At 54.3% G+C, this 115102-nt stretch carries 106 protein-coding genes, 1 other RNA gene, 4 pseudogenes and 1 other annotated feature (1 of these 112 cut by a window edge); of the genes and pseudogenes, 58 read left to right on the top strand and 53 right to left on the bottom strand.

Annotation, left to right across the window (positions count from 1 at the left end):
* The 4 genes from secD to yajD form a co-directional block, all read left to right on the top strand.
* A protein-coding gene (gene secD / locus F0Q32_RS04630; RefSeq protein WP_149462154.1) for a protein translocase subunit SecD crosses the window boundary here: on the top strand, positions 1-185 show its 3' end. The gene continues 1663 nt to the left of window position 1, outside the view; only the last 185 of its 1848 coding nucleotides appear in the window; its start codon lies off the left edge, out of view; it ends in the stop codon at positions 183-185.
* Positions 186-195: 10 nt separating this feature from the next.
* Positions 196-1167 (top strand): protein translocase subunit SecF, encoded by a 972-nt coding sequence (gene secF, locus F0Q32_RS04625; protein ID WP_113858774.1) that lies wholly within the window; start codon positions 196-198, stop codon positions 1165-1167.
* Positions 1168-1280: 113 nt separating this feature from the next.
* Complete coding sequence (locus F0Q32_RS04620) at positions 1281-2681, top strand: Xaa-Pro peptidase family protein (RefSeq protein ID WP_149462153.1); 1401 nt, start codon at positions 1281-1283, stop codon at positions 2679-2681.
* A 39-nt stretch (positions 2682-2720) separates the two neighbouring features.
* Complete coding sequence (yajD, locus tag F0Q32_RS04615) at positions 2721-3068, top strand: HNH nuclease YajD (RefSeq protein ID WP_015965610.1); 348 nt, start codon at positions 2721-2723, stop codon at positions 3066-3068.
* A 180-nt stretch (positions 3069-3248) separates the two neighbouring features.
* Here yajD and F0Q32_RS04610 read toward each other — a convergent pair whose 3' ends face one another.
* Together F0Q32_RS04610 and F0Q32_RS04605 are read right to left on the bottom strand one after the other, a co-directional pair.
* On the bottom strand, positions 3249-4103 hold the full coding sequence (locus F0Q32_RS04610; RefSeq protein WP_149462152.1) for a nucleoside-specific channel-forming protein Tsx: 855 nt from the start codon (positions 4101-4103) through the stop codon (positions 3249-3251).
* Between the two features lie 291 nt (positions 4104-4394).
* Entirely contained in the window at positions 4395-4937 is a 543-nt protein-coding gene (locus F0Q32_RS04605; RefSeq protein ID WP_149462151.1) for a DUF3251 domain-containing protein, read from the bottom strand.
* Between the two features lie 153 nt (positions 4938-5090).
* On the opposite strand from F0Q32_RS04605, the gene nrdR reads away from it, so the two are divergent.
* The 6 genes from nrdR to pgpA all read left to right on the top strand — a co-directional run bounded on the left by nrdR (position 5091) and on the right by pgpA (position 9184).
* Positions 5091-5540, top strand: coding sequence for a transcriptional regulator NrdR (gene nrdR, locus F0Q32_RS04600; RefSeq protein ID WP_108474814.1), 450 nt, complete (start codon positions 5091-5093; stop codon positions 5538-5540).
* A gap of 3 nt (positions 5541-5543) precedes the next feature.
* Positions 5544-6647 (top strand): bifunctional diaminohydroxyphosphoribosylaminopyrimidine deaminase/5-amino-6-(5-phosphoribosylamino)uracil reductase RibD, encoded by a 1104-nt coding sequence (ribD, locus tag F0Q32_RS04595; protein WP_149462150.1) that lies wholly within the window; start codon positions 5544-5546, stop codon positions 6645-6647.
* An 83-nt stretch (positions 6648-6730) separates the two neighbouring features.
* Positions 6731-7201: a 6,7-dimethyl-8-ribityllumazine synthase gene (ribE, locus tag F0Q32_RS04590; protein ID WP_001021161.1), complete on the top strand. Its 471-nt coding sequence runs from the start codon at positions 6731-6733 to the stop codon at positions 7199-7201.
* Between the two features lie 21 nt (positions 7202-7222).
* Positions 7223-7642, top strand: coding sequence for a transcription antitermination factor NusB (nusB, locus tag F0Q32_RS04585; RefSeq protein WP_015965605.1), 420 nt, complete (start codon positions 7223-7225; stop codon positions 7640-7642).
* A gap of 74 nt (positions 7643-7716) precedes the next feature.
* Complete coding sequence (thiL, locus tag F0Q32_RS04580; RefSeq protein ID WP_149462149.1) at positions 7717-8688, top strand: thiamine-phosphate kinase; 972 nt, start codon at positions 7717-7719, stop codon at positions 8686-8688.
* The gene (gene pgpA, locus F0Q32_RS04575; RefSeq protein WP_255475138.1) at positions 8681-9184 is read left to right on the top strand and encodes a phosphatidylglycerophosphatase A; all 504 of its coding nucleotides are present in this window, start codon (positions 8681-8683) and stop codon (positions 9182-9184) included. The genes thiL and pgpA overlap by 8 nt, the downstream gene beginning before the upstream one ends.
* Before the next feature lie 127 nt (positions 9185-9311).
* Here pgpA and F0Q32_RS04570 read toward each other — a convergent pair whose 3' ends face one another.
* The 4 genes from F0Q32_RS04570 to xseB are packed head-to-tail and all read right to left on the bottom strand — an operon-like array spanning position 9312 to position 13367.
* A complete protein-coding gene (locus tag F0Q32_RS04570) occupies positions 9312-10286 on the bottom strand; it encodes an aldo/keto reductase (RefSeq protein WP_149462147.1) in 975 nt (324 codons plus the stop codon).
* 57 nt (positions 10287-10343) lie between these two features.
* Positions 10344-12206: a 1-deoxy-D-xylulose-5-phosphate synthase gene (dxs, locus tag F0Q32_RS04565; RefSeq protein ID WP_149462146.1), complete on the bottom strand. Its 1863-nt coding sequence runs from the start codon at positions 12204-12206 to the stop codon at positions 10344-10346.
* Positions 12207-12224: 18 nt separating this feature from the next.
* Complete coding sequence (gene ispA / locus F0Q32_RS04560; protein ID WP_149462145.1) at positions 12225-13124, bottom strand: (2E,6E)-farnesyl diphosphate synthase; 900 nt, start codon at positions 13122-13124, stop codon at positions 12225-12227.
* Positions 13125-13367, bottom strand: coding sequence for an exodeoxyribonuclease VII small subunit (gene xseB / locus F0Q32_RS04555; RefSeq protein ID WP_108474822.1), 243 nt, complete (start codon positions 13365-13367; stop codon positions 13125-13127).
* Positions 13368-13577: 210 nt separating this feature from the next.
* Here xseB and thiI point away from each other — a divergent pair, with 210 nt between their 5' ends.
* From thiI to F0Q32_RS04535, 4 genes are all read left to right on the top strand, one after another.
* Positions 13578-15026, top strand: a complete 1449-nt coding sequence (gene thiI, locus F0Q32_RS04550; RefSeq protein ID WP_015965598.1) for a tRNA uracil 4-sulfurtransferase ThiI — start codon at positions 13578-13580, stop codon at positions 15024-15026.
* Positions 15027-15239: 213 nt separating this feature from the next.
* Positions 15240-15872 carry a hypothetical protein gene (locus F0Q32_RS04545; RefSeq protein WP_149462144.1) on the top strand — a complete coding sequence of 211 codons (633 nt, stop codon included), beginning with the start codon at positions 15240-15242 and terminating at the stop codon, positions 15870-15872.
* 59 nt (positions 15873-15931) lie between these two features.
* Positions 15932-16561, top strand: a complete 630-nt coding sequence (locus tag F0Q32_RS04540; protein WP_149462143.1) for a hypothetical protein — start codon at positions 15932-15934, stop codon at positions 16559-16561.
* A 69-nt stretch (positions 16562-16630) separates the two neighbouring features.
* Positions 16631-17365, top strand: a complete 735-nt coding sequence (locus F0Q32_RS04535) for a GntR family transcriptional regulator (protein ID WP_149462142.1) — start codon at positions 16631-16633, stop codon at positions 17363-17365.
* A 34-nt stretch (positions 17366-17399) separates the two neighbouring features.
* On the opposite strand, the gene F0Q32_RS04530 is transcribed toward F0Q32_RS04535, so the two are convergent.
* The 5 genes from F0Q32_RS04530 to panE all read right to left on the bottom strand — a co-directional run bounded on the left by F0Q32_RS04530 (position 17400) and on the right by panE (position 22473).
* A complete protein-coding gene (locus F0Q32_RS04530; RefSeq protein WP_149462141.1) occupies positions 17400-18125 on the bottom strand; it encodes a glucosamine-6-phosphate deaminase in 726 nt (241 codons plus the stop codon).
* Positions 18122-19441, bottom strand: coding sequence for a 6-phospho-beta-glucosidase (locus F0Q32_RS04525; RefSeq protein ID WP_149462140.1), 1320 nt, complete (start codon positions 19439-19441; stop codon positions 18122-18124). Before F0Q32_RS04525 ends, F0Q32_RS04530 begins: the two co-directional genes overlap by 4 nt.
* 14 nt (positions 19442-19455) lie before the next feature.
* The gene (locus F0Q32_RS04520; protein ID WP_149462139.1) at positions 19456-20718 is read right to left on the bottom strand and encodes a PTS sugar transporter subunit IIC; all 1263 of its coding nucleotides are present in this window, start codon (positions 20716-20718) and stop codon (positions 19456-19458) included.
* A gap of 290 nt (positions 20719-21008) precedes the next feature.
* Entirely contained in the window at positions 21009-21599 is a 591-nt protein-coding gene (gene yajL, locus F0Q32_RS04515; RefSeq protein ID WP_149462138.1) for a protein deglycase YajL, read from the bottom strand.
* Positions 21562-22473: a 2-dehydropantoate 2-reductase gene (panE, locus tag F0Q32_RS04510; RefSeq protein ID WP_149462137.1), complete on the bottom strand. Its 912-nt coding sequence runs from the start codon at positions 22471-22473 to the stop codon at positions 21562-21564. The genes yajL and panE overlap by 38 nt, the downstream gene beginning before the upstream one ends.
* A gap of 127 nt (positions 22474-22600) precedes the next feature.
* Here panE and F0Q32_RS04505 point away from each other — a divergent pair, with 127 nt between their 5' ends.
* The gene (locus F0Q32_RS04505; RefSeq protein ID WP_015965590.1) at positions 22601-23092 is read left to right on the top strand and encodes a YajQ family cyclic di-GMP-binding protein; all 492 of its coding nucleotides are present in this window, start codon (positions 22601-22603) and stop codon (positions 23090-23092) included.
* Positions 23093-23191: 99 nt separating this feature from the next.
* On the opposite strand, the gene F0Q32_RS04500 is transcribed toward F0Q32_RS04505, so the two are convergent.
* The 8 genes from F0Q32_RS04500 to F0Q32_RS04465 all read right to left on the bottom strand — a co-directional run bounded on the left by F0Q32_RS04500 (position 23192) and on the right by F0Q32_RS04465 (position 32494).
* Positions 23192-24553 (bottom strand): MFS transporter, encoded by a 1362-nt coding sequence (locus tag F0Q32_RS04500; protein ID WP_149462136.1) that lies wholly within the window; start codon positions 24551-24553, stop codon positions 23192-23194.
* 139 nt (positions 24554-24692) lie between these two features.
* Positions 24693-25700: a Gfo/Idh/MocA family protein gene (locus F0Q32_RS04495; protein ID WP_149462135.1), complete on the bottom strand. Its 1008-nt coding sequence runs from the start codon at positions 25698-25700 to the stop codon at positions 24693-24695.
* Positions 25697-27061: an aromatic acid/H+ symport family MFS transporter gene (locus F0Q32_RS04490; protein WP_149462134.1), complete on the bottom strand. Its 1365-nt coding sequence runs from the start codon at positions 27059-27061 to the stop codon at positions 25697-25699. Before F0Q32_RS04490 ends, F0Q32_RS04495 begins: the two co-directional genes overlap by 4 nt.
* Positions 27062-27083: 22 nt before the next feature.
* Complete coding sequence (locus tag F0Q32_RS04485) at positions 27084-27887, bottom strand: sugar phosphate isomerase/epimerase (protein ID WP_149462133.1); 804 nt, start codon at positions 27885-27887, stop codon at positions 27084-27086.
* Between the two features lie 67 nt (positions 27888-27954).
* Complete coding sequence (locus tag F0Q32_RS04480) at positions 27955-29655, bottom strand: FAD-dependent oxidoreductase (protein ID WP_149462132.1); 1701 nt, start codon at positions 29653-29655, stop codon at positions 27955-27957.
* A 10-nt stretch (positions 29656-29665) separates the two neighbouring features.
* Complete coding sequence (locus F0Q32_RS04475) at positions 29666-29986, bottom strand: NIPSNAP family protein (RefSeq protein ID WP_015965584.1); 321 nt, start codon at positions 29984-29986, stop codon at positions 29666-29668.
* Between the two features lie 13 nt (positions 29987-29999).
* On the bottom strand, positions 30000-31676 hold the full coding sequence (locus F0Q32_RS04470) for an FAD-dependent oxidoreductase (protein WP_149462131.1): 1677 nt from the start codon (positions 31674-31676) through the stop codon (positions 30000-30002).
* Positions 31673-32494 carry a shikimate dehydrogenase gene (locus F0Q32_RS04465; protein WP_149462130.1) on the bottom strand — a complete coding sequence of 274 codons (822 nt, stop codon included), beginning with the start codon at positions 32492-32494 and terminating at the stop codon, positions 31673-31675. The genes F0Q32_RS04470 and F0Q32_RS04465 overlap by 4 nt, the downstream gene beginning before the upstream one ends.
* Before the next feature lie 152 nt (positions 32495-32646).
* On the opposite strand from F0Q32_RS04465, the gene F0Q32_RS04460 reads away from it, so the two are divergent.
* Positions 32647-33405, top strand: a complete 759-nt coding sequence (locus tag F0Q32_RS04460) for an IclR family transcriptional regulator C-terminal domain-containing protein (protein ID WP_149462129.1) — start codon at positions 32647-32649, stop codon at positions 33403-33405.
* Positions 33406-33473: 68 nt separating this feature from the next.
* Here the strand turns inward: F0Q32_RS04460 and cyoE are convergent, their stop codons facing one another.
* From cyoE to F0Q32_RS04425, 7 genes are all read right to left on the bottom strand, one after another.
* Entirely contained in the window at positions 33474-34364 is an 891-nt protein-coding gene (gene cyoE, locus F0Q32_RS04455) for a heme o synthase (RefSeq protein WP_149462128.1), read from the bottom strand.
* An 11-nt stretch (positions 34365-34375) separates the two neighbouring features.
* Positions 34376-34705, bottom strand: a complete 330-nt coding sequence (locus tag F0Q32_RS04450; protein WP_015965577.1) for a cytochrome o ubiquinol oxidase subunit IV — start codon at positions 34703-34705, stop codon at positions 34376-34378.
* Entirely contained in the window at positions 34705-35316 is a 612-nt protein-coding gene (locus tag F0Q32_RS04445) for a cytochrome o ubiquinol oxidase subunit III (protein ID WP_108474837.1), read from the bottom strand. The genes F0Q32_RS04450 and F0Q32_RS04445 overlap by 1 nt, the downstream gene beginning before the upstream one ends.
* Positions 35306-37297 carry a cytochrome o ubiquinol oxidase subunit I gene (gene cyoB, locus F0Q32_RS04440; RefSeq protein WP_149462127.1) on the bottom strand — a complete coding sequence of 664 codons (1992 nt, stop codon included), beginning with the start codon at positions 37295-37297 and terminating at the stop codon, positions 35306-35308. The genes F0Q32_RS04445 and cyoB overlap by 11 nt, the downstream gene beginning before the upstream one ends.
* A 19-nt stretch (positions 37298-37316) precedes the next feature.
* Complete coding sequence (gene cyoA / locus F0Q32_RS04435) at positions 37317-38264, bottom strand: cytochrome o ubiquinol oxidase subunit II (protein WP_149462126.1); 948 nt, start codon at positions 38262-38264, stop codon at positions 37317-37319.
* 470 nt (positions 38265-38734) lie between these two features.
* Positions 38735-40210 (bottom strand): muropeptide MFS transporter AmpG, encoded by a 1476-nt coding sequence (gene ampG, locus F0Q32_RS04430; protein WP_149462125.1) that lies wholly within the window; start codon positions 40208-40210, stop codon positions 38735-38737.
* Positions 40211-40257: 47 nt separating this feature from the next.
* Positions 40258-40836: a lipoprotein gene (locus F0Q32_RS04425; protein ID WP_108474841.1), complete on the bottom strand. Its 579-nt coding sequence runs from the start codon at positions 40834-40836 to the stop codon at positions 40258-40260.
* Positions 40837-41134: 298 nt separating this feature from the next.
* Between F0Q32_RS04425 and bolA the strand changes: the two genes are divergently transcribed.
* The 9 genes from bolA (at position 41135) to F0Q32_RS04375 (ending at position 51565) form a co-directional block, all read left to right on the top strand.
* Positions 41135-41452, top strand: coding sequence for a transcriptional regulator BolA (bolA, locus tag F0Q32_RS04420; protein ID WP_041686300.1), 318 nt, complete (start codon positions 41135-41137; stop codon positions 41450-41452).
* Between the two features lie 337 nt (positions 41453-41789).
* Complete coding sequence (gene tig, locus F0Q32_RS04410) at positions 41790-43088, top strand: trigger factor (protein ID WP_015965570.1); 1299 nt, start codon at positions 41790-41792, stop codon at positions 43086-43088.
* Between the two features lie 270 nt (positions 43089-43358).
* Entirely contained in the window at positions 43359-43982 is a 624-nt protein-coding gene (gene clpP / locus F0Q32_RS04405; RefSeq protein WP_003021624.1) for an ATP-dependent Clp endopeptidase proteolytic subunit ClpP, read from the top strand.
* 128 nt (positions 43983-44110) lie between these two features.
* Positions 44111-45385 carry an ATP-dependent protease ATP-binding subunit ClpX gene (gene clpX / locus F0Q32_RS04400; protein ID WP_015965568.1) on the top strand — a complete coding sequence of 425 codons (1275 nt, stop codon included), beginning with the start codon at positions 44111-44113 and terminating at the stop codon, positions 45383-45385.
* A gap of 184 nt (positions 45386-45569) precedes the next feature.
* Complete coding sequence (gene lon / locus F0Q32_RS04395) at positions 45570-47924, top strand: endopeptidase La (protein WP_015965567.1); 2355 nt, start codon at positions 45570-45572, stop codon at positions 47922-47924.
* A 208-nt stretch (positions 47925-48132) separates the two neighbouring features.
* The gene (gene hupB, locus F0Q32_RS04390) at positions 48133-48405 is read left to right on the top strand and encodes a nucleoid-associated protein HU-beta (protein WP_015965566.1); all 273 of its coding nucleotides are present in this window, start codon (positions 48133-48135) and stop codon (positions 48403-48405) included.
* A gap of 262 nt (positions 48406-48667) precedes the next feature.
* The gene (gene ppiD, locus F0Q32_RS04385) at positions 48668-50542 is read left to right on the top strand and encodes a peptidylprolyl isomerase (protein WP_149462123.1); all 1875 of its coding nucleotides are present in this window, start codon (positions 48668-48670) and stop codon (positions 50540-50542) included.
* 148 nt (positions 50543-50690) lie between these two features.
* Positions 50691-51062, top strand: a complete 372-nt coding sequence (locus F0Q32_RS04380) for a helix-hairpin-helix domain-containing protein (protein ID WP_149462122.1) — start codon at positions 50691-50693, stop codon at positions 51060-51062.
* A gap of 104 nt (positions 51063-51166) precedes the next feature.
* Positions 51167-51565 carry a YbgC/FadM family acyl-CoA thioesterase gene (locus F0Q32_RS04375; RefSeq protein WP_015965563.1) on the top strand — a complete coding sequence of 133 codons (399 nt, stop codon included), beginning with the start codon at positions 51167-51169 and terminating at the stop codon, positions 51563-51565.
* A 110-nt stretch (positions 51566-51675) separates the two neighbouring features.
* On the opposite strand, the gene queC is transcribed toward F0Q32_RS04375, so the two are convergent.
* Together queC and F0Q32_RS04365 are read right to left on the bottom strand one after the other, a co-directional pair.
* Positions 51676-52371, bottom strand: a complete 696-nt coding sequence (gene queC / locus F0Q32_RS04370; protein WP_149462121.1) for a 7-cyano-7-deazaguanine synthase QueC — start codon at positions 52369-52371, stop codon at positions 51676-51678.
* A 66-nt stretch (positions 52372-52437) separates the two neighbouring features.
* A complete protein-coding gene (locus tag F0Q32_RS04365; RefSeq protein WP_149462120.1) occupies positions 52438-54135 on the bottom strand; it encodes an SgrR family transcriptional regulator in 1698 nt (565 codons plus the stop codon).
* A 98-nt stretch (positions 54136-54233) separates the two neighbouring features.
* On the opposite strand from F0Q32_RS04365, the gene cof reads away from it, so the two are divergent.
* Positions 54234-55052, top strand: a complete 819-nt coding sequence (gene cof / locus F0Q32_RS04360) for an HMP-PP phosphatase (RefSeq protein ID WP_149462119.1) — start codon at positions 54234-54236, stop codon at positions 55050-55052.
* 46 nt (positions 55053-55098) lie between these two features.
* On the opposite strand, the gene F0Q32_RS04355 is transcribed toward cof, so the two are convergent.
* The gene (locus tag F0Q32_RS04355) at positions 55099-56148 is read right to left on the bottom strand and encodes a PLP-dependent cysteine synthase family protein (RefSeq protein WP_149462118.1); all 1050 of its coding nucleotides are present in this window, start codon (positions 56146-56148) and stop codon (positions 55099-55101) included.
* 115 nt (positions 56149-56263) lie between these two features.
* On the opposite strand from F0Q32_RS04355, the gene F0Q32_RS04350 reads away from it, so the two are divergent.
* The 5 genes from F0Q32_RS04350 to amtB all read left to right on the top strand — a co-directional run bounded on the left by F0Q32_RS04350 (position 56264) and on the right by amtB (position 62814).
* Positions 56264-56722 (top strand): Lrp/AsnC family transcriptional regulator, encoded by a 459-nt coding sequence (locus F0Q32_RS04350; RefSeq protein WP_149462117.1) that lies wholly within the window; start codon positions 56264-56266, stop codon positions 56720-56722.
* A 23-nt stretch (positions 56723-56745) separates the two neighbouring features.
* Entirely contained in the window at positions 56746-58509 is a 1764-nt protein-coding gene (locus tag F0Q32_RS04345) for a SmdA family multidrug ABC transporter permease/ATP-binding protein (protein ID WP_149462116.1), read from the top strand.
* Positions 58502-60280: a SmdB family multidrug efflux ABC transporter permease/ATP-binding protein gene (locus tag F0Q32_RS04340; RefSeq protein ID WP_149462115.1), complete on the top strand. Its 1779-nt coding sequence runs from the start codon at positions 58502-58504 to the stop codon at positions 60278-60280. The genes F0Q32_RS04345 and F0Q32_RS04340 overlap by 8 nt, the downstream gene beginning before the upstream one ends.
* An 877-nt stretch (positions 60281-61157) precedes the next feature.
* On the top strand, positions 61158-61496 hold the full coding sequence (gene glnK / locus F0Q32_RS04335) for a P-II family nitrogen regulator (RefSeq protein WP_015965555.1): 339 nt from the start codon (positions 61158-61160) through the stop codon (positions 61494-61496).
* Positions 61497-61527: 31 nt separating this feature from the next.
* Entirely contained in the window at positions 61528-62814 is a 1287-nt protein-coding gene (gene amtB, locus F0Q32_RS04330; RefSeq protein WP_149462114.1) for an ammonium transporter AmtB, read from the top strand.
* A 55-nt stretch (positions 62815-62869) separates the two neighbouring features.
* Here the strand turns inward: amtB and tesB are convergent, their stop codons facing one another.
* Positions 62870-63730, bottom strand: a complete 861-nt coding sequence (tesB, locus tag F0Q32_RS04325) for an acyl-CoA thioesterase II (protein ID WP_149462113.1) — start codon at positions 63728-63730, stop codon at positions 62870-62872.
* Positions 63731-63946: 216 nt separating this feature from the next.
* On the opposite strand from tesB, the gene F0Q32_RS04320 reads away from it, so the two are divergent.
* A complete protein-coding gene (locus F0Q32_RS04320; RefSeq protein WP_149462112.1) occupies positions 63947-64516 on the top strand; it encodes a YbaY family lipoprotein in 570 nt (189 codons plus the stop codon).
* Between the two features lie 33 nt (positions 64517-64549).
* Here F0Q32_RS04320 and F0Q32_RS04315 read toward each other — a convergent pair.
* A pseudogene (locus F0Q32_RS04315) lies at positions 64550-64942 on the bottom strand (MGMT family protein).
* Positions 64943-65027: 85 nt separating this feature from the next.
* Here F0Q32_RS04315 and ffs point away from each other — a divergent pair.
* Positions 65028-65124, top strand: an RNA gene (gene ffs / locus F0Q32_RS04310) — signal recognition particle sRNA small type.
* 91 nt (positions 65125-65215) lie between these two features.
* Here the strand turns inward: ffs and F0Q32_RS04305 are convergent.
* Positions 65216-66643 (bottom strand): PLP-dependent aminotransferase family protein, encoded by a 1428-nt coding sequence (locus F0Q32_RS04305; protein ID WP_149462110.1) that lies wholly within the window; start codon positions 66641-66643, stop codon positions 65216-65218.
* Positions 66644-66731: 88 nt separating this feature from the next.
* On the opposite strand from F0Q32_RS04305, the gene F0Q32_RS04300 reads away from it, so the two are divergent.
* Together F0Q32_RS04300 and F0Q32_RS04295 are read left to right on the top strand one after the other, a co-directional pair.
* Entirely contained in the window at positions 66732-67334 is a 603-nt protein-coding gene (locus tag F0Q32_RS04300; RefSeq protein ID WP_149462109.1) for a YitT family protein, read from the top strand.
* A 106-nt stretch (positions 67335-67440) separates the two neighbouring features.
* Positions 67441-67794 carry a DUF1428 domain-containing protein gene (locus tag F0Q32_RS04295; protein ID WP_149462108.1) on the top strand — a complete coding sequence of 118 codons (354 nt, stop codon included), beginning with the start codon at positions 67441-67443 and terminating at the stop codon, positions 67792-67794.
* Between the two features lie 62 nt (positions 67795-67856).
* On the opposite strand, the pseudogene F0Q32_RS04290 reads toward F0Q32_RS04295, so the two are convergent.
* A pseudogene (locus tag F0Q32_RS04290) lies at positions 67857-69432 on the bottom strand (EAL domain-containing protein).
* A gap of 203 nt (positions 69433-69635) precedes the next feature.
* On the opposite strand from F0Q32_RS04290, the gene F0Q32_RS04285 reads away from it, so the two are divergent.
* Positions 69636-69896, top strand: a complete 261-nt coding sequence (locus F0Q32_RS04285) for a type B 50S ribosomal protein L31 (RefSeq protein WP_015965539.1) — start codon at positions 69636-69638, stop codon at positions 69894-69896.
* Positions 69896-70036 (top strand): type B 50S ribosomal protein L36, encoded by a 141-nt coding sequence (ykgO, locus tag F0Q32_RS04280; RefSeq protein ID WP_005125190.1) that lies wholly within the window; start codon positions 69896-69898, stop codon positions 70034-70036. Before F0Q32_RS04285 ends, ykgO begins: the two co-directional genes overlap by 1 nt.
* Here ykgO and F0Q32_RS04275 read toward each other — a convergent pair.
* Positions 70033-70746, bottom strand: coding sequence for a GNAT family N-acetyltransferase (locus F0Q32_RS04275; protein WP_149462107.1), 714 nt, complete (start codon positions 70744-70746; stop codon positions 70033-70035). The genes ykgO and F0Q32_RS04275 overlap by 4 nt on opposite strands.
* Before the next feature lie 101 nt (positions 70747-70847).
* Here F0Q32_RS04275 and F0Q32_RS04270 point away from each other — a divergent pair, with 101 nt between their 5' ends.
* The gene (locus tag F0Q32_RS04270; RefSeq protein WP_149462106.1) at positions 70848-72305 is read left to right on the top strand and encodes a PLP-dependent aminotransferase family protein; all 1458 of its coding nucleotides are present in this window, start codon (positions 70848-70850) and stop codon (positions 72303-72305) included.
* On the opposite strand, the gene F0Q32_RS04265 is transcribed toward F0Q32_RS04270, so the two are convergent.
* The 6 genes from F0Q32_RS04265 to acrA all read right to left on the bottom strand — a co-directional run bounded on the left by F0Q32_RS04265 (position 72274) and on the right by acrA (position 79099).
* Positions 72274-72744, bottom strand: a complete 471-nt coding sequence (locus tag F0Q32_RS04265) for a YlaC family protein (RefSeq protein ID WP_149462176.1) — start codon at positions 72742-72744, stop codon at positions 72274-72276. The genes F0Q32_RS04270 and F0Q32_RS04265 overlap by 32 nt on opposite strands.
* Before the next feature lie 98 nt (positions 72745-72842).
* Complete coding sequence (gene maa, locus F0Q32_RS04260; RefSeq protein WP_149462105.1) at positions 72843-73397, bottom strand: maltose O-acetyltransferase; 555 nt, start codon at positions 73395-73397, stop codon at positions 72843-72845.
* Between the two features lie 169 nt (positions 73398-73566).
* On the bottom strand, positions 73567-73785 hold the full coding sequence (locus F0Q32_RS04255) for an HHA domain-containing protein (protein ID WP_015965534.1): 219 nt from the start codon (positions 73783-73785) through the stop codon (positions 73567-73569).
* Positions 73786-73811: 26 nt separating this feature from the next.
* Positions 73812-74186, bottom strand: a complete 375-nt coding sequence (tomB, locus tag F0Q32_RS04250) for an Hha toxicity modulator TomB (protein ID WP_015965533.1) — start codon at positions 74184-74186, stop codon at positions 73812-73814.
* Positions 74187-74733: 547 nt separating this feature from the next.
* On the bottom strand, positions 74734-77883 hold the full coding sequence (gene acrB / locus F0Q32_RS04245; RefSeq protein ID WP_149462104.1) for a multidrug efflux RND transporter permease subunit AcrB: 3150 nt from the start codon (positions 77881-77883) through the stop codon (positions 74734-74736).
* Between the two features lie 22 nt (positions 77884-77905).
* Positions 77906-79099, bottom strand: coding sequence for a multidrug efflux RND transporter periplasmic adaptor subunit AcrA (acrA, locus tag F0Q32_RS04240; protein WP_149462103.1), 1194 nt, complete (start codon positions 79097-79099; stop codon positions 77906-77908).
* A 141-nt stretch (positions 79100-79240) separates the two neighbouring features.
* Between acrA and acrR the strand changes: the two genes are divergently transcribed.
* Together acrR and mscK are read left to right on the top strand one after the other, a co-directional pair.
* Positions 79241-79882 carry a multidrug efflux transporter transcriptional repressor AcrR gene (gene acrR, locus F0Q32_RS04235; protein WP_149462102.1) on the top strand — a complete coding sequence of 214 codons (642 nt, stop codon included), beginning with the start codon at positions 79241-79243 and terminating at the stop codon, positions 79880-79882.
* 130 nt (positions 79883-80012) lie between these two features.
* A complete protein-coding gene (gene mscK / locus F0Q32_RS04230; protein ID WP_149462101.1) occupies positions 80013-83366 on the top strand; it encodes a mechanosensitive channel MscK in 3354 nt (1117 codons plus the stop codon).
* A 135-nt stretch (positions 83367-83501) separates the two neighbouring features.
* Here the strand turns inward: mscK and rsmS are convergent, their stop codons facing one another.
* Positions 83502-83666 carry a pleiotropic regulatory protein RsmS gene (gene rsmS, locus F0Q32_RS04225; protein ID WP_149462100.1) on the bottom strand — a complete coding sequence of 55 codons (165 nt, stop codon included), beginning with the start codon at positions 83664-83666 and terminating at the stop codon, positions 83502-83504.
* 10 nt (positions 83667-83676) lie between these two features.
* Entirely contained in the window at positions 83677-84204 is a 528-nt protein-coding gene (priC, locus tag F0Q32_RS04220; protein ID WP_149462099.1) for a primosomal replication protein N'', read from the bottom strand.
* Between the two features lie 68 nt (positions 84205-84272).
* Between priC and F0Q32_RS04215 the strand changes: the two genes are divergently transcribed.
* The 8 genes from F0Q32_RS04215 to hemH all read left to right on the top strand — a co-directional run bounded on the left by F0Q32_RS04215 (position 84273) and on the right by hemH (position 92412).
* Entirely contained in the window at positions 84273-84650 is a 378-nt protein-coding gene (locus F0Q32_RS04215) for a DUF454 family protein (RefSeq protein ID WP_041686299.1), read from the top strand.
* A 147-nt stretch (positions 84651-84797) separates the two neighbouring features.
* Entirely contained in the window at positions 84798-85349 is a 552-nt protein-coding gene (gene apt / locus F0Q32_RS04210; RefSeq protein ID WP_015965525.1) for an adenine phosphoribosyltransferase, read from the top strand.
* 93 nt (positions 85350-85442) lie between these two features.
* Positions 85443-87374 (top strand): DNA polymerase III subunit gamma/tau, encoded by a 1932-nt coding sequence (dnaX, locus tag F0Q32_RS04205; protein ID WP_149462098.1) that lies wholly within the window; start codon positions 85443-85445, stop codon positions 87372-87374.
* Positions 86708-86771, top strand: a sequence feature (DnaX frameshifting element). (Overlaps the previous gene by 64 nt.)
* Before the next feature lie 49 nt (positions 87375-87423).
* The gene (locus F0Q32_RS04200) at positions 87424-87753 is read left to right on the top strand and encodes a YbaB/EbfC family nucleoid-associated protein (RefSeq protein ID WP_015965523.1); all 330 of its coding nucleotides are present in this window, start codon (positions 87424-87426) and stop codon (positions 87751-87753) included.
* Positions 87753-88358 carry a recombination mediator RecR gene (gene recR, locus F0Q32_RS04195; RefSeq protein ID WP_149462097.1) on the top strand — a complete coding sequence of 202 codons (606 nt, stop codon included), beginning with the start codon at positions 87753-87755 and terminating at the stop codon, positions 88356-88358. The genes F0Q32_RS04200 and recR overlap by 1 nt, the downstream gene beginning before the upstream one ends.
* 108 nt (positions 88359-88466) lie before the next feature.
* A complete protein-coding gene (htpG, locus tag F0Q32_RS04190) occupies positions 88467-90341 on the top strand; it encodes a molecular chaperone HtpG (RefSeq protein WP_149462096.1) in 1875 nt (624 codons plus the stop codon).
* Positions 90342-90582: 241 nt separating this feature from the next.
* Entirely contained in the window at positions 90583-91227 is a 645-nt protein-coding gene (gene adk / locus F0Q32_RS04185; protein ID WP_149462095.1) for an adenylate kinase, read from the top strand.
* Positions 91228-91449: 222 nt separating this feature from the next.
* Complete coding sequence (gene hemH, locus F0Q32_RS04180) at positions 91450-92412, top strand: ferrochelatase (protein ID WP_149462094.1); 963 nt, start codon at positions 91450-91452, stop codon at positions 92410-92412.
* Here the strand turns inward: hemH and aes are convergent.
* Positions 92409-93377 carry an acetyl esterase gene (gene aes / locus F0Q32_RS04175; protein ID WP_149462093.1) on the bottom strand — a complete coding sequence of 323 codons (969 nt, stop codon included), beginning with the start codon at positions 93375-93377 and terminating at the stop codon, positions 92409-92411. The genes hemH and aes overlap by 4 nt on opposite strands.
* Before the next feature lie 161 nt (positions 93378-93538).
* On the opposite strand from aes, the gene F0Q32_RS04170 reads away from it, so the two are divergent.
* Complete coding sequence (locus F0Q32_RS04170) at positions 93539-94843, top strand: inosine/guanosine kinase (RefSeq protein ID WP_149462092.1); 1305 nt, start codon at positions 93539-93541, stop codon at positions 94841-94843.
* Between the two features lie 99 nt (positions 94844-94942).
* Here F0Q32_RS04170 and ybaL read toward each other — a convergent pair whose 3' ends face one another.
* On the bottom strand, positions 94943-96619 hold the full coding sequence (ybaL, locus tag F0Q32_RS04165) for a YbaL family putative K(+) efflux transporter (protein ID WP_149462091.1): 1677 nt from the start codon (positions 96617-96619) through the stop codon (positions 94943-94945).
* A gap of 255 nt (positions 96620-96874) precedes the next feature.
* On the bottom strand, positions 96875-98095 hold the full coding sequence (locus F0Q32_RS04160; RefSeq protein WP_149462090.1) for an MFS transporter: 1221 nt from the start codon (positions 98093-98095) through the stop codon (positions 96875-96877).
* A gap of 174 nt (positions 98096-98269) precedes the next feature.
* Between F0Q32_RS04160 and ushA the strand changes: the two genes are divergently transcribed.
* Entirely contained in the window at positions 98270-99922 is a 1653-nt protein-coding gene (ushA, locus tag F0Q32_RS04155) for a bifunctional UDP-sugar hydrolase/5'-nucleotidase UshA (RefSeq protein ID WP_149462089.1), read from the top strand.
* 121 nt (positions 99923-100043) lie between these two features.
* Here ushA and ybaK read toward each other — a convergent pair whose 3' ends face one another.
* From ybaK to copA, 3 genes are all read right to left on the bottom strand, one after another.
* The gene (gene ybaK, locus F0Q32_RS04150) at positions 100044-100523 is read right to left on the bottom strand and encodes a Cys-tRNA(Pro)/Cys-tRNA(Cys) deacylase YbaK (RefSeq protein WP_149462088.1); all 480 of its coding nucleotides are present in this window, start codon (positions 100521-100523) and stop codon (positions 100044-100046) included.
* A gap of 201 nt (positions 100524-100724) precedes the next feature.
* The gene (locus F0Q32_RS04145) at positions 100725-101519 is read right to left on the bottom strand and encodes a TraB/GumN family protein (RefSeq protein WP_149462087.1); all 795 of its coding nucleotides are present in this window, start codon (positions 101517-101519) and stop codon (positions 100725-100727) included.
* A 90-nt stretch (positions 101520-101609) separates the two neighbouring features.
* Positions 101610-104111 carry a copper-exporting P-type ATPase CopA gene (copA, locus tag F0Q32_RS04140; protein WP_149462086.1) on the bottom strand — a complete coding sequence of 834 codons (2502 nt, stop codon included), beginning with the start codon at positions 104109-104111 and terminating at the stop codon, positions 101610-101612.
* A 173-nt stretch (positions 104112-104284) separates the two neighbouring features.
* On the opposite strand from copA, the gene F0Q32_RS04135 reads away from it, so the two are divergent.
* Both F0Q32_RS04135 and cueR read left to right on the top strand, forming a co-directional pair.
* Complete coding sequence (locus F0Q32_RS04135; RefSeq protein WP_253898073.1) at positions 104285-104836, top strand: serine acetyltransferase; 552 nt, start codon at positions 104285-104287, stop codon at positions 104834-104836.
* A gap of 174 nt (positions 104837-105010) precedes the next feature.
* Positions 105011-105421 (top strand): Cu(I)-responsive transcriptional regulator, encoded by a 411-nt coding sequence (cueR, locus tag F0Q32_RS04130; RefSeq protein ID WP_015965507.1) that lies wholly within the window; start codon positions 105011-105013, stop codon positions 105419-105421.
* On the opposite strand, the gene F0Q32_RS04125 is transcribed toward cueR, so the two are convergent.
* Both F0Q32_RS04125 and F0Q32_RS04120 read right to left on the bottom strand, forming a co-directional pair.
* On the bottom strand, positions 105418-105885 hold the full coding sequence (locus F0Q32_RS04125; protein WP_149462084.1) for an NfeD family protein: 468 nt from the start codon (positions 105883-105885) through the stop codon (positions 105418-105420). The two genes, cueR and F0Q32_RS04125, sit on opposite strands and share 4 nt — an antisense overlap.
* Positions 105885-106799, bottom strand: coding sequence for an SPFH domain-containing protein (locus tag F0Q32_RS04120; protein WP_149462083.1), 915 nt, complete (start codon positions 106797-106799; stop codon positions 105885-105887). The genes F0Q32_RS04125 and F0Q32_RS04120 overlap by 1 nt, the downstream gene beginning before the upstream one ends.
* Positions 106800-107071: 272 nt before the next feature.
* Here F0Q32_RS04120 and F0Q32_RS26415 point away from each other — a divergent pair.
* From F0Q32_RS26415 to fetB, 3 genes and pseudogenes are all read left to right on the top strand, one after another.
* Positions 107072-107188, top strand: a pseudogene (locus F0Q32_RS26415) (hypothetical protein); the annotation flags it as partial.
* Between the two features lie 153 nt (positions 107189-107341).
* Complete coding sequence (fetA, locus tag F0Q32_RS04115; RefSeq protein ID WP_149462082.1) at positions 107342-108013, top strand: iron ABC transporter ATP-binding protein FetA; 672 nt, start codon at positions 107342-107344, stop codon at positions 108011-108013.
* Positions 108006-108785, top strand: a complete 780-nt coding sequence (gene fetB / locus F0Q32_RS04110; protein ID WP_149462081.1) for an iron export ABC transporter permease subunit FetB — start codon at positions 108006-108008, stop codon at positions 108783-108785. Before fetA ends, fetB begins: the two co-directional genes overlap by 8 nt.
* 94 nt (positions 108786-108879) lie before the next feature.
* Here the strand turns inward: fetB and F0Q32_RS04105 are convergent, their stop codons facing one another.
* From F0Q32_RS04105 to tesA, 3 genes are read right to left on the bottom strand one after another with little or no spacing between them, the layout of a single operon-like run.
* A complete protein-coding gene (locus F0Q32_RS04105) occupies positions 108880-109734 on the bottom strand; it encodes a co-chaperone YbbN (RefSeq protein ID WP_149462080.1) in 855 nt (284 codons plus the stop codon).
* A 58-nt stretch (positions 109735-109792) separates the two neighbouring features.
* On the bottom strand, positions 109793-110563 hold the full coding sequence (locus F0Q32_RS04100; protein WP_149462079.1) for an SDR family oxidoreductase: 771 nt from the start codon (positions 110561-110563) through the stop codon (positions 109793-109795).
* 28 nt (positions 110564-110591) lie between these two features.
* Positions 110592-111218, bottom strand: a complete 627-nt coding sequence (tesA, locus tag F0Q32_RS04095) for a multifunctional acyl-CoA thioesterase I/protease I/lysophospholipase L1 (protein WP_144052258.1) — start codon at positions 111216-111218, stop codon at positions 110592-110594.
* Here tesA and ybbA point away from each other — a divergent pair.
* The 3 genes and pseudogenes from ybbA to F0Q32_RS04080 form a co-directional block, all read left to right on the top strand.
* On the top strand, positions 111186-111872 hold the full coding sequence (gene ybbA, locus F0Q32_RS04090) for a putative ABC transporter ATP-binding protein YbbA (protein ID WP_149462078.1): 687 nt from the start codon (positions 111186-111188) through the stop codon (positions 111870-111872). The two genes, tesA and ybbA, sit on opposite strands and share 33 nt — an antisense overlap.
* Entirely contained in the window at positions 111869-114283 is a 2415-nt protein-coding gene (ybbP, locus tag F0Q32_RS04085; RefSeq protein ID WP_149462077.1) for a putative ABC transporter permease subunit YbbP, read from the top strand. The genes ybbA and ybbP overlap by 4 nt, the downstream gene beginning before the upstream one ends.
* 294 nt (positions 114284-114577) lie before the next feature.
* Positions 114578-114904: pseudogene (locus F0Q32_RS04080) on the top strand (porin); the annotation flags it as partial.
* Between the last annotated feature and the right edge of the window lie 198 nt (positions 114905-115102).

The following is a 115102-nucleotide window of genomic DNA, read 5'->3' as shown; positions in this document are numbered from 1 at the left end:
ATGCGAACATCACCACGCTGATTAAAGTTCTGATCCTGTATGCAGTCGGCACCGGGGCAATCAAAGGCTTTGCTATTACCACCGGTATCGGTGTGGCAACGTCGATGTTTACCGCAATTGTCGGTACGCGTGCCATCGTAAACCTGTTGTATGGCGGCAAACGCATCAACAAGCTGTCAATCTGAGGAGTGCGTTGTGGCACAGGAATATACTGTTGAACAATTGAACCACGGCCGTAAAGTCTATGACTTTATGCGCTGGGATTACTGGGCTTTCGGCATCTCTGGCCTGCTGTTGGTGGCTGCCATCGTCATTATGGGCGTACGCGGCTTCAACTGGGGGCTCGATTTCACCGGTGGTACGGTAATCGAAATTACGCTGGAAAAACCGGCTGAAATTGATGTGATGCGTGAAGCGCTGCAGAAGGCGGGCTTTGAAGAGCCGCAGCTGCAGAACTTTGGTAGCAGCCACGACATCATGGTCCGCATGCCGCCAACTGAAGGCGAAAATGGCGGTCAGGTGCTGGGGAGCCAGGTTCTGAAGGTGATTAACGAATCCACCAGTCAGAACGCGGCAGTGAAACGCATCGAGTTCGTTGGGCCGAGCGTGGGTGCAGACCTTGCGCAAACCGGTGCAATGGCGCTGATCGTGGCGCTGATCTCTATCCTCGTTTACGTCGGTTTCCGCTTCGAGTGGCGACTGGCGGCGGGTGTGGTTATCTCACTGGCGCACGATGTTATCATTACGCTGGGGATACTCTCGTTATTCCATATCGAGATTGACCTGACTATCGTGGCATCGTTGATGTCGGTTATCGGTTACTCGTTGAACGATAGCATCGTGGTATCTGACCGTATTCGTGAAAACTTCCGCAAAATTCGTCGCGGGACGCCTTACGAAATCTTTAACGTGTCACTGACCCAAACGCTGCACCGTACGTTGATCACCTCCGGTACGACGTTAGTGGTCATTCTGATGCTGTACCTCTTCGGTGGTCCGGTACTGGAAGGCTTCTCACTGACCATGCTGATTGGTGTGTCTATCGGTACCGCGTCTTCTATCTATGTTGCGTCTGCACTGGCGCTGAAACTGGGTATGAAGCGCGAGCATATGCTGCAGCAGAAAGTCGAGAAAGAAGGGGCGGATCAACCGTCAATTCTGCCGTAAGACGACTTTCTCGTCAGAATCGGAATCCCGGTCGCAAGGCCGGGATTTTTTTATTACAGTCTCGCCAATATTGGTTACTCTCCGTGGATGGCCTTTGACATGGAGTAACGCCAGTGACCATCACACTCGATTCCCTTTCTCTGCAAACCGTACCGCAGCCAGCCATCTGGCATCATCTTCCCTCCGTGATCTTAAGCGATGAAACTCTGCGTGAGCGCAAAGCCAAAGTACTGGCCGGGATGGCCTCTCGCGGGCTGGACACGCTGGTGATTTATGCCGACAAAGAGCACGGCGGCAATTTTGAGTATCTCACCGGATTTATCCCGCGCTTCGAAGAGGCGCTACTGGTATTGCACAGTGAGGGGGATGCTGTGCTGGTGCTCGGTAACGAAAACCTGAAACTGGCGGCGCATGCGCGGCTGGAAAACAGGGTGGTGCACGCCCCATGGTTCTCCCTGCCTAACCAGCCGATGGACAATCAACAATCACTGCCGGATGTGCTACAAAATGCCGGCATCGTTGCCGGAAAAAACTATGGCCTGGTGGGCTGGAAACTGTTTACTGGGGCTCATGACGATTCCTGGAAGATGTTTGATCTCCCGTCTTTTATCGTTGAGGCTATTCGTCAGGCGGCAGGGCCGGAAGCCACGCTGTGCAATGCCACCGGGATTTTTATCTCGCCAGAACACGGTGCGCGAACGGTCAATAACGCCAATGAACTGGCGCACTACGAGTATGGCGCGAATCTGGCGTCAACGGCGATTCTCGATGCCCTGAATGCCATCGAGCCAGGAAAAACCGAAAAGCAGATCGGCGCATTGCTTGCGGCTCAGGGGCAGCCGAATAACGTCGTGATGATTGCCGCAACTGGCGATCGCTTCGCCAATGCCAATCTTTACCCTGGCGATAAACAGATACAGCGCGGTGACAAATTTTCGCTCACCACCAGTTACAAAGGCGGCCTGAGCAGCCGTGCGGCGTATGTGGTGGCGGATGAAAGCGAACTGGCACCGGAGGTAGCGGATTATCTCGACGTGGTGGCGAAGCCTTACTATCGCGCCGTTGCGACCTGGCTCACCCACCTCCGCCCGGGTATGTTGGGCAGTGAAATGTATGCGCTGATTGAACAGGTATTGCCGAAGGCGGAGTATCACTGGCACCTCAATCCGGGCCATCTGGTGGCGGATGAAGAATGGCTGTGCTCGCCGATTGGCCCGGACTCCAGCATACCGCTGCGCAGCGGTATGTTACTGCAAATTGACATCATTCCATCCCGCGCAGGTTACGCCGGAGCCAGCATCGAAGACACTGTCGCACTGGCCGATAAAGCGCTGCGAGATGAGCTTGCGCAGGTATACCCAGAGCTGTGGAACCGCGTGTTAATGCGTCGCCATTACATCAAAGAGCATTTAGGCCTTAGCCTGCCGGACGAAGTGTTACCGTTGTCGAATACGGTGGGGTATCTGCGCCCCTGGCTGCTCGACCCAACGCGAGCGTTGGTGTGTACAGAGTGATAAACTGTCCAAAACCTTTAATTTCATTACTGAGCAATTATGGCCATCATCCCTAAAAATTACGCGCGGCTGGAAAGCGGCTATCGCGAAAAAGCACTGAAACTGTTTCCGTGGGTCTGCGGGCGCTGCTCGCGTGAGTTTGTTTACTCGAACCTGCGTGAGTTAACGGTTCACCATATGGATCACGACCACACCAATAACCCGGAAGATGGCAGCAACTGGGAGCTATTGTGCCTGTTCTGTCACGATCACGAGCACTCGAAATATACCGAAGCGGATCAATACGGTTCAACGGTAATTGCCGGGGAAGACGCGCAAAAAGATGTGGGTGAGGCGAAGTACAATCCCTTTGCCGATTTGAAGGCGATGATGGATAAGAAGAAGTAACAAAAAAGCACTGACGTTGAGAACGTGCGGTGCTTTTTTTTGCCTGATGCGCTTTGACGTCGGGTGGCGGCTAAGCCTTACCCGACCTACATTGATGGATGACGGCTACGCCACCTCGGGCCTACCTGGATTCCGTAGGCCGGATAAGCCGTTCACGCCGCCATCCGGCAAGCAGCGAAATCAGAAGTTGTAACCCGCCACCAGATACCAGCCGAAGCCGTTGGATTTAATCGGTTCAGCCTGCCATACCGGCTCATCGCCATCTTTCCACTGACCACCGTTGTGGAAGTAACGCGCGACCACAGAGTAGTGCCAGTGATCGTAGTTCAGCGCCAGAATGTGGCTGGACGCGATAGAGTTGCTGGTGCGGTACTGATCGTCGCCCAGATCTGAACCCCAGTCGAAGTTGGTGAAGCTGATGTAGCTCAGCTTACCGCCCCACAGGTCAGTAATCGGCACGAAGTATTTGATTTTGAAACGATAGCCATCCCACTCATTTTCGTTGGATGCGCCATAGTTTTGCCACTGATATTTGGCATACACGTTCAGAGACAGCCCCATCGGCAGGCCGGTATCGATATCGGTACCCAGACCCATATACCAGGTGCTCTGACGGCCTTCGCTGTTGCGGCCCATATCGTAGATATAGTTGTTCGCGAAGTACCACTCTTTGAACGGACCAAAGCTCAGGTCAGTATTGGTCAGCTTGTCGATAGAGAAACGTGGCTCAATTTCCATAAACAGCGGGGAACCGTGGTTCCAGATACCGCGAGAGTTACCGTCGCCACCGAAGAAACGCGGCGCATCGACGTAACCATAGAAATCAAACCAGTCTTTCTTAGCGAAGGCTTCATATTCCAGATAGGTGTCGTTACGCAGCGTCGGCCCGAAACGGGTGTGGTAGCTGCCTACCACGTTGACGCTCTGATGCCACCAGTCGGAAAGGTACTGTGGTTTGTCATTTTCTGCTGCACCGGCAGTGAAAGACGCGGAGAGTGCCACTAAAGCACCGGCTGCTAATAATGTTTTTTTCATATGTTTGCCACTGATAAAAAATCCCTAACGGGAATGAAAGTAAGCGTCGAAGCTTTACAAAATGTTTCGTATTTCTGCGTGCCTATTATAAGAATCATTGCTCACAAAAATCAGTTACGGGTCACACATTTTTCATATACGTAATCGATTGCGTTCACGTTTGCGTAGATTGAACGGCGGCGATTGTACTTATCTTGTGAATGATTGCCAATCTTCAAAAAAAAGAGATGAATGGGTGAGAGGGGATATGGGGGAAAATTTGCGCCAGAGATGTCTGGCGCGAAGCTGTGCTTACTGTACGGTAGCGGGCTGAATATCGTGAACGCGAACAAACCCGAGTTGCTCCGGCGTAATGCCATTCAGCTGTAGCGGAATATCGACATCGCTGGGCGCGAGAATACTGGCTGGCGCGTTAATGAGCTGATTCTGCACGTTAACTTCCTGGAAGTTGTCGGTTGTGCCCTGAATCTGACCGTATTCTACCGTGCCGCTAAACGCCGGTAGCGCATCGTTAGACTCGCCCTGGATACGCAGCGTTACCGCCGTACCCTGCGCGTTTGGCGCGATGTTGCGCAAAGACAGGCGCAGCGTGCCTATCTGGCTCTTCAGCAGCGCAGCCGTATTGGAACTGGGAATGATGTAGGCGCCGCTGGCAGATTTCGCATTCAGCGCGTTCTGCTGGCTGATCTTCACCGTTTCTTTGTTCAGTTTGGTCATTTCCTGATTGAGCGTACTGATACTTTCGTGCATCTGACGAACCTCGGCTTGCTGTGCGCAGGCGGTCAGGCTAAAGAGGCTTCCCAGTACGGCAATTCTTAGGTAACGTCTTGTCATTATGTCTGTTTCCTTATGGTCGGGATCACGTAATGGTAGATCGCAAAAGGGATTCTGGCATCGATCCATTGTCTCAAAAACGCTCTTCCTTTGTTGTCGAGCCATATCAGGGTAAAATAGGTTTCAGTTACCACCTCATAGTCAGGACGATGTATGCACTGCCCATTCTGTCTCGCCGTAGATACCAAAGTGATCGACTCTCGTCTGGTTGGCGAGGGCTCCTCCGTCCGCCGCCGTCGGCAATGCCTGGTTTGCAACGAACGTTTCACCACGTTTGAAGTGGCTGAACTAGTGATGCCGCGCGTCGTAAAAAGCAATGATGTGCGCGAACCATTCAATGAAGACAAGCTGCGTAGCGGCATGCTGAAAGCGCTGGAAAAGCGTCCCGTCAGTGCCGATGACGTCGAAATGGCGATCAATCACATTAAATCGCACCTGCGCGCCACCGGGGAACGTGAAGTGCCGAGCAAACTGCTGGGTAACCTGGTGATGGAACAGTTGAAAAAGCTCGATAAAGTGGCCTATATCCGCTTTGCGTCGGTTTATCGCAGCTTCGAAGATATTAAAGAATTCGGCGAAGAGATCGCTCGTCTACAGGACTAAGCTATGCACGACGAAATGTACATGGCGCGCGCGCTGAAACTTGCCGCGCGTGGTCGCTTCACCACTCATCCTAACCCGCGTGTCGGCTGCGTCATTGTCAATCAGGGCGAAATCGTCGGCGAAGGTTTTCACTACCGGGCCGGTGAGCCGCACGCAGAAGTTCATGCGTTGCGCATGGCGGGCGAAAAAGCCAAAGGCGCGACGGCGTATGTGACGCTTGAACCCTGTAGTCATCACGGTCGCACGCCACCTTGCTGCGACGCGCTGATTGCCGCAGGTGTTTCCCGCGTGGTGGCCGCCATGCAGGACCCTAACCCACAAGTAGCCGGACGTGGGCTTTATCGCCTGCAACAGGCGGGTATCGAGGTCAGCCACGGCCTGATGATGAGTGAAGCGGAAGCGCTGAACAAAGGCTTCCTGAAACGCATGCGTACAGGCTTCCCGTATGTTCAGCTCAAACTTGGCGCGTCGCTGGACGGGCGTACGGCGATGGCGAGCGGCGAAAGCCAGTGGATTACCTCGCCGCAAGCGCGTCGCGATGTGCAGCGTCTGCGCGCAGAGAGCCACGCAATTCTCACCAGCAGCGCCACGGTGCTGGCCGACGACCCGGCGTTAACCGTACGCTGGAATGAACTGAGCGCGGAGACTCAGGCGCTTTATGCCGAGGAAAACCTGCGCCAGCCGATACGTATTGTGATCGATAGCCAGAACCGCGTTACGCCCGAGCACCGCATCGTACAGCAGCCCGGCGAAACCTGGTTTGCACGTACGCAAAGCGATGAACGCCACTGGCCAGAAAGCGTAAAATCGATGATTACGCCAGAGCATAATGGTCATGTTGATCTGGTTTTACTGATGATGCAGCTTGGTAAACAGCAGATTAACAGCATCTGGGTGGAAGCCGGGCCGACACTTGCTGGCGCGCTGATTCAGGCGGGGGTCGTTGATGAGCTTATTGTCTACGTAGCGCCTAAACTTTTAGGCAGCGATGCGCGTGGATTATGTGTCCTGCCAGGGCTTGAGAAACTGGCCGACGCCCCCCATTTCAAATTCAACGAGATACGCCATGTAGGCCCGGATATTTGCCTGCATTTGACGAACGCGTAATGCCTCCTGAAAAGGGAAGCAGCGCACAGAATATTATGATAAAATCCGCCCCCCTGCGGGGCAAATGAACCCAAAGGAAGAGTATGAACATTATTGAAGCTAACGTTGCTACCCCGGACGCTCGCGTCGCCATCACCATTGCGCGTTTCAACAACTTTATCAACGACAGCCTGCTGGAAGGTGCGATTGACGCCCTGAAACGTATTGGTCAGGTCAAAGATGAAAACATTACCGTTGTTTGGGTGCCTGGCGCTTACGAACTGCCACTGGCGGCTGGCGCGCTGGCGAAAACCGGTAAATATGACGCGGTGATTGCACTGGGTACGGTTATCCGTGGCGGCACTGCACACTTCGAATATGTCGCTGGCGGGGCAAGCAATGGCCTGGCGCACGTCGCTCAGGACAGCGAAATCCCGGTAGCCTTTGGTGTTCTCACCACTGAAAGTATTGAACAAGCCATCGAACGTGCTGGCACCAAAGCCGGTAACAAAGGTGCAGAAGCTGCACTGACCGCGCTTGAGATGATTAATGTATTGAAAGCCATTAAGGCCTGATTTTTTTGTAAGGGGAATTCCGTGAAACCTGCTGCTCGTCGCCGCGCCCGTGAGTGTGCCGTTCAGGCGCTTTACTCCTGGCAGTTGTCCCAGAACGACATCGCCGATGTTGAATACCAGTTCCTGGCGGAACAGGACGTCAAAGATGTAGACGTAATGTACTTCCGTGAACTGCTGTCCGGGGTGGCGACTAACAGCGCGTACCTCGATGGATTGATGAAACCTTACCTGTCTCGTCTGCTCGAAGAGCTGGGTCAGGTGGAAAAAGCGGTGCTGCGTATCGCGCTGTTCGAGCTGTCCAAACGTGATGATGTGCCGTATAAAGTGGCTATCAACGAAGCTATCGAACTGGCAAAAACCTTTGGCGCTGAAGACAGCCACAAGTTTGTCAACGGCGTGCTGGATAAAGCAGCTCCTGCAATCCGCCCCAAGAAAAAGTAATCTGCAGGCCGGTGCGAGTGTGGTTTTTGCCGCATTCCCCGGCCTTGTTTTATTCTCCTGCAGAGGCATAACGTATGGCATGCGGCGAATTTTCCCTGATTGCCCGTTATTTTGACCGCGTAAGAAGCGCCCGCTTTGATGTTGAGACCGGAATCGGTGACGACTGCGCGTTGCTCAATATTCCCGAAAAACAGACCCTGGCAATCAGCACCGACACTTTGGTGTCCGGCATTCATTTTCTTCCTGATATCGACCCCGCCGACCTGGCGTATAAAGCGCTGGCTGTAAACGTCAGCGATCTCGCGGCAATGGGCGCAGACCCGGCATGGCTGACGCTAGCCCTGACACTGCCGTCGGTGGATGAACGCTGGCTTGAAGCGTTCAGCGATAGTCTGTTTCAACAACTCGATTACTACGATATGCAGTTGATTGGCGGCGATACGACGAAAGGTCCGCTTTCCATGACGCTGGGTATTCATGGCTACGTGCCTGTCGGCCGGGCACTGAAGCGCTCGGGCGCAAAACCGGGCGACTGGATTTATGTCACCGGTACGCCGGGGGATAGCGCCGCCGGGCTGGCGATTCTGCAGAACCGCCTGACGGTGAGCGATGAAACGGATAACACGTATCTGGTTAAACGCCACCTGCGCCCGACGCCGCGCATTCTGCAAGGGCAGGCGCTACGCGACCTCGCCAGTTCGGCGATCGATCTTTCCGACGGCCTGGTTTCTGACCTCGGTCATATTCTGAAAGCCAGCGAATGCGGCGCGCGAATCGACCTGGATGCACTCCCTTATTCTGAGGCGATGCAGTGTCATGTTGACGGCGAACAGGCGATGCGCTGGGCACTTTCCGGCGGAGAGGATTACGAACTGTGCTTCACCGTACCGGAACTTAACCGCGGCGCGCTGGACGTGGCGTTAGGCCATCTTGGCGTGCCGTTTACCTGCATCGGCCAGATGAGCGCTGACGTAGACGGAATGCATTTTCAACGCGGCGGCGACGTCGTGACGTTCGACTATAAGGGATTCGATCACTTTGGCTAGCAAAGACGTGGCGAAAAGCCGTCTCAATTTACGCAATCCCTGGCACCTGCTGGCGGTCGGTTTCGGTAGCGGCTTAAGCCCGATTGTGCCGGGGACAATGGGCTCGCTGGCTGCGATTCCCTTCTGGTATCTGATGACCTTCCTCCCGTGGCAGCTCTATTCGCTGGTGGTGATGCTCAGTATTTGTATCGGCGTATATTTGTGTCACCAGACGGCAAAAGACATGGGCGTCCACGACCATGGCAGCATCGTGTGGGATGAGTTCGTCGGCATGTGGATTACGTTGATGGCGCTGCCGACGATGGACTGGCAGTGGGTTGCCGCCGGGTTTGTGATTTTCCGTATTCTCGATATGTGGAAACCGTGGCCGATTCGCTGGTTCGACCGTAACGTTCACGGCGGTATGGGGATTATGGTTGACGACATCGTCGCTGGGGTGATTTCGGCGGGGATACTGTATTTTATCGGGCATCATTGGCCGATTGGTGTGATTTAGGGGGCGCGGGGGTTTTCCCCCTCACCCCGGCCCTCTCCCACAGGGAGAGGGTGAAAACCAGAGCAGGTCTTGAATATATCCGCGGTCGGTTCCCTCTCCCTGTGGGAGAGGGTTAGGGTGAGGGGCCTTACTTAAACCCTACTACCGGATGCGGCTGATACGGTGTTTCCAGCTCCGCAATCTGTTCCGGTTCCAGCGTTAAATCCACCGCGTTCAACAACTCATCTAACTGCTCTTCCCGCGATGTGCCGATAATCGGTGCCGCCACCCCCGGTTTGCTCAAAAGCCACGCCAGCGCCGTCTGGGCGCGGGTTGCGCCAAGATCGTCCGCTACGTGCGCCAGCCGCTCGGCAATTTGCGCATCGTTCGCTTCGGTGGTGCTGTAGAGCGTGTTACCAAACTCATCGGACACCAGACGCGCGGTGGTTTCGCCCCACGGGCGGGTTAAGCGTCCACGCGCCAGCGGGCTCCAGGGGATCACCGCCACGCCTTCGCGGTTGCACAGCGGCAGCATTTCATTCTCTTCTTCACGGTAAATCAGGTTGTAATGATCCTGCATGGTAACGAACGGCGCCCAGCCGTGCTGTTTTTGCAGCGCCAGCGCATGAGCAAACTGCCGCGCGTGCATCGAGGACGCGCCGATATAACGTGCTTTCCCCGCTTTCACTACATCGTTTAACGCTTCCAGCGTCTCTTCAATTGGCGTGCCGTAATCCCAGCGGTGGATTTGCAGCAGGTCGACATACTCCATCCCCAGGCGTTTCAGGCTGTCATCGATGGATCGCAGAATTTGCGCGCGGGAAAGTCCCTCCGTCAGGTCACCGACCTGATGATAAACCTTGGTCGCGACCACGACGTCTTCACGGCGAGCGAAATCGCGCAGGGCGCGGCCTACTATCTCTTCGCTGCTGCCGTCTGAATAGCTGTTGGCGGTGTCGAAAAAATTAATGCCACCTTCAAGAGCGCGCTGAATGATAGGGCGGCTGCTCTCTTCGGGTAAGGTCCAGGCGTGTTTGCCCCGATCCGGCTCGCCAAAGGTCATGCAGCCCAGGCAAAGACGGGAAACCCGAAGGTCGGTGTGTCCTAAGAGGTTGTATTGCATGGTTCCGCTCCTGCTTATAAGGTTTACCTTTAAGCATAGCAGGAGCGGAGAGGAGGGTTATGCCAGCCAGTTCGCGATTTTGGCTTCGATGCCTGCCGCATCAAGACCGAGGTCGGCGCGGATCTCTTCCTGCGTGCCCTGAGGAATGAAGAAGTCCGGCAGGCCGATATTCAGCACTGGCACCGCTTTACGGTTTGCCATCAGCACCTCGTTAACGCCACTGCCTGCGCCGCCCATGATGGCGTTCTCTTCCAGCGTTATCAGCACATCGTGTTGCTCAGCCATCTCAAGAATCAGACTTTCATCAAGCGGTTTCACAAAACGCATATCCACCAGTGTGGCGTTGAGTTTCTCTGCGACCGTCGCGGCTTCAGGTAACAGCGTCCCGAAGTTCAGAATGGCGATTTTCTCACCCTGACGTTTCACCACGCCTTTGCCCAGCGGCAGTTTCTCCAGCGGCTGAAGTTCAGCGCCGGTGCCGCAGCCGCGCGGATAACGCACAGCGCTCGGGCCGTCGTTGTAGTGATAACCGGTATACAGCATCTGACGACACTCGTTTTCATCGCTCGGCGTCATGATGACCATCTCCGGGATGCAGCGCAGGAACGAGAGGTCAAACGCGCCCTGGTGCGTCTGCCCGTCAGCGCCGACAATCCCCGCGCGGTCGATGGCGAACATCACCGGCAGTTTCTGGATAGCCACATCGTGGATAACCTGGTCGTAGGCGCGTTGCAGGAAGGTGGAGTAAATCGCCACAATCGGTTTATTCCCGCCAATCGCCAGGCCCGCGGCGAAGGTCACCGCATGTTGTTCGGCGATTGCCACGTCAAAGTACTTGTCTGGGAATTTTTTCGAAAATTCGACCATGCCGGAGCCTTCACGCATTGCAGGCGTCACCGCCATTAATTTGCTGTCTTTAGCCGCCGTTTCACACAGCCAGTCGCCGAAAATTTTAGAATAAGAGGGCAGGCCGCCGCTGCTTTTCGGTAATTTTCCGCTGGTATGGTCAAATTTAGGCACCGCATGGAACGTAATAGGATCTTTTTCGGCAGGCTCGTAGCCGCGCCCTTTTTTGGTCATGATGTGCAGGAACTGCGGGCCTTTAAGGTCACGCATGTTTTTCAGCGTATTCACCAGACCCAGCACATCGTGGCCGTCGACCGGGCCAATGTAGTTAAAGCCCAGCTCTTCAAACAGCGTGCCAGGCACCACCATGCCTTTGATATGCTCTTCGGTGCGCTTAAGCAGTTCTTTAATCGGCGGTACGCCGGAGAACACTTTTTTGCCGCCTTCGCGCAGAGAAGAGTAAAGTTTGCCGGAAAGCAGTTGCGCCAGATGGTTATTCAGCGCGCCGACGTTCTCGGAAATCGACATCTCGTTGTCGTTCAGTACGACCAGCATGTCAGGTTTGATATCGCCCGCGTGGTTCATCGCTTCAAAGGCCATGCCAGCGGTAATTGCGCCATCACCAATGACGCATACCGTGCGACGCTGCTTCTCTTCACGCGCGGCGGCAACGGCGATGCCAATCCCGGCAGAAATAGAGGTCGAGGAGTGGCCGACGCTTAAAACGTCATATTCACTCTCGCCGCGCCACGGGAACGGGTGCAGGCCGCCTTTCTGACGAATGGTGTCAATTTTGTCGCGGCGTCCGGTCAGGATTTTATGCGGATAGGCCTGATGACCCACGTCCCAAATCAGCTGATCGAACGGCGTATTGTAGACATAGTGCAGCGCCACGGTGAGTTCCACCGTGCCAAGCCCGGAGGCGAAGTGTCCGCTGGAACGGCTCACGCTGTCGAGCAGATAACGACGCAGTTCATCGCACAGCTTCGGCAGGCTCTCTTTTGGCAGCAGGCGCAACTCCTGAGTGGAATCGACCAACGCCAGGGTCGGGTATTTGGCAATATCAAAACTCATCAGAGACTCATTTATTGTTTATTTGTCGCGCAGGATGATGTAGTTCGCCAGCGCTTCCAGTGCAGTAGTATCCAGTGACTGTGCGGCCAGTTCAGTTAACGACTGACGGGCCTCTTCAATCAGGTCACGGGCTTTAGTGCGGGCTTGCTCAAGGCCCAGCAGTGCGGGATAGGTGCTTTTGCCTAATTGCTCATCGGCACCCTGGCGCTTTCCGAGGGTCGCAGTATCACCCACCACATCCAGAATGTCATCCTGAACCTGGAATGCCAGGCCGATACATTCAGCGTACTTATCCAGCAGTGGCAAAGCGCTACGGCCTTTCTCGCCTGCGCTCAATGCACCTAAACGCACAGCGGCGCGAATCAACGCACCGGTTTTATGACGGTGAATACGCTCAAGCGCTGCCAGATCAACATGCTTACCTTCTGCATCGAGATCCAGCGCCTGACCGCCGCACATGCCCGCGACGCCGCTGGCCTGTGCCAGTTCAGAAACCATCGCCAGGCGATCGCGGTCCGACACGTTGGTCATCGGCGCATCACTCAGTATAGAAAACGCCAGCGTTTGCAGGGCATCGCCGGCCAGAATTGCATTCGCTTCGCCAAATTTAATGTGGCAGGTCGGTAGGCCGCGACGCAGATCGTCATCGTCCATCGCCGGAAGATCGTCATGCATCAGCGAATAGGCATGAATGCACTCGACGGCGGCAGCGGGGGCGTCAAGCGTGAGCTGATCGACGCCAAACATTTTCCCGGTAGCGTATACCAGGAACGGGCGCAGACGTTTACCGCCTAATAGTGCGCCATACTGCATGGCTTCAACCAGCGGAGTGTTCTGAAAGGGCTGAGGCTCAATAAAACGCCGCAACGCGCTGTTGGCGTGTTCGACGCAGGCATTTAACTGCTGCGAAAAATCCATTTATTCATTGTCCGGCGTAAAAGGGGTCAGAGAAGCGTTGTCGTTGTCTGCCAGCAGGATCTGCACGCGTTGTTCCGCCTGTTGCAGCTTGGCCTGCCCCTGACGCGCCAGCTGTACGCCGCGCTCGAATTCGTTCAGTGCCTCTTCCAGCGGAAGATCGCCGCTTTCGAGACGATTAACGATCTGCTCCAGTTCGGTGAGTGCAGTTTCGAAACTGGCCGGGGCTTCATTTTTCTTTGGCATAGTGAATGATCAGCTCTTTTTATATCGCGATGACGACTATGGTAGCCCAGTCGCGTCCTGAATCAAATAACACACAATGGTATATGGGAAAGCGCGCAGCTTAACCACGAAGATGGTATACTCCGCGACCTGGATGCAGGTACCCCGGTGCGCTGCAGTACAAATTTTACCTACAGCCCGCATCGGGCTTGCCAACGAACCATTGCCGCCATGAAGTTTATCATTAAATTGTTCCCGGAAATCACCATCAAAAGCCAATCTGTGCGGTTGCGCTTTATTAAAATTTTAACCGGGAACATTCGTAACGTTCTAAAGCATTATGACGAGACGCTTGCCGTTGTTCGTCACTGGGATCACATCGAAGTTCGCGCCAAAGATGAAAATCAGCGCCTGGATATCCGTGACGCCCTGACCCGTATTCCGGGCATCCACCATATTCTTGAAGTTGAAGATGTGCCGTTCACCTCGCTGCACGACATCTTTGAAAAAGCGCTGGTGCAGTACCGCGATCAAATCGAAGGCAAAACCTTCTGCGTGCGCGTGAAACGTCGTGGTAAACACGAATTCACCTCGATTGAGATCGAGCGCTACGTCGGCGGCGGCCTGAATCAGCACGTTGAATCGGCGAAAGTGAAGCTGACCAACCCGGATGTCACCGTTAACCTGGAGATCGAAAACGATCGCCTGCTGCTGGTCAAAGGCCGTTATGAAGGTATTGGCGGTTTCCCGATCGGTACCCAGGAAGATGTGCTGTCGCTGATTTCCGGCGGTTTCGACTCCGGCGTCTCCAGCTACATGCTGATGCGTCGAGGCTGTCGCGTGCACTACTGCTTCTTTAACCTTGGCGGCGCGGCGCACGAAATCGGCGTGCGTCAGGTTGCGCATTACCTGTGGAACCGCTTCGGTAGTTCCCACCGCGTGCGTTTTGTTGCCATTAACTTCGAACCGGTGGTTGGTGAAATTCTCGAGAAAATCGACGATGGCCAGATGGGCGTGGTGCTGAAACGTATGATGGTGCGTGCGGCATCGAAAGTGGCTGAACGCTACGGCGTACAGGCGCTGGTGACCGGTGAAGCGCTGGGGCAGGTTTCCAGCCAGACGCTGACCAACCTGCGTTTAATTGATAACGTCTCCGACACCTTGATCCTGCGCCCGCTGATCTCCCACGATAAAGAGCACATCATCAATCTGGCGCGTGAAATCGGTACGGAAGACTTTGCGCGTACCATGCCGGAATATTGCGGCGTGATCTCGAAAAGCCCAACCATCAAAGCGGTGAAGGCGAAGATCGAAGCGGAAGAAGAGCACTTCGATTTCAGCATCCTGGATGATGTGGTGGCAAATGCCAACAACCTCGACATTCGCGAAATTGCGCAGCAGACCGAGCAGGCAGTGGTGGAAGTCGAAACCGTCAGCGGTTTTGGCGACAACGATGTGATCCTGGATATTCGTTCCGTTGATGAGCAGGATGACAAACCGCTGAAAGTGGAAGGCGTGGAAATTGCTTCTCTGCCGTTCTACAAGCTGAGCACCCAGTTCGGCAACCTCGACCAGAGCAAAAACTACCTGCTGTGGTGCGAGCGCGGCGTGATGAGCCGCCTGCAGGCGCTTTACCTGCGCGAGCAGGGCTTTGCTAACGTGAAGGTTTATCGCCCGTAAGTGCATGGTTATTGCTGAAGAAAAAACCTCGCGATGCGAGGTTTTTTTATGGCTGCGGTTGTCGGATGGCGGCTGCGCCTTATCCGACCTTGTATCTTGAACTGGTAGCTGATTAGCTATCAGCTACAAAAGGTATTTTTACGGACATGCGGAGGTTATTCGTGGTGGGTACAATTCGGGTTTCAGGGGGGAAAGGGATGGAGTGAATTGCAAATGGATCTACGCGATGCAGGTTGGCATGATATAGGTGATGTTCGTTTTCAACTGACTATTCCTGGTGGCTCGCTGGATTTTAATGAATTCTTTACAGGATTTCGCTACGTACAACGTGGGCGGACTCCACGCTCCGCATCGATGTTAAAAACGTTAGTAATATGGCTTGTTTTAAGCCTTTTAACTTTTACGCTTATTGGTTCGCTGGTAAGCCTTCAGGCAAGCTTATCTATCTGGGTCAATGAGTCTGGAAAACTGTTGTTATATTTATCCAATTTAAAGGTACTTTATTTCGTTGTTATCAGTATCTTTTTAGGTGTTGCACTGGCAATTAGCGGAATAAAAATATCAACAAATAAGTTATATCATCGGTTGTTTCAGCAAAATGAAAGCTGTCAAAACGGTTATGCGTTATTTTTTACTGATATTGGGATGGGGTGGGTAAACAGAACGTCCTGTGGGTTTGTTGCCTGGTCTGAGGTAAATTCTGTTGTTTTGTTAGGGCACCATGATTATATTTTGATGAAAGGATCTCATTATGCGTGGATTCCACATGAGATCCGGGGTGAATTACGAAAACCCGCCATCCATTTCATCCAAAAACAAATTGCGATTCATAATATAGCTCAATAGCCGTAGGCTCGATAAGCGCAGCGCCATCGGGCATTTGATGGAAATAATAGGGTAAACATATGGAAATAACTCAATCAAACATAAATTCTAATAATGTCAGATACAGCGTTAATATTCCGGCAGGTTGTCTGTCTTTTAAACATTATACGTGGGCAAGTTCTCTTGTTCGGAGGCATTTACCCCGGCGGCCAGCATGGCTGGTGTGGATGAAAAAGATACTAATATTTAGTGGGATTCTTTTCATATTTTATTTCGTTAATAGCCATTATCATCTCGCAGTGTCTGTATGGCGAATAGGTGCAGAACATTATAGCGTTAGAATACGAAATAATAATGTGTTTACGTTTTTTTTGACAATATTTATCCTTGGTTCGATATTTACTCGTATTATGTTTCATCGTTACTTTATTCATGTTCGTCGTGGCTTCTTTGCGGTGAGTGAGTTTGTACTCCATGGCTATTGTCTGGAGTTAACCTATTCTGGTGTTCAATGGAAAAGTAATAATGGCTACGCATTCATACCCTGGTCAAAGACAAAAGGTATTTTAAGTGATGGTCATAATGACTACATTGACCTGGGTATACAGGGCTTTTTATGGATCCCGATTAATTTGCCTGGATATCCGCGCAAAGCACTTTTGGATTTTTGTCACCAACAGATTGCCGCCAGTAAGATTACCGATAAGTAATGCCGCTTGCTGGCAACACCGTAACCCCTGGTGCTAAAGTACCTCCTCAACACCAGCGGCGAGGGCAGTATGCAAAAAGTACACAAGTACATGGAAATTAAAGAGAAGATCAAAAAAGATATTCTCAGCCTGAAATATAAGAAAGGCGAAAGCATCCCTTCCGAGCGCGAACTGGCGACGGTTTACGGTGTGACGCGCGTGACGGTACAGAAGGCGATGGCCAGTCTGGTTCAGGAAGGGTTTATCGAGCGCATTCATGGCAAAGGCATGTTTGTGCTGAAAAACACCGAATCTAATATCTATATCCTCAATAATGAAAAAAGCGACAGTATTCTGGGCTTCTCGCGCGAATTTCAGGGACGGGTGGCGGTAACCAGTCTACTGGTGGATTTTAAGCAGATTCAGGCGGATGAGGCGCTTGCCGCGCAGCTTGATGTGGTTGTGGGCGATGCGGTCTGGTTTATCAGACGTATTCGTCTTCTCGATGGAGAAGCCGTGTTGATTGAAGACAGTAATATCCCCTGCCAGGTGATAGAGACGATTCCCGAATCGGTGCTTAAAGAGGGATCGTTGTATGGCTACATCGAGACCTTTACGCATAAGAAAATCAAAGATGCCGATTCACTGATCGAAGCCGCGCTTTTTGACCGTGAGCAGGCGTCGTTGCTGAATATTTCGCCGGGGCTGCCAATGCTAAAAATCACCGAAGTCACTCGCCTCGAAGGCGGTATCACCTTTAACTACTCCATTAGCTATAACCGCGCCGATATCTTCCGGGTTAAAAATATGCGCATTGAGCGCTGAGAAAGGGCCGGGGTATTTCCCCCGACCCGCATGTTTAACCTTTAACAAGGCTCGCGGCAGCGGCATCCAGCGCCAACGTGCAGTGCGCGTGATTTTTCACCAGCGTCGAGGGTATGGCTGTTGTCGGCTCGCTGTTTAGCGTGGTGGCGACAATCTCCGCTTTCTTCTCTCCATTCGCCATCACGATAATCTGTCGTGCTTCCAGTAACGTTTTCAACCCCTGGGAAATACCATGCGTGACGTCGCGCGCGCCGCCGAAATATTTGACGGATACCGCTTTGGTGATGGGATCCAGCGGAACGATATGGCAACGGTTGTTGAGGTCCGCGCCGGGTTCGTTGAAGCCAATATGTCCGTTCATGCCAATGCCCAGCACCAGAATATCAATGCGTCCATGTTCCGCGATGAAGGCATCGACGTGCTGGCATTCCGCTTGCGGGTTCGCCGTCAGCCCGTCAAAAAAGCAGATTTGATCCGGGCGAAGCGGCAGCTTATCGAAGAGATGGCTATATACCATCTCCCGACAGCTGCCTTTATCCTCGCGCCCCAGCCCGAGCCACTCATCCAGACCAACAAATGCGGCGCGTGAGAGATCAAGCCCTTGCTGGCTGGCTTCAACCAGCACCTTAAAGACGCCAAGCGGGGTATCGCCACCAGCAATGCAGACCAGCGCATCGGGTTTGTTTTTCAGCGCCTGGATAACCTGTTGACCGACATATTCACACAGTGCCGGGTAATCCTGGCGAATTTCAATATTCATTTTGCCTCCTTAGCGTATTGCGGAAGATAGCGTTGGTTGACGTCCAGATACTCATCAAGAATCTGCTCTGCAATGGTTGCCGAAGGCACCAGCGGGTTGATGCTCAGCGCCAGTAAAGCGGTATCGTAATCACCGGTAACGGCGGCTTCGACGGTAAGCTCTTCGTAGGCTTTCACGCTCTGAATCAAACCACGAATTTTCACCGGCAGGCGGCCATAAGCGACAGGGTGCGCGCCATGCTTGTCGATAACCGCATTGGTCTCAAGGGTGACGTGATCCGGCAGATCCGGCGTGGTGCCGTTGTTGACGGTGTTGACCACGTGGATCTCTTTTTTATCGTTATAAATAGCGCTGATGATTGAACAGGCGGTATCGGAGTACCATGCACCTCCGCGTTTCTCCAGTTCTTTTGGTTTATGATTCAGGTGTTCATCCTGATAAAGCTCAAATAGACGTTTCTCTATTTCGCGCGTTTGTTCGCCACGCGTGCCCTTCGTGGCGGCATCCTGCTGCGCGGTTTCCACCATTTCGCGATTGAGGAAAAAGTATTTCAGGTAGGAAATCGGATACATATGCAGCGCCTGAGCAAAACGGGCAGTGAAGCCGATATCCGGGATATTTTTCAACGAGTTGTTGGCGCTGCCTTCGGCGAGCTTGTTAATAAAATCATCGGTTTTATCTTCACCGTGAATGGCGATGCGGTCGGCAAAAATCAGGTGGTTCAGGCCGATAATGCGTGTATCGATAGCGGACTTTTCCACGCCATATGCTTTGGCGATATCCATCATCATGCTGTTCGCGCCGCTACAAATACCAATGGTTTTAATATTGCTGTGGCGGGTAATCGCCTCGGTGACAATACCTGCCGGGTTAGTAAAGTTAATCAGCCATGCATTGGGGCACCATTTTTCCATATCTCGGCAGATATCGAGCAGCACGGGAATGGTTCGCTGGGCTTTCATAAAACCGCCTGGGCCGGTAGTTTCCTGGCCGAGTACACCATATTTCAGCGGAATACGCTCATCGGTGATACGGGCTTCAAGAAAACCGACGCGCAGCTGGGTGGTTACGAAATCGGCGTCTTTCAGGGCTTCTTCGCGATCCAGCGTCAGATGTATGTTCATCGGCACGCCAGCTTGCTGCACCATACGCTGCGCCAGCTTACCAACGATTTCGAGTTTCTCTTTTCCTTCCTCAATATCCAGCAGGTAGTAGTCAGTAACGGGTAATTCAGCGTAGCGCTTAATAAATCCGTCAATTAATTCCGGCGTATAGCTGGACCCGCCACCAATGGTGACAACTTTAAGCTTTTGCATAGGACATCCTTTTATTAAGCGGATTCTGTGGTGGCGAAAGCGTCTTCGCCTTTTTCTTCTGCCAGCTCTCTTTCAACCTGCTTGCGTTCGGCGAGTTTGAAAAAGGGGAGGTAAATCAGAGCTGAGATGACAATGGTGCAGATGGACCAAATCACCGCCGGAATATTTCCCCCTGTGACAAACCAGGCAGCGAAAATAGGCGGCATGGTCCAGGGGATTTGCAGAACAGGGCGGCCAATAATGTCGAAATACATCAGGCAATAGGTGGCGGTGCACAGCAGCATCGGCGTCAGGGTGAAAGGGATCATTAGCAGCGGGTTAAAGACGACCGGGCAACCAAATATCACCGGTTCGTTGATGCAAAATACCGCAGGCGTGACCGAGAGTTTACCCACTGAGCGATAAAGTTTGCTGCGAGAACGCAGCATCGCCAGCACCAGACCCAGCGTTGCGCCCGTACCGCCGATACACATAAAGACGATATAAAAACCATCGGCGGTAATATGGGGAATGGGCTGGTGGTTAAGATAAGCCTGGGTGTTCTCCGCGATATATTTTAGAAAAATCGGGCTGGTAATACCGGATAACACGTTATCGCCGTGAATACCGCAGCACCAGAGCAGAGAAATCAGGAAAATCAGCGTTAACATACCGGGCAGTGAGCCAAGGCCGCTAACCAGCGGGCTGACCAGCCAGGTGAAAAAACTATTGATATCGAAGTTGAGTAATACCCGAATCAGCCACACCAGGGTGATGACAAAAATGGCCGGAATCAGGCTGGAAAAAGATTGTGCGACCGCAGGCGGCACGCCATCGGGCAGGCTAATAACCAGGTTGCGCGTAATAAAAAAACGCAAAGTTTGAACGGTAAATATCGCCAGAATAATGGCTGAGAAGAGGCCCGCCGCGCCAAGGTTATCAACGTTAAGCTGATATTCATTATTTAACTGCGCCAGTAAAAAAACGACAACGGATACCACGCTACAGGTTATCGCGCTGAGTTTATATTCTTTCGCTAAATTATAACTGATGCCAATTGATGAAATTAAGCCAATGGCGCCAAAGGTGACTGCCGCAGGAGCGCTAAGCTTAGCAGCAAAAGGCCCAAGTAACTCCGCCCAGCCTGGGATGGGCAAATTGGCCAGAATGAGGAACAGACTTCCGGTAATGGTAAAGGGAAGCGTCAAAACAATGCCGTTACGCACGGCGACCAGATGTTTATCTTCCCCGATCCTAATCAGCAACGGAATAATACGATTTTCAATAAATGTGACCACGAGAAATGCCTCCAGTGAGGTGTTGTATTTCCCCTGTTTATTAAATCTCTTTCTCAGGAGTTTAACTGGTATATACCAGTTGATGCGGAGTTTTTCACGGATTGATTTCCGAGTCAATGCGTTGCCAAAAGGCAAGTTTTGTTAAATATCTAATTGAATAAATGATGTTTTTTTATGGGGTGACAGTACGGGTCAGGAAATTAAGAGGGGAAAAAAGTGATGTTCTGTGAGCGCTCGCACAAAAAATCGAAGGCCCGATAAGCGCAGGGCCATCGGGCATTTCAAACGGGTTACTCGTAGTAGTTATAAATCCCCGCCGCCATCACCAGCTGTGAGGCGACTTCATGGGCTTTTTCACGCCCAACCAGCAGGTCGATAATCTTCAGGCCAAAATCAATCGAGGTGCCAGGCCCCTGGCTGGTGAGCAGGTTTACACGCGGATCCCACGCGACGCGACGGTCCATCCACTGATCTTCCGGGATCTGATCTTTCAGCGTCGGGAAGCCGGTCATATTGCCGACAGGGAAGAGATTGTGCGGGACCAGTACGGTGGCGGGCGCGGCGCAAATTGCGGCCACAATACGCCCGGAGAGGTGGAACTGACGCACGGTTTCAACCAACAGCGGGCTATCGCGGAAGCATTCTGCGCCTTTGATGCCGCCCGGCAGGATGATGATGTCGAAATCGCCATCGGCGACTTCCACCAGCGGGGCATCGGCCAGCAGCTTCACACCGCGCGAGCAGACGATAGTCAGGTTGCCATCGCTGGCGACGCTTGCCGTGGTGACGTTAATGCCGCCGCGAACCAGCAGGTCGATAGTGGTGACGGCTTCCGTCTCTTCACTACCAGGTGCGAGGCAAATCAGTGCCGACGCGCTCATATTCACTCTCCTTACGTTTAATCTGTTCATACAGGCGGGTGTTTTCCGGCAGGCTAAGGCCGTGGGCGCGGGCGCGTCGGAGCAGATAACCGGTGATATAGTCGATTTCCGTGTGTCGCAGCGCCCGAACATCCTGAAGCATGGAGGAGATATTTTCTCCTGTGCGTTCAATCACCTGGGTGACGTAAAATAGCAGGTTTTCCGTCGAAGTATGAATGCCTTCTCGCGCCATGGTATGGGCAACTTCCGCACAGATAAGCTCAATTTGCGCTAAATGTTGGCTCAGCTCTCCGTTCGGGCAGTTCATCAGCGCGGTCAATGGGTTGATTACGCAGTTTACCGCCAGCTTGCGCCACATCGCCGAGTGGATGTTGTCGTGCCAGGCGACATCGGGCAGAACGTCCTGCAGGGTAACCGCCAGATGGCTGTAATCGCGGTCGTAGTGTTTGGCCGGGCCAATGTGCGTGGTGCCGTTGGCGACGTGAATGATGATGTTGCCATCCCGGCGGGCGGCCTGCGTGGTTGCGCCCAGCAGCAGCGGCTGCGTAACGTCGTTCAACTCTTCTACTGTGCCCATGCCGTTATGGATAAGCAAAATAGGGGACGTTGCCGGCAGTTTCTTTGCCAGCGTTTTTACCGCGTCGGAGACCTGCCAGGCTTTTAGCGTCACCAGCAAAAGGTCGCTGTGCGCCAGGAAGTCGGGGTCGTTAGCGGTTACGGACTGATTAAATACCGTGCCATCCAGCTCAAGCAGATTTACGCTACAGTAAGGCTGGGGGACGCGTAGCCAGCCCTGAACATCAAATCCTTTTTTGTATAACGCTGTAAGCCATAGCTGGCCCAGCGCGCCACATCCTAGTACTGTAATTTTCACACTGCCTCCTGAACGGCGTTGACACCCAAATTATAGCCTCGGGCGCTAAGCTTTCGGGGATAACAAGTTGAGTTATGCCGCGTTGCAGGTATTATGCAACGCAAAAGTCACTGAGGGAGAGGAAAAGATGCCATCTTTCGATATTGTCTCTGAAGTTGATCTTCAGGAAGCACGCAACGGCGTGGATAACGCGGCGCGTGAAGTTGAATCACGTTTCGATTTTCGTGGCGTAGAAGCAAAAATTGAGCTGAACGATGCGAATAAAACCATCAAAGTGCTGAGTGAGTCTGATTTCCAGGTCAACCAGTTACTGGATATTCTGCGCGCCAAACTGCTCAAACGCGGCATCGAAGGTACGTCCCTGGATGTGCCGGAAGAGTTCGTGCATAGCGGAAAAACCTGGTTTGTGGAAGCGAAGCTGAAGCAGGGGATTGAGAGCGCGATTCAGAAGAAAATCGTTAAGCTCATCAAAGACAGCAAGCTGAAAGTGCAGACGCAAATTCAGGGCGAAGAGATTCGCGTGACCGGGAAATCCCGTGATGATTTGCAGGCGGTAATGGCGCTGGTGCGCGGCGGCGATTTAGGCCAGCCGTTCCAGTTCAAAAACTTCCGCGATTAATCTGTATTGCCGGATGGCGGCTTCGCCTTATCCGGCCTACGGGGATGTTATGCTGCTACCGTAGGCCCGATAAGCGTAGCGCCATCGGGCATTTCAGACTCAGGCGATGATAGCCTGCTCCACCTCAAACCGGTTGGTCACTTTGCTGTCGATTTTAACGTAAGCCGAGCGCTCATCACCCACCAGCAGCACCTCTTTAATCCCTTCTTTCGCCAACAGTCTCGCCTTCAGGGCATCATCAACCTCGACGCCGTCGGGAATTTCAATGCGTAAACTGCTGACATAAGCCGGTTCGCTCATGGTGACGGCGACCAGCATCCAGATTGTCGCCAGCAGTGCGCCCGCCAGGAACACGGTTTGCGAATCGAAGAAGCCGTCAATCCAGCCGCCCAGCGAGCCGCCGATGGCCACGCCGAGGAATTGGCTGGTGGAGTAAATCCCCATCGCCGTGCCTTTGTAGCCCGCCGGAGACTCTTTACTGATAAGCGACGGTAACAGCGCTTCCATCAGGTTAAAGGCGAGGAAGAAAATCTGCACACCCGCTACCAGCGCCCAGAAATCGCTGCCGGACCCCCACAACACAATTTCTGCAATCAGCAGCAGGGCGATACACAGCAGAAACACGCGCTTCATTTTGCGCTTCACTTCGGCATAAATAATAAATGGCACCACGGCGATAAACGAGACCAGCATGGTAACCAGATAAATCTTCCAGTGCTCGGGGGCCGGGAAACCTACCGCTTCCAGTTGGCCCGGCAGGGCGACGAAGGTCGACATCAACAGAATGTGCAGACACATAATGCCGAAGTTCAGGCGCAGCAGTTTGGGCTCCATCAGCACTTTGCTAAAGCAGCCTTTTACCATGCCGGATTCGCGGTTCAACGTGTGATTATGACTGTTTGGTACGACCCACAGCGTCAGCAGGATGGCCAGCGACGCGAGGATGGCGATCATCCAGAACAACGCATGCAGGCCCAGCTTATGGGTGATAATCGGCCCTAATACCATGGCGATCGCAAAGGTGACGCCAAAACTCACGCCGATAAACGCCATCGCTTTGGTGCGATTCTGTTCGCGAGTGAGGTCGGAAAGCAGCGCCATCACCGCGGCGGCGATCGCCCCAGAGCCTTGTAAGGCGCGGCCAAGAATAATGCCCCAGATGGAGTCTGAGAGCGCGGCAATCACGCTACCGGCGACAAAAATCATCAGCCCGCCGATAATCAGCGGTTTGCGGCCAATGCGGTCGGAGAGTAAACCAAAGGGGATCTGGAAGACGGCCTGTGCCAGCCCGTAAATACCAATCGCCAGGCCAATCAGCGCTTCGCTTGCGCCTTGCAGGGCCATACCGTACGTGGTCAGAACCGGCAGGACCATAAACATGCCGAGCATGCGCAACGAAAATACGGTCCCTAAACCCCAGGTCGCGCGCAATTCACCCGGCGTCATTTTGTAATCGTTCATTCCCACCTCATTATTAATCGCCCCATAGTGTAGTGCGGAGCGCAGGCAGGGTAAACAGAGTGTTAATGAGCAAATATTACATTCGTGAATTATTTGTGCGGTATAGAAAAGGCCCCTGCGCGGGGCCCCGGTCTGAAGATCAAATTGCCTGGCGGATCTCGTCAATCACTTCAAGCGATCGCAGTGCATCAGCGGCGTCGATAATCGGCGTCGCCTCGCCGCGAATGACGGCAATAAAGTGATTCAGTTGCAGGATAAACGGGTCGATGGCGTCTATGTGCAACGTTTCACTGATAAGCGGCTCGTGCCAGCCGCTTTTCTCGCCGTAGCGCCACCAGCGCATCTGCGGAATCGCCAGCGCGCCCAACGTGCCGGAAATCAGGTAGCAGTTTTCCGGCGTATGCGCGTAAATCGGGTTCTCCGCTGAGTTCATCTCCCAGCTCCATGGGCTGACGCTGCAATCGCTTAACACCGCGCTGCCCAGCGTGCCGCGTGCGAAACGCAAATTCACCACCGCGCTGTCCTCGTTGGCAAAGCCTCGCGTTTCGCTGGAGGCCATTGCCTGCACCTCTTGAATTTCGCCCAGCAGATAGCGCATCAGATCGATATCGTGCACCAGGTTGACCAGCAGCGGCCCCGCGCCGGGCTCGCGTCGCCAGCTCACGTCAAAATAGTCCTCCGGTTTTTGCAGTATCCAGTGGGCGGAAACGGCGACGATATTGCCGAGTTTACCGCTGTCGATGAGCGTTTTTGCCGCCGCCGTCAGGGCATTGTGACGGCGATGGTGGCCAACTAATACCGGCACGTTGTGCGCAAGTGCTGCGTCCACCAGTTCACGTGCGCGCTCAGGGGATTCTGCCACCGGTTTTTCCACCAGCACCGGAATACCGCGTGTTACGCAGGCCAGCGCGCAGGGCACATGCAGAGTGTTTGGCGTGGCGTTAATCACCCCGTCTGGCCTGATTTCATCGAGCATTTCCTCGACGTCAGCAAACCACGCTACGCCGAGTTCAGTTGCCAGTTTCCGCGCCTGTTCAGAGGGATCGGCAAGCGCCACCAGCGTGGCGTCTGATGCATGCTGAATAACCTCGATGTGTTTGCGCCCGATGGCGCCGGCGCCGATCACGGCGAGTCTGGTCGGATTCATGATGGGCTCCTGAGCGAAGAGGTAACGGGAGGAACATTGTCGGGTTGGCCCGAGGCAAACCAGCCTTTTGCCGCGACGCCCAGCACGGTGAGCAGCGCCGGAATGCCCAGCAGCAGGAAGACGGTTTCAAATTTGAGGTCCATCGCCAGCATTTCCGCGCCAGCAAAGGCGCTGAGGATCGCCCCGATACGCCCGACGCCGTGCATCCAGCTTGAACCGGTGGCGCGCGCCTGGGTGGGGTAAAAGCGTGCAGAGAGCGCGTTCATACCGGTATTGGCACCGTTCAGGCAGGCGCCGCTAATCAGCGCCAGCAGGCACAGTAGCGTGAAGCTGGCGGCCGCAAAACCAATTGCCATTGTTACCAGCCCGCCAACCGCAAAAATGGCTCCCAGCGCCCGATGTGGGTTAATGCGGTCCATCAGCCACCCGGCAAACAGTGAGCCCACGGTGCCGCCCGCCTGATAGATGGCGGTCATAATTGCCGCCTGGCTAACGGTGAGGCCAATCTCTTTCACCAGCGTTGGCAGCCAGCTACCGAGGATGTAAACCAAAAACAGCCCCATAAAGTAGATGAGCCACAGCATCAGCGTGCCGAAGCGGTATTGCGGTGAGAGCACGATGCGCATCGCGTTGCCGCTGACGGGCTGTGTCGGCAACACAAAACTGACGTTATCGGCTATCTGGCCCGGATAGAGACGCTGGAGGATCGCGCAAATCTGCCCAGCGGGGGCTTGCTTGATCACCAGAAAACGCACGGACTCCGGCAACTTCCACAGCAGAATCGGTACAAACAGCAGCGGTAAAATACCGCCCAGCGCCATCAGTGAATGCCAGCCATACATTGGGATCAGCCATGACGCGGTAAAACCGCCAATCGCTGCCCCGAAGGTGAAACCGCAGAAAATCACCGTAATGATGAACGAGCGCTTACGTTCAGGCGCATATTCCGAGACCAGCGTACTGATATTGGGCATCGCCGCGCCCAGGCCTAACCCGGTCATAAAGCGGAAGAAAATCATCTGTTCGATGTTCTGCGAAAACGCGGTGGCGACGGTCCAGAAACCGAAGAAGAAGACGCTGTTGATGATTATCTTTTTGCGGCCCAACCAGTCGGCGAGCGGTCCGGAGAACATCGCACCTAACGCCAGGCCAATCAGGGCGGTGCTGATCACAAAGCCCAGTTCATGGTTGCTGACGCCCCATTCTTGTTTCAGCACCGGGGCGATAAACCCCATGATAGCGATATCAAAACCATCCAGCGCAATGACGGCAAACCCTAAAAAAATCACCAGCTTCTGATAGCGGCTTAGCGGCTGGGTGTTAATTAACTCTCTGACGTCCAGGCGTTGAGTCTGAGCCATAACGATTCCTCGGGTGAGTGATTCACAGGAAGGACTGCGCGGCGTTAAACAGCAGCTGTGCGCGTTGTTGAGCGGGAAGGGCGCCTTGTGCGCCCGCCAACGGGACTTCGAGAGAAACGGGGAGTGTGGCTGGCAATGCCGCCAACAAGCCGCGTAAATCAAGGCCGCCTTCGCCCGGCACTTTTCGTGCGCTGCGCGCCTGGTAAATCAACTCATCGGTGGTGTCAGGGATTTGTGCAGGGGCATCGCACAGTTGCATATAGTTCAGTTGCGCAGCCGGAATGTCAGCCAGCGTGGTCAATGATTCCCCCGCCCGCCAGAAGTGAATCGCATCGACCAGAATGCCAACGTTGTTCTGCCCGCTGGCGGTGATCAACCTCTGTGCGTCGTGCACGGTTTTTACCGCCGTCCACGGCATCGGTTCGAGGTTCATGGTCAGACCGTACTGTTTCCCGGCCTGCGCCAGCCGCGCCAGATTCTCCGCACAGCGTGTGATATTGTCGTCATTCCCGGCGACCAGTACATGCCGGGCTTCCAGACGCGCGGAGGTTTCCAGGAAGGGGCGAAGCGCGTCAAGATTGAAATCTGGCGTTAAACGTACAATCTCCACGTCCGACACGCGAACCCCCGTTTCCCGCAGCGCAGCAAGGGTTTCGCGCACGGCAGCAGTATCGCCAAGCATATCGTAGTCAGGGTCAGTCGGCGTGGCGGGGAGCAGGCGCAGGCCAACGTGCGTAAAGCCCGTTTCGGCGGCGATGCGCACCTGTTCCGGTGGCGGAACGTCGAGCATCGTCAGTGCAGCAAGAGACAAGGAACGCGTGTTCATAGGGACTCCAGTACAGTTGCAGGTAAGGTTTTTGTTATGTTTTGGCCTTCCGTGGCAAAGCGATGAGTTACGCTGTTTTTGTTATGTTTGCGGCAAGGTTTTTTCCCACCAGATACCCGAAGGTCATGGCCGGGCCAAGCGTAATGCCGCCGCTGGGGTAGAACCCCTGCATGACGCTCGACATATCGTTCCCCACGGCGTACAGGCCGGGGATGGGCTGATGTTGGTCGTTCAGCACCTGCGCATGTTCATCGGTCAGCAGGCCACTGAACGAACCCAGCGAACCGGGCAAAATACGCACGGCATAATAGGGCCCCTGTTTTATCGCGCCCAGCGTTGGGCTGGGTTGATGCGTGGCATCGCCCTGGGCGCAGTTGTAGGCGGATGCGCCGCGTTGAAACGCTTCATCCGCTCCGCGTTCGGCAAAATCGTTGAAGCGCGCGACGGTTTCAACCAGCGTGGTTGCATCAATCCCACAGTTTTTCGCCAGCATTTCCAGCGTCTCGCCGGACTGCAAATAGCCGTTACGTATCCAGGCCTTAACGTGAAATGGCGTGGGCCGCGCGTGACCTAATCCGTAACGACTTAGGGTGCGCTGGTCTGCCAGCAGCCATGCCTGCGGTTTTTCACCTTCCGGCGTGGCGGAAATCAAAGCCGCGATAAAATCGTGATAGGAATCAGCTTCGTTGGTGAAGCGTTTCCCATTGGGTAACACGGCGATGAACCCCGGCTTGGCTCGCTCGACCAGATGCGGGAACGCGAGCTGTAACCCGCTTGCCAGCGTGACGCGTGAGACGGGGGCCCAGGCCATAGGGTGTTTGAGATTGCGCTCAAAATGGCCGCCAACCGCTTCGCCAAGACGGATACCATCACCCTGATTCCCCGGCGGCGCGGCGGAAAAGTGGCCGTAGCCCTGACGTGCGTGCGGCACTTCCTGCGCCAGCCGTGCTTTATCGTGCGGAAAGCCGCCGCAGGCCAGCACTACCGCGCCAGCGCTGACGGTTATCTCGCCTTCATCGCTATCAAGCACCGCGCCGATAATCTGATCGTTCTGTTTCAGCAGTCGTGCTACCGGGGCGTTTAACTGAAACTGAACGTCGGCATCCAGCGCCGAGCGCAGCAGGCGTGCGACCAGCGCATTGCCGTTCACCAGATGCTGCCCACGCCCGTAGCGCAGACGCTGCCAGTTGTGGCGCAGCAGGCGACGAGTCGCGTAGAACGCCGAGCGTGGTGAACGAGTGGCATTGAAAAAATGCGCCATATCCGCACCACCCGCGATCCCCATTCCAGCCAGACTGATGGTCTCCAGCGGAGCGCGTAGACGGTGCAGCCAGTCGCCCAGCCCACGGCCATCATAAGGCTGGGCGGTAACCGAACGTCCGCCGGTCGCGAATCCTGGCGAGTTGTGAAAGTCCGGCATTTTGCTGCCGGAGAGAAACTGCACCGCCGTTTTTGTGCGGAAGAATTCGACCATTTCCGGGCCATACTGGAGAAAGGCGTGCAGGCGCGCATCGGCAGGGCGGCCATCCATCTCCGCGTTAAGGTAGGTAAGCGGAGCGGATTCCTCTTCATTGAAGCCCTCTTCACGTGCCAGCGGATTGCGGGGTATCCACAGCCAGCCGCCGGACCAGGCGCTGGTTCCGCCAATCACCGGCTCTTTTTCCGCAACCAGCACGCTCGCGCCATGCAGCGCGGCGGTGACGGCAGCGGATAACCCCGCAGCGCCGGAACCGACCACCAGAACATCTACCTTTACCTGCCTGCTCATGTCGGGCTCCTTATTGCAGCGGGGAGAAATCGGTCGGGCGCATCAGCACCGATTCCAGACGCTCAACCGCCGCCAGCTCGCGATTCTTACGCGAGAAAGTCAGCCAGCGTTCGTCCTGAGCCATGCGGCCACGGCGAACCAAACGATCATCCAGGCTTTCATACGCCCAGATATGCACCACCTGATTCACCACGCCAATTTCCGTAAAGAAGAAGCCAATCAGTTTGCCGAGGTGCTCGGTTTGCACGGCATAAGCGTCGCTCTTATACAGCGCCAGCCAGTCGGCCATTTTCAGGGGATTGATGGTGTAGGTGCGTTTTTCGTAGATCATGTTGTTCTCCTGGTTAAAGGGATTGTTGTTGAGCCATATGTTTTGCGGCGAGGTAGCCGAAGGTGAGCGCCGGGCCGAGCGTAATGCCTGGGCCGGGATAAGTGCCCGCCATCATCGAATCCATGTCATTACCGACCGCATACAGGCCGGGAATGGCTTCGTTTTGCTGATTCATCACCTGCGCGTCGGCGGTGGTGACCAGCCCGCGCGAGGTGCCTAAATCACCGGTGTAAAGGGTGATGGCGTAGAACGGACCCTGGCTGAGCGGCGCGTTGCAGGCGTTCGGCTGATGCGCCGGGTCGCCCATCGCCCGGTTGTAGCTGTTCCCGCCTTTGCGAAATTCGCTGTCGGTACCGTTAGCGGCATCGCGGTTATAGCGTGCGACGGTCTCTTCCAGCGTGAGCGGGTCGAGGTTGAGCTGCTGCGCGAGTGCGGCGAGGGTATCGGCTTTATGCAAATATCCCGCTTTGATCAGCGCATCGTTATTAACCGGGGCCGGACGGGCGAGGCCGAGACCGTAATTTTTCATCGCCAGGGCATCGCCAATCAGATAGCAGGGCGCGTTTTCCGGCTGCTGCTGCATCGCGCTGGCGAAGTGATGGTAAGAGTTCGACTCGTTGACAAAGCGTACGCCACGCTGATTGACGGCAATCACGCCCGGTTTAGCGCGGTCGGTAACCAGATGCGGGAAGCGCTCTTCCGTGCCGTCCGGGTGACGAAGAACCGATACCGGTGCCCAGAAAAAGTTTGAGGGGAGATTGGCACCTTCTTGCGCGCCGACGCGGCCCGCCAGCTGAAATGCTGCGCCGTCGTTAGTCGCGGGCGACATGGTGAAATGTTGCTGCGTTGCCGGACGGAACTGCGCGGCAATCTGCCCGGCAGCAAAACCGCCTGCTGCCAGCACCACGCCGCAGCGCGCGTGCAGTCGTTCTTCTTTGCCTTCGCGTTGGATGGTGACGCCGGTAATGCGCCCCTGATCTTCGATTAATGACGCCACGTTGACGTTCAGCGCCAGATCCAGCCCTTTGCGCAGTGCCAGCGTCGCCATCCGTGCAATCAGCGCATTGCCCATCGCCAGACGCGTGCCACGAGGGTGACGCAGACGATCGCGACCGTAGCGCAGCAGCAGGCGTGAACAGTGACGAAAGGACGTCCACGAACGGCGCATGTCCAGGAAGTGCTGAATGTCAACGCGATTGACCATCATGCCGCCAAACAGCAGCATTCCCGGCGGTGGAGAACGCAGAGTGCTGAAGTGTTCACCCAACTCGCGACCATCAAATTCCACCACTTCCAGTGCGCGCCCGACATCCACCGCACCCGCTTCATCCGGGTAATAATCAGGCGAAAGCGGGCGCAGGCTGTATTTTACTGCGCCTTCTTGCTCAAGGAATGCCAGCGCTTCACGTCCGGATTCCACAAACGCATCCACCAGCGATGGGCGGTAATTGGCCTCGCCAATGATGGTGCGCAGGTAGGTTTTGATGGCCTCTGATGAACCGCTTTTACCCGCCTGGCGTGCCTGATCGGTGTCGTTGATCCACACCGCACCGCCGGATATCGCCGATGTGCCGCCAAAGTGCGGCGCTTTCTCCAGCATCAGTACCGACAAACCTTTGCAGCAGGCCGTGACCGCTGTAGCAAAGCCCGCCGCGCCGCTGCCGATAACGATCACATCCCAGTTTTTCATGCGGCCGCCTCGTGCTCGGTGGGGATCGCGCCAATAAACTGGCCCATCAGTTTCATCTGGGCTAACGCCATTTCCGGGCCGGTTTGCACCGTGCAGCCGCGCGTTTGCGCAAAGGCCAGCAGCGGGGTGACTACCGGAGCCGTTACCACATCGGCAACGTGGGTGCTGTTTTGCAAGGTATCGAGCAGAGGCTGCGGCAACGGCAGTGGATCAAAACCCTGCATCCCCGCCGGAGATCCGTTGATCAGCAGGTCGAGGCCCGTAAGCGTCTCGGGCAGTTCACTGAGATGGACTTCCGGAAAGTGCGTTGCCAGACGGTTTTCCAGCCGCTGACGCGTGGCGTCATCCCTGTCGTACAGCGCCAGATGACTGATACCCGCTTCACACAATCCCCAGGCAATCGCGCTGCCGACGCCGCCACAGCCAGACAGCAATGCGCGTTTGCCTGCAGCAGCAAAACCGTGCGCTTCGGCGGCCAGCTGGAACCCAACGCCGTCGAGCATGTCGCCTTCCAGGCGCCCGTCGGCCAGTTTTCTGACCACGTTCACCGCATTAAGATGGCGCGCACGGGGCGTCAGGCTGTCCAGCAACCCGGCAACGCGCTGTTTATGCGGCACGGTAACCAGCACACCGCTCATGTTTTGCCAGCCGCGCAGGGCATTCAGGTAATCGGCAACCGCTTCCGGGGCGATATCGACCGGGATCATGACTTTGTCCATCTGCGTATCGGCAAAGTAGCGGTTGAAGTTTTCCGGCGATTTCACCTGGGTGATGGGATGCCCGAGTACAGCCACGATTTGCGTAAATCCACTGACCATTTTTCATCTCACTTGTTAATCAAATGTTGATTGAGTATTTCAGCGGATCCGGTGACCAACAACGCAGAATTCGGACAGGTGGGTTGTTAATCGCACTAACAGTGCGATAATCGCAGTAAATGGGCTTGTTTGTTGCTAAAGTGTGAACGACTATGCAAAATCAGATTCATTCCCGCGATTTGATCGTCGGCCTGCAAAAAGGGCTGGCAATTATTCAGCTTTTCTCCAAAGAACATCCGCGCCTGACGGTACCGCAGGCGGCGAAAATGAGTGGCCTGACGCAGAGTGCGGCGCGGCGATTTTTCCTCACGCTGGTGCATGAACGCTATCTCTGCACCGATGGTCGCTACTACTGGCTGACGCCCAAAGCGCTGCGGCTGGGGCAGGCGTACGTTGATTCCGCCCAGTTCCCGCGCATGGTACGGCCCATCGTTGAGTACATCGCCAGCCGAACAGAAGAGCATGCGTCGGTGGGGGTGATTGATGAAAATGAACTGGTGTATATCGCGCGCAGTAAACACACGCCGTTTAACTCGACGTCCGTGCGTCTCGGCGAGCGCGTGCCGGTGTACTGTACGGCAGGCGGGCGTTTATGGCTGGCGTCGCTGCCGGAAGCGGAGTGTGAAGCAGTGCTGCGGCAAATCAAGCGCGAACGCCGCACGCCCTACACCGCCGTTGAGATTGATGAACTGATGGCGCGTATTGCGCTGGTTCGCGAGCAGGGTTACGCCACCATCGAGCAGGAATTTGAAATCGGCATGCTGGTGGTGGCCGTACCGCTGGCCGACAGGGAAGGGCTTTACTGGGGGGCGCTGAGTTTAACCAGTCATCAGTCGCGCACATCGCTGGAGGCGTTGTGCCGCGATCATCTGGATTTGTTGTATAGCGCACGAGAAATGCTGGTGAGTTAGACCGACAACTTCATACTCACAGACAATAAAAAACCCGCCGAAGCGGGTTTTATTACATCCTTCAAACCTTACCAGACGTACGTCAGCAGGCTTTGGGAGTTCGGGACCATAAAGTCGATGGACATCATTACAGAGAGCGCGGTGATGGCGATGATGGAGAAGCCGAAGAGCTTGCGCGCCCAGACTTTATCATCTTCCACTTTATAACCGCGTAGCGCCATGCCGAGCCACCACACGCTGACGGCCGCCGCAACAATCAGGTATTTATACCCTGCGTAGCCGCCAAGCGTCAGCATCAGCGTGGCGATAGCAAATGCCACGATGTACAGCGTGATGTGGTTTTTCGCCACTGAAATGCCTTTCACCACCGGCAGAACCGGAATGTTCGCCGCCTGATAATCCTTGAAGCGGAAAATCGCGATGGCGTAGGAGTGAGGCATCTGCCAGAGGCTGAAAATCGCCAGCAGGATCAGCGCGCCGCTGTCAAACGTACCGGACACTGCGCAGTAGCCAATCACTGGCGGCGCCGCGCCGGAGAGAGAGCCAATCAGCGTGCCGTAGACGGAGTGGCGCTTCATGTACAGGCTGTAAACGCCGACATAAACCACAAACCCCATCACGCCCAGCCAGCAGGCCAGCGGGTTAGCGCCGAACCACAGCAGCATGAAGCCAGCAATACCCAGCAAGGTGGCGTAGACCAGCGACGTTTTAGGCGCCATCAGTCCTTTGACCAGCACTCGGTTTTTCGTACGTTCCATCTTACGGTCGATGTCACGATCGATGTAGTTGTTGAATACACAACCCGAGGCGACCACCAGAGACACGCCAATCAGCGTCGCGACAAACAGCGGGTAATCGATGCTGCCCTTGGAGGCCAGCAGGAAACCGCCGATCACGGAGATCAGGTTGCCAAAAATGATGCCTGGTTTCGTTACTTGCAGGTATTGCTTAAACATCATACTCGCCGCTCTTAGTGAACCATCATGTTGTAGTTCAGGTTCCACATAATCCAGATGGAGCCTACAACCACGATGGCAATGATGATCACGGTGAAGACAAACGCAGTCAGGTTCCAGCCTTCGTCAGACTTCGAGTTCATGTGCAGGAAGTACACCAGGTGTACCAGAATCTGCACAACCGCCGTTACCAGAATGGTTCCCAGAATCACCGCCGGCGACGCTGAACCCGTCATCACCATCCAGAACGGAATCACCGTCAGGATGATGGACAGGATAAAGCCCGTCATATAGGACTTCACGCTGCCGTGGGATGCGCCGTTGTGATCGGTAGAATGACTCATTACATCGCCCCCATCAGATAAACTACAGAGAACACACAGATCCACACGACGTCCAGGAAGTGCCAGAACAGGCTCAGGCACATGATACGGGTGCGGTTAGTGCTGGTCAGCCCGCGACGGGAAACCTGAATCATCAGCACGGCCATCCAGATAAGACCAGAGGTGACGTGCAGACCGTGGGTACCTACCAGCGCGAAGAACGCGGACAGGAAGCCACTGCGATCCGGGCCCATACCTTCAGCAATCAGGTGATGGAATTCATAGATTTCCATCCCGATGAACCCTGCCCCGAAAAGGAAGGTCAGAGCGAGCCAGGAAACGACCTGGCTCTTGTTGTTTTTGTACATGGCGATAGCCGCCATGCCATAGGTGATGGAACTGAATAACAGCAGGAAGGTTTCCACCAGAACGAACGGCAGTTCGAAGATGTCCTTACCGGTCGGGCCGCCCGCAGTGCCGTTTACCAGCACCGCGTAAGTTGCGAACAGACAGGCGAACAAAATACAGTCGCTCATCAGGTAGATCCAGAAACCGAATACCTTATTCGGACCTGCATCGTGGTGCCCATGTTCGTGCGCGTGGGCGTTATGCGCCAAAGTATCAGTTGCCATTTTTCAGCCCTGCCTTAGAAATCTCATCGAAATGCTGGTTTTCCAGTTTTTCGACTTCAGCGACCGGCACGTAGTAGTCCACGTCCTCGTCGAAGCTTTTCACAATCCAGCTGATAACAATGCCCGCGAAGCCGACGATTGCCATCCACCAGATATGCCAGATCATGGCGAAACCGAAGATAGTCGCGAAGGCGGCAATCACGATGCCCGCACCGCTGTTTTTCGGCATATGAATTTCTTCATATTTCGCTGGCTGTTTGTACGCTTCGCCTTTCTCTTTCATTTCCCAGAATGCATCGCGTTCATGGATCTGCGGCACAATGGCAAAGTTATAGAACGGAGGCGGGGAAGAGGTTGCCCACTCCAGCGTACGGCCACCCCATGGGTCACCGGTCAGGTCACGGTTCTGGTCGCGGTCGCGAATAGAGACGTAGAACTGAATCAGCTGGCACAGGATACCCAGAGCAATCAGTGCCGCACCACAGGCTGCAACAACCAGCATGGTGTGGAACTGCGGGTCAATCTGCTGGCTGAGGCGACGGGTCATGCCCATGAAGCCCAGCACGTACAGCGGCATGAACGCCACGAAGAAGCCGATGATCCACAGCCAGAATGCGCGTTTACCCCAGGTTTCGTTCAGCGTGAAGCCAAAGGCTTTCGGCCACCAGTAGGTCAGACCTGCGAAGCACCCGAAGACCACACCACCGATAATGACGTTATGGAAGTGCGCAATCAGGAACAGGCTGTTGTGCAGCACGAAGTCTGCGCCCGGAACCGCCAGCAGTACGCCGGTCATACCCCCTACAGAGAAGGTCACGATAAAGCCGATCGTCCACAGCATGGCGGAGTGGAATACGATACGGCCCTGGTACATGGTGAACAGCCAGTTGAAGATCTTCACCCCGGTCGGGATGGCGATAATCATCGTGGTAATACCGAAGAAGGCGTTGACGTTCGCGCCCGCACCCATCGTAAAGAAGTGGTGCAGCCAAACGATGAACGACAGGATGGTAATACACACGGTCGCCCACACCAGCGAGGTGTAGCCAAACAGGCGTTTACGCGAGAAGGTCGCCGCGATTTCGGAGAAGACACCGAATACCGGCAGAACCAGGATGTACACTTCCGGGTGGCCCCAGGCCCAAATCAGGTTGATGTACATCATCATGTTGCCGCCCATATCATTGGTGAAGAAATGGGTGCCCAGATAGCGATCCAGGGTCAGCAACGCGACGGTAACCGTCAGAATTGGGAAGGACGCGATAATCAGGATGTTGGCGCACAGCGATGCCCAGGTAAATACCGGCATCTTGAACATGGTCATGCCCGGTGCACGCATCTTGATGATAGTGACGAAGAAGTTGATACCCGTCAGCGTTGTACCGACACCGGAGAGCTGCAATGCCCATATCCAGTAATCGACCCCGACGCCCGGGCTGTACTCAATTCCCGACAACGGCGGATAGGCCAGCCAACCGGTCTGTGCGAACTCACCGACGCCCAGAGAAAGGTTAACCAGAATCACACCGACAACCGTGAACCAGAAGCTCAGGTTGTTCAGGAATGGATACGCAACGTCACGCGCACCAATCTGCAGCGGAACCACGAGGTTCATCAGACCGATAACGAATGGCATCGCCACGAAGAAGATCATGATGACACCGTGAGCGGTGAAGATCTGATCGTAGTGGTGTGGCGGCAGGAAGCCCGCCTCGCCCGCGGAAGCCAGCGCCTGCTGACTACGCATCATGATAGCGTCGGCAAAGCCACGCAGCAGCATGACGATAGCGACGATGACATACATGATGCCAAGGCGTTTGTGGTCGACCGAGGTCAGCCACTCTTTCCAAAGGTAGCTCCACTTACCGAAATAAGTGATCGCTGCCAGTATCGCCAGTCCCCCGACGATAATTGCAGCTATCGTTACCATGACAATTGGTTCATGGAACGGCACTGCATCCAGTGTCAATTTTCCGAACATCGTTTTCTTCCTCGGCCCCTTAGTGAGCGGCTTCCGCGTGGCTCATGTCCATGCCTTCCATTCCTTCATGCGCTGCGTGCTCGCCTTCAGGTTGGGACATTTTCATGTTTGTGTCGTGAGACATAAATTTGCCCGTAATAGCCTTAAACAAATCCGGTTTCACGCTGGAGAAGTACTCCACCTTGTTGTATTCACTCGGTGCAGCCACTTTCTCAAATGCCGCCATGTCATCCATGGTGTTCCCAGACTGTTTCGCTTTCGCGACCCACTGGTCGAACGCGGCACGATCCGGCGTCGCAATGGCTTTGAACTTCATACCTGAGAAGCCCGGGCCACTGTAGCTGGCGGAAATACCGTCATAGATACCCGGCTCGTTGGCGATCAGGTGCAGGTTAGTCTGCATACCGGCCATCGCGTAGATCTGGCTACCCAGACGCGGGATGAAGAAGGAGTTCATCACGGAGTTCGAGGTCACTTTGAACTGCACCGGAACGTTCGCCGGGAAAGCGATTTCGTTAACGGTAGCAATGCCTTGTTCCGGATAAATGAAGAACCATTTCCAGTCCAGAGAAACCACTTCAATAGTGATGGGCTTCTCGTCATGGGCTAACGGTTTGCTTGGTTCAAGTGCGTGCGTGGTTTTCCACGTCAGTACGGCGAGGAACAGGATGATCAGGATAGGTACCGTCCAGACCACAGCTTCCACTTTATTGGAGTGTGACCAGTTCGGGCTATACTTCGCATCTTTATTATTCGCACGATACTTCCAGGCGAAACCAACTGCCATCAAGATGGCGGGAATAACGACAATCAACATCAGGCCGAAAGCCGTCAGTATGAGCGAACGTTGCTCCAGTCCTATCTGTCCTTTGGGGGCAAGAAGTGCAGAATCGCAACCACTGAGTAAAACCGTGCCTGCGATTAATGACAACCATCCCAAACTTTTATTGTATTTCCTGAGTCTCATGTAACGACCTCAATTCCACGGGGTTTGGTGGCGCTTAAAGCGTGTGGGTATTTTACGGGAAAGTTACATTACTGTAAATGCGAATGGCTCTCTGTCAGTTATCTGTTACTGGGTTCTGCCGTTGATGTCACATATGTTGCCAATTGTGTCTATTTTTCAGGCAGATCGCCCATTTGACGGGCGTTATAACGAAAGGGGGATAAAAGGATGATATGAAATGTCAATTGGTATAACCATTGTCAATAATATACAAATAATTAACAATTAATCATCAAAATCTAGACAAATCAGTAAAGGAAAAATAATAGAGTGGATGCTGAATCGGTTAACGAAATAAAGCGCTTTTTATTGGTTCCAGTAATTTCCAGAATTCTAAAAAGCACGAAACAACAAATTATCCAGTTGGTTCATAGCAAGCCCCAAATAATTACTCACAGTGACTACTCAGGACTCGCATGATTTGTGCTGAACTACATCTGATGTGTTTTACGTAGCGCCAGATAATCAAGCACACAGCCGACTAAAATACCGGCAATGGCAATCAATGCCCCGGCTTCCAGAACGCTGGTCGAGAAGGGGAGTGACGCCAGATCCAGCGCATCAAATACCAGTATGACCAGCCACGTGCCTAACAACAGTGCGCCAATGAGCAACAGGCGCAGGGCAAAGCGATAACCCCCGCTGAAGGTGCTGCGCGGCATAAACTGTTCGGTTTGCTGGGTATATTCCAGCGTCCGGCGGCAGACAAGCAGCAGTAAAATTCCCGGAACGGCGGCAACAACCGAGAACAGATAGAACGTCGGCCAGCCATGTGCTTCAACGAACCAACCGGCGATAGGCCCAACGTAAACGCGGCCCACGGCAGAGAGCGCCGATAACAGAGCGAACTGGGTGGCAGAAAACGACTTGTTACACAGCGTCATCAGCAACGCAACAAACGCCGCAGTGCCCATCCCGCCGCACAGGTTTTCGAAGAATACCGCCGCGCCCATCGAGAACAGATGTTTATCGGTGACCGACAGCAGCCAGTAACCCGCGTTCGATGCGCCTTGCAGAATGCCAAAAATCAACAGTGCGCGGAACAGCGTTAAACGCTGCATCAGAACGCCGCCGTACAGCGCGCCAAGGATGGTGGCAAACAGGCCCAGGGTTTTATTCACCATTCCGACTTCACCGGCATCAAAACCGACGCCGCGAATCAAAAAGGTGGTCGTCAGACTCATGGCGAAAGCGTCGCCGAGTTTGTACATCACGATCAGTAGCAGAATCAGCCACGCGTTGTTACGGCCAAAGAAGTCTTTTAACGGTGCGACAACCGCTTGTTCAAGGCTGCGCGGCACAGGAATGACATCACTGGGCTCGGGTGCGAGCAGGGTGGCGATAATACACGGCACCAGCAGCGCCGCCATCAGCCAGTACATGCCTTGCCAGCCCAGCCATTTATCGGCCAGCCACAGCGCCAGGCCACCGGAAACCAGCATCCCCAGGCGATAGCCGAGCACGCTGATAGCCGCACCCGCGCCGCGTTCTTCCGCAGGCAGAACGTCGGTTTTCCAGGCGTCAAAAACGATGTCCTGAGAGGCCGAGCAGAAGGCAATCACCACCGCCAGCGCCGCCATCCAGCGTAACTGCGAGGCGGGCTCAAGGAAGCCCATTGCGGCAATAGCGATTAACAGTAAACATTGCGTGGTCAGCAGCCACCCGCGACGGCGTCCCAGGAACGGCGGTGTGTAACGATCCATCACCGGCGACCAGAGAAACTTAAAGACGTAAGCCTGGCCGACGAGGGAGAAGAAGCCGATTGTTTTCAGATCGATGTTTTCGACGGTCATCCACGCTTGCAGCGTCCCGGAGGTGAGTGCAAGGGGCAAACCGGAGGCGAAACCAAGAATCAGCAGAATGGCTGATTTAGGTTGTTGGAAAATACGTAAATAATGGCTGGACATGTTCTTATAGCACTGACCCGACGTGGTGTCGGGTCAGTTTAGTGGGATTAACGCGCGTTTTGCTTGATAAAGTCGTGGACGCTGGTGTCCTGAGACATATCGGCAATGGTATCGGTCAGAACGCTGTTTACAGCATTAGCGATATTTTTGTTCGATGCCTGGAACGCCCCTTCTACAGAGTAGCTGGCGCGATAGTTTTTGGTCATCTTGTTGCCATTCTTCGCGGTGGCGATGATGGCGATATCCGCTTTGGTGGAGATGTTGTAACGCACGTTGCCCTGTGAGACATCCGCATACAGGTTGCTGACGATGATCTGCAGATCGACCGCACCGTTAGGCCCAATCATATAACCGCGTGCGGTCATCTGTTTTTCCAGCACTTCTTGTAACAGGAAGCGCAGGTCGCGAGAGGCAGTCAGGGTAACCTGCTGGTTGTCGCGGGTGACTTTGGCCAGCGCCTGATCCTGACGCTGGTCAGCGCCGTTGATGCTGACGGTTACGCCCATCAGGCTTGGATCCTGCTGCGGCAGAGTCATTTTAGGAGACACATCAATGGTGGTCGGCGGCGTGGCACATCCTGCCAACATAAACAGTGCTACTAAGGGAAAGAGGATTTTTTTTAACATGTTCAGGGTCTCAAACGCATTGTTTACTGAAAATTCCCGCCATCATAACATCGCCAACGGCAAGGGGAAGTAGGCAATGCATGTAAATTCATCGTGTTGTGCGTTTTATAACCTTGCGCCGCAACAATGACCTCGGCGTGAGGCGTAAAAGGCGTGAGAAGGCAGTTAACGCCATTGGTTTGCCGGTTCACATCAGACAAACGCTAATTTTTTGTTGTCTTTGTGTAATGGAAACGGTAAAAGCGGCTAACATTTAAAGGGATAGACGGCATCTCAACGTTGTCGGAGGAGTAACTTCATGATGATACGTGAACATATAGAAGAAAAATTAAGGGCAGCGTTTGAACCTGTGTTCCTCGAAGTGACGGATGAGAGCTATCGTCACAACGTACCGGCGGGTTCTGAAAGCCACTTCAAAGTGGTGCTGGTCAGCGATCGTTTCACCGGTGAACGTTTTCTCAATCGCCATCGCATGATCTATGGCACGTTAACGGAGGAACTGGCTTCCACGGTGCACGCTCTGGCGTTGCACACCTACACGCGCAAAGAGTGGGAGGGGTTACAGGATACAGTCGTCGCATCACCACCGTGTCGTGGCGCGGGCAGTCTCGCGTAGAAAAGGCATTTGCAACGAAAGGAACTTTTCCAGTATGTTGCGTACAGATTTATGAGAAAACGGCCTGCGGGCCGTTTTGTTTTGTCTGAAAAATGGACCCGTTTGACCTTTTTCAGACAAAAATTCGCCGGGAATTGTGAAAAAAGCCGCATCCAGGCATAACAACCGTTCTCGACTCATATCAGTGATGCCGCTATAATGCGCGTCTTATTTTTCGGAATGTCTTCGGGATGATTCTGGCGACACGGAATGTGAATCTGATTTAAAGAGAACATCCCGGTATTGCGAGGCAAAACTCAGAGTTGACCGAGCACTGTGATTTTTTTGAGGTAACAAGATGCAAGTTTCAGTTGAAACCACTCAGGGCCTTGGCCGCCGCGTAACGATTACTATCCCTGCTGACAGCATCGAAACTGCTGTAAAAAGCGAGCTGGTCAACGTAGCGAAAAAAGTACGCATTGACGGCTTCCGTAAGGGCAAAGTACCAATGAATGTTGTTGCTCAGCGTTATGGCGCATCTGTTCGCCAGGACGTGCTGGGTGACCTGATGAGCCGCAACTTCGTTGATGCGATCATCAAAGAAAAAATCAACCCGGCTGGCGCACCGAACTACGTTCCGGGCGAATACAAACTGGGCGAAGACTTCACCTACGCGGTTGAATTCGAAGTGTATCCGGAAGTTGAGCTGAAAGGCCTGGACGCAATCGAAGTTGAAAAACCGGTTGTTGAAGTGACCGAAGCCGACGTTGACGGCATGCTGGACACCCTGCGTAAACAGCAGGCGAACTGGAAAGACAAAGACGGCGCAGTTGACGCTGAAGACCGTGTTACCGTTGATTTCACCGGTTCTGTAGACGGCGAAGAATTCGAAGGCGGCAAAGCGACTGATTTCGTACTGGCAATGGGTCAGGGTCGTATGATCCCAGGCTTCGAAGACGGTATCAAAGGTCACAAAGCGGGTGAAGAGTTCACCATCGACGTCACCTTCCCGGAAGAATACCACGCTGAAAACCTGAAAGGTAAAGCAGCGAAATTCGTTATCAACCTGAAAAAAGTTGAAGAACGTGAACTGCCGGAACTGACTGCTGAATTCATCAAACGTTTCGGCGTTGAAGATGGTTCCGTTGAAGGTCTGCGTGCAGAAGTGCGTAAAAACATGGAACGTGAGCTGAAAGGCGCAGTACGTAACCGTGTTAAAACTCAGGCGATCGAAGGCCTGGTAAAAGCGAACGAAATCGACGTTCCGGCTGCCCTGATTGACAGCGAAATCGACGTTCTGCGTCGTCAGGCTGCTCAGCGTTTCGGTGGCAACCAGCAGCAAGCGATGGAACTGCCGCGTGAACTGTTCGAAGAACAGGCTAAACGTCGTGTAGTGGTTGGTCTGCTGCTGGGCGAAGTAATTCGTACCCACGAACTGAAAGCTGACGAAGCTCGCGTTGCGACTCTGATCGAAGAAATGGCTTCTGCCTACGAAGATCCGAAAGAAGTGATCGAGTTCTACAGCAAAAACAAAGAATTGATGGAAAACATGCGCAGCGTCGCTCTGGAAGAACAGGCTGTTGAAGCGGTTCTGGAAAAAGCGAAAGTGTCTGAAAAAGCAACTTCCTTCAACGAACTGATGAACCAGCAGGCGTAATTTCGCTTCCTGCGTTTAAAGTTTGAGCAAAAACCCGTTGCCTTCCGGCAGCGGGTTTTTTTTATCGCACTGATAGACAGCGTAAGCGTGATAAAACACAGTTTCGGTGTTAGCGTAACGGCAAAATATTGTTATGCTTGAAATAGGGTGGATTCGTCCCCATAAAAGGGGAAGTATTAGCTGCGATGGCTGGTAAACCGTCCACAAGGTACAATGAGTACAGCAAGCAGGCAGTACAGCAGGTTTCATTTTTTTATCCAGGAGACGGAAATGTCATACAGTGGCGAACGAGATAACTTTGCACCCCATATGGCCCTGGTGCCGATGGTCATCGAACAGACCTCACGCGGTGAACGTTCTTTTGATATCTACTCCCGTCTTCTTAAGGAGCGCGTTATCTTTCTGACCGGCCAGGTGGAAGACCACATGGCGAACCTGATCGTAGCGCAGATGCTGTTTCTGGAAGCGGAAAACCCGGAAAAAGATATTTACCTGTACATTAACTCTCCAGGCGGCGTCATCACCGCCGGGATGTCGATTTATGACACCATGCAGTTCATCAAGCCTGACGTGAGCACCATTTGTATGGGCCAGGCGGCGTCCATGGGCGCATTCCTGCTGACCGCAGGGGCGAAAGGCAAGCGTTTCTGCCTGCCGAACTCGCGCGTCATGATTCACCAGCCGCTGGGCGGCTATCAGGGTCAGGCGACGGATATCGAAATCCACGCGCGTGAAATCCTGAAAGTGAAAGGGCGCATGAATGAACTTATGGCTCATCACACGGGTCAATCTCTTGAGCAGATCGAACGCGACACCGAGCGCGATCGCTTCCTGTCTGCTTCAGAGGCGGTAGAGTACGGTTTGGTCGACTCCATCCTGACCCATCGTAATTGATGCCCGGAGCGTGAGTGTGCCGCTATACTATGTATGGGCGGCACAACGCTTGCGTAGCGGCTTGCGCTTGAGAATGGCATTTGCGTCGTCATATGCGGCACAAAGAACTTAAAAAGAGGTTTTGACTCATGACAGATAAACGCAAAGATGGTTCGGGCAAATTGTTGTATTGCTCTTTTTGCGGCAAAAGCCAGCATGAAGTGCGTAAGCTGATCGCCGGGCCGTCAGTGTATATCTGCGACGAATGTGTTGATTTGTGTAATGACATCATTCGCGAAGAGATTAAAGAAGTGGCGCCGCATCGTGAACGTAGTGCATTGCCGACGCCACATGAAATTCGCCATCACCTGGATGACTATGTCATCGGTCAGGAACAGGCGAAAAAGGTCCTGGCCGTAGCGGTGTATAACCACTACAAACGTCTGCGCAATGGTGATACCAGCAACGGCGTTGAGCTGGGCAAAAGTAACATTCTGCTGATTGGCCCGACCGGTTCCGGTAAAACGCTGCTGGCTGAAACGCTGGCACGCCTGCTGGATGTACCGTTCACCATGGCTGACGCCACCACCCTGACCGAAGCCGGTTATGTGGGTGAAGACGTCGAAAACATCATTCAGAAACTGCTGCAGAAATGCGATTACGATGTACAGAAAGCCCAGCGCGGCATTGTCTACATTGATGAAATCGATAAGATTTCGCGTAAATCTGATAACCCGTCTATCACCCGTGATGTCTCGGGCGAAGGCGTTCAGCAGGCGTTGCTGAAACTGATTGAAGGCACCGTCGCTGCTGTTCCACCTCAGGGTGGCCGTAAACATCCGCAGCAGGAGTTCTTGCAGGTTGATACCTCCAAGATTCTGTTTATCTGCGGCGGCGCATTTGCGGGCCTCGATAAAGTTATCGCTAACCGTGTAGAAACAGGTTCCGGTATCGGCTTTGGCGCGACCGTGAAATCGAAAACCGATAAAGCCAGCGAAGGTGAACTGCTGACGCAGGTTGAGCCGGAAGATTTGATCAAATTTGGTCTGATCCCGGAATTTATTGGTCGTCTGCCGGTGGTTGCAACGCTCAATGAGCTGAGCGAAGAGGCGCTGATTCAGATCCTGAAAGAGCCGAAAAATGCCCTGACCAAACAGTATCAGGCGTTGTTCAATCTGGAAGGTGTGGATCTCGAATTCCGCGATGAAGCGCTCGACGCGATTGCCAAGAAAGCGATGATCCGTAAAACCGGCGCGCGTGGTCTGCGCTCTATCGTCGAAGCCGCACTGCTCGATACCATGTACGATCTGCCTTCCATGGAAGACGTCGAAAAAGTGGTTATCGATGAGTCGGTGATTGGCGGCCAGAGCAAACCGCTGCTGATTTACGGTAAGCCGGAAGCGCAGCAAGCCTCTGGTGAATAATTCGCCAATTCATACAATCAGTTAATCAAAAAGGGGGGATTTTATCTCCCCTTTTATTTTTCCGTAATCATGGCGTTGAATGTGTGGAATACATCCCCATATACTGACATACATGTTAATGATGGCATGACGCACACTTGTGTCATCTGATTACCTGGCGGACATTAAACTAAGAGAGAGCTCTATGAATCCTGAGCGTTCTGAACGCATTGAAATCCCCGTATTGCCGTTGCGCGATGTGGTGGTTTATCCGCACATGGTCATACCCTTGTTTGTAGGGCGGGAAAAATCTATCCGTTGCCTTGAAGCCGCCATGGATCATGATAAAAAAATCATGTTGGTTGCGCAGAAAGAAGCATCGACGGATGAGCCGGGTGTAAACGATCTTTTCACCGTCGGGACCGTGGCCTCTATTTTGCAAATGCTGAAGCTGCCGGATGGCACTGTTAAAGTGCTGGTTGAAGGCTTGCAGCGTGCGCGTATCACCACGTTGTCGGATAACGGGGAACACTTTTCGGCAAAAGCGGAATATCTGGAATCACCGGATATCGAAGAACGCGAGCAGGAAGTGCTGGTTCGTACCGCGATTAGCCAGTTTGAAGGCTACATCAAGCTAAACAAAAAAATCCCACCAGAAGTGCTGACGTCGCTGAACAGCATCGACGATCCTGCACGTCTGGCTGACACCATCGCTGCGCACATGCCGCTGAAACTGGCGGACAAGCAGTCTGTGCTCGAAATGTCTGACATCAATGAACGCCTTGAATATCTGATGGCGATGATGGAGTCGGAAATCGATCTGCTGCAGGTTGAGAAACGCATTCGCAACCGCGTTAAAAAGCAGATGGAAAAATCTCAGCGTGAGTACTATCTGAATGAGCAAATGAAAGCGATTCAGAAAGAGCTCGGCGAGATGGACGACGCACCGGACGAAAACGAAGCGCTGAAGCGTAAGATTGACGCGGCGAAAATGCCGAAAGAGGCGAAAGAGAAAACCGAAGCCGAACTGCAGAAGCTGAAAATGATGTCGCCGATGTCAGCCGAAGCGACCGTGGTTCGCGGGTATATCGACTGGATGGTTCAGGTGCCGTGGAATGCCCGCAGCAAGGTCAAAAAAGACCTTCGTCAGGCGCAGGAAATCCTCGATACCGACCATTACGGCCTTGAGCGTGTGAAAGACCGTATCCTTGAGTATCTTGCGGTTCAAAGCCGTGTGAACAAAATTAAAGGCCCGATTCTGTGCCTGGTTGGGCCGCCGGGGGTGGGTAAAACCTCTCTGGGTCAATCTATCGCTAAAGCGACTGGACGTAAGTACATTCGTATGGCGCTGGGCGGCGTGCGTGATGAAGCGGAAATTCGCGGTCACCGCCGTACCTACATCGGCTCTATGCCGGGTAAATTGATTCAGAAAATGGCGAAAGTGGGCGTTAAAAACCCGCTGTTCCTGCTCGATGAAATCGACAAAATGTCGTCCGATATGCGTGGCGATCCGGCTTCAGCCCTGTTAGAAGTGCTGGATCCAGAGCAGAACGTGGCGTTCAGCGATCACTATCTGGAAGTGGATTACGATCTCAGCGACGTCATGTTCGTTGCGACCTCGAACTCCATGAATATTCCGGCACCGCTGCTGGACCGTATGGAAGTGATTCGTCTGTCCGGTTATACCGAAGACGAGAAACTGAACATTGCGAAACAGCACCTGCTGCCGAAGCAAATCGAACGTAACGCCCTGAAAAAAGGCGAACTGACGGTGGATGACAGCGCGATTGTCGGCATTATTCGTTACTACACCCGTGAAGCGGGCGTGCGTAGCCTTGAGCGTGAAATTTCGAAACTGTGCCGTAAGGCGGTTAAACAGCTACTGCTGGATAAATCCCTGAAGCACATCGACATTAACGGCGACAATCTGCACGATTACCTCGGCGTTCAACGCTTCGACTACGGCCGTGCGGATGACGAAAACCGCGTCGGTCAGGTGACTGGCCTGGCATGGACGGAAGTAGGCGGCGATCTGCTGACCATCGAAACCGCCTGTGTGCCGGGTAAAGGCAAACTGACCTATACCGGTTCGCTGGGCGAAGTCATGCAGGAGTCCATTCAGGCTGCGCTGACCGTGGTACGCGCGCGTGCAGAAAAACTGGGTATCAACCCGGATTTCTACGAAAAACGCGATATCCACGTTCACGTGCCGGAAGGGGCAACGCCGAAAGATGGCCCAAGCGCCGGTATCGCCATGTGCACTGCGCTGGTTTCTTGCCTGACCGGTAACCCGGTTCGCGCCGATGTGGCAATGACAGGGGAAATTACCCTGCGTGGTCTGGTGCTACCGATTGGCGGTCTGAAGGAAAAACTGCTGGCGGCACACCGTGGCGGCATTAAGACTGTTCTGATTCCGGATGAGAATAAGCGCGATCTGGAAGAGATTCCGGACAACGTTCTGGCCGATCTTGATATTCACCCGGTGAAACGTATCGAGGAAGTTCTGGCCCTTGCGCTGCAAAATGAGCCCACTGGGATGCAGGTTGTAACCGCAAAATAGTGACCTCGCGCAAAGAGCGTCAATAAAAACAGGGCTGGCAGGTGAAAACACACTTGCCAGCCTTTTTTTGTCTCGCTAATTTAAGACCCTGACAGGGCTGTTATCGACAACTATTGTTGTAAGGGCATGACAGTCCTGATATAACTGCTGCGCGTTGCACCGTGAAGGATTCAGGTGCGATATAAATAATAAAGAGAGGAAGAGAACAGTGAATAAATCTCAACTGATTGACAAAATTGCTGCTGGCGCGGATATCTCCAAAGCTGCGGCTGGACGTGCGTTAGACGCTTTAATTGCTTCTGTTACTGAATCTCTGCAATCCGGGGATGATGTTGCGCTGGTAGGTTTTGGTACTTTTGCCGTTAAAGAGCGTGCTGCCCGTACTGGCCGCAATCCGCAAACGGGTAAAGAGATCACCATCGCTGCAGCGAAAGTACCGGCGTTCCGTGCAGGTAAAGCACTGAAAGACGCGGTAAACTGATCGCTCTCCCGTTTGGGAATGTGACACAGTACAAGGGCGCATCGAACGATGTGCCTTTTTTTATGTCCAAAATGTCACTTTCTGCGAGTTTCTACGCGTTTCGGGCTGACAACGGCCCCGTTTTCTTGTCAAAATACGGCCTCACGCGCAGCGGTCGAGACGTGCTATGCTGCACGAGGTATTTGCTCTGAATTTGCCGGGTTGTCAGCAACCTGCGGCAGGACGGGTATAAAAGTCACCTACAGCGGAGTGTTGTTACACCATGATGGACAATTTACGCACGGCAGCCAATAGCGTCGTGCTCAAGGTAATTTTCGGTATCATTATTGTGTCGTTCATTTTGACCGGCGTAAGTGGCTATCTGATTGGCGGCGGCAACAACTATGCCGCGAAGGTGAATGGCCAGGAAATCAGCCGCGGTCAGTTTGAAAACGCTGTTGCCAGCGAACGTAATCGTATGCAGCAGCAGATGGGCGATCAATTCTCCGAACTGGCGGCGAACGAAAATTACATCAAAACGATGCGTCAGCAGGTGCTGAGCCGCCTGGTGGACGAAGCGCTGCTCGATCAATACGCTAAAGAGCTGGGTCTCGGCATTAGCGATGAGCAGGTGCGCAAAGCCATCTTCGCGACCCCGGCCTTCCAGAACGAAGGTAAATTCGATAACACCCGCTACAACGCGCTGGTGAATCAAATGGGGATGACCGCCGATCAATACGCGCAGGCGCTGCGTAACCAGCTGACCACTAACCAGCTGATTAGCGCCGTTGCGGGTACCGATTTTATGCTGCCGGGTGAAACCGATCAGTTGGCCGCGCTGGTTTCCCAGCAGCGTCTGGTGCGTGAAGCCACCATCGATGTCAACGCGCTGGCCGCGAAGCAGCAGGTAAGCGATCAGGAAGTTGCCAGCTACTACGAACAGAATAAAGGTCAGTTTGTTGCGCCGGAACAGTTCCGCGTGACCTACATTAAGCTTGATGCGGCGAACATGCCGGCTTCCGCGTCTGAAGAAGACGTACAGGCCTACTACGACCAGCACAAGGATGAGTTTACTCAGCCTGAGCGTAAACGTTACAGCATCATCCAGACCAAAACCGAAGCCGATGCCAAAGCCATCCTTGATGAGCTAAACAACGGCGGTGACTTTGCGACCATTGCCAAAGAGAAATCTACCGACGTTATCTCTAAACGTAACGGTGGTGACATGGGCTGGCTGGAAGATTCTGCCACCGTGCCAGAACTGAAAGATGCGGGTCTGAAAGAGAAAGGCCAGCTGTCAGGCGTCATCAAATCTTCCGTGGGCTTCCTGATTGCACGTCTTGACGATGTACAGCCGGAGCAGGTGAAACCGCTGGCCGATGTTCACGCGCAAATCGCTGACAAAGTGAAACAGGAAAAAGCGCTGGATGCCTACTATGCCCTGCAGCAGAAAGTCAGCGATGCCGCCAGCAGCGACAACGACTCTCTGGCGGGTGCTGAGCAGGTTGCTGGTGTGAAAGCGGCAGTGACCGGCTGGTTTGGTCACGATAACGTTCCGGCTGAACTGAACTTCAAACCGGTTACGGACGCTATCTTCAACGGTGGTCTGGTGGGTGAAAACGGCGCGCCGGGTAACAACTCCGACATCATCACCGTCGATGGCGATCGTGCTTTTGTTCTGCGTGTGGCTGAGCACAAAGCCGAAAGCGTGAAACCGCTGGATGAAGTGAAAGCGCAGGTGACCGATATCGTTAAGCACAACAAAGCAGAGCAGCAGGCGAAACTCGATGCTGAAAAACTGCTGGCTGCGCTGAAAGACGGTAAAGGTGACGAGGCGATGAAAGTTGCAGGTCTGCGCTTTGGCGAAACCAAAACCCTGAGCCGTACGGGTCAGGATCCGCTGAGCCAGGCAACCTTCGGACTGCCGTTACCGAAGCCTGGCAAACCAAGCTTCGGTATGGGCAACGACATGCAGGGCAACGTGGTTCTGCTGGCGCTGGACGAAGTGAAAGCGGGTGAAATGCCGGAAGCGCAGAAGAAAGCGATGGTTCAGGGTATCACCCAGAACAACGCGCAAATCGCGTTCGAAGCGTTGATGAGCAACCTGCGTAAAGCGGCGAAGATTAAGATGGGCGACATTGTCGACCAGCAACAATAATCGGAACCCTCCTCGCATTAATTTGTAATGCAGTGCACACCTCAAAGGCCGCTTTCGCGGCCTTTTCCACATTTGAAATCTGCCTTTTGAATTGTTTTTCGCACCCCGCTATGGTGGCTTCGCTATCAATCAACAAGGAGAAATCAGTATGAAACGTGGAATCAAAATGCTGGCGATTGCCGCAGTCATGTCTTGCATGGGGATGAGTTTAAGCGCGCAGGCAGCTTCCACTGCCGGGGCAAAACCGACGGCGACGCAAAGCGCGAAGGCGAGTTCCGAGCAGACGAAAGCGGTGCCTGCGGCGAAAACCGATGATGAGGGTGGCAGTAAAGTCAGCATCAACTCGGCCTCGGCGGAAGAACTGGCACAGGCAATGAACGGGGTGGGGCTGAAGAAAGCGCAGGCGATTGTCAGCTATCGCGAGGAGTACGGCCCGTTCAAAACGGTGGACGATCTGAAGCAGGTACCCGGAATGGGTAACGCGCTGGTGGAACGTAATTTGAACCACCTTACGCTTTAATTGCTACTCGCAGCTTGCGCTGGCGTCAAATTTTGCCAGACTAAAGAGGTCATACCAGTGGTGTGACCTCTGACTCTTCTAATAACATGTAAGGCTATGGCGCTATGCAGACAAAAATTAAAGTTCGCGGGTATCACCTGGACGTGTATCAGCACGTCAATAACGCCCGATATCTGGAGTTTCTGGAAGAAGCCCGCTGGGATGGGCTGGAAAACAGCGCCAGTTTCCAGTGGATGACCGCGCACCATATCGCCTTTGTGGTGGTGAACATCAACATTAACTACCGCCGCCCGGCGGTGCTGAGCGATGTACTTACGGTAACCAGTAAAGTGGAGCAGCTAAACGGGAAAAGCGGTGTATTAAGCCAGGTGGTCACGCTGGACCCGGAAGGGCAGGTAGTGGCGGATGCATTGATTACGTTTGTCTGCATTGACCTGAAAACGCAGAAGGCGTTGCCTCTGGAAGGGGAATTACGCGAACACCTGGAGCAGATGGTCGCGTAAGTGCATATTGCCCGGTGGCGCTGTGCTTACCGGGCCTACAAAGATTCCATCAATACCTGGCTCTGGTCTGTAGGCCGGGCAGGCGCAGGGCCCCCAGCAACCCACCGCGTTTACTTCAACCCGGTTTTCTGCTTCATCGTTGCTGCCACGCCGACTTTATCCGCCAGATAGTGGTTCAGCCCGTTAGCCCGCAGATGACAGGACGCGCAATGCCCGCAGCCATCGCCTTTAATACCGTTATAGCAGGTCAGGGTTTCACTGCGCACCAGGTCGAGCTTGCCCCAGTAGTCCGCCAGCGCCCAGGTTTCGGCTTTATCGAGCCACATCAGCGGCGTTTCGAAACGAATATCTTTCGCCATGCCAAGGCTAACCGCATGATGCAGCGCCTTCACAAATTCGTCGCGGCAGTCCGGGTAGCCGGAAAAATCGGTTTCACAAACGCCCGTGATGATCGCTTCGGCCTTTACCTGATAGGCGTAAATCGCCGTCAGAGTCAGGAACAGAATATTACGCCCCGGCACAAAGGTATTCGGAATACCGTCAGCCTCCGGTTCATAGTCCGGCACCGGAATACTGTCGCGCGTCAGGCTGCTGACCGCCAGTTCATTAAGCAGGGTGACGTCGAGCACTTTATGAGCACGCGCGCCCAGTTTTAATGCCAGCTCACGGGCGACGTTGATCTCTGCGCGATGACGCTGACCATAATCAAAAGTGACGCAGTGAACCTCATCATATTGATGGAGCGCCTGCACCAGGCAGGTAGTGGAATCTTGTCCGCCGCTAAAGACGACAACCGCGCGTTTCATAGCATTTCCTGTTGATGACGATAAAGACGCTATGGTAACGCGCAGGCAGCGTGCCGACCAGCTTCTTCACCGCGTTGATGGTGGTAGCCAGGCCTGGGTGAAATCAAACCAGCCGCGCGCGTTCAGGTGAATACCGTTTACGCCCGGCGGCGCGCTGATTTGATATTGATAGTTAAACAAAGGCGTCAGCATGCCTTCTTCCATTAACAGGGTGAAGATGGTTTTCAGCGCCGCGATACGCTGTGTCTCATTCTCCTGCGCCTGCGCGGCATCCAGCGCGGTAATCAGCGTTGCGTAACGTGACTCGCTCAGTATGGCGGGCCATAACGGATCGCAGCGCAGCCACTGTTCAAGCGTGTATTCCGGCATTTCGCCAATCAACCGATCGCCCATCAGCAGATCGGCCTGATCCAGATCCGGATAATCGTCCCAGCTTTTTGCATCGTGGAAGCAGAGCGTCAGTTCACAGCCCTGCTGTGCCAGCGCCCGTTTAAGCTCCCCGGCCATGGTGTGCAATTCAACAGGCAGATGATAATGCAGCGTCAGATGTGGCGGCAGGGGCGTGTCGTCTTCCGGCGCAGGCGGAATTGCCCAGCCGGGAAGCAGCGCCTGGCTGGGGGTAATCAGGTTTTCATCCACCGGCAATGATTGCAGCAGACCGCTGTGATGAATCAGTGAAATCACCCGCTGCGCCTGCGCTTTTGAAAGCCGTGAACTCTGACGAAACGTCAGGTAGCAGAAGCCGAGACTGATGCTGTTGCTCACCAGCCGCAACTGGCTGAGCTCTTCCGCTTCGCCGACGGCGATTTGCACCGGATGACGGCAACTGGTGCCGAGATCCTGTTCGAACAGCTGTGGGGTGATCCAGAACTCGATCGCCTGCAACAGCGGATGCCCCAGATGATAACGATGGTGGCTTTCCAGACGAACCAGCTCAGGCTCAAAGATCTTTAGCTGGAACGGGCCGCTGCCGAGCGTGGGATCGTCCGGATGCGCCAGCACGCTGCAATAGCTTGCCAGCCGATGCGGCAGCCAGTAATCCGGGCGAGCAAGCGTAAAGCTCAGGCACTGGGCGTGGGGTTGGGCGATTTGTTCCACGCTGGCAAACAGTCTGCGTAAACCGGGTAGCGTCAGCAGCATTTCCAGCCGTTGCCTGAGTTGTCGCGTTTCGATGGGGTCGCCATTGTGCCAGTGCAGGGTGGAGCGTATATAGAACTGCCAGCGCAGTCCATCTGCCGATACCTCCCAGTGATGCGCAAGATCGCCTTCCGGGCGGGCGCTATCGCGGCCAAAGCGGGTCAGTCCGGAATGGATTTGCCCGGCTAAATGCTGTTCGGCGCGACCCACTAAAAACCCAGGATGCAATGGCTCCAGCGGACGATAGTAAGGGATACGCAGCGTCGGCGTATTGTTCTGCCACTGACCGCCCAAAAAAGGGTGCAGCAGCGCGCGCAGTTCCACTGGCGCCAGCTGTGCCAGCTCCAGCGCATTGTGTTGCTGACCGCTGTTTAATGCCAGCTCCATCATCTCATTACGCAGTGCATCCGGCGTCGTGTGGAAGGTTAGCGTACCGCGCTTTCCGCGCCCGGACTGCGCCTGCCAACTGAGCCAGCCCGCCTCGTTTGCCTGACGCAGCAGGGTGCGGACGTGTCGCTCACTGCAAAAACAGCGCGCCGCGAGATCGGCAATGGTGACCTGCTGCGGTGCGCCGGAAGAGGGCAGCCACAGGCGCTGAAACTGGTTTAATCGGTTAAGCAGTCGCATAAAAACCCGGAACAATAAATATGAACAATTCAGTATTACTTCCGTATATCTCAGGCAATACTGGTACGCAAGAGAGCGGGATCACAGGCGGAGATAAAATGGCAAAACTGGCGGCATTTGATATGGATGGCACTCTGCTGATGCCCGATCATCGGCTGGGTAATGAGACGATCGCCACGCTCAAGCGCCTGCGTGAACGCGACATTACGCTGACCTTCGCCACGGGTCGGCACGTGCTTGAAATGCGCCCGCTGATTGATCAACTGGCGCTCGACGCTTTCCTGATTACCGGCAACGGAACCCGCGTTCACTCTCTGCACGGCGATGTCATGCATCGTAGCGACCTCGCCCCGGACGTGGCCGATGAAGTGTTGCATGCCCGCTGGGAAACCCACGCCAGCATGCACGTTTTCAACGATAACGGCTGGTTCACCGGCAAAGCGATCCCCGAAATGTTGCAGGCGCATATGTACAGCGGCTTTCACTATCAGCTGCGCGATCTGCGTCAGATCCCGGCCCACGAGGTGACCAAGATCTGTTTCTGTGGCGATCACGATGATCTGGTGCGTTTGAGTATTCAGCTACAGGAGGCATTGGGCGATCGTGCGCATCTCTGCTTTTCGGCGGTTGATTGCCTGGAAGTATTGCCTGTTGGCTGCAACAAGGGCGCGGCGCTGACGGTGCTTAGCGCACATCTTGGCCTGACGATGCAGGAATGTATGGCGTTTGGCGATGCTATGAACGATCGCGAAATGCTGAGCCTGGTCGGGCGTGGCCTGGTGATGGGCAACGCGATGGGGCAACTGAAAGCGGCATTGCCGCACCTACCGGTTATAGGACACTGCCAGAATCAGGCGGTCTCCCACTATTTGACTCATTGGCTGGACAAACCCAACCTTCCTTATTCCCCCGAATAATGAGACCTTTCCAGCAAGCCGGGCATATTAGCCCGGCTTTTTTTGTTTATCTCGCCAGCAGGCACTCAATTTCCGCCTGCCACGGCGCGAGATCGCCGATATTTTCTTTTACCCATTCTGCGTTGTAATAGGTTTCCAGATATCGCTCGCCGCTGTCGCACAGTAGCGTCACGATGGACCCGCTACGCCCCTCTTTACGCATCCGCGCGGCCAGTTGCAATGCGCCCCACATGTTGGTACCGGTTGACGCGCCAACCTTCCGACCTAACTGGCTTTCCAGCCATTGCGCGGTGGCGACGCTTGCCGCATCCGGTACCCGAAGCATGTCATCGACAACATCAGGAATGAAGGAGGGCTCGACGCGCGGACGGCCAATCCCTTCAATTTTACTGCCAACGCTGCTGCGCAGGCTACCGTCTCGGCTTTGCCAGTAATCCATAAACACCGAGTTTTGCGGATCGACCACCATTAACTGTGTGTTGTGCCCCTGACAGCGAATGTAGCGGCCAATGGTCGCCGACGTACCGCCAGTGCCCGCGCTCATCACAATCCAGTCAGGGATTGGGTTAGGTTCATGGCTCATCTGGCGGAAGATGCTGTCGGCGATGTTGTTGTTTCCGCGCCAGTCGGTCGCGCGTTCGGCGAAAGTAAACTGGTCCATATAGTGACCGTTCAGTTCACGCGCCAGCTTTTCGGAGGCGGCATAAATTTCGCAGGCGCTTTGCACGAAATGGCAGCGTCCGCCGTAAAACTCAATCTGTTCGATTTTGCGTTTTGCCGTGCATGAGGGCATGACGGCAATAAAAGGCAGCCCCAGCAGGCGAGCGAAATAGGCTTCCGACACGGCAGTAGAACCGGAAGATGCTTCAATAATGGGCGTGCCTTCTTTGATCCAGCCGTTGCACAGGCCATACAGGAACAGCGACCGCGCCAGACGATGTTTCAGGCTGCCGGTTGGGTGAGTGCTTTCATCTTTTAAGTAGAGCTGAATGCCGGGAAACGCCGGCAGCGACAGACGAATCAGGTGCGTGTCGGCGCTACGTTGATAGTCGGCGTTAATTTCGCTAATGGCGTTTTTGACCCAGGTGCTGTTCATGGTGATTTTCCATTTGTCATTTTGTGCCTAGCTTAGCGAAAGATGCGGAAAAAATTGTTGCTATCTCCACTTTAAAATAGACTTACAGGAGAAAAATTTTCTCCTGAGGACAGCGATGTTAGATAAAATTGACCGCAAGCTGCTTTCGCTGCTGCAAACGGACTGCACCCTCTCTTTGCAGGCACTGGCCGATGCCGTTAATCTGACCACCACACCCTGCTGGAAGCGGCTCAAGCGGCTGGAAGATGAAGGCATTCTGCTTGGGCGCGTGGCGTTGCTGGATGCGGAGAAACTGGGCCTCGGCCTCACCGCGTTTGTGCTGATAAAAACGCAACATCACAGCAGTGAATGGTATAGTCGTTTTGTAAATGAAGTCAGCCAGATGCCCGAGGTGCTCGGCTTCTGGCGTATGGCAGGCGAATACGACTACCTGATGCGGGTACAGGTCGCCGACATGAAACGCTACGATGATTTTTATAAAAGCCTGGTGAATCGCGTCCCCGGACTGTCGGACGTCACCTCAAGTTTTGCGATGGAACAGATTAAATACACCACAGCGCTTCCCATCGAATAACACTATCTCTGGAATTTTACTGCGTGCGATTATTTGCTCAATTAAGCTGGTATTTCCGCCGGGAGTGGCGTCGCTATCTTGGCGCCGTCGCGCTGCTGGTGGTTATCGCCATTCTTCAACTGATCCCGCCGAAGGTGGTGGGCTACGTCGTTGACGGCGTCACCCAACAACACTACACCGCGACGACCATCTGGATGTGGATCGGCCTTATGGTGGCGATTGCCATCGTGGTCTATCTGCTGCGCTACGTCTGGCGCGTGCTGTTGTTCGGTGCGTCCTACCAACTCGCGGTCGAACTGCGGGAAGACTTTTATCGCCAGTTAAGCCGCCAGCACCCGGAATTTTATCTGCGTCACCGCACCGGTGATTTAATGGCACGCGCCACCAACGATGTTGACCGTGTCGTCTTTGCCGCCGGGGAAGGCGTGCTGACGCTGGTGGATTCGCTGGTGATGGGCTGCGCGGTGTTGATTGTGATGTCCACGCAAATCAGCTGGCAGCTCACGCTGCTGGCGTTGTTACCGATGCCAATAATGGCACTGGCGATTAAGCGCTATGGCGATATGCTGCACAACCGCTTCAAGCTGGCGCAGGCGGCATTCTCCAGCCTGAACGACCGCACACAAGAGAGCCTGACCAGTATTCGCATGATTAAAGCCTTTGGCCTGGAAGATCGCCAGTCGGCGCTGTTCGCCGCCGATGCGGCGGATACCGGGGCGAAGAATATGCGGGTGGCGCGTATTGACGCCCGTTTTGACCCGACGATTTATATCGCCATCGGTATGGCAAACCTGCTGGCGATTGGCGGCGGAAGCTGGATGGTGATGCAGGGGACATTGACGCTCGGTCAATTGACCAGCTTCGTGATGTATCTCGGTTTAATGATCTGGCCAATGCTGGCGCTGGCGTGGATGTTTAATATCGTCGAGCGCGGCAGCGCCGCTTACAGCCGTATTCGCGCCATGCTGATGGAAGCGCCGGTGGTCAATGACGGCACCGAATCGGTACCGGACGGGCGCGGTGTGCTGAAGGTCGCCATTGACCAGTTCCATTATCCGCAAACGGAAAAGGCGACGCTGACGAAAGTCCACTTCACGCTGCAACCGGGGCAGATGCTGGGCATTTGCGGCCCAACGGGCTCCGGTAAATCCACTATTCTGTCGCTGATTCAGCGCCACTTCGACGTGGAAAAAGGCGAAATCGATTTTCACGGTATCGCCCTGCCAAAACTCAAACTGGATGCCTGGCGCAGCCGCCTGGCAGTGGTCAGCCAGACGCCGTTCCTCTTTTCAGATACGGTAGCCAACAACATCGCGTTAGGCCGCCCGGGGGCAAGCCAGCAAGAAATTGAACACGTCGCCCGGCTTGCCAGCGTCCATGAGGATATTCTGCGTTTGCCGCAGGGCTACGATACGGAAGTGGGCGAGCGTGGGGTAATGCTCTCTGGTGGGCAGAAGCAGCGCATCTCCATTGCCCGTGCGCTCTTGCTCAATGCGGAAATCCTGATCCTCGACGATGCGCTCTCGGCGGTGGATGGTCGTACCGAGCACCATATTTTACACAACCTGCGCCAGTGGGGCGAAGGCCGCACGGTGATTATCAGCGCGCATCGCCTGTCGGCGTTGACGGAAGCCAGTGAAATCATTGTGATGCAGCACGGGCATCTCTGCCAGCGCGGGCAGCATGAACAGTTGGTGATGCAGCCGGGCTGGTATCGCGATATGTATCGCTATCAGCAACTGGAGGCGGCGCTGGATGAAGAACCGTCGGAGGTGACCGATGCGTAATTTTGGTCAACTGTGGCCGACATTAAAAAGATTGCTGGCCTACGGCTCACCGTGGCGCAAACCGCTCTCTATTGCTGTGGTGATGTTATGGGTGGCGGCCGCGGCGGAAGTCTCCGGGCCGGTTCTGATAAGTTACTTCATTGATAACATGGTGGCGAAACACACGCTGCCACTGGGCACCGTTGCGGGGCTGGCGGCGGCGTATATCGGCCTGCAACTGCTGGCGGCGACCTTGCACTATAACCAATCGCTGCTGTTCAATCGCGCGGCGGTTGGCGTGGTACAACAGTTGCGAAGTGACGTGATGGATGCCGCGCTGCGCCAGCCACTGAGCGAATTTGACACACAACCCGTCGGGCAACTGATTTCCCGCGTAACGAACGACACGGAAGTGATCCGCGATCTCTACGTCACCGTCGTGGCGACGGTGCTGCGCAGTGCTGCGCTGATTGGCGCGATGCTGGTGGCGATGTTCAGCCTCGACTGGCGCATGGCGCTGGTGGCGGTTTGCATTTTCCCGGCGGTGCTGACCGTCATGGTGATTTACCAACGCTACAGCACGCCTATCGTGCGCCGTGTGCGGACATATCTGGCGGATATTAATGACGGTTTTAACGAAGTGATCAACGGCATGAGCGTTATTCAGCAGTTCCGTCAGCAGGCGCGTTTTGGCGAACGCATCGGCGAGCATAGCCGTCAGCACTATCTGGCGCGTATGCAAACCCTGCGTCTTGATGGCTTCCTGCTGCGTCCGCTGCTCAGCCTTTTCTCTACGTTGATCCTGTGCGGTTTGTTGATGCTGTTTGGTTTTACCTCGGTTGGCACCATTGAAGTGGGCGTGCTGTACGCATTTATCAGCTACCTGGGGCGTCTCAATGAACCGCTGATTGAACTCACCACCCAGCAGTCAATGCTGCAACAGGCGGTGGTGGCCGGGGAGCGCGTATTCGAACTGATGGACAGGCCGCGTCAGACCTACGGCGACGATGCGCGCCCGCTGGAAAACGGCGACATCGAGATTGATAACGTCTCCTTTGCTTACCGCGATGATCGTATGGTGTTGCAGGATATCTCGCTCTCAATTCCCTCGCGCAGTTTTGTGGCGCTGGTAGGGCATACGGGCAGCGGGAAAAGCACGCTTGCCAGTTTGCTGATGGGCTATTACCCGCCGAATGCAGGTGAAATCCGCCTGGGTGGTCGCCCGCTTGGCAGTTTAAATCATCAGGTCCTACGCCAGGGCGTCGCCATGGTGCAGCAGGACCCTGTTGTCCTGGCCGACTCTTTCTTCGCGAACGTCACGCTGGGCCGTGATATCAGCGAAGCGCAGGTATGGCAGGCGCTGGAAACGGTGCAACTGGCGGAACTGGCGCGTGGGCTGAGCGATGATATTTATACACCGCTCGGCGAGCAGGGCAATAATCTCTCCGTTGGGCAAAAACAGTTGCTGGCGCTGGCACGCGTGCTGGTTGATACCCCGCAGGTGTTGATTCTGGATGAAGCCACCGCCAATATCGACTCCGGCACCGAACAGGCTATTCAGCAGGCGCTGGCCGCCGTACGTGAACACACCACCCTGGTAGTGATTGCGCATCGACTCTCCACCATCGTTGATGCTGACACCATTATGGTGCTGCATCGCGGGCAGGCGGTGGAGCAGGGCTCGCACCAGCAACTGCTGGAAGCCAAAGGCCGATACTGGCAGATGTATCAGCTTCAACTGGCCGGGGAAGAGCTTGCCGCCAGTGCGCAGGATGAAACGCTGACCGCCTGATGTGATGCTGGTCAGTTAAGGGCCGATTCACTTTTCAGAGCATCTCCCCGTTGCGCTCCTGTCTGGCTCCATGCCATATAAATCGTGCAGGCGCAGGGAGCACGCAGGGGGCGGCCAATCGCCGCCGCCCCCTGCACCCCCCGGGCTTTGGCGGAAAAATCGCCGCTTCGCGGTTCCCTCAGCTTATCCCTTACGGCTTTCGGGTCGGGCGCGAGGTAACATCCCTGTAAAGCCGCGCCCTCAGCCCACATCCATGTGGGCTGCCCCGGCCTTCAGGGAACGCTTCGGCGATTTTGACGCCACCAACGGCGGTGCGGCCTTTAAGTTAACAGCAAAAACCAATGTATCTGAAACCGACGAGTCCCCGCTGGAAATCGGCGAGCCGGAGAATGGAAGACAAGGTCAGTCCGCCATGGATGGCGGACTGAGGCGAACCGAGACAGGACGTCGAGTTTCGCCGTGCCGCAGGCTGGAGTTCGGAGGAGAGCGTAGTGCGAAGCACCGATTTCCCCGCGGGGCCGCGGGGATTGCGAAGGGGGTCGCGGTTGACCCCCTTTGCCCGTTCACTGATGCTGATGTTACATGTAGCGCAAAACGTAAAGTGAACGGAACTTTGCGCTTAGCTGACCATCATTAACGGACTGATGCACTTTTTTTAAGCAATTTGCTAACAGACGCACCAGCGCGTGCAATTCAACCACGCATCATGCACTCGCATGGTGCGTTTTTGTTTCATTTCCAGTTAATGCATGTGCACCGCCACGAGCCTGACGCCGTTAATCGCCAATTCCCTCTCAGTTTTCATTTCTGGCACGCCCCTTGCTTTATCTACTTCGTGTAGCAGCAGCCATTACCGAATTCTGACTGGAGGGGATCTATGAAGCTGGTTACCGTGGTAATCAAACCATTCAAACTCGAAGACGTCCGCGAAGCGCTGTCTTCAATTGGTATTCAGGGACTGACCGTGACGGAAGTGAAGGGCTTCGGTCGTCAGAAGGGGCATGCCGAGCTGTATCGCGGCGCGGAGTACAGCGTGAACTTCCTGCCTAAAGTGAAGATTGACGTCGCGATTGCCGACGACCAGCTTGATGAAGTCGTGGATGTGGTGAGCAAGGCGGCATACACCGGAAAAATTGGCGACGGTAAAATTTTCGTCGCCGAGCTGCAACGTGTGATTCGTATTCGTACCGGCGAAGCCGACGAAGCGGCACTGTAATTCCTGGCGCACAGTGATAGGGATCGAGAAAATGAAAATAGCAAAATTGAAAACCGGTTTGGCGGCTCTGGCGCTGTTGCCGGGCCTGGCGATGGCGGCTCCGGCGACGATCGATAAAGCCGATAACGCCTTTATGATGATTTGTACCGCGCTGGTGCTGTTTATGACCATTCCGGGAATTGCCCTGTTTTATGGCGGCCTGATTCGTGGGAAAAACGTGCTTTCTATGTTGACGCAGGTGGCGGTGACGTTCGCGCTGGTCTGCGTGCTGTGGGTGGTTTACGGCTATACGCTGGCCTTCGGTACCGGCGGTAGCTTCTTCGGTAATTTTGACTGGGTGATGCTGAAAGGTATTGCATTGACCGCGCCGATGGGCACGTTCTATCAGTATATTCATGTTGCCTTCCAGGGCTCGTTCGCCTGCATCACCGTAGGCCTGATTGTCGGCGCGCTGGCAGAACGTATTCGTTTTTCAGCGGTGCTGATTTTCGTGGTTATCTGGCTGACGCTCTCCTATATTCCGATTGCGCATATGGTGTGGGGCGGCGGTTTGTTGGGCTCGCACGGCGCGCTGGACTTCGCGGGCGGTACGGTGGTTCATATTAACGCGGCGGTTGCGGGTCTCGTTGGGGCCTACCTGATTGGTAAACGCGTCGGTTTTGGCAAAGAAGCGTTTAAACCGCATAATCTGCCGATGGTGTTTATTGGTACTGCCATCCTTTACTTCGGCTGGTTTGGTTTCAACGCCGGTTCAGCGAGCGCGGCGAACGAAATTGCCGGTCTGGCTTTCGTGAACACCGTTGTGGCAACTGCGGCAGCGATTCTGGGCTGGGTCTTCGGTGAGTGGGCACTGCGTGGTAAACCGTCTCTGCTGGGCGCGTGTTCCGGGGCGATTGCGGGCCTGGTCGGTATTACCCCCGCGTGTGGCTTTATCGGTGTTGGCGGCGCATTGATCCTCGGTATCGTTGCGGGTCTGGCCGGGCTGTGGGGCGTCACCATCCTGAAACGCTGGTTGCGTGTGGATGATCCTTGCGATGTTTTCGGCGTTCACGGCGTGTGTGGCATCGTGGGTTGTATCCTGACCGGTATCTTTGCCTCTACCTCCTTTGGCGGCGTGGGTTATGCGGAAGGCGTCACCATGGGCCATCAGGTGCTGGTACAGCTGGAAAGCATCGCCATCACCATTGTCTGGTCGGGCATTGTGGCCTTCGTTGGCTACAAAGTAGCAGACCTGACCGTTGGCCTGCGTGTTCCGGAAGAGCAGGAGCGCGAAGGGCTGGACGTCAACAGTCACGGCGAAAACGCGTACAACGCCTAATCAGTTCTAACAAAAAAGCCTCCGCTTGTGGAGGCTTTTGCTTTCAGACGTCATCTTATCCGCGATTACGCATCACCCCTTCCTGTACCGTCGAGGCCACCAGTACACCATCCTGCGAATAGAATTCGCCGCGCACAAAGCCACGCGCGCTGGAGGCTGACGTACTTTCCACGCTGTAGAGCAACCAGTCGTTCAGGTTAAACGGACGGTGGAACCACATGGAATGGTCAATCGTTGCGACCTGCATCCCTTTTTCCAGGAAACCGACACCGTGCGGCTGAAGTGCGACCGGCAGGAAGTTGAGATCGGAGGCGTAGCCCAGCAAATTCTGGTGTACACGTAAATCATCCGGTACCGTCCCGTTTGCGCGTAACCACACCTGACGTTTTGGCTCAGCGACATGGCCCTTCAACGGGTTGTGGAACTCGACCGGGCGAATTTCCAGCGGGCGTTCGCAGAGGAATTTATCTTTCAGCACCTGCGGCAGCAGATGCTCCAGCGAACGGGCGATATCGGTTTCTGACGGCAGGCTCTCCGGCGCTGGCGCTTCGGGCATGGTTTTCTGATGCTCGTAGCCCGGTTCGGGGGCCTGGAATGACGCAGTCATATAGAAAATCGGTTTACCGTTCTGAATCGCCGACACGCGGCGAGCGCTGAAGCTGTTACCATCGCGCAGCACTTCGACGTCATAGACAATCGGCTTCAGGCTGTCGCCGGGGCGCAGGAAGTAGCTGTGGAAGGAGTGAATCAGGCGCTCAACGGGAACCGTTTCTTTTGCGGCATAAAGAGCCTGACCCACAACCTGGCCACCAAATACCTGACGCAGCCCCAAATCTTCGCTCTGCCCGCGGAATAATCCTTCTTCGATTTTTTCCAGATTCAACAATGCCAGTAAGTTAGATAGCGCCTGACTCATAGATTTCCTCAATAATTTTTATCATCGCCGCGGCGAGGGATTAGCACAGTATAACGCAGTTTTGCAGCTGGTCCGATGGGTGCAAAAGTCTGAATAAAGGGCAGTTTGCAGGAAAAAAAAGGAGATCTGTGCCACACTTAACCCGTTATGACTGTCATGAATGGTCGCTCTGGCAGGAATAAATCCTGCGGATGCATGAGCGAAAAGGAGAACGCAATGAAAATCGTGCCAATGTTAAGTGGAATAGCCATCGCCGTCGCTCTGTCTGCCTGTGCAGATAAGAGTGCAGATATTCAGACCCCTGCGCCGAATCCGAGCGCTGCGGGCGCGACGCAAGCGGCGATTCAGCAGCCGAGTGTCACGGGGACCGTGTGGATCCGTCAGAAAGTGGCGTTGCCACCGGATGCGGTGCTGACCGTTACGGTTTCTGATGCCTCGCTCGCCGATGCACCGTCCAAAGTTATTGCTCAGAAAGTGACGCGTACCGAAGGGAAACAGGCACCCTTTAGCTTTGTGCTGCCGTTCAACCCGAAGGACATCCAGCCTAATGCCCGAATTCTGTTGAGCGCAGCCATTACGCTGAATGATAAGCTGATCTTTATTACTGACACCGTGCAGCCCATTATCAATCAGGTCGGCACCAAAGCCGACCTGACACTGGTTCCGGTACAGCAGACAGCTGTGCCGATGCAGCAAAGCGGTGGAGCGGCTACGACCGTGCCATCAACGTCGCCGACCCAGGTTAACCCGTCGTCCTCGGACCCGGCGCCGACGCAAATCCCATAAGCCTTTCAATGCCCTCCTCGTGAGGGCATTTTTTTAGTAGATCCAGCGATACTTCTGCAAATCAATCTTACCTCCGCCTGATACCTGCACCCCTTCGGCGAGCAGCGCCTGACGCTGGCGCTGTAAATCAGGGCCAGTAAGGGAAATGGTACCGTGTCGATTCACCACCCGATGCCAGGGCAAAGTCGAGCCTTCCGGCAGTCGCTTTAATACGCCGCCAACCTGCCTTGCTGCGCGCGGCGAACCCGCCAGACGTGCCACATCACCGTAGGTGGTGACAAAGCCTTCGGGGATCGAGGCGACAATTTGCCAGACTCGCTGAGGAAAGGAATCGAATGCGTCCATAGTCAGTTCCTGATAAACCAGCGTTCAGCATAATCAGCATCCTGCGTGCTGTGAAGGGGTGATTGCGCAAGAATCCAGCAGGTAAGCGCAGATGGCTTGCAATTGCATGAGGCAGCAGGGATAATGCGCCAGCGCGTTAGGTAACTAACGTTCTCAATGGGGGCTCTGTTGGTTCTCCCGCAACGCTACTCTGTTCACCAGGTCAGGTCCGGAAGGAAGCAGCCAGGGCAGATGACGCGTGTGCCGGGATGTAGCTGGCAGGGCTCCCACCCAATTCAGCCCTCTGTCACCACGCCTCTATTCTCACATCAATAGCACGATATCTTTCACTACCCTGAATCGCAGCGACATCCTTTAAATGATTTTGCGTAATCGGCTGGTATTCTGCTGCCCGGCAAGGGTCTGCCAGAGCGGCTGTAATAATTCAAAGGCATCACGCAATGTTTCATCTGGCAGTGTAAAAGGCAGGCGCAGGTTGCGTTCAAACGCGCCCGCTAACCCGAAGCGCGTGCCTGTGCCAAGGTGTATACCCACGCTTTCCGCCCGGGCCGCAAACTGCGTGGCCAGCATCTCGGGCAGTTCAACCCAGAAAGAGAGGCCGCCTTCAGGCTGGGTAAAGTGCCACTGGGGAAAATAATCCTGCATCAATGCGGCACACATGTCGCGACGTTGCGCCAGCATCGCTCGTCTGGCAGGCAATAAATTGTCGGCGTTTTCCAGTAACCACAGCGCAGCTAACTGTTCCAGCAGCGGTGAGCCGAGATCGAGCGTATCGCGCGCCTGAATCAGCGATGCGAGCGTGCGTGTTGAAGCCCGAATCCATCCTAAACGTAACCCACCCCAGAAACTTTTTCCGGCAGAGCCGATGGTAATCACCGGGGCATCGGCATTGAATGCCGCCAGCGGCGGGGGAGGTGGGGCGTTGTACCATAAATCGACCATCGTTTCGTCGACCACCAGCGTGGTGCGCGTGCGGGCGGCGAGGTCAGCGATTGTCTGTCGTGTGGCGTGGTCCATACAGCGACCGGTAGGGTTATGAAAATCGGGCATCAGCCACGCCAGACGCGGCGCGGTTTGGGCGATGATCGCCGCCAGCCCGTCAGTATCCCACCCCTGTGGGGGCAAAGATAAGCCCACGGGGCGGCAGGATGCGCCCTGAATCGCGGCAATCGCTAACGGATAAGTGGGATTCTCAACGACCACGCGATCGCCAGGTCCGGTCATTGCGCGCAGAACCAGCGCCAGCCCGCTGAGCGCACCGTTTACCAGCATAATTTCGTCCGCTTTTGTCGGCAGGCCGCGCGCACAGTAGCGATGCGCGATGGCTTCGCGCAGTACCCTTAATCCATGCTGATCGTAGCCGGTGTGATGCAAATACTCCGGTAGCATGGTTAATGCATGGCTGTAGGCCTGATGTATTTCTGCACCGGCACTTAGCGCGGCGGTGGAGAGATCCAGCGCTTCCGGTGCCGACATGCGGGTTGGAATTTCGCGGCGGCCTTCTGGCAACATCACCCACGAGCCGCTACCGTGGCGACTTTGTAGATACCCTTCATCTCTTAGCTGCGCCAGTGCGCTGGCGACAGTGGTACGACTGACGCCCAATACCGTGGCAAACTCACGTTCGCCGGGTAAACGACTCTCCAGCGGTAACCGCCCATCGAGGATTAGCAAACGCAGCGCCTGTGCCAGCTGTCGCCATAGCGGGGTGCGTGAGTTGGCCTCCTGCCAGTGGCCAAGCAGGCGAACCAATGAGTGGGTGGCCGAGCGTCGTGGTGTCATATGCAGTCCACTTTTTAAAAACTGGTCATTAATCATAATGCCATTTTCACCGATGATGAAGTTCTGAACGCTTATTCTGAGGTGCATCATGCTCCGTCGTCTTATCCAGCTTTATATCGGTCTGGCCCTTTACGGTGTCTCCACGGCGATGTTTGTTCGTGCGGATTTGGGCGCCGATCCGTGGAACGTGTTTCATCTCGGCGTCGCCAGCCTGCTGTCGATGAATATCGGCCTGGTGATTATCGCCACCGGCGTCCTGGTGCTGCTGTTCTGGATCCCCCTGCGCCAGCGTCCGGGGCTGGGCACGGTCAGTAACGTGATTGTGCTGGGGCTGACCGCCGATGCGACGCTGGCTATTCTGCCGCCACTGGAATCTTTGGTGGCGCGTAGCGCGCTACTGGCTGCGGCAATCGTGGTGAACGCGCTGGCCACGGGGATGTATATCGGTGCGGGTTTCGGCGCGGGGCCGCGCGATGGCCTGATGACCGGGCTGCACGCGCGTACTGGCTGGTCGGTACGAGTGATTCGTACTACCATTGAACTGTCAGTGCTGGTGATTGGTGTACTGCTGGGTGGAACATTTGGTGTTGGCACCGTGCTGTATGCTCTGGCGATCGGCCCACTCATTCAGCTTTGTCTGCCGTGGTTTCGTCAACCCAGCGGAACGCGCAACGCGGCGGTAATTTCCTGAGTTCAGAGCGGCGGTTGAGCTACGCGTTTAGCTCGCAGCAGAACTAAACTTATCAACAGACGCAGTCAGGCTTTCTGGCTGCGCTGTCACTTCGGAGGATTATCTGATGAAGTATGTTGATGGTTTTGTTGTTGCTGTTCCCGTGGACAATAAGGAGGCATACCGCGAGATGGCCGCAAAAGCAGCGCCGCTGTTTAAAGAGTTTGGCGCAACCCGCATTGTCGAATGTTGGGCGGATGATGTACCCAACGGCAATCTGACCGATTTTCGCATGGCGGTGCAGGCAGAAGAACATGAAGAGGTGGTCTTCAGCTGGATTGAATACCCTTCCAAAGACATCCGCGACGCGGCAAATGAGAAAATGATGAACGACCCGCGCATGAAGGCGCTGGGGGAATCAATGCCGTTTGACGGACGACGCATGATCTACGGTGGCTTCCTGCCCATCGTCGACGAGTAGCCTGACTGGCTGTGCGGCGTGCCGCCAGCCAGATCCATGCCGGAGAATCTTCGGGCTTTCTCTTAAGCAGCGCCTGCTGAGTGCGAGCGTAAATTCTCCTCGGCCCAGAGAATAAAATCGGTTTTAGGCAGCGCTTTGCTGTACAGCCAGCCCTGGCCGTAATGCACACCGTGCTGATACAACCACTCCTGTTGGCAGGCCGTTTCAATGCCTTCCGCAACCACATCCAGCTTAAGGGTTTTCGCCATCTCGATGATGTAGGGTGTAACCTGCTGATACTCCAGCGCATCCACAAATGACTTATCGATTTTCAGCGTATCGACTTCGAGATCTTGCAGGTAGCGAAGACTGGAATAACCGGTACCAAAATCATCAATATAGATAGCGTGGCCCGCTTTACGATAGCTTTCAATGGCGGGCAGTGTCGTTTTTGGGTCAGCAAATCCGCGCTCAGTCAGTTCAAGCGCAATTTGCGAGGGGGGCGACTTGCCAATGGTTGAGTTGTTGACTTAGCAGCACAGGAAGCGTTGTCGACTGAATATCCTCAACCGAGAGATTAATAGAGATGTGGAGATCAGGATGAACATGCAGCCATTTCCCTAAATCCAAAAAGATATTCTTCACAACGGTTTCTGTCAGCATTGTGATGAGCCCGGTTTGCTCAGCAAGAGGAATAAAGATCTCCGGTGACAAATAGCTTCCGTCTGGTTGCTTCCAGCGGGCCAGCGCCTCCGCACCAACAATTTTTCCGCTTTTTAGTGAAACAATCGGTTGGTAGTGAACAGTAATTGCCGATTCATTCAGAGCGTCGAGCATCCGATGGTGGGGAGATTGCAAGCGTCGCAACAACCGCAGAATAAACCAGGCCGCGAGCAAACTGATTAGCATCCCGATTGGTAACCAAATCAAAAGTTGACGATGCCAGCTGGCAACCTTCGGTTGCACAGATGACCAGGTCATCACCGCCAGATCAAGCTCAGGGTAATGTCGTACGGTATAAATGGTTTTGTTCGCCGTCAGCGTTTCAAGCCCCTCTTGTTGCATGCGTTTGAACACGGCGATATCAATAGGCTGGCTACTCGCCAGCACCCGATCTTTGACTGTGCCCAGAAGCGCGGACTGAATATTGCTGAGTTCAGAAGGGAGAACGTCGATAAACGATAAAGGGTCGATAATGACCATATGTTGCCTGCTTGCAATGGCAATCATGTGATAATCGAGCCCCAGATCGTTTTTCGCAGTAAACCAGGTGCGGTAACCATCTTGTGTGACTCGATCGGGCTGCGGATAGGTCACGGGGGCACTTTTCACCTCCAGCGATGAGCATACCGGCGTTGATCCCTTTAGATAAAGCACCTCCTGAACATAGCGCCAGGAGTACGAAAGACGGCGCATCTCCAGAAGATGCTGCGGGTTACAACCTGGATTCTTTGAGGTGTCTATCTGAATAAGCGCGGCTTTCGCTTGATCCAGTACCCGCAGCGTGCGCGCCATCACCCGAGAAGCATAGAGTTCTTGTTCATCCCTGAACTGGGCATCTGCCTCGCGATGAGCCAGCCAGATGCTCAGTAAAATGGGCAAAAAAATCGCCAAAATGAGCACGCCCGTCACCAGACCCACCAGATGTCGTGTTGTCACAGCGTTGTCCTTAATGTGGCAAAGTACGACAAGTATATCTCATCCCAATAATAAGCTTATTAAACAATAGGGTTATTCTGAGATGGGTTGCGTAATTTATCACCAGTCAGGAAAGAATAATAACCCTGTTTTAATCAGGGTTGATCGATGTGAGAGGATGTCTTAGTATATTGTTATGTTATAACATACATGTTGAGGGCGTTATGAAAACCAATATCCATCCGCATTATCGAACCGTGGTCTTCCACGACACCAGCGCCAATGAATATTTTAAAGTCGGTTCAACAATCAAGACCGATCGCGAAATTGAACTCGAAGGAGAGACATATCCCTATGTCACTCTTGAGGTTTCTGCAAAGTCGCATCCGTTTTATACCGGGAAACAGAAGTCGTTTTCCAGCGAAGGCAGCGCCGCGAAATTCCGTCAGCGCTTTGGCCGTTTTCTGGATGTGAGAGGCCAATAATGCAGGTACTGAATTCATTACGCAGTGCAAAACAACGCCACCCGGACTGCCAGATTGTGAAGCGTAAAGGGCGGCTGTATGTCATTTGCAAGACCAATCCGCGTTTTAAAGCGGTGCAGGGTCGTAAAAAAAGACGTTAATCTTTCCCATTATTGCGCCACTGTTCCAGGGTTTTTCGCTGCTTGCCGTCGGCATCGAAGTTGTCGGCGGCAAGCCAGTGACGAAACGCCGTATCAAGCGCAGGCCATTCGCTATCCAGAATCGAAAACCAGTCCGTATCGCGGTTATGACCCTTAATTACCAGCGCCTGACGAAAGCGACCTTCAAACTGAAAGCCTAAACGTAATGCAGCATTGCGCGAGGGTTTATTCAGACTATTACATTTCCATTCGTAGCGGCGGTACCCGAGCGTATCAAAGGCGTAGCACATCAGCAGCCACTGCGCTTCCGTTGACATCGGGGTGCGGCTAAGCAGCGGCGAAAAGTGCACGTGCCCAACCTCCACCACGCCATTACTGGCATCAATGCGCATCAGCGACAGTGAGCCCACCGGCTTATCGGTTTTTTTATCAATTACCGCAAAATGAATAGGATCGCTGAGATTTTCCACACTGGCGACCCACTGGCGAAAATCGTCCACACAGCTGTCAGGCTCACGCAACAGCCACGTCCAGCTGCGCGTATCAGCGGCAAGCTGGTGGGCGGCAAACAGCGCGTCAGCATGATGAACGGCCAGGGGCTCCAGACGACACCAGGCACCGTCAAGCATCACACGTTCCGGATGGGAACGCGGTTGCCAGTCGGGTAATGCATCACCAACAGGTTGATTAAATTGATTTAGCTGACTCATAACTTCTCCTTGCTGTAAGTAGACAAGATGAGAATAGAGACTTGCTGGTTCCATAAAAAGTGCCATGGATGTATCTTTTTATGGTGCCACGAGGAGCCCTGATGAATATTCCTGACGATCCCTTTTTTACTTTCCTGCAACGCGCGCTGGCAATGCGTGGGCCGCAGACGCTACAGCGTGTCCTTTACAACGCGCTTAGAGACGCCATTTTGCAGGGGCAACTGCAGGCAAACAGCCGCCTTCCTGGTTCGCGCATCATGGCGCAGCGGCTGGCGATTTCCCGTAATACGGTCAATAGCGCGCTGGAGCAGCTGGCGCTGGAAGGCTATTTACTGCGCGACAGGCAGGGTACGCGCGTGGCATCACTCCCCAAATCGCAGGTGACTGCGTCATCGTCAACGTTACCCGCCGCCGTGGCCGGGAGGTTTCGCCAGCTACCGCCCGCGACGCCGCGTGAATCGCCGCCGATGCTCTTTACGCCGGGAACGCCCGCCATTAACTATTTTCCCTTACCGTTGTGGCGGCGGTTGCTCGATCGTACCTTGCGGGAGGAGGGGAGCTTGCTGCTGGGGTATGGTGATTCCGCCGGAGAAGCGTCGCTTCGCGAAGCGATTGCTCGTCACCTCGCGCTTTCTCGGGGAATCGATTGTGACGCCAGCCAGGTGGTTATCACCGAAGGCGCACTGGAAGGGATGAATCTTTGTACTCAGTTGTTGAGCGAGCCGGGGCAACTGGCCTGGGTAGAGGAGCCGGGTTACATTGGCGCTAAAAGCGCCTTTCTTGCGGCGGGTTTATCGCTTGAGGGGATTCCTGTGGATGATGAAGGCATGCAGTTTGCGAAGGTTTCTTCGACGCCACGTCTCATCTTCACCTCACCGTCGCATCAGTACCCCACGGGCAGCGTGCTGAGTGCGGCGCGGCGTCTGGCGCTGCTGGAGTTTGCGCATCGCGCTGGCGCCTGGATCATTGAGGACGATTATGATAGTGAGTTTCGCTACAGCGGTGAGCCGATCCCGGCGATGCGTGGAATGGTGAAAGACGCGCCGGTAGTCTATTTGGGAACCTTCAGCAAAACGCTGTTTCCCTCTCTGCGGTTGGGTTTTATGGTGTTGCCGCCTGCGCTGGTCGCTGCCGCACAACCGGCGATTCACGCCCTGCTGCGCGGTGGGCATCGCACCGAACAACGCACCCTAGCGACGTTTATTGAGGAGGGGCATTATGCGCGGCATCTGGCGGCGATGCGACGGCTTTATCGTAAACGGCAAACACAGCTACGCGAAGCGTTGGCGCAGGCGTTGCTGATTCCGCATCAGGTGCTGGCCGGAGAGGGGGGGCTGCACCTGACGGTACTTATCGACGGAATTGATGATGTGGAGGTGGTAAAACTTGCCCGCCAGCAGCAGATGTCACCGGCGGCGCTCAGCCAGTTTTATCTCAATGCGCAGCATCAACGTTCTGGCCTGGTGCTGGGTTATGGCAATACGTCCGCATCGCGTTTTATTCCAGCGATACGGACGCTTCAGCGGATTATTGCGTCGCTTCCGCGCGGGTCAGGGTGAAGACATCGTAGAACGAGAGTTCGCCTTTTCTGGCGACCATTTTTTCAAGCTGCGCCCGGGCCTGTGCGCTGACGCGGGGTGAGTTCTTGATGGATTGAATTAACTCTTCCGGCACGAAGCGCGTGTTGTACCACTCACCGTTATAGCAGACGCGGAAATCCAGAACATCGATATCTTCGTAGTGATAACGTGGATAAACGTCGAAGAAGAAAAACGCATTCAGCAGGGCAAACAGCACCCACAAGAGCCAGACGGAACCTTCGAGCGTCTCAGAACGCATCATGACAATCAGCGTGGCGAAAAACGCCGCGTACATCGCCAGGAACAGGCCGGGGTGATTGCGGATAAAACTGATGCTAAAGCGCGGCCTGTTGTCGCGCTTTTCACGGATATTCAGTTCATTGATCGTCTGCGTAAGTAATCGCTGGATTTCTGTCATCATTGGGCTCTGCAACTCAGGGCGGATTCACCTATTCTATGTTGCATTAACCAATACAAAAAGTAACAGATTGGTTTCAAAAAAGCATAACAGTCGTATCAGCTCAGCATTTTAAGAATGCGGGCCGGATTGCCCCCAACGACCGCGTTATCTGGCACATCTTTCACCACCACCGCGCCCGAAGCCACCACCACGTTATCCCCAAGAGTGACGCCAGGGTTTATTACCGCACGTCCGCCAATCCAGACGTTATTTCCGACAACCACCGGTTTGCCATATTCATAGCCGCTGTTGCGTTCAGTAGCATCCAGAGGATGGGTCGCCGTATAAATATGTACGCCCGGCGCGAGCATGCAATTATCGCCGATGGTAATGGGGCAAACGTCCAGCATTACGCAATCAAAATTGGCGTAGAAATTGGTGCCGAGAGTAATGTTAAAGCCGTAGTCGCAGCGGAAATTGGGCTCAATATAAGCATCGTGGCTTTTATCGAAAAGTTCAGCCAGCAACTGATGGCGTAATGCTTTTTCGTCGGGCGACGAATGATTGTAGCGATGCAGCAATTGTTTGGCGCGCAGACTATCGGCTCTGAGCGTTGCATCCGCCGGGCGATAGAGTTCGCCGGCGATCATTTTACGTTTCTCTTCACTCATTGTGACACTCCTCGTCAGTCAAGAGTGTTCACCATAAGAGGCACAGGAATAATTGGGAACGTTCCCTGTTAATCAGTGTGAAGTTAATCACAAACTTACCAGGGTAAGTGGAACGTAACGATCGTTAGTTGACTTAACGGACGCCTGAAGCAATTACAGAAAATAGCGATTAGCGAATGAATTTCCACACAGTGGATGGGATCTTGTCGTACAGCTTATTCATCGTCAATTCAGCCAGACGATGATCGGCAGCTGAGTAAAATACCGCCAGTTCATTGTCAGAAAGTTCATATTTATTTTTTTCAATGACGCGTTCCAGCGTATCAATTGACTGGCAACGGCGCAGTCGCATCAAATAATCCGTTTTAGTTAATGGTTTCTCAGACATAATTCACCCATGTGATTGTAATTATCTTAACAAGAGAGACTAACGGGGTTAGCCCGGCTGGCGTTGACGAAACAGCGGAAAAGTTTGTTCCCGGACTTGCGCCATTTTTGCAAGTCTTCGCTATTTATACCGTAGTTACTGAACAACATGAAAGTATCATCCAGATATTCGTCAATTTGTGCAATCAATTTATTATCTTCGTTGTACTTAATTTTATAATTAAGCGCAAAGGTCGCGATATGCTCGATCAACTCATTAAGCTGAAGGTTGATAGCCGAGGTGGGGTCGTTAACCCAACCGTGGTTACTCTCTTCAAGGTTGGCGAGGCAGTCATGATAGAGCGTTTCGCAGAGGAATCTGAGTTGCGCGATATCATGCCTTTTTGGCGAGTATTCGTCCATAACACATCCCCTTATTCGTGAGTAAAACGACGAGAACAAACAGTGTGTGGGATGGGGTAACTACCGGCTAACCTGGCGCAGACGCACAGTCCTTATGTACTAACTATAATCCACTCTGAAAGAGATTTCACCGAGCTATTACGAAAAATTACAATTAAGTCTATTTTCTTAATTCCCCAATAATGAGATGTGGCTTAGATTAAGATTTTTCAATGTATCGCCAGAGAATAATAATTGAATCATTAGAATTCATTCACTTACTCATTATCCACACGAACGTTGCGGCAGGCAGATGCCTGGATTTTCAGCAGGTCTAAGACGCTTCGCCACAGAGTATCAGAGAAAACACCTTACACTTCGGAGTTTTCTTAAACATTTAAGCATGGAAACCCTCCCGGTGATGAATCATCACTATTAAAAATAACCGCATTTTTTTAATTATAAAAATGTATTACTGCATTTTAAAAGTGTTTATAACGATAAGTGCGATTATAAAAAGGCATAAAAAAAGGGCCGCGTCAGCGGCCCTTTTCAGCATCGGTCAGACTTAGTGACGTTCTGCCGGTTGGCTGTGCTCAGTCTCTTCAACTTTGCGGCCAAAGCGGCGGCGAACCACCACGAAGAACACCGGTACGAAGAAGATAGCCAGAACTGTTGCCGTGACCATCCCGCCCATTACGCCGGTACCTACCGCGTTCTGTGCGCCGGAGCCTGCGCCGGTACTGATAACCAGCGGCATAACCCCGAGGATGAACGCCAACGACGTCATCAGGATTGGACGCAGACGCATACGTACCGCTTCAAGCGTTGCTTCAATCAGGCCCTTACCTTCTTTTTCCATCAGATCTTTGGCGAATTCCACGATAAGTATCGCGTTCTTCGCCGACAAGCCAATGGTTGTCAGCAGGCCCACCTGGAAGTAAACGTCGTTGGTGAGGCCACGGAAGGTTGCGGCTAACAGCGCACCGATAACCCCCAGCGGAACCACCAGCATAACGGAGAACGGAATCGACCAGCTCTCATACAACGCAGCCAGACACAGGAAGACCACAATCAGCGAGATCGCATACAGGGCAGGGGCCTGGTTACCAGAGAGACGTTCCTGGTAAGACATCCCGGTCCAGTCGTAACCGATACCCGACGGCAGTTTACCCGCCAGCTCTTCCATCAGCGTCATCGCTTCACCGGTACTTCTTCCCGGTGCTGCCTGACCGAGGATTTCCATCGACGGCAGACCGTTATAGCGTTCCAGACGCGGTGAACCGTATTCCCAGCGAGACGTTGAGAACGCGGAGAATGGCACCATCTGGCCATCAGAACCACGCACGTACCAGTTGCTGATATCTTCCGGCAACATGCGGTACTGCGCTTCGGACATCACATACACTTTCTTCACGCGACCACGGTCGATGAAGTCGTTGACGTAGCTACTACCCCAGGCTGCGCCCAGCGTGGTATTGATGTCGCTGATAGACACGCCCAGCGCCTGTGCTTTTTCCTGGTCGATATCAATTTTAAACTGCGGCGTATCTTCCAGGCCGTTAGGACGTACCCCGACTAAGAGATCCGGGTGCTTCGCCACTTCACCAAACAGCTGGTTACGCGCCTGAGTCAGTTTCTCGTGACCGAGGCCGCCCTGGTCAATCAGCTGGAAGTCGAAACCGGTCGCCGTACCCAGTTCAACGATCGCTGGCAGGTTAAAGGCGAACACCATCGCATCTTTAATCTGCGAGAAAGCGCCCATCGCACGTTGCGTAATGGCTTCAACTTTATTCTCTTCACCCGGACGATCCGCCCAGTCTTTCAGAGACACGAAGGCAATACCGGTGTTCTGACCACGACCCGCAAAACCAAAGCCGTTAACCGCAAACACGGATGCAACGTTGTCTTTCTCTTTGGTGAGATAGTAATCGGTCATCTCATCCAGCACTTTCTGCGTACGCTCCTGCGTTGCCCCTGCCGGAAGCTGGGCCATACTCAGGAACACGCCCTGGTCTTCATCTGGCAGGAACGAGCTTGGCAGACGAACGAACAGGAAGGCCATGCCGACCACGATGATGATATACAGCAGCAGATAACGACCGGTGCTGCGCAGAATGTTGCCTACGCTGTCGGTGTAATGGTGCGTGCTCTTATCAAACATGCGGTTGAACCAGCCGAAGAAGCCTTTTTTGTCTTCGCCGTGATCGCCTTTCGCAACCGGTTTGAGCATCGTGGCACACAGTGCCGGAGTCAGAATCAACGCCACCAGTACGGACAGCGCCATCGCCGAAACGATAGTGATGGAGAACTGACGGTAGATTGCACCGGTAGAACCGCCGAAGAAAGCCATCGGAATAAATACCGCCGACAGCACCATCGCGATGCCCACCAGTGCGCCCTGAATCTGGCCCATGGATTTACGCGTCGCTTCTTTCGGTGGTAGCCCTTCGTCGGTCATTACACGTTCGACGTTTTCTACCACCACGATGGCGTCATCCACCAATAGCCCTATCGCCAGCACCATCCCGAACATCGTCAGGGTGTTGATGGAGAAACCAAAGGCTGCAAGGATGGCGAACGTACCCAGCAAGACGACCGGTACCGCGATGGTTGGAATCAACGTCGCGCGGAAGTTTTGCAGGAACATATACATCACGATGAATACCAGAAGAATCGCTTCAACCAGCGTTTTCACCACTTCGTTAATGGAAATCTGAACGAATGGGGTGGTGTCATACGGGTAAACAATCTGCAAGCCTGACGGGAAGAACGGTTCCATTTTCTTCAGTTCGGCACGGATAGCTTTCGCGGTGTCCAGCGCGTTCGCACCGGTCGCCAGCTTGATACCCAGACCGGAAGCAGGTTTGCCGTTAAACTTCGCGATGATGTCGTAGTTCTCACCGCCGAGCTCAATCTTCGCTACGTCGCGCAGGCGAACCTGCGAACCATCCTGATTGACTTTCAGCAGAATTTTGCCGAACTCATCGGTGCTGGTCAGACGCGTTTGCGCGATGATAGAGGCGTTAAGCTGCTGGCCCTTCACCGGCGGCGTACCGCCTAACTGACCGGCTGCAACCTGGGCGTTCTGTGCTTTGATCGCCGCGATAACATCAACCGGAGTCAGCTGGAAGTTGTTCAGTTTGGTCGGGTCCATCCAGATACGCATCGCGTACTGAGAACCAAACAGCTGAACGTCACCGACGCCAGACGTACGGCTGATCGGGTCTTTCATGTTCGCCGCAACGTAGTCGGAAATATCTTCCTGGGTCATGGTGCCGTTGGTGTTGATGACACCAACAACCATCAGGAAGCTACTGGAGGACTTCTCAACGCTGATCCCTTGTTGCTGAACTTCCTGCGGCAGCAACGGCGTTGCCAGCGACAGTTTGTTCTGCACCTGTACCTGCGCGATGTCTGCGTCAGTACCGGATTCAAAGGTCAGGGTGATCTGTACCGTACCGGTAGAGTCACTGTTGGAGGACATGTACATCAGGTTATCGATACCGTTCATATTCTGTTCGATAACCTGTGTCACGGTGTCCTGCACCGTCTGGGCATCAGCACCCGGATAGGTCGCGGAGATCGTCACGGCTGGCGGCGCAATCGTTGGATATTGCGCTACCGGCAGTTTCATGATCGCGAGTCCCCCGGCAAGCATGATGATGATTGCGATCACCCATGCAAATATCGGGCGATCGATAAAGAAATTAGCCATGTCTTAACGGCTCCTGTTTAAGTTAAGACTGAGTTTTTTCTGACGCTGCGCCGGCTGCGGCTTGTTCTTTATTGTCAGACGTCACTTCCTGCGCTTTCACCTGCGCGCCGGGACGGACTTTTTGCAGGCCGGTGATAATCACACGGTCGCCGTCTTTCAGCCCTTCAGTGACCAGCCATTTATCGCCAATCGCCTGGGTTGCTTTGATATCACGCGTTTCAACTTTATCGCCTTCACCCACAACCAGCGCGGTAGCATCGCCGCGTGGCGTACGGGTCACGCCTTGCTGAGGAACCAGCAACGCATTCGGATTCACACCTTCCTGCAGGCGCGCTCGAACGAACATGCCAGGCAGCAGAGTATGGTCCGGATTCGGGAAGATAGCGCGCAGGGTGATAGACCCGGTGGTCTGATCAACCGTCACATCAGAGAACTCTAATGTGCCGCTCTGCGGATATTTAGTACCGTCATTCGTCACCAGGTCGACTTTCGCTTTGCCGTTTTCCTGCTTCAGCGTGCCGTTTGCCAGTTCCTGTTTCAGACGCAGGAAGTCGTTACTGGATTGCGTCACATCGACGTAGATCGGGTCGAGCTGTTGCACCGTTGCTAGTGCAGTAGACTGCCCGTTCTGCACCAGGGCGCCTTCCGTTACCGCGGATTTACCGATACGGCCGCTGATAGGGGAGGTGACTTTGGTATAGGCCAGGTTGATACGCGCGGTTTCAACAGCCGCTTTGGCTGCAACAACGGCCGCATTAGCCTGCTGTGCATCCGCCTGCGCGGTGTCGTAGTCCTGTTGACTGATGTACTGCGTACCCAGAAGTTTCTGGTAGCGCTTCACGGTCAGTTGAGCAATATTGGCAGCAGCCTGTGCCTTCGCCAGGTCACCTTTCGCGCTTTCGTAAGCAGCCTGATAAGTAGCAGGATCGATCTGATACAGAGACACGCCAGCCTCGATATCGCCGCCTTCAGTAAAGTTTCGCTTCAGAATGATACCGCTGACCTGCGGACGAACTTCTGCAATACGATACGCGTTGGTGCGGCCAGGGAGTTCAGTTGTGATTTGAAGAGGTTCAGATTTGAGCGTCACAACGCCAACTTCTGGCATCTGCTGTGCTCCTTGTTGAGCCCCTTTGTCGTCACATCCTGTAAGCGCTAAGCTGCCTGAGAGCATCAGAACGACCGCCAGAGGCGTTAACCCTCTGTTTTTGTTCATATGTAAACCTCGAGTGTCCGATTTCAAATTGATCAATGGTTCAGCGTCCACAAACCCATTGCTGCGTTTATATTATCGTCGTGCTATGGTACATACATTCACAAATGTATGTAAATCTAACCTCTGTAAATTCACCAACCTATGGCACGAAAAACCAAACAAGAAGCCCTTGCGACACGTCAACACATTCTTGACGTGGCCTTGCGTCTATTTTCTCAGCAGGGCGTATCCTCAACCTCGCTGGTGGATATTGCCAAAGCAGCAGGCGTCACGCGCGGCGCTATCTATTGGCACTTCAAGGACAAGTCGGATTTATTTGGTGAAATCTGGGAGTTATCAGAATCCAGTATCAGCGATCTTGAGATTGAGTATCGGGCAAAATTCCCCGACGATCCACTCTCAGTTTTAAGGGAAATATTAGTCTATATCCTTGAAGCAACGGTTGTAGAAGAGCGTAGACGCTTGATGATGGAGATTATATTCCATAAATGCGAATTTGTCGGTGAAATGGCCTTACTGCAGCAGGCTCAGCGGAATCTTTGCATAGAAAGTTATGACCGTATTGAACAGGTGTTAAAGGATTGTATATCCGCGAAGATGCTGCCGGCAAAATTGTTAACCCGCAAAGCGGCTATATTAATGCGCAGCTATATCTCGGGGATCATGGAGAATTGGCTCTTTGCGCCGGGATCCTTCGACCTGAAAAAAGAGGCGCGAGATTACGTGGCTATTCTGCTGGAGATGTTTCAGTTCTGCCCGACGCTGCATGAGAAATCAGGTTAATCAGAAAATTCAGTATTACCAGGAATAATCCTGGAAGGTGGCGCTATTCCGTCGATTGCAGAAGTGCTATTCTTCGCACGCGTTTATCCCCCGGTTTTCTCCGGCTTTTGCAATCACTCATGTTAAAACTATGCTGCATAACATTCGCTCGCGGAACACATTTTTCGCTTTTATAGTCGTTATTGCATGTCTTTTCTGTGCTGTCACCGCCGCGCAGGCGCGTGCCACAAGCGGTAATGACCTTCCCGATCGTGCCGAAATTCAGGCACAAATCGATGCCATCAATAAGAAGAAAGATCCTACCCCAGCGGACAAGCTGGAGCTGCAGGATCTGACCGAGACCGTCCAGTTTCTGGATAAAATCGATCGCGTCAAAGACGAAACCGTTCAGTTGCAGAAGAGAGTCGATCAGGCTCCGGCGCAACTGCGCGAAGCCACTGAGAAACTGAATGCGCTGAGCGACGTCGACAACGACGATGAAACGCGCAAAACGCTCTCGACGCTATCGTTACGTCAGCTGGAAGCGCGCTTAACGCAGATGGTCGATGACCTGCAAAATGCCCAGAACGATCTGGCGACTTACAATACCCAGTTGGTTTCCCTACAAACGCAGCCTGAGCGCGTGCAAAACGCGATGAATGCGGCGTCGCAGCAGCTACAACAAATTCGTAATAGCCTGAACGGCACCACGGTAGGGGAAGGCGCGCTGCGTCCTTCTCAGCAAATCATGTTGCAGGTGCAGCAGGCGCTGCTCAATGCGGAACTCGATCAGCAGCGTAAAAGCCTGCAGGGCAACACCACTTTGCAGGATACCCTGCAAAAACAGCGCGATTACATTACCGCTTACAGCACCCGCCTTGAGCACCAGCTTCAGCTTTTACAGGAAGCGGCTAACAACAAACGGTTGACGTTAACGGAAAAAACGGCGCAGGAAACCGCCTCGCCGGAAGACACGGCGCGTATTCAGGCGAACCCACTGGTTAAACAGGAACTGGAAATCAACCACCAGTTAAGCCAACGCCTGATTAATGTTACCGAAAGCGGTAACCAACTGGTTCAGCAAAACATCAGAGTGAAGAACTGGCTCGACCGTGCGTTGCAATCCGAGCGCAATGTTAAAGAGCAGATTGCGGTTCTGAAAGGGAGCCTGTTGCTCTCGCGTATTCTTTATCAACAGCAACAGACACTGCCTTCCGCGGATGAGCTGGAAGACATGACGAACCGCATTGCGGACCTGCGTCTTGAGCAGTTCGAAATTAACCAGCAGCGTGATGCGATGTTCCAGAGCGAAGACTTTGTCGCCAAACTGGAAGAGGGGCACGCCAGCGAGATTACGCCGGAAGTGCATGACGCATTGCTGCAATTGGTTGATGCGCGTCGTGAGGCGCTGGATTTAATTAACAAACAGCTGGGGAACCAGCTGATGATGGCTATCAACCTGCAAATTAACCAGCAGCAGTTGATGAGCGTCTCGAAAAACCTTAAAGAGATCCTCACCCAGCAAATCTTCTGGGTAAACAGCAACAAACCGATGGGGTGGGACTGGATTAAATCCTTCCCGGGCGCGCTGAAAGACCAGTTTAAGGCGATGAAAATCACCGTAAACTGGGAAAAAGCGTGGCCAGCAGTCTTCATCGCCTTCCTGGCGGGCCTGCCGCTGCTGCTGATTGCCGGGCTGATCCGCTGGAAACTGACCTGGCTGCGCGCGTATCAGGCGCGTTTAGCGGAGCAGGTCGGGCAACTACGCAACGATAGCCAATTGCATACGCCAAAAGCGATTCTCATCGATCTGATAAGAGCCTTGCCGGTGGTATTAGTGATTCTGGCCGTTGGTCTGATTCTGCTGACCATGCAGCTCAATATTAGCGACCTGCTGTGGGCGTTCTGTAAAAAACTGGCGACCTTCTGGCTGATCTTCGGCTTGTGCTGGAAAGTACTGGAAAAAGACGGCGTCGCGGTACGCCACTTCAATATGCCAGAACAGCTCACCAGCCACTGGCGTCGCCAGATTGTGCGCATCAGCCTTGCGTTGCTGCCGCTGCACTTCTGGTCGGTCGTGGCGGAGCTTTCACCACTACACCTGATGGACGACGTGCTGGGCCAGTTTGTTATTCTGCTGAACCTGCTGCTGATTGCTATTCTGGTGTGGCCTATGTGCCGTGACAGCTGGCGTGATAAAGAGTCGCACGGGCTACGTCTGGTCACGATTACCGTACTATCGCTGGTACCGATTGGATTGATGGTGCTGACCGCAACGGGTTACTTCTATACCACGCTGCGCCTCTCTGGCCGCTGGATTGAAACCGTCTACCTGGTGATTGTCTGGAACCTGCTTTATCAAACCGTTCTGCGTGGTCTGAGCGTCGCGGCGCGGCGTATCGCCTATCGCCGTGCGGTCGCGCGTCGTCAGAATATCGTGAAAGAGGGTGCGGAAGGCGCGGAGCCGCAGGAAGAGCCGACCATCGCTCTGGAGCAGGTCAACCAGCAAACGCTGCGTATCACCATGCTGCTGATGGTGTGTTTGTTCGCGGCGGCGTTCTGGGGCATTTGGTCAGACTTAATCTCCGTCTTTACCTATCTCGACAGCATTACCCTGTGGCATTACAGCGGCACGGAAGCTGGCGCCAGCGTGGTGAAAAACGTCACCATGGGCAGCCTGCTGTTTGCGGTGATAGCGGCGACCATTGCCTGGGCGCTCATCCGTAACTTACCGGGCCTGCTGGAAGTGCTGGTGCTCTCGCGCCTGAACATGCGCCAGGGCGCATCCTACGCCATTACCACTATCCTCAACTACGTGATCATCGCCGTCGGCGCGATGACAGTGTTTGGCTCACTGGGCGTCTCGTGGGACAAACTGCAGTGGCTGGCGGCGGCGTTATCGGTCGGTCTTGGTTTTGGTTTACAGGAGATTTTCGGTAACTTTGTTTCCGGTATTATTATCCTGTTTGAACGCCCGGTACGTATTGGCGATACCGTAACGATCGGTACGTTCTCGGGAACAGTCAGTAAGATCCGTATTCGTGCGACCACCATCACCGACTTTGACCGTAAAGAGGTGATCATCCCGAACAAAGCGTTTGTGACCGAGCGCCTGATCAACTGGTCGCTCAGCGATACGATTACGCGTGTGGTGATAAGCCTGGGCGTGGCGTATGGTTCCGATCTTGATAAGGTGAAAGAGATCCTGCTGAAAGCGGCGATGGAGCACCCGAAAGTGATGCACGATCCGGAGCCGATTGTATTATTCACCACCTTTGGCGCCAGCACGCTGGATCACGAGCTGCGTCTGTATGTGCGTGAACTGCGCGATCGCAGCTACACCGTCGATGAGCTGAACCGCACCATCGATCGTCTGTGTCGTGAAAATAACATCAACATCGCGTTTAACCAGTTGGAAGTTCATCTGCACAATGAGAAGGGCGATGAAGTGACGGAAGTGAAACGTGATAACAACGGTGGTAACAATCTCGCGATAGCGGATTAATTCTCTGTTGTTCGCCCGGTGAGCGAAGCGCCACCGGGCAGTTGTGCGGCGAGTTTGCCGGATGCGGCTGCGCCTTATCCGGCCTACGGATTATGTGATTTTGTAGGCCCGGTAAGCGCAAGCGCCCCTGGGCGGTTATTCGGCGCGATTGTCCGCCGTTGTTGCCAGTTTCTTCGCGAAATCGCGTTTCACCATCTCCAGCGCGCTCAACACCACATCCGGCGCGATATCATGGCTTTCCAGCAGCATTATCAAATCCACCGCCAGCTTAACGTCATCCGGCGCATTTTCCAGCGACATACTTTCCCCTTTAGCGCGTCAGGCGCGCCAGTACGTTTTCAATGTCCTGCAAAGCCTGTCGGCAGCGAGCCAGACGGGCATCAAAGGCGGTAATTTCGCGGCCAAGCCGCTGCTGCTCTTCAAAGGTAGTCGCCTGTTGAAGCTGTTGCTCACGTGTCTGTTTCATCTCCAGCAGCCGGCGTTCAAACTCCTGAGTTTGCAGGCGCTTGCGCTGCCAGCGCGTTTGCGCAGGTGAGGCGCTATCCCATGCACGCAGTGTCCAGGCGTCACTTTCCCTACTGATTGCCTCAATTTGCGCAGCCAGGTGTTCGGCAAGCCAGGCCACTTGTGGAAGCTGCTTTTGCTCAACGGCGCGCTGCAACTCGCTGAAATTCTTTTGCGCTTCATTCAGGCACGCCTGTAGCGTAGTGCTTCGGGTGTGAAACAATTGCCTGTCAAAGCGGGGCGTCAGGGTGGCGTGCTGCGCCAGCGGCGCGATGCGCACTTGCAGTCGCGCAAGCTGGGCTTCCAGCGTTTGTAAAAGCTGCGCTATTTTCACGCCAATCTCCGTCGTATTTATTATCGACTATGCTACATTAGCCGCTGGTATTGATAACGATTCTCGCTATGCAACGCACTATTTTAATCATTATTGGCTGGCTGGCGGTAGCCCTTGGCACACTGGGCGTGGTTTTGCCGTTGCTGCCCACCACGCCGTTTATCCTGCTCGCCGCCTGGTGCTTCGCGCGCTCGTCGCCGCGTTTTCACCACTGGCTGCTTTATCGCTCATGGTTTGGTGGCTATTTGCGTCACTGGCAGAAGTATCGTGCCATGCCGCGCGGGGCAAAGCCTCGGGCTATTATCCTGATTCTGGTGACCTTCGCTATCTCCCTGTGGCTGGTGAAGATGATGTGGGTACGGATCCTGCTTTTAGTGATTCTGGCCTGTTTATTGATTTTCATGTGGCGAATCCCGGTGATTGATGCGGAACAACAAAAGCCGTAAAGCGCATTAATGGTGTTGCAATTCTTATCAGCAGTCAGTAAATTCGACCGTTTTCGAGCACAGGCGCGCCGGTCAAAAGTTAATCAAATGTAACTTTGACCCCTTTTGCACGCCTCGAGTAACATCGTTTTAAGCAGGCACAAACCTATGACCGCTACTGCACAGCAGCTTGAATTTCTGAAGAACAGCATTAAAAGCATTCACGACTATCCGAAGCCGGGCATTCTTTTCCGTGATGTCACCAGTTTACTGGAAGATCCGAAAGCCTACGCCCTCAGCATTGAACTGCTGGTGAATCGCTATAAAGATGCAGGTATCACTAAAGTCGTCGGTACCGAAGCGCGTGGATTTCTGTTTGGCGCACCGGTAGCCCTGGCGATGGGTGTAGGTTTTGTGCCGGTACGTAAGCCGGGTAAACTGCCGCGTGAAACTATCGCTGAAAGCTACGAGCTTGAGTACGGCACCGATCAGCTGGAAATTCATGTTGATGCCATTAAACCCGGCGATAAAGTGCTGGTGGTGGACGATCTGCTGGCGACCGGTGGCACCATTGAAGCGACCGTTAAACTGATTCGTCGTCTGGGCGGTGAAGTCACCGATGCAGCATTCATCATCAACCTGTTCGACCTCGGTGGTGAGCAGCGCCTGGAAAAACAGGGTATCACCAGCTACAGCCTGGTTTCCTTCCCGGGCCACTAAGCAAATCCCGATACTGAGCCTCGCCGTATTGGCGGGGCTGTGATAGCATTACCCCCCTCGTGAATCCACCTTCCAACGTCTCAGAGCCAGCCAATGAGTTATCAGGTCTTAGCCCGAAAATGGCGACCACAAACCTTCGCTGACGTCGTCGGCCAGGAACATGTGCTGACTGCACTGGCGAACGGCTTGTCGTTAGGGCGCATTCATCACGCCTATCTCTTTTCCGGCACCCGTGGCGTCGGTAAAACCTCTATCGCCCGTTTGCTGGCGAAGGGGCTGAACTGCGAAACCGGTGTTACCGCTACGCCCTGTGGTGTTTGCGATAACTGCCGTGAAATCGAAGAGGGGCGTTTTGTCGATTTAATCGAAATCGATGCCGCGTCGCGTACTAAAGTTGAAGACACGCGCGACCTGCTTGATAACGTCCAGTACGCACCGGCGCGTGGGCGTTTCAAAGTCTATCTGATCGATGAAGTGCACATGCTTTCCCGCCACAGCTTTAACGCGCTGTTAAAAACGCTGGAAGAGCCGCCTGCGCACGTCAAATTCTTGTTGGCAACCACCGACCCGCAAAAGCTGCCGGTCACCATTCTTTCTCGTTGCCTGCAATTCCACCTCAAAGCGCTGGATGTCGAACAAATTCGTCATCAGCTTGAGCACATTCTCGGTGAAGAGAAAATTGCTTTCGAGCCACGCGCGCTACAACTGCTCGCCCGTTCAGCAGACGGCAGCCTGCGTGATGCGTTAAGTCTGACGGATCAAGCCATTGCCAGCGGGGAAGGTCAACTGACCACCGCGTCGGTCAGCACCATGCTGGGCACGCTCGATGACGACCAGGCGCTTTCTTTAATTGAAGCGCTGGTCGCCGCCGATGGCGAACGTGTGATGGCACTGGTCAACGAGGCCGCACAACGCGGTATCGAGTGGGAAGCGCTGCTGGTTGAAATGCAAAGCTTGCTGCATCGCATTGCGATGGTTCAGTTGTCGCCGTCCGCGCTGGGCAGCGATATGGCCACGGTCGAGCAACGAATGCGTGATTTAGCGCGTACCGTACCGCCAACCGATGTTCAGCTCTACTATCAAACCCTGCTGATTGGCCGCAAGGAACTGCCTTACGCGCCCGATCGCCGGATGGGTATTGAAATGACGTTGTTGCGCGCGCTGGCCTTCCACCCGCGTATGCCACTGCCGGAGCCAGAAGTGCCCCAGCACAACTTCGCGCCGCAGGCCGCGACGGCGATGATGACGCCACCGCCGGTTCAGTCGCAGACAGCGCCTGCGCCACGCGGGCCGGATGTACCGCTACCTGAATCGACGAATCAGGTGTTGGCTGCTCGCCGTCAGCTTCAGCAGGGTAATGCAGGAGCGCCCAAACTAAAAAAGAGTGAACCGGCAGCCGCTTCCCGCGCGCGGCCGGTGAATAACGCTGCGCTGGAAAGACTGGCTTCGGTAACGGAACGCGTTTCTTCGCGTCCTGCGCCGTCGGCACTCGAGAAAGCACCGGCGAAAAAAGAAGCCTATCGCTGGAAATCCACGATGGTGGCCCAAGAGGTCAAAGTGGAGGTTGCAACGCCGAAAGCGTTGAAGAAAGCGCTGGAGCATGAAAAAACGCCGGAACTGGCCGCAAAACTGGCCGCTGAAGCCATCGAGCGCGACGAATGGGCCGCGCAGGTGAGCCAGCTGGCGCTGCCGAAGCTGGTTGAGCAGGTGGCGCTGAATGCGTGGAAAGAGCAAAGCGGCAATACGGTTTGCCTGCATCTGCGACCCACCCAGCGGCATCTGAACTCGCCGGGCGCGCAGCAAAAACTGGCCGAGGCACTGAGCACTTTAAACGGCGCACCCGTTGAATTGACTATCATTGAAGATGATAATTCAACCCAGCGAACGCCGCTTGAGTGGCGTCAGGCCATTTATGAAGAGAAACTCGCGCAAGCGCGTGAGGCGATAATCGCGGATAACAACATTCAGACTCTGCGTCGATTCTTCGATGCGGACCTGGACGAAGAGAGTATCCGCCCCATTTGATCGTGAGCCTGGCTTATGGTCGTCACCCTTGAATGAAAGAGAGAAGCCTATGTTTGGTAAAGGCGGTCTGGGTAACCTGATGAAACAGGCCCAGCAGATGCAAGAAAAAATGCAGCAGATGCAGGAAGAAATCGCGAAACTGGAAGTGACCGGTGAATCCGGCGCAGGTCTGGTAAAAGTGACCATCAACGGCGCGCACAACTGCCGTCGCGTGGAAATCGATCCAAGCCTGTTGGAAGATGACAAAGACATGCTGGAAGATCTGGTTGCTGCGGCATTCAACGATGCGGCGCGTCGCATTGATGAAACCCAGAAAGAGAAAATGGCCTCCGTGTCCTCCGGTATGCAACTGCCGCCGGGTATGAAGCTGCCGTTCTGATGCAAACCAGCCCGCTGTTAACTCAGCTAATGGAAGCACTGCGCTGCCTGCCGGGCGTTGGCCCTAAGTCGGCTCAGCGTATGGCGTTTACGCTGCTGCAGCGCGACCGCAGCGGCGGAATGCGTCTGGCGCAGTCACTGACCCGCGCCATGTCGGAAATCGGCCACTGTGCCGATTGCCGCACCTTCACCGAGCAGGAAGTGTGCAACATCTGTTCGAACCCGCGTCGCCAGGAAAACGGCCAAATTTGTGTGGTGGAGAGTCCTGCGGACATCTACGCTATTGAGCAAACCGGGCAGTATTCTGGCCGCTACTTCGTATTGATGGGTCACCTGTCTCCGCTCGACGGCATTGGGCCCGATGATATTGGCCTCGATCGCCTGGAGCAGCGTCTGGAAACGGAATCGCTCAGTGAAGTTATCCTCGCCACCAACCCGACGGTGGAAGGGGAGGCGACCGCTAACTACATCGCTGAGATTTGCGCTCAGCACGGTGTGGAAGCCAGCCGCATCGCCCACGGCGTGCCCGTCGGTGGTGAGCTGGAGATGGTCGATGGCACCACGCTGTCGCACTCGCTCGCGGGTCGCCATAAGATTCGTTTTTAATCAAACGAGAGCAGGATTTTCTGCTCTCGCTTGAAATTTTCCCCCGCTATCCCCATTTCCCTCTCAACGCATTTTTTACCTTGTAATTGGCATTGAGGTATTTTCGACATGAAAGGACAAGAAACTCGTGGTTTTCAGTCTGAAGTGAAACAGCTTCTGCACCTGATGATCCATTCCCTGTATTCCAATAAAGAAATTTTCCTGCGTGAGCTTATCTCTAACGCCTCGGATGCGGCAGACAAGCTGCGTTTCCGTGCGCTCTCCAACCCGGACCTGTACGAAGGTGACGGCGAGCTGCGCGTGCGTGTTTCCTTCGATAAAGATAAGCGTACGTTGACCATTGCCGATAACGGTATTGGTATGAACCGTGATGACGTTATTGACCATCTGGGGACTATCGCCAAATCCGGAACCAAAGCGTTCCTCGAATCGATGGGCTCTGACCAGGCGAAAGACAGCCAACTGATTGGTCAGTTTGGCGTGGGCTTCTACTCGGCGTTTATTGTTGCCGATAAAGTGACTGTACGCACCCGCGCGGCGGGCGACGCGGCAGAAAACGGTGTGTTCTGGGAATCAGAAGGTGAAGGAGATTACACCGTTGCCGACATCACCAAAGCCGATCGCGGCACCGAAATTACTCTGCATCTGCGCGAAGGCGAAGATGAATTCCTTGATGACTGGCGCGTGCGCTCTGTCATCAGCAAATACTCCGACCATATCGCACTGCCGGTTGAGATTGAAAAACGGGAAGAAAAAGACGGCGAAACCGTTATCTCCTGGGAAAAAATCAACAAAGCACAGGCGCTGTGGACGCGTAATAAGTCTGAAATTAAAGACGAAGAATACACCGAGTTCTACAAACATATCGCCCATGACTTCACTGACCCGCTGACCTGGAGCCATAACCGTGTCGAAGGGAAGCAGGAGTACACCAGCCTGCTGTACATCCCGTCTCAGGCACCGTGGGATATGTGGAATCGCGACCATAAACATGGCCTGAAGCTGTACGTACAACGTGTGTTTATCATGGATGACGCCGAGCAATTCATGCCGAACTACCTGCGTTTTGTGCGTGGCCTGATAGATTCCAACGATCTGCCGCTGAACGTGTCCCGTGAAATCCTTCAGGACAGTGCGGTCACCCGCAGCCTGCGCGGTGCGCTGACCAAACGCGTCCTGCAAATGCTGGATAAACTGGCGAAAGACGACGCGGAAAAATATCAGACCTTCTGGAAACAGTTTGGCCTGGTGCTGAAAGAGGGCCCGGCGGAAGACAGTACGAATCAGGACGCGATTGCTAAACTGTTGCGTTTTGCCTCTACGCATACAGACTCTTCCGAGCAGACCGTTTCGCTGGCAGACTACGTTTCCCGCATGAAAGAAGGGCAGGAAAAGATTTACTACATCACTGCAGACAGCTACGCGGCGGCGAAAAGCAGCCCGCACCTGGAACTGCTGCGTAAGAAAGGTATCGAAGTTCTGCTGCTTTCTGACCGCATCGATGAGTGGATGATGAACTACCTGACCGAGTTCGACGGTAAACCGTTCCAGTCCGTGGCCAAAGCCGATGAATCCATCGACAAGCTGGCGGATGAAGTGGACGAAAGCGCGAAAGAAGCGGAAAAAGCGCTGACGCCGTTCGTCGAGCGCGTGAAAACCCTGCTGGGCGACCGCGTGAAAGAGGTACGTCTGACGCATCGTCTGACCGATACCCCGGCAATTGTCACCACCGACGCAGATGAAATGAGTACCCAGATGGCGAAACTGTTCGCTGCCGCGGGCCAGGCTGTGCCGGACGTGAAATACATCTTTGAACTGAACCCGGACCACGTACTGGTGAAACGCACAGCGGACACCCAGGATGAAGCCCAGTTTAAAGAGTGGGTTGAACTGCTGCTCGATCAGGCATTGTTCGCCGAGCGTGGGACGCTGGAAGATCCGAACCAGTTTATCCGCCGTATGAACCAGTTGCTGGTGTCGTAAACCTTTAACCCCTCACCCTAACCCTCTCCCGCAGGGAGAGGGGACCGATTGTGCCCATGGTGCATTCAGTGCCGGTTTTCTCCCTCTCCCTGTGGGAGAGGGCCGGGGTGAGGGCATCAAACCGCAGTTTTCCCCCCATTAACCGTTTCAGCCTTACCCCGCTTCCTTGAGCCAATGGCGCGTTGGTGGTATCGTTTAGCGCTTTTGAAAAATTTAGACAACCTTTGAGGGGATTTTCGCAATGCGTATCATTCTGCTTGGCGCTCCGGGCGCGGGTAAAGGAACTCAGGCTCAGTTCATCATGGAGAAGTACGGTATTCCGCAAATCTCCACCGGCGATATGCTGCGTGCAGCCGTGAAGTCCGGTTCTGAACTGGGTAAACAAGCCAAAGACATCATGGATGCTGGCAAGCTGGTTACCGACGAACTGGTTATCGCGCTGGTTAAAGAACGCATCTCCCAGGAAGATTGCCGTAACGGTTTCCTGCTGGACGGCTTCCCGCGCACTATTCCGCAGGCAGACGCCATGAAAGAAGCGGGCATCAACGTTGATTACGTTCTGGAATTCGATGTGCCGGACGAGCTGATTGTTGACCGTATTGTTGGCCGTCGCGTTCACGCGGCATCTGGCCGTGTTTATCACATCAAATTCAATCCGCCGAAAGTGGAAGGTAAAGATGATGTGACCGGCGAAGAACTGACCACCCGTAAAGACGATCAGGAAGAAACCGTGCGTAAACGTCTGGTGGAATATCATCAGATGACTGCGCCGCTGATTGGCTACTACTCTAAAGAAGCGCAGGCGGGTAACACCAAATACGCGAAAGTTGACGGTACCCAGGCCGTTGCTGCCGTTCGCGCAGAACTGGAAAAAATCCTCGGCTAAGGCCGTTTTGCCGGATGGCGGTGCACGTACCTTATCCGGCCTACAGTTTTTTGTAGGCCTGATAAGCGCAGCGCCATCAGGCAAATTCATCCGCGCTTTCCCGTAGGCCTGATAAGCGCAGCGCCATCAGGCAACTATCCGCACCACCTCTTACAGCAATTAGTTTTTCTTCTCCGCTTTTCCGCTACAATTATCAACGATTTGAATCAATGAGAGGCGGTAATGCGTTATAAAAAGACAGGAATTCTGCTGGTAAACCTCGGTACTCCCGATGCGCCAACCGCCGATGCGGTTAAACGCTATCTTCGGCAATTCCTCAGCGACCGACGCGTTGTCGACACCTCCCGCCTGTTATGGTGGCCGCTGTTACGCGGTGTGATCCTGCCTATCCGCTCACCGCGCGTGGCCAAACTCTATCAATCCGTGTGGATGGAAGAGGGCTCGCCGCTGATGGTGTATAGCCGCAGACAGCAAAAAGCGCTGGCTGAACGTCTGCCAGAAATGCCTGTTGCGCTGGGCATGAGCTATGGCACGCCGTCGCTGGAAAGCGCCGTTAATGATTTGCTGGCGCAGGATGTGGACCATATCGTGGTCCTGCCGCTGTATCCACAATACTCCTGCTCGACGGTCGCCGCCGTGTGGGATGAACTGGCGCGTATTCTGGGTAAAACCCGCGCCATTCCGGGCATCACGTTTATTCGCGATTACGCGACCGATCATGACTATATCAACGCGCTGGCAGGCACGGTGAAGGCCTCTTTTGCGCGCCACGGCGAACCGGATTTGTTGATGCTGTCCTATCACGGTATTCCGCAGCGCTACGCCAATGAAGGTGATGATTACCCGCAGCGCTGTCGCGATACCACGCGCGCGCTGGTTTCCGCGCTGGAAATCGACCCGGATAAAGTGATGATGACCTTCCAGTCGCGTTTTGGCCGTGAACCGTGGCTGACGCCCTATACGGATGAAACGCTGAAAATGCTGGGTGAGAAGGGCGTGAAACACATTCAGGTGATGTGCCCGGGCTTCTCCGCCGATTGTCTGGAGACGCTGGAAGAGATTGCGGTGCAAAACCGGGAAGTATTCCTTGAAGCCGGAGGGGTGAAATATGAATATATTCCGGCGCTGAACGATACACCGGAACATATTGATATGATGCAGGCGCTGGTTACGCCGCACTGCTAGCGAGCATGCAGTTGTTCGACAAAGAAAGCTGCGCCGTCCCGCAACGCCTGGTCGGCGGTTTTCATCATCCGCGAATAGTGTAAGAACGCATGCAGCACGCCGGGATACATGACATAACGGCTGGTCTGCTGATGCGCTTGTAGCGTTTGATGCAGCAGACGGCTGTCGTCAATCAGCGGATCGTATTCCGCCCCGGCGATAAAGCAGGGCGGCACGTCATGGGTGAGATCGTTATTGAACAGGCAGTACCACGGCGATTCTTTGTCCCGCTCATCCCGCAGATAAGCGTTTTCATAGGTCGCCAGATCCTCGCGTGTTAACCCATCCCAGCTTCCACCCATTAGCCGACGGCTTACCGAATCCTGTAAACCGTAGAGCCCGTACCACAACAGCGTGCTAATGACCTTTCCACAATGAATAGGGTGATCGCGTAGCCAGAGGGCGCTGGCGAGCGCCAGCATTGCACCTGCAGAATCGCCCGCGAATCCGATGTTTTCCATATTGATGTGATACGCCGTGTCACGGCGCTGAAAAAACTGGCAGACAGCGACCGTCTCTTCAATCGCCTGCGGGAACCGGGCTTCCGGCGATAAGGTATAGTCGATACCAATTACCGTACAGCCAGTATATTTCGCCAGCAGACGCATGATGCGGTCGTGCGTGTCGAGATTGCCGAGAATAAAGCCGCCGCCGTGCAGATAAAACAGTGTCGCCGGGCTTTCTGGCTGCGGTGAGTAAATCCGCGTGGCTACGGTGCTGAACGGCGTGGGAACCACACATTCGACGGTGGCCATCTCGGGCGCGCCCTCGTTCCAGAATTGTCGTTCGCGCGTGTAGTAATCGCGCTGAATTTCAAGCGTTGCATCGGCGGGCCAGGGCGGCAGGTCGGGCCGCTCAAATTGCATGACCTGCTGCATTTCTTCTGAGATTTTCTCCAGTACGGGGATCTTATTTTCCGCTTTCATCACGCGCTCCTTAGTATTCTCGCGCTATTGTAGAGTTCCCAACGCGGGAAACTGCGATCCCGCAGGCCGATATTGAACGCTGACCCGCACGACGTTCGTCGCATGCGGCTGGTGGAATGTGCTACCATTTCCCGCTCGGCTATCCACCAGTAAACAGAATCATGAAATTTCCCGGTAAACGTAAATCAAAACACTATTTTCCCGTTAACGCCCGCGATCCGCTGTTAAAACAAATTCAGCCGGAAAGCGAAAATGGCGTCTCCTGGGTGGTCGGTATCGACCAAACCCTGGTGGATATCGAAGCCAAAGTCGATGACGCGTTTATCCAGCGCTACGGCCTGAGCGCCGGGCATTCGCTGGTGATTGAAGATGATGTGGCGGAAGCGCTGTATCAGGAGCTGGTGCAGAATAACCTCATCACCCATCAGTTTGCCGGGGGAACCATCGGCAATACGATGCACAACTATTCGGTGCTGGCGGACGACCGCTCGGTACTGCTCGGCGTGATGTGCCGCAATGTAGAAATTGGTGGTTACGCGTACCGCTATCTTTGCAATACCTCCAGCCGTACCGATCTTAACTATTTACAGGGTGTCGATGGCCCAATTGGCCGCTGCTTTACGCTGATTAGCGAATCCGGCGAACGCACCTTCGCAATTAGCCCTGGCCACATGAATCAGCTGCGCCCGGAAAGCATCCCGGAAGCTGTCATTGCCGGGGCCTCTGCGCTGGTGCTGACGTCTTACCTGGTGCGCTGCAAGCCTGGTGAGCCGATGAAAGACGCCACCATGCAGGCGATTGCCTACGCGAAGAAATATAACGTTCCGGTCGTCCTGACGCTGGGCACTAAGTATGTGATTGCCGATAACCCGCAGTGGTGGCAGGAATTTCTCAAAGAGCATGTCTCGATTCTGGCAATGAATGAAGAAGAGGGGCTGGCGCTAACCGGGTTGGATGACCCGCTGCTGGCGTCGGATAAAGCGCTGGATTGGGTAGATCTGGTGCTCTGTACCGCCGGGCCGGTGGGGCTTTACATGGCGGGCTTTACTGAAAACGAGGCAAAACGGAAAACCCAGCATCCGCTGTTGCCGGGGGCTATTGCTGAATTCAACCAGTATGAATTCAGCCGTGCGGTGCGTTTTAAAGATTGCCAGGACCCGCTACGAGTGTACTCGCACATCGCGCCATACATGGGCGGCCCTGAAAAGATCATGAATACCAACGGCGCGGGAGACGGCGCACTGGCGGCGCTGCTGCACGATATCACCGCCAATAACTATCATCGTAATAACGTGCCGAATTCCAGTAAACACCAGCATCACTGGCTGACCTATTCGTCGCTGGCCCAGGTGTGTAAATATGCCAACCGGGTGAGTTATCAGGTGCTGAACCAGCATTCACCGCGCCTGACGCGCGGCCTGCCGGAAAGGGAAGATAGCCTCGAAGAGGCGTATTGGGAACGATAACGTCGTGTGTTGCCTGGTGGCGGTTCGCTTACCGGGCCTGGAACGCTTATGTGAGTTTGTAGGCCGGATAAGGCGCAGCCGCCATCCGGCACTCCAGTTTTAGCCTGTCACCGCCTCTTCAAGCGGCGGTTTCTCCAACAAGCCCAGCATGGTTTTCGCAATCTCACGCTCGCCCATCACCACCTGATTAGCGCCGCGCTCACTGATATACGCCACTTCATCGTCATAATGCGCGCGGGCGATAATCTCAATCCCCGGGCATTTCTCGCGCGCGGTAGCGACAATCTCACCGGCTTCGTAGCCGTTCGGAATGGTCAGCAGCAGCCAGCGCGCGCAGTCCAGATGCGCCAGGTTCATGATTTCCTCGTTTGCGGCGTTGCCCAGCACCGCGCGAATACCACGTTCGCGCAGTTCATCAACGCGCGTACGTGAGGTTTCAATCACCACCAGCGGAATGCCCTGGGCCATCAGTTTCTCGCCGAGCAGGCTACCGACGCGCCCATAGCCGACCAGCAACGCATGATTACAGATATCCACCGGGATCTGCTTCTCGTCTTCAATGGCTTCTTCAAGCGTTTGCTCTTCAAGCGTCTCGGTTTTCTCGAGATATTTTTCCAGCAGCGTAAAGAGAATCGGGTTGAGCATAATCGACAGGATCGCCCCTGCCAGTACCAGGTTCTGCCCGGCCTGCGGAAGGAGATCCAGCGCCATGCCGAGCCCTGCCAGGATGAAGGCGAATTCACCAATCTGCGCCAGGCTGGTGGCGATGGTTAACGCGGTGCGCTGTGAGTGTCCGAACATACGCACCAGGAAGAACGCTGCTAACGACTTACCGAAGACGATAATGGCAAGCGTACCCAGAACTGCCAGCGGTTGTTCAATCAGAATCATCGGGTCAAACAGCATACCGACAGAGACGAAGAACAACACAGCGAATGCGTCGCGCAGTGGCAGCGTATCGTGGGCCGCGCGGTGGCTCAATTCAGACTCGTTCAGCACCATCCCGGCGAAGAATGCGCCGAGTGCGAAGGAGACATCAAACAGCTCAACCGCACCGAAGGCGATACCCAGCGCCAGCGCGAGTACAGAAAGGGTAAAGAGCTCACGAGAACCGGTAGCGGCGCTGCGGGAGAGGATCCACGGCACCAGGCGACGGCCTACCAGCATCATAATGGCAATAAAGGCGACCACTTTGCCGATGGTTATCGACATATCCAGCGCCAGCGAAGCCAGGCCAACGTTGCCTTTCTCCATCATGCCTGCGACGGCAGGAAGCAGAACCAGCGTTAACACCATCACCAGGTCTTCAACAATCAACCAGCCGATGGCGATTTGCCCACGCTGGCTATCAATGAGTTGCCGTTCTTCCAGCGCGCGCAGCAGCACCACGGTACTGGCGGTAGAAAGACACAGGCCGAACACGATACCGGTCATCAACGACCAGCCGAGCAACGATGAAAGCGCCATACCCAGTAGTGTTGCTACTGCTATCTGTAAAATTGCACCGGGAATGGCGATGGCTTTTACCGCCATCAAATCTTTCAATGAGAAGTGCAGTCCGACGCCGAACATCAGCAGAATCACGCCCAGTTCTGCCAGTTCAGGTGCCAGTTGCGTATCGGCGACAAAACCCGGCGTGAATGGTCCGGCCAGGACGCCTGCTAATAAATAACCGACTAAAGGAGATATGCGTAATCTGTTGGCAATCATGCCAAGGAAAAATGCGAGAACAAGACCACCAACAATGGTGGTGATAAGCGGTGTGGCGTGATGCATTCCGTCTCCTTTCGTGTTGGTGCGTTGTTCCATTTTTGGCTCAGATGCGTGACATCATCCGGAAAACCAAAAAACCTTGTAATAGTTTATGACAAAATGGGTCATCATGTTTATGAATAAATGTTGAATTTTGATAAAAAAAGGAATTAATGATCGGAATAACCCCAAAAGTGGGATTGGCTGATGAATGGCAGGGGGAATGCCGCAATGGCTGGGGAACTGTGCAGCCAAAGTTTGACTTTGGCTGCGTGAAAATTACTGTTTTTGTCGGTTATCAGGCAGGAATATGGTCAACATCCCCAGAAGCGGCAGGAAAGCACAGATTTTATAGACCAGTTCGATGCTGGTATGGTCAGCAACCAGCCCCAGTACCGCAGCACCTAAGCCGCCCATGCCAAAGGCGAAACCGAAGAATAAACCGGAAACCATGCCAATTCGGCCAGGTAGAAGCTCCTGAGCATATACCAGAATCGCCGAAAATGCGGATGCGAGGATAAATCCAATGATCACCGTTAAAATCCCGGTCCATTCCAGCGATGCATAGGGTAAAACAAGGGTAAACGGTGCAACGCCGAGGATAGAGCCCCAAATAACATATTTACGCCCAATCTTATCGCCTACAGGCCCGCCAATCACGGTTCCCGCCGCTACCGCAAACAGGAAAGCAAAGAGGTGTATCTGCGCATTTTGGATGGATAAGCCAAACTTATGCATCAAATAAAAGGTGTAATAACTGCTGATGCTCGCCATGTAGAAGTATTTTGAAAAAATCAGCATCAGAAGTACGCAAACGGCCAGAATCACCTTGTTGCGCGGCAGCGGATTAATAATTGTGGCTTTAGGTTTACCTTTATTAATGCGGTGCTGTGCGGCATACCAGCGGCTGATTTGCGCAAGCACAACAATGGCCAGCAGCGCTGCCAGCACGAACCAGGCGACGTTGCCTTTACCGTACGGGGCAATGATCACCGCCGCCAGCAGTGGCCCTAAAGAGCTACCAAAGTTGCCACCGACCTGGAAAATTGACTGCGCCAGGCCATGACGCCCACCGGACGCCATACGTCCCACACGTGAAGATTCCGGGTGGAACACCGACGACCCGGTACCGACCAGCGCGGCGGCCAGCAGAACGGTATAGAAACTGCCTGCCAGTGCCAGCAGAATCAGGCCGCTTAGGGTAAAGCACATGCCGATAGGCAGCGACCACGGCATCGGACGCTTATCGGTCACATAGCCGACCACCGGTTGAAGCAGCGAGGAGGCGAGCTGGAAGGTGAGGGTAATCATCCCGATCTGTACGAAACTGAGTGAGAAGTCAGCCTGTAGCAGCGGGTAGATAGCCAGAATTAACGACTGAATCATGTCATTAAGCAGGTGAGAGAGGCTGATGGCCCCGAGAATTTTAAACGACGTGCGTGCCTGTTGCTGGGGCGCAGAGGAGCCGGACAGCCCAGGGCTGGTTTCACTGATTGCCATAGATTCCACTTATATTTGATGGTGCGATGTTGGAGATAATCGATGTTGTAATAGTTATCAGCCTAAGATACCTGTCTGCGACGTATGAAGGAAGTCTCATTTCTAAAATGAAATTCGACTATTCTTTCAGAGCGTTGTAATTTCGGCACTTGTCATTCAATCAGGGAGTGGATCATGAAATTTGTTCGACGGGGCATAGCGCTGGCAATGCTGGCCGCGCTGTCTTTGGCAAGCACAGGCGTTCAGGCCTGGGAAAAAGATAAAACCTATAAAATCACAATATTACATACTAACGATCATCACGGTCACTTTTGGCGCAGCGAATATGGCGAGTACGGTTTAGCCGCGCAAAAAACGCTGGTGGACGGCATTCGCAAAGAAGTCGCCGCGGAAGGGGGAAGCGTGCTTTTGCTCTCCGGCGGCGATATTAATACTGGCGTGCCGGAGTCGGATTTACAGGACGCAGAGCCCGATTTTCGTGGCATGAATCTGGTGGGTTATGACGCGATGGCGGTCGGTAACCATGAGTTTGATAACCCGATGAGCGTGCTGCGCCAGCAGGAAAAGTGGGCGAAGTTCCCGTTCCTGTCGGCCAACATTTATCAAAAGAGCACCGGCGAACGTCTGTTTAAACCGTGGGCAATATTTAAGCGCCAGGATCTCAAAATCGCCGTGCTTGGCCTGACGACCGACGATACTGCCCGTATCGGCAACCCGGAAAACTTTACGGATATTGAGTTCCGTAAGCCTGCCGACGAAGCGAAGCTGGTGATTCAGGAACTTCAGATGAATGAAAAACCTGATTTTATTATCGCCGCCACGCATATGGGCCACTACGACAACGGTAATCACGGTTCTAACGCGCCGGGCGATGTCGAGATGGCGCGCAGCCTGCCTGCCGGGGCGCTGGCGATGATTGTGGGTGGTCACTCACAAGATCCGGTTTGCATGGCGTCGGAGAATAAAAAGCAGGTCGACTATGTGCCGGGTACGCCATGTGCGCCGGATAAACAGAACGGCATCTGGATTGTGCAGGCCCATGAGTGGGGTAAATACGTTGGGCGTGCTGATTTTGAGTTCCGCAATGGCGAGCTCAAGCTGGTGCATTATCAGCTCATTCCGGTGAATCTGAAGAAGAAAGTGACTTACGATAACGGGCAAAGTGAGCGCGTACTTTACACGCCACAAATTCCGGAAAGCGCGCAGATGCTCTCGCTGCTGAGCCCGTTCCAGAATAAAGGCAAAGCGCAGCTCGGCGTCAAAATTGGTACGGTGAATGGTCATCTGGAAGGCGACCGCAGTAAAGTCCGTTTTGTGCAGACCAACCTGGCGCGCGTGATTCTCGCGGCGCAAATGGCGCGTACCGGCGCTGATTTCGCGGTGATGAGCGGCGGCGGTATTCGTGATTCTATCGAGGCAGGAGATATCACCTATAAAAGCGTGCTGAAAGTTCAACCGTTTGGCAACGTGGTGGTCTATGCCGATATGACCGGCAAAGAGGTGACGGATTACCTCACCGCCGTGGCGCAGAAAAAGCCCGATTCCGGCGCCTATCCGCAGTTTGCCAACGTCAGTTTTGTGGCAAAAGACGGCAAGCTGACAGACCTTAAAATCAAAGGCGAACCGATTGACCCTGCGAAAAACTACCGACTGGCGACGCTCAGTTTCAATGCCAGCGGCGGCGATGGTTATCCGCAGATTGATAAATTACCGGGCTATGTGAACACCGGGTTTATTGATGCGGAAGTGCTGAAGCAGTTTATCGAGCAGAACTCACCAATCGATGTGAATGCTTACGAACCGAAAGGGGAAGTGAGCTGGGAATAGGGGCCCTCACCCTAACCCTCTCCCGCAGGGAGAGGGGACGGATTGTGCTCAATGCAAATACGAACTCGGTTCTCTCCCTCTCCCTGCGGGAGAGGGCCGGGGTGAGGGGGAAGAGTAGCACTCAATCCCTGCGCGCAATATCCGCGAATTTTGCATCAAGGATCTTCGCCAGATCGCTCGCGGCGAGTTCAATATCCAGACCGCGCTTGCCGCCTGAAACATAGATAGTGGCAAAATCCTGTGCGGGTGCGTCAATTACCGTCGGCAGGCGTTTTTTCTGCCCCAGCGGGCTGATACCGCCAACCAGATACCCGGTTGTACGCTGCGCCACCATCGGGTCGGCCATATCGACTTTCTTCGCGCCCAGCGCCTTCGCGACTTTTTTCAAATCAAGCTGCCCGGCCACCGGCGTTACCGCCACGGCCAGATGTTTCATATCGCCATTTACGGCGACCAGTAACGTTTTGTAGACCTGGTCCGCATTCAGACCCAGTTTGCGCACCACTTCGTCACCAAAGTTGGTTTCGCTCGGATCGTGATCGTAGGCGTGAGTCTGAAAAGAAATTTTGTTTTTTTCGAGTAACTTAACGGCGGGAGTCATAATCATCCTTTCTTACTACTGAACAGACATGCCCTAAGCATACGCCTCTGGGCTGGCTAAAAAATAGTATTATCTTGCGCAATAGTAATGGAAGTGATGATGACTTTGAGCGACAATCAAAGGATCCGGAGTGCGAACTTCGGGATAATAATAATGATGAAATTCCTCTTTGACGGGCCAATAGAGATATTGGCCATTTTTTTATTTCAACATCTGCGGCAGGTTGCCTTCGCCATACAGATGCAGCGCGCCAACTGCCACCACATAGCGGCCCGGCGGCAGCGCCAGCAGCGTATCGCGCCACGCCTGATTACGCTGCACCATCAACACATCATACAGCGACTGGCTAAAGGTATTCGGCAGCGGGGAGTTTCTGTCGGTCGGCGGCTGTTCCAGCCACCAGCCAATCATGACCTGCAATAATCGCGCGTTGGTATGCCAGTGAGTGAGGGTGTCTTCCAGCAGCGCCAGCCCGTCATCCGGCAGTTGCAACAACAGTTCAATCTGACTTGATGCGCCTTCCAGCTCCTGAACAGGAAGGGAAGCCTGCCGCGCTGCCTGCAGGAGTTGATAATCAATCCCGTAATCCGGGCGCAGACCCAGCTTTTGCGCCTGTGTCGCCTGCATTACCATCGCAATTTGCCACAGTGGCTGGGTATCGAAACGCGCAAGCGGTAAGCCTTGCTCATCGGCCAGTTTTTCCAGCGCGGCAAGCTGCGTCGCCGTCAGGCGTTCGGCAAGGGGAGCACAAAGTGGAAGATTGTCGAAAGGCGCTTCATTACCGGAAATATCGGCCTCAACGATCAGCGCATCGGCCTGCTGTAGCTTCTTGACCAGCTTCGGCGGCAGCGGCGACATATCGCGCGTACCCATATGAATGCTGCCGACCAGGTGAAGCTCACGACCGCCGGGCAGGGAGATATCGATGGCGGGCCAGCTATAAGGGGCGCCTCGCAGCGCGTGCCACAAGCGTTTTAGTTGATTTAACAGACCCATACGCGCTCCCTTTGAGAAAGGTTCATGCTAGCGCGCCCGTCGTAAAGGTGCAAATCTCCCTCCTGAAACGGCATCAGGAGGGAGCAGGGATCATGCCTTCGGTTTAAACCGCAGCAATCTATTCGCGTTGCTCACAACCGTGATGGAAGAGAGCGCCATTGCCGCACCAGCAACCACCGGGTTGAGTAACGTACCCGTTATCGGCCAGAGAATACCGGCGGCGATAGGGATACCCAGCGAGTTGTAAATAAACGCACCCAGCAGGTTCTGCTTCATATTGCGCAGCGTGGCGCGGGAAATCGCCAGCGCATCCGCGACGCCCATCAGGCTGTGACGCATCAGGGTGATGGCCGCCGTTTCAATCGCCACATCACTGCCGCCACCCATGGCGATACCGACTTCAGCCTGCGCCAGCGCCGGCGCATCATTGATGCCGTCGCCGACCATCGCCACTTTTTGCCCCTGACGTTGCAGATTTTTAATGGCTTCGGCTTTGCCATCCGGCAGTACGCCTGCGATCACTTCATCAATACCCGCTTCTTTGGCGATGGCATTGGCGGTGGTTGGGTTATCGCCGGTCAACATCACCAGACGATAGCCTTCACGATGCAGGCGCTCCAGCGCCGCCACGCTGTCAGCACGCAATGGGTCACGGATGGCGAACAACGCAGCGGCTTTACCGTCGACTGCCAGTAGCACCGGCGTGGCGCCCCGTGAAGCCTGCGCATTGATTTCGTTTTCCAGTTCCGCGGTTGAGATATTCTGTTCGTTGAGCAGCGCCTGGTTACCCAGCAGCAGCGTTCTACCCTCTGCCTCACCGCTGACGCCCAGCCCGCGCAGGGTGCGGAAGGCGTTGACCTGCGGCAACGTAGCATCGCCCGCTTTTTCCAGAATCGCTCGCGCTAATGGGTGGCTTGAACCTTGCTCCAGCGCGGCGGCAAGACGTAGCGCCTGCGCTTCTTCTACACCTGAGAAGGTCTTCACTGCCACAACCTGTGGCTTACCCTCCGTCAGCGTGCCGGTTTTATCAAACACCAGCGTGGTCAGTTCGCTTGCACGTTGCAGCGCGTCGGCATCACGCACCAGCACGCCGTACTCCGCGGCACGACCCACGCCAGAAATAATCGACATCGGTGTAGCCAGGCCGAGGGCACAGGGGCAGGCGATAATCAGTACGGTGGTAGCGATCACCAGGGTATAGACAATCTGCGGCGCCGGGCCAAAGAAATACCAGATGGCGGCGCTGAACAGCGCGATGGCGACCACGGCAGGCACGAACACCGCCGAGATTTTATCCGCCAGTTGGCCGATTTCAGGTTTACTGCTTTGCGCCTGACGCACCATTTTAATAATACGTGAGAGCGTCGTATGGCTACCTACCGCACTGGCACGGAACAAAACAGAACCGTCCTGTACCACCGTCCCGGCGTGAATAGCATCGCCATTGCTTTTTTCCTGCGGCACCGGTTCACCGGTGAGCATCGCTTCGTCAAACCAGGCTTCGCCCTGGGTGATTTCGCCATCGACCGGCACGCGGTCGCCGGTCGTCAGGCGCAGCGTCATACCCGGCAGAACCTCGGCCAGCGGCACGGTTTTTTCGCCGTTTTCTGTCACCACGCGGGCAGACGGTGGCGTCAAATCAAGCAGTTTCTCCAGCGCTTTAGATGAACGCTGACGGGCGCGTGCTTCCAGCATATGGCCGAGGTTAATCAGACCGATGATCATCGCGCTGGCTTCATAATAGAGATGACGCGCTTCCATCGGGAACCACTGCGGCCACAGGTTGACGCTCATCGAGTAGAGCCACGCAACGCCAGTACCCAGCGCCACCAGCGTATCCATCGTCGCGGTGCCGTTTTTCAGGCTTTTCCATGCGCTGCTGTAGAAGTGGCCACCGGCGAAGACCATTACGGCCAGCGTCACCAGGCCGATGACAAGCCACAGCGAGCGGTTGGCGTCGGTCACCATCATGTTGTCGCCGATCATTCCCCAGACCATAACCGGGATACCGACCAACAGCGCGACAATCGCCTGCCAGCGGAAGCGCTTCATGGTGGCGAGCGCGGTTTCCTGCTGGCGCTCACGACGTTTCAGATCATCTTCAATCGCTTCCGCGCCGTAGCCTGCTCTCTCTACGGCGTGGACTAAATCAGCGGCGGAGGCGCTGCCCATCACCAGCGCAGTGCGCTCCGCAAGGTTTACCCGTGCCTGTGCGACGCCCGGTACCGCCTGAAGGGCTTTTTGCACGCGAGAGACGCAGCTGGCGCAGCTCATTCCGTTGATCAGCAACTGCTGGCTGTCATCCAGATCCTGGGCTGCCGGAAGCTCAGGGGTGACCGCTGTCAGTGCTTCCGACGGGGTTACTGCTTCCGCCAGCGGTTTAGCCTTTGGGTGGCTTAACTCTGCACCATAACCCGCTTCAATGATGGTTTCGATCAGCGCTTCCGCGCTGGCGCTACCGGTAACGTGGGCCTCAGTAATGGTGACATCAGCCTGTTCCACATCAGGACGTTTTTCCAGGCTCTCTTTAACACGTTTAACGCAGTGGCCGCAGGAGAGGCCATCAAGCGTCAGGTCGATAGTAGTGGACATAAAAACTCCTTCTCTATGCGCTGTCCGGAAGTGGACGGCATCATCGTCATTTGACTGTTATTAAGGTTAAACCTTCCCGCAAGGGGAAGGTCAAGCATTCTGTTTGTGATAAAAAAGTTGTCTCTGCAGGGTATTAATTTAGAATTCTTTTTTTTATATCAGAACGACGAAACGTGAACTCATACTCTGAACTTAAAGAATGCATTCGCCTTGAGGTGATTGGTCGCGATAAGGCTTTCTCATGGCGCAAGGCCCTGTTCCGCACCCGGCGTAATCATAAGAAGTACTTCCTGTTCTGGTGGCGAATTGCGTCCTGGTTGTATGGGCAGGAGAGTCGATTTAAAAAACGCATAGCCCGTCGAATTGAGCATCGCCTGAAGCAGCATCACCCGGTTGATATTTCTTTATCGTGCAAAATCGGTAAGGGCCTGAATATTGCTCATTTGAATGGCATTGTCATCACGGATAACTGTGTCATTGGCGAGTACGCTGACATCAAGCAAGGTATTACGATCGGCCTGCGTACCGATAGCGCTGACGCAATGATTATCATTGGTAATCATGTGGATATTGGGTGTAATGCAACCATTCTTGGCGGGAAAGTCACGATTGGCGATAACGTGACAATCGGGGCGCACTCACTGGTACTGACTGATATTCCAGCTGATACAGTGTATAAGAACAAGATAACACCAGTAATGACACCTAAAACCGTCTCTCGTTAACTCTCCCGTACCGACTCTACGACAGAGGCATTTCAAAGCATCAACCCATTTTGGGTCCCCTTCAGAGGACATGTGAATTTTGTGCTTTTGATGGCATTAATTAATCGTCGATCAATTAAGCAATCTATCCAGGTTATACTAGGGCGATCGGTCACCCTCTATACGGAGAAGAGCATGAACATCAGTGATGTTGCCAAAAAAACCGGCTTAACCAGTAAAGCGATTCGCTTTTATGAAGAGAAGGGATTGGTGACGCCGCCGCTGCGTAGCGAGAACGGTTACCGTAGTTACACGCAAAAACATATTGATGAATTTACGCTGTTACGTCAGGCCCGGCAGGTAGGATTTAATCTGGAAGAGTGCGGCGAGTTGGTAACGCTTTTCAATGACCCGAAACGGCACAGCGCGGATGTGAAAGCGCATACCCTGCAAAAAGTCGCTGAAATTGAAAAACATATCAGCGACTTGCAAGCAATGCGCGATCAGCTTCTGGCGCTGGCGGCGTCATGCCCCGGTGATGATGGCGTGGATTGCCCGATAATCGATCACCTTTCGGGCTGTTGCCAGCATAAAAAGCAGGCTTAACGTTTTGCCTGTTCAGAGAGACGAACGCGCAGCGTAATGCCCTCTACTGCGATAACCTCAACTTTTGACCCCGCAGGAAAATCGTCATCAGCAATAACCGGCCAGGCGCTATCGCCAACCCGTACTTGCCCACGCCCGTTAACCAGGGGGTTATCGAGGGTAAAACGCTGCCCCACAAGTTGTTGCCCACGTTGATTAAGCTGACTGTCTGCGGGTTTCTGCTCCTTGACCTGGCGCGCCAGCCATTTTGACCATAGCCACGCTGCCAGCAGCGTCAGGATACAGAATATGACCGCCTGCCACTCCCAACTGACGGGCAGAACCCAGGTCAGTAGGCCGGTGATCACCCCGGCAACGCCGCTCCACAGCAGATAACCGTTGCCGCCCAGCATCTCGGCGGCCAGCAACAGGCCGCCCAGGCTTAACCAGAAAATATGTGGATGAGCCAGAATCATCTCGACCATTATCTTTTCCGTTCGTTGGCGCTGTCTTTGATAAGTTCAGCCACGCCTGCAATAGAGCCCATCAGGCTGCTGGCTTCCAGCGGCATCATGACCACTTTGCTGTTACTGGATGTCCCGATCTGTTGCAGCGCTTCGGTATATTTTTGTGCAACGAAGTAGTTCACCGCCTGAATATCCCCGGCGGCAATAGCTTCTGACACCATTTTGGTTGCGCGCGCTTCTGCTTCTGCGGAACGTTCACGGGCTTCCGCCTCAAGGAAGGCCGACTGACGTTCACCTTCCGCCTTGAGGATCTTCGACTGCTTTTCCCCTTCAGCTTTGACAATCTCGGCCTGGCGAATACCTTCGGCTTCGAGGATATAGGCGCGTTTTGTACGTTCGGCTTTCATCTGGGCGTTCATCGACGCAATCAGTTCTGCGGGTGGGCGAACATCGCGAATTTCAATACGGGTGACTTTAATGCCCCATGGATTGGTGGCTTCATCAACGATATGCAGCAGACGTGTGTTGATGCTGTCGCGTTGGGAGAGCATTTCATCAAGCTCCATAGAACCCAGCACGGTACGAATATTGGTCATCGTCAGGTTAATGATCGCCAGTTCCAGGTTACTCACCTCATAGGCAGCCTTTGGCGCATCAATGACCTGAATAAAACAGACGGCGTCGATGGTAACGTTGGCGTTATCTTTGGAGATAACTTCCTGAGATGGAATATCTAAAACCTGCTCCATCATGTTGATCTTACGGCCAATCCTGTCCATGAAGGGCACGACAAGGCTAAGTCCAGGCTGAAGCGTATTGGTGTAGCGACCAAAACGTTCGACCGTCCATTGATAACCCTGGGGAACGATTTTGACGCCAGCGGCAACCACCACCAGTACGACAAAAATCAAGATAGGGATAAATATCAGCATGAAACCTCCTGTTATACCGTCCTTTTATATAAGCGGTATGATGCCTTTGATGACGTTAAGTATATCGCTTACTGTAACGAAATTCGCCTGCCAGATTTCGATACTACTGCAATTTTTGCTGCTCATTCAGAATGTCACGCCATATCATCTATAAATAATTTTTTTTGCGAAACTTGTCTGTTCCCCTCCGCAAAATAGCCGATATTGCGGGAAATTCCTGGGCCTGACATTCCACCATTCGTGAGGCAGGTGCTGAACAACGAGCCAGCACGCCAGAAGTCTATCTTGAACAACCGGAGTACTGGAAAGGCTATCAGCTCACAGAACATAAGGTTAATAAATATGTTCTGGAATACTTAAAAGAGAACTTTCCTGACGGTAGAGAATAAGCGTTACGCAGAGTATTAAAAAGGGGGAGGCGATATGGTCGATGAGCCCCGTTTTTAAGGCCTTATGAGAATTAGATAATTTTCGATTAACTCTTTATGCGGAAATATCGTTACACTATGTCCATCAGTCCGGAACAGGAGTTTCAAATAATCATGATGGAAAGCAACGCGATTCTGCAATTAACAGGTGTGGGTTATCGCATCGGTGAGCGGCAGGTGCTAAAGGATATCAATTTCAGTATTGCGCCGGGTGAGTTTAAGTTGATAACCGGCCCTTCGGGCTGCGGTAAAAGTACATTATTAAAAATCATCGCCTCGCTATTGAGCCCGAGTGAAGGGACGATACAGTTTAAAGGCCAGAATTACACCACTCTGTCGCCTGAGCAGTACCGCCAGCAGGTTTCCTATTGCGCGCAAACGCCTGCCTTGTTTGGCGAAACGGTCTATGACAACCTGATTTTCCCCTGGCAGATTCGTGATAAACGCACAGAGCCGGACACCTTTCTGGGGTTCCTGACGCGGTTTGGCTTACCGGAAGAAACATTGTCGAAATCAATCAACGATCTTTCTGGCGGCGAAAAACAGCGTATTTCCCTGATCCGCAACCTACAATTTTTGCCGGACGTTTTATTACTGGATGAAATTACCAGCGCGCTTGATGAAGAAAATAAGCATAACGTGAACGATATTATTCATCGCTATGTTCGGGAGAAAAATATCGCCGTGCTGTGGGTCACCCACGATAAAGATGAAATAGAACATGCGGATGATGTCATTACATTACCGCTCTCGGGACAGGATATGCAGGAGGCCGCCCATGAATGAGCATGCCATAACCAATGAGTCACTGGCGCTGTCAATGGTATTAGTGCTGGTGGCCATCGTGGTGAGCTATCGGGAAAAGCTGGCGCTGGAAAAAGATATTATCTGGAGCATTTGCCGGGCGATTGTTCAGCTTATTATTGTCGGCTATGTGCTGAAATATATATTCAATGTTAACCACGCGATTCTGACGCTGCTGATGGTGCTGTTTATCTGCTTTAACGCAGCTTACAACGCGCAAAAACGCAGTAAATACATTAGTAAAGCGTTTGTCTCATCGTTTATTGCCATCACCACCGGGACCGGATTAACGCTGGTCGTACTGGTCTTTTCAGGTTCGATTGAGTTTACGCCGATGCAGGTGATCCCTATTTCCGGGATGATTGCCGGCAATGCGATGGTGGCGGTGGGATTGTGTTACAACAATCTTGGGCAGCGCTTTAGCGCGGAACAGCAGCAGATTCAGGAGAAACTCAGCCTGGGCGCGACGCCTAAAATGGCCTCCGCGCGACTCATTCGCGAAAGCATTCGTGCGTCGCTCATCCCTACGGTGGATTCGGCGAAAACCGTCGGACTGGTGAGTTTACCGGGGATGATGTCAGGGCTGATCTTTGCGGGGATTGACCCGGTAAAAGCGATTAAGTACCAGATAATGGTGACGTTTATGCTGCTTTCCACTGCCAGTCTGTCGACGATTATTGCCTGCTATCTCACGTACCGGAAATTCTACAATTCACGCCATCAACTGGTGGTGTCGCAGTTGAAGAAAGTGTGAGAATAACGCCGGATGGCGGCTGCGCCTTATCCGGCCTACAGACATGCTAATAGGTAGGCCGGATAAGCGTCAGCGCCATCCGGCAATCAATCAATCAGTACAGCAGCGAATACAACTTACGACGATACTTTGACGCCAGCGCATCACCGGTTCCTAACGCGGCCAGGATCTCCTGCAGCATTTTACGCGCTTGTCCGTCAGCCGCACCGAGGTCTTTTTGCAGATGGCTGAACAACAGCTCCAGCGCTTCTTCGTTACGACCTACCTGATGCAACTGTAACGCCAGCTGTGATGCCAGTGCGGCATCTTCCGGATTTTGCGCAACTTGCTGTTGTAATTGCTGAATTTCCGGCGTATCGGCGGCCTGTTTCAGCAGTTCAATTTTCGCCAGCAGACCCTGATAGCGGGTGTCCTGATCCTGTAATGGCACGGTTTTCAGTACGGCTTCCGCGTCTTCAGAACGGTTCAGCGCGATCTGCGTTTCTGCCAGCAGCAGGCCAATCTGGCTATCCTGATTCGACATGGACCACGCATCTTTCAGCAGCGGCAGCGCGTCAGCATAGTTGCCTTCCTGAATCAGTTCCATTGCCTGCTGGGCTTTCAGCTCTTCTTCACGCGGCAGAACTTTATCGAGCAGGGCGCGAATGGCTTCTTCCGGCTGCGGGCCCTGGAAACCGTCCACCGGTTGACCATTCTGGAACAGGTAAACCGTTGGGATAGCGCGCAGGCCGAACTGCGAGGCCACCATCTGCTCAGCGTCGCAGTCTACTTTTGCCAGAATAAACTGACCGTTGTACTGCGCGGCCAGGTTTTCCAGAACCGGCGTCAGCTCCAGACAGTGTTGGCTACGTTCAGACCAGAAGTAGAACAGAATCGGCGTCGTGACGGATTGTTCCAGCGTCTGGTGCAGGTTAGCTTCGGTAATATTGACGATATTCTGTACGGACATGAGCCACTCTCTTTTGTCGATTTGACTATTACATGGGGGCGCGAAGCCCGGCTTCAACTTAGCCGCGTAAAATTTTGTCCATCGCGCAGGCTGGGAGCAGGCGCTTCAGCCAGCCAACGGCGTGGGTAACCAGCGTCACCGGGTAACGCAGTTTGGGTTTGTCGCTGATAAAGGCGTGACGCACTTTTTCCACGACCGCGTCCGGGCCCAGGGTAAACCGCGCGGCAATGCCGGGGTTCTCAACCGGTTTGTCCTGCTCGATTTGATTCACGTTGTCGGTGAAGCGTGTACGAATCGGGCCCGGCTCAATCAGGCTCACTTTTATGCCCGTGGTGTGCAGTTCCATGCGCAGCGCGTCGGACCACGCTTCGAGCGCATATTTGCTGGCCGCATAGGCGCCGCGACCGGGCGTAGCGATAAGCCCCATAACCGATGACGTCATCACGATACGGCCTTCGCCATGCGGGATCATTGCCGGAAGAAGACGCTGAGTCAGTTGATGCGCGCCGAAAAAGTTGGCGGAAAATTGCTGCTCCAGCTGTGTCCGGGTTAGGGTGCTGAGCGGGCCGTAAACGCCAAAGCCAGCGTTGTTGAACAGGCCGAACAGGCGATTGCCGGTCAGGGCGATAACCTCATCGGCGGCACGGTCTACGCTTTTGGGGTCATCAAGGTCCAGTTCAATACCAACAAGCCCCATCCCGTTCATCCGCGCAACATCGGCAGGGTTGCGGCAGGCCGCCAGCACGCGAAATCCCTGGCGTTTTAGCTCAAGCGCGCTTTCCAGACCAATACCGCTTGAACATCCTGTAATTAAAACCGTTTTTTGCATAACTTTACCTGAGAACGCCCCTTTAAATTCAGGAGTCGTGATTAACTAGTGGTGCCAGGCGTGTCGCCATCCAGTCGGCGATAAACGGTTGGGCGTCACGATTGGGGTGAATACCATCATCCTGCATCCACTGCGGTTTGAGATAAACCTCTTCCATAAAGAAGGGCAGCAGTGGGATAGTGAATTCCTGGGCAAGCTGCGGATAAATCGCGCTAAAGGCCTCATTATAACGGCGTCCGTAGTTTGCGGGCAGACGAATTTGCATTAACAACGGCTCGGCGTTGGCTGCTTTAATTTGCTGCAAAATGGTGCGCAGCGTTTGCTCGGTTTGCTGAGGTTGGAAGCCGCGCAGGCCATCATTGCCGCCCAGCTCAACCAGCACCCAGCGCGGCTTATGCTGTTTCAGCAGTGCAGGCAGGCGCGCCAGCCCCTGTGCCGAGGTGTCGCCGCTGATGCTGGCGTTAATCACCTCTGTTTTCGGCTGCCACTTGCTGTTGAGCAGGGCAGGCCAGGCCGTATTGGCGGCCATACGATATCCCGCGCTCAGGCTATCGCCGAGAATCAACAATGTGTCTGCGGCGACGGCGCGGAAGCTTAACAGAATCAAAAACAGGACGGGCAAATGCCAGCGGAAAACGTGCTTGAAGTTCATCATCTTAAGAAATCCGTCGGTCAGGGAGAGCATGAGCTTTCCATCCTTACCGGAGTTAACCTGATTGTCAAACCGGCGCAGACCATTGCCCTGATTGGTGAGTCGGGGTCAGGGAAATCAACGCTGCTGGCGATTCTGGCCGGGCTGGATGACGGCAGCGATGGCGACGTGAAACTGCTAGGGCAATCGCTGTCGTCGCTGGATGAAGAAGCGCGAGCGCGTTTACGGGCGCAGCATGTGGGTTTTGTTTTTCAGTCTTTTATGTTGATCCCGACACTCAACGCATTGGAAAACGTTGAACTTCCGGCGCTGCTGCGTGGCGAAAGCGACAGTCAGAGCCGGGGCGGCGCGAAAGCGTTGCTCGAACAGCTTGGCCTTGGCAAGCGTCTGCATCATCTCCCGGCACAGCTTTCGGGCGGTGAACAGCAGCGCGTGGCGCTGGCGCGCGCGTTTAATGGTCGCCCGGATCTCCTCTTCGCCGATGAACCCACCGGAAACCTCGACAGGCAGACGGGCGATAAAATTGCCGACCTGCTTTTCTCGCTCAATCGTGAGCATGGCACGACGCTCATTCTGGTGACCCACGATCCGCAACTGGCGGCGCGCTGTGACCGACGTTTGCGCCTGGTGGACGGTGAATTGCGGGAGGAAGCATGATTGCACGCTGGTTCTGGCGGGAGTGGCGCTCGCCGTCGCTGCTGATTGTCTGGCTGGCGTTAAGCCTGGCGGTGGCCTGTGTGCTGGCGCTCGGCAGCATCAGCGACCGCATGGAAAAAGGTTTAAGCCAGCAAAGCCGCGAATATATGGCAGGCGATCGCGCGCTGCGTAGTTCGCGTGAAGTGCCCACCGCCTGGCTGGACAAGGCGCGGGAAGAGGGCCTGAAGGTTGGCGAGCAGGTCAGTTTCTCAACCATGACCTGGGCGGGAAATACGCCGCAGCTCGCTGACGTCAAAGCTGTAGACCGTGTTTATCCGATGTACGGCACCCTGCAAACCAAACCGGAGGGAGTGAAGCCGCAGCCAGGTACTGTACTGCTGGCGCCGCGTTTGCTGGCGTTGTTAAACCTGAACATCGGCGATCAAATTGACGTCGGTGATGCCACGCTGCGCATCGCCGGGGAAATAGTTCAGGAGCCGGATGCCGGCTTTAACCCTTTCCAGATGGCGCCGCGCCTGATGATGAACATGGCTGACGTCGAAAAAACCGGGGCAGTGCAGCCCGGCAGCCGTGTGAGCTGGCGCTACAAATTTGGCGGTACGCCAGAACAGCTGGCGAGCTATGAAAAATGGCTGCTACCACAACTGAAGCCTGAGCATCGTTGGTATGGCCTGGAGCAGGACGAAGGCGCGCTGGGGAAATCGCTCGAACGCTCGCAGCAGTTCCTGTTACTTTCTGCGCTGTTAACGTTGCTACTGGCGGTGGCGGCAGTCGCGGTGGCGATGGGGCACTACTGCCGCAGCCGTTATGACCTGGTGGCAATCCTCAAAACCCTTGGCGCCGGGCGGGCGCAGCTACGCAAGCTAATCATTGGTCAGTGGCTTTTGCTGCTCACGCTGGCGGTCATCACCGGCGGCGCGATGGGGCTGCTGTTCGAACATATCTTGTTGATTCTGCTCAAACCGGTTTTACCGGCAGCACTGCCTTCCGCCAGCGCCTGGCCGTGGTTGTGGGCTATCGGCACGATGGTGGTGATTTCGTTGCTGGTCGGTCTGCGGCCCTATCGTCTGTTATTGGCCACGCAGCCGCTGCGCGTACTGCGGCGCGACGTGGTCGCCAGCGTCTGGCCGCTGACGTTTTATATTCCGGTGATTAGCGCGGTGGTTATCGGCCTGCTTGCCTGGTTGATGGGCGGTAGCCCGCTGCTGTGGTCAGTGCTGGCGGGCGCTGTAGTGCTGGCGTTGTTGTGCGGCGTGCTGGGCTGGATGCTGCTTAACGTGCTCAGGCGCTTAACGCTGAAAGCACTGCCGTTGCGTCTGGCGGTCAATCGTCTGCTGCGCCAGCCGTGGTCGACGCTGAGTCAGCTTGCGGCATTTTCACTCTCCTTTATGTTACTGGCGCTTTTACTGGTACTTCGCGGCGACCTGCTTGACCGCTGGCAGCAGCAGTTACCGCCGGAAAGCCCTAACTACTTTCTGATTAACATCGCGCCGGAGCAGGTGCAGCCGGTGAAAACGTTCCTTGCGGAGCATCAGGTGATCCCTGAGGCATTTTATCCCATCGTTCGCGCGCGTCTGACGCAGATAAACGGCCAGACAACGGAAGGGAATAAAGATGAATCGCTCAATCGTGAACTGAACCTCACCTGGCAGGAGAAACAACCGGACCATAACCCTATTGTCGCCGGAACCTGGCCGCCGAAAGTGGGGGAAGTATCGATTGAAGAGGGGCTGTCGAAGCGTCTGAATATCAAACTGGGCGATAAAGTAACCTTCACTGGCGATACTCAGGATTTCAACGCTACGGTCACCAGTTTGCGTAAAGTCGACTGGGAGAGCCTGCGGCCTAACTTCTTCTTTATTTTCCCGAATGGGGCCCTGGAGGGGCAGCCGCAAAGCTGGCTCACCAGTTTCCGCTGGGATCGCGATACGACGCTTTTAACGCAGTTGAACCGCGAGTTCCCAACGATCAGCCTGCTGGATATTGGCGCGATACTGAAACAGGTCGGGCAGGTGCTGGAGCAGGTAAGTCGGGCGCTTGAAGTGATGGTGGTGCTGGTGACCGCCTGCGGTGTGCTGTTGTTGCTGGCACAGGTGCAGGTCGGCATGCGTCAGCGGCATCAGGAACTGGTGGTTTATCGCACCCTCGGGGCCAGCAAGCCACTGTTGCGTACCACGCTGTGGGCGGAGTTCGCCCTGCTGGGGTTGGTCTCCGGGCTGGTGGCGGCCATTGGCGCTGAAACGGCGCTGGCGATGCTGCAAACGCGGGTGTTTGATTTCCCGTGGGAGCCCGACTGGCGCTTGTGGCTGGCGCTACCGCTTTGTGGCGCAGTGCTGCTTTCACTGTGTGGCGGCTGGCTGGGGATTCGCCTGTTAAAAGGCAAAGCGTTGTTCCGCCAGTTCAGTAGCTAAGAGATTGCCGGATGCGCTGACGCTTATCCGGCCTACACGGGGGCTCGGTGAGCGTTAGCGCCACCGGGCAACTGCCGCCGCTTAACGTCCATCCAGCAAAAAATCCGCGCGCTAAATCCCATTTTTCCCCCTTACCCCTATAAGTTCCATGGAATTGTTCAATAAAGGCACAAACTGTATAGAAGCGTCAGTTTAACCGCACAAATCATTAAAAAACGGTAAAGATAAGTTCATTTAGACACGATAATATTCACTGGCTAAATAAATGGCAGTTAACCTATCCAAGGAACAACCATGTCCATAAAAATAAAAGCGCTGGCATTATCGATCGGCGCAGCAGTGGCACTGACGACTTTCGCTTCTCAAGCGGAAATCACCGTTTTAAAAGCTGACCCGCAGGCTGGCGATCCGCTGAGCCGTCTTAACTTCACCGTTGGCGGGAGTATCCGTCCTCAGTTCCAGAACATGACCGGGGATGATGGCGCGAACGGCTACAAACGTAATGGCTTCGACGGCGGCACCCGTTTCCGTTTCGCAGCAGATTACTACCTGTTCGATGATATTAGCTGGATAAGCTACTATGAACTGGGCGTTAACTTCCCGGCGATGTTCATCTGGAACTTCAAGGACTTGAAGCGGTTACTCGTTAGAGTCACGAGAGACATTAGTAGGCCTGAGGTCCTGCATTGAGTCAAGACCTTGTGTCATTCTTTGTGCCAGACTTGTGTCATTAGACGAGATGTCTAGACGGCTGGTCAGGACCCCCGGTGGCCTCGGTCTGGACTTGAGGCTGGCTATGGGGGGGAAGTCTGCTGGCTT

Origin of the sequence: Pseudocitrobacter sp. 73 (assembly GCF_008369545.1) — a bacterium.
In the GTDB taxonomy this organism is placed as follows: domain Bacteria; phylum Pseudomonadota; class Gammaproteobacteria; order Enterobacterales; family Enterobacteriaceae; genus Pseudocitrobacter; species Pseudocitrobacter vendiensis.
Note: the sequence above shows the minus strand (reverse complement) of the source record. Positions and strands in the feature narration are given on the sequence as shown.

Bases quoted from the DNA above. Each gene is read 5' to 3' on its own strand.
- F0Q32_RS04470 (WP_149462131.1), bottom strand. From the start codon at position 31,676: ATGAAAAACTGGGATGTGATCGTTATCGGCAGCGGCGCGGCGGGCTTT.
- F0Q32_RS04305 (WP_149462110.1), bottom strand. From the start codon at position 66,643: ATGACACCACGACGCTCGGCCACCCACTCATTGGTTCGCCTGCTTGGC.
- tesA (WP_144052258.1), bottom strand. From the start codon at position 111,218: ATGATGAACTTCAAGCACGTTTTCCGCTGGCATTTGCCCGTCCTGTTT.
- F0Q32_RS04105 (WP_149462080.1), bottom strand. From the start codon at position 109,734: ATGTCCGTACAGAATATCGTCAATATTACCGAAGCTAACCTGCACCAG.
- F0Q32_RS04535 (WP_149462142.1), top strand. From the start codon at position 16,631: ATGCAAAAAGTACACAAGTACATGGAAATTAAAGAGAAGATCAAAAAA.
- adk (WP_149462095.1), top strand. From the start codon at position 90,583: ATGCGTATCATTCTGCTTGGCGCTCCGGGCGCGGGTAAAGGAACTCAG.
- F0Q32_RS04450 (WP_015965577.1), bottom strand. From the start codon at position 34,705: ATGAGTCATTCTACCGATCACAACGGCGCATCCCACGGCAGCGTGAAG.
- maa (WP_149462105.1), bottom strand. From the start codon at position 73,397: ATGAGTGAAGAGAAACGTAAAATGATCGCCGGCGAACTCTATCGCCCG.
- ppiD (WP_149462123.1), top strand. From the start codon at position 48,668: ATGATGGACAATTTACGCACGGCAGCCAATAGCGTCGTGCTCAAGGTA.
- cyoE (WP_149462128.1), bottom strand. From the start codon at position 34,364: ATGATGTTTAAGCAATACCTGCAAGTAACGAAACCAGGCATCATTTTT.
- F0Q32_RS04475 (WP_015965584.1), bottom strand. From the start codon at position 29,986: ATGATCTACGAAAAACGCACCTACACCATCAATCCCCTGAAAATGGCC.
- rsmS (WP_149462100.1), bottom strand. From the start codon at position 83,666: ATGTCGCTGGAAAATGCGCCGGATGACGTTAAGCTGGCGGTGGATTTG.
- F0Q32_RS04270 (WP_149462106.1), top strand. From the start codon at position 70,848: ATGAATATTCCTGACGATCCCTTTTTTACTTTCCTGCAACGCGCGCTG.
- apt (WP_015965525.1), top strand. From the start codon at position 84,798: ATGACCGCTACTGCACAGCAGCTTGAATTTCTGAAGAACAGCATTAAA.
- tig (WP_015965570.1), top strand. From the start codon at position 41,790: ATGCAAGTTTCAGTTGAAACCACTCAGGGCCTTGGCCGCCGCGTAACG.
- F0Q32_RS04160 (WP_149462090.1), bottom strand. From the start codon at position 98,095: ATGGCAATCAGTGAAACCAGCCCTGGGCTGTCCGGCTCCTCTGCGCCC.
- F0Q32_RS04445 (WP_108474837.1), bottom strand. From the start codon at position 35,316: ATGGCAACTGATACTTTGGCGCATAACGCCCACGCGCACGAACATGGG.
- ykgO (WP_005125190.1), top strand. From the start codon at position 69,896: ATGCAGGTACTGAATTCATTACGCAGTGCAAAACAACGCCACCCGGAC.
- copA (WP_149462086.1), bottom strand. From the start codon at position 104,111: ATGTCCACTACTATCGACCTGACGCTTGATGGCCTCTCCTGCGGCCAC.
- F0Q32_RS04355 (WP_149462118.1), bottom strand. From the start codon at position 56,148: ATGAACAGCACCTGGGTCAAAAACGCCATTAGCGAAATTAACGCCGAC.
- F0Q32_RS04540 (WP_149462143.1), top strand. From the start codon at position 15,932: ATGGAAATAACTCAATCAAACATAAATTCTAATAATGTCAGATACAGC.
- F0Q32_RS04255 (WP_015965534.1), bottom strand. From the start codon at position 73,785: ATGTCTGAGAAACCATTAACTAAAACGGATTATTTGATGCGACTGCGC.
- F0Q32_RS04490 (WP_149462134.1), bottom strand. From the start codon at position 27,061: ATGGCTCAGACTCAACGCCTGGACGTCAGAGAGTTAATTAACACCCAG.
- queC (WP_149462121.1), bottom strand. From the start codon at position 52,371: ATGAAACGCGCGGTTGTCGTCTTTAGCGGCGGACAAGATTCCACTACC.
- F0Q32_RS04425 (WP_108474841.1), bottom strand. From the start codon at position 40,836: ATGTTAAAAAAAATCCTCTTTCCCTTAGTAGCACTGTTTATGTTGGCA.
- F0Q32_RS04495 (WP_149462135.1), bottom strand. From the start codon at position 25,700: ATGAATCCGACCAGACTCGCCGTGATCGGCGCCGGCGCCATCGGGCGC.
- F0Q32_RS04525 (WP_149462140.1), bottom strand. From the start codon at position 19,441: ATGCAAAAGCTTAAAGTTGTCACCATTGGTGGCGGGTCCAGCTATACG.
- ybbA (WP_149462078.1), top strand. From the start codon at position 111,186: ATGCCAGCGGAAAACGTGCTTGAAGTTCATCATCTTAAGAAATCCGTC.
- F0Q32_RS04570 (WP_149462147.1), bottom strand. From the start codon at position 10,286: ATGCAATACAACCTCTTAGGACACACCGACCTTCGGGTTTCCCGTCTT.
- F0Q32_RS04545 (WP_149462144.1), top strand. From the start codon at position 15,240: ATGGATCTACGCGATGCAGGTTGGCATGATATAGGTGATGTTCGTTTT.
- cyoB (WP_149462127.1), bottom strand. From the start codon at position 37,297: ATGTTCGGAAAATTGACACTGGATGCAGTGCCGTTCCATGAACCAATT.
- ribD (WP_149462150.1), top strand. From the start codon at position 5,544: ATGCACGACGAAATGTACATGGCGCGCGCGCTGAAACTTGCCGCGCGT.
- aes (WP_149462093.1), bottom strand. From the start codon at position 93,377: ATGAAAGCGGAAAATAAGATCCCCGTACTGGAGAAAATCTCAGAAGAA.
- mscK (WP_149462101.1), top strand. From the start codon at position 80,013: ATGCTGCATAACATTCGCTCGCGGAACACATTTTTCGCTTTTATAGTC.
- cueR (WP_015965507.1), top strand. From the start codon at position 105,011: ATGAACATCAGTGATGTTGCCAAAAAAACCGGCTTAACCAGTAAAGCG.
- fetB (WP_149462081.1), top strand. From the start codon at position 108,006: ATGAATGAGCATGCCATAACCAATGAGTCACTGGCGCTGTCAATGGTA.
- F0Q32_RS04275 (WP_149462107.1), bottom strand. From the start codon at position 70,746: ATGAGTCAGCTAAATCAATTTAATCAACCTGTTGGTGATGCATTACCC.
- F0Q32_RS04350 (WP_149462117.1), top strand. From the start codon at position 56,264: ATGTTAGATAAAATTGACCGCAAGCTGCTTTCGCTGCTGCAAACGGAC.
- F0Q32_RS04120 (WP_149462083.1), bottom strand. From the start codon at position 106,799: ATGCTGATATTTATCCCTATCTTGATTTTTGTCGTACTGGTGGTGGTT.
- F0Q32_RS04480 (WP_149462132.1), bottom strand. From the start codon at position 29,655: ATGAGCAGGCAGGTAAAGGTAGATGTTCTGGTGGTCGGTTCCGGCGCT.
- ribE (WP_001021161.1), top strand. From the start codon at position 6,731: ATGAACATTATTGAAGCTAACGTTGCTACCCCGGACGCTCGCGTCGCC.
- recR (WP_149462097.1), top strand. From the start codon at position 87,753: ATGCAAACCAGCCCGCTGTTAACTCAGCTAATGGAAGCACTGCGCTGC.
- ampG (WP_149462125.1), bottom strand. From the start codon at position 40,210: ATGTCCAGCCATTATTTACGTATTTTCCAACAACCTAAATCAGCCATT.
- amtB (WP_149462114.1), top strand. From the start codon at position 61,528: ATGAAAATAGCAAAATTGAAAACCGGTTTGGCGGCTCTGGCGCTGTTG.
- F0Q32_RS04100 (WP_149462079.1), bottom strand. From the start codon at position 110,563: ATGCAAAAAACGGTTTTAATTACAGGATGTTCAAGCGGTATTGGTCTG.
- fetA (WP_149462082.1), top strand. From the start codon at position 107,342: ATGATGGAAAGCAACGCGATTCTGCAATTAACAGGTGTGGGTTATCGC.
- xseB (WP_108474822.1), bottom strand. From the start codon at position 13,367: ATGCCAAAGAAAAATGAAGCCCCGGCCAGTTTCGAAACTGCACTCACC.
- acrR (WP_149462102.1), top strand. From the start codon at position 79,241: ATGGCACGAAAAACCAAACAAGAAGCCCTTGCGACACGTCAACACATT.
- F0Q32_RS04365 (WP_149462120.1), bottom strand. From the start codon at position 54,135: ATGCGACTGCTTAACCGATTAAACCAGTTTCAGCGCCTGTGGCTGCCC.
- F0Q32_RS04215 (WP_041686299.1), top strand. From the start codon at position 84,273: ATGCAACGCACTATTTTAATCATTATTGGCTGGCTGGCGGTAGCCCTT.
- hemH (WP_149462094.1), top strand. From the start codon at position 91,450: ATGCGTTATAAAAAGACAGGAATTCTGCTGGTAAACCTCGGTACTCCC.
- F0Q32_RS04465 (WP_149462130.1), bottom strand. From the start codon at position 32,494: ATGGTCAGTGGATTTACGCAAATCGTGGCTGTACTCGGGCATCCCATC.
- F0Q32_RS04200 (WP_015965523.1), top strand. From the start codon at position 87,424: ATGTTTGGTAAAGGCGGTCTGGGTAACCTGATGAAACAGGCCCAGCAG.
- ybaK (WP_149462088.1), bottom strand. From the start codon at position 100,523: ATGACTCCCGCCGTTAAGTTACTCGAAAAAAACAAAATTTCTTTTCAG.
- htpG (WP_149462096.1), top strand. From the start codon at position 88,467: ATGAAAGGACAAGAAACTCGTGGTTTTCAGTCTGAAGTGAAACAGCTT.
- tomB (WP_015965533.1), bottom strand. From the start codon at position 74,186: ATGGACGAATACTCGCCAAAAAGGCATGATATCGCGCAACTCAGATTC.
- dnaX (WP_149462098.1), top strand. From the start codon at position 85,443: ATGAGTTATCAGGTCTTAGCCCGAAAATGGCGACCACAAACCTTCGCT.
- F0Q32_RS04320 (WP_149462112.1), top strand. From the start codon at position 63,947: ATGAAAATCGTGCCAATGTTAAGTGGAATAGCCATCGCCGTCGCTCTG.
- acrA (WP_149462103.1), bottom strand. From the start codon at position 79,099: ATGAACAAAAACAGAGGGTTAACGCCTCTGGCGGTCGTTCTGATGCTC.
- F0Q32_RS04500 (WP_149462136.1), bottom strand. From the start codon at position 24,553: ATGAACGATTACAAAATGACGCCGGGTGAATTGCGCGCGACCTGGGGT.
- thiI (WP_015965598.1), top strand. From the start codon at position 13,578: ATGAAGTTTATCATTAAATTGTTCCCGGAAATCACCATCAAAAGCCAA.
- bolA (WP_041686300.1), top strand. From the start codon at position 41,135: ATGATGATACGTGAACATATAGAAGAAAAATTAAGGGCAGCGTTTGAA.
- F0Q32_RS04170 (WP_149462092.1), top strand. From the start codon at position 93,539: ATGAAATTTCCCGGTAAACGTAAATCAAAACACTATTTTCCCGTTAAC.
- acrB (WP_149462104.1), bottom strand. From the start codon at position 77,883: ATGGCTAATTTCTTTATCGATCGCCCGATATTTGCATGGGTGATCGCA.
- ushA (WP_149462089.1), top strand. From the start codon at position 98,270: ATGAAATTTGTTCGACGGGGCATAGCGCTGGCAATGCTGGCCGCGCTG.
- F0Q32_RS04380 (WP_149462122.1), top strand. From the start codon at position 50,691: ATGAAACGTGGAATCAAAATGCTGGCGATTGCCGCAGTCATGTCTTGC.
- ispA (WP_149462145.1), bottom strand. From the start codon at position 13,124: ATGGATTTTTCGCAGCAGTTAAATGCCTGCGTCGAACACGCCAACAGC.
- tesB (WP_149462113.1), bottom strand. From the start codon at position 63,730: ATGAGTCAGGCGCTATCTAACTTACTGGCATTGTTGAATCTGGAAAAA.
- ybbP (WP_149462077.1), top strand. From the start codon at position 111,869: ATGATTGCACGCTGGTTCTGGCGGGAGTGGCGCTCGCCGTCGCTGCTG.
- F0Q32_RS04265 (WP_149462176.1), bottom strand. From the start codon at position 72,744: ATGACAGAAATCCAGCGATTACTTACGCAGACGATCAATGAACTGAAT.
- F0Q32_RS04530 (WP_149462141.1), bottom strand. From the start codon at position 18,125: ATGAATATTGAAATTCGCCAGGATTACCCGGCACTGTGTGAATATGTC.
- F0Q32_RS04485 (WP_149462133.1), bottom strand. From the start codon at position 27,887: ATGAACACGCGTTCCTTGTCTCTTGCTGCACTGACGATGCTCGACGTT.
- nrdR (WP_108474814.1), top strand. From the start codon at position 5,091: ATGCACTGCCCATTCTGTCTCGCCGTAGATACCAAAGTGATCGACTCT.
- cyoA (WP_149462126.1), bottom strand. From the start codon at position 38,264: ATGAGACTCAGGAAATACAATAAAAGTTTGGGATGGTTGTCATTAATC.
- lon (WP_015965567.1), top strand. From the start codon at position 45,570: ATGAATCCTGAGCGTTCTGAACGCATTGAAATCCCCGTATTGCCGTTG.
- F0Q32_RS04460 (WP_149462129.1), top strand. From the start codon at position 32,647: ATGCAAAATCAGATTCATTCCCGCGATTTGATCGTCGGCCTGCAAAAA.
- F0Q32_RS04505 (WP_015965590.1), top strand. From the start codon at position 22,601: ATGCCATCTTTCGATATTGTCTCTGAAGTTGATCTTCAGGAAGCACGC.
- F0Q32_RS04340 (WP_149462115.1), top strand. From the start codon at position 58,502: ATGCGTAATTTTGGTCAACTGTGGCCGACATTAAAAAGATTGCTGGCC.
- F0Q32_RS04300 (WP_149462109.1), top strand. From the start codon at position 66,732: ATGCTCCGTCGTCTTATCCAGCTTTATATCGGTCTGGCCCTTTACGGT.
- F0Q32_RS04295 (WP_149462108.1), top strand. From the start codon at position 67,441: ATGAAGTATGTTGATGGTTTTGTTGTTGCTGTTCCCGTGGACAATAAG.
- thiL (WP_149462149.1), top strand. From the start codon at position 7,717: ATGGCATGCGGCGAATTTTCCCTGATTGCCCGTTATTTTGACCGCGTA.
- cof (WP_149462119.1), top strand. From the start codon at position 54,234: ATGGCAAAACTGGCGGCATTTGATATGGATGGCACTCTGCTGATGCCC.
- F0Q32_RS04145 (WP_149462087.1), bottom strand. From the start codon at position 101,519: ATGGGTCTGTTAAATCAACTAAAACGCTTGTGGCACGCGCTGCGAGGC.
- F0Q32_RS04125 (WP_149462084.1), bottom strand. From the start codon at position 105,885: ATGGTCGAGATGATTCTGGCTCATCCACATATTTTCTGGTTAAGCCTG.
- glnK (WP_015965555.1), top strand. From the start codon at position 61,158: ATGAAGCTGGTTACCGTGGTAATCAAACCATTCAAACTCGAAGACGTC.
- F0Q32_RS04285 (WP_015965539.1), top strand. From the start codon at position 69,636: ATGAAAACCAATATCCATCCGCATTATCGAACCGTGGTCTTCCACGAC.
- yajD (WP_015965610.1), top strand. From the start codon at position 2,721: ATGGCCATCATCCCTAAAAATTACGCGCGGCTGGAAAGCGGCTATCGC.
- F0Q32_RS04375 (WP_015965563.1), top strand. From the start codon at position 51,167: ATGCAGACAAAAATTAAAGTTCGCGGGTATCACCTGGACGTGTATCAG.
- ybaL (WP_149462091.1), bottom strand. From the start codon at position 96,619: ATGCATCACGCCACACCGCTTATCACCACCATTGTTGGTGGTCTTGTT.
- dxs (WP_149462146.1), bottom strand. From the start codon at position 12,206: ATGAGTTTTGATATTGCCAAATACCCGACCCTGGCGTTGGTCGATTCC.
- clpP (WP_003021624.1), top strand. From the start codon at position 43,359: ATGTCATACAGTGGCGAACGAGATAACTTTGCACCCCATATGGCCCTG.
- yajL (WP_149462138.1), bottom strand. From the start codon at position 21,599: ATGAGCGCGTCGGCACTGATTTGCCTCGCACCTGGTAGTGAAGAGACG.
- F0Q32_RS04605 (WP_149462151.1), bottom strand. From the start codon at position 4,937: ATGACAAGACGTTACCTAAGAATTGCCGTACTGGGAAGCCTCTTTAGC.
- clpX (WP_015965568.1), top strand. From the start codon at position 44,111: ATGACAGATAAACGCAAAGATGGTTCGGGCAAATTGTTGTATTGCTCT.
- F0Q32_RS04610 (WP_149462152.1), bottom strand. From the start codon at position 4,103: ATGAAAAAAACATTATTAGCAGCCGGTGCTTTAGTGGCACTCTCCGCG.